The sequence below is a fragment of the Bacillus sp. DU-106 genome, from assembly GCF_004799705.1.
GTDB classification, from domain to species: domain Bacteria; phylum Bacillota; class Bacilli; order Bacillales; family Bacillaceae_G; genus Bacillus_A; species Bacillus_A cereus.
Window position 1 is genome coordinate 3,846,760 of record NZ_CP026607.1, and the last position, 115,343, is coordinate 3,962,102.

Below are 115,343 nucleotides of genomic sequence, written 5' to 3' on the forward strand. Positions count from 1 at the left end.
GGCTGGAAGTTTTTAGCGTTCGTTGCCGTAATGTAATTTGCCATGCTACCCATCGCAGTTACTGGCGGTAATACAACTGGCTCTTCACCTTGCACAAGACGCGCAGCATTAATTCCTGCTAATAATCCTGATGCTGCTGATTCAACATATCCCTCTACTCCAGTCATTTGACCAGCGAAGAATAAATCATCACGTTGTTTATATTGATATGTTGGACGAAGCAAATTAGGTGAATTAATAAACGTATTACGATGCATTACACCATAACGTACAATCTCTGCATTTTCTAATCCCGGAATTAACTGTAGCACTTCTTTTTGCGGTCCCCACTTTAAATGAGTTTGGAAACCTACGATATTGTATAAAGTTCCCGCTGCATCATCTTGACGTAACTGAACAACAGCATATGGCGTTTTCCCTGTTTTGGGATCTTCCAATCCAACAGGTTTCATAGGTCCAAATACTAACGTCTGTCTCCCTCTACTTGCCATAACTTCTACTGGCATACAACCTTCAAAGAAAATTTCTTTTTCAAACTCTTTTAAAGGCACTGTCTCAGCAGCAATTAGAGCCTCATAAAAACGATCGAACTCTTCTTCTGTCATTGGGCAATTTAAATATGCAGCTTCACCTTTGTCATAACGCGATTTTAAATACACTTTATTCATGTCAATGCTGTCTTTTTCTACGATTGGGGCTGCAGCATCATAGAAGTAGAAATAATCTTCTCCTGTTAATTCTTTCAATTTTGCAGAAAGATCAGGAGATGTTAATGGACCTGTAGCAATAATTGTCGGTCCCTCTGGAATATCTGTAATTTCTTCATTCATTACAGTTACATTTGGATGGTTCTTTACGTATTCTGTTACTTTAGCTGCGAACTCATGACGATCTACAGCTAAAGCACCTCCAGCTGGTACAGAGCACTCATCCGCCGCACGAATAATTACAGAATCCATTAAGCGCATTTCCTCTTTAATAACTCCAACTGCATTTGTTAAAGTGTTTGCACGAAGTGAGTTACTACATACTAATTCAGCGAATTTATCTGTGTGATGAGCTGGCGTTTGCCTTACCGGTCTCATTTCATATAATCTAACTTGGACACCACGTTTTGCAATTTGGTAAGCTGCTTCACTTCCTGCAAGACCTGCGCCAATGACGTTTACTACTTGTGTTGTCATTTATATCACCTTTCCTTTTCTTCCCGAAAAAAATGTGAGCAGTTACGCTCACATTTGTTGTTCTTCTTCATAATCGCACGAAATACATTGTACTTGCACGCCTTTTTTCAACTTTTTCTCTACAAGCATGCCTTCGCACTTCGGACACTTACGACCAATTGGCTTATCCCAAGATACAAAGTCGCATTCCGGATACGTACCGCACCCATAGAAAAGACGTTTCTTTTTATTACTACGGCGTTCAATAATTTGACCCTTATCACACTTTGGACAAGTAACACCGATTTCTTTCACAATCGGCTTTGTATTACGACAATCTGGGAAATTCGAGCAAGCCATAAATTTCCCGTATTTACCCATTTTAAAGACCATTGGGTGATTACATAATTCACAATCTTCCCCAGCTGGTTCATCTTTAATTTCCACTTCACGCATTTCTTTTTCCGCTTTTTCTAAACGCGGTTCAAAACCTACGTAGAAATCATCAACAATTTTTACCCAATTCGCATTTCCTTCTTCTACTTCATCAAGGCTTTGCTCCATATTGGCAGTAAATTCAATATTAATAATTTCTGGGAAAAACTCTAAAATAAGTTCAATTACTATTTCACCAAGTTCAGTCGGAACGAAGCGTTTATTATCCAAACCTACATACCCACGCTTTTGAATTGTTTCAAGTGTAGGTACATATGTTGACGGTCTTCCAATTCCAAGTTCTTCAAGTGTTCTTACTAGACGAGCCTCTGTATAGCGCGGAGGAGGTTGTGTAAAATGTTGCTTTGGTTCTAAATCCTTTGAAAATACAGTTTCCCCTACTTCTAAAGGTGGCAACATCTTATCCTTTTCTTCAGCACCATCATCTTTTGACTCTACATACACTTTCATAAATCCTGGGAACTTTACAACCGATCCACTTGCACGGAACTGAACATTGTTATTAATGAGTCTCGCTGTCACAGTATCCATTATAGCAGACGCCATTTGACTTGCAACAAATCGCTCCCAAATCAATTTATATAATCGAAGTTGATCACGACCTAAGAAACTTTTTAGTTCCTCTGGCTTTCTCATTACTGAAGTAGGACGAATTGCCTCATGCGCATCTTGTGCATTTGACTTTTTCGTTTCTTTCTTCTTTTCTGTTCCTATGTATTCCGTACCATACGCTTCAGTGATGTAAGTACGAGCCTCTGTTTGAGCTGTTTCTGAGATACGTGTTGAATCAGTTCTCATATACGTAATAAGACCTACAGTTCCTTGTTTTCCAAGATCTATCCCTTCATACAATTGCTGTGCAAGCATCATTGTTTTCTTTGCTCGCATGTTTAACTTACGTGCTGCTTCTTGTTGCAAGGAAGATGTTGTAAACGGTAATGCAGGATTACGTTTTCGCTCTTTGCGCGTTACATTTTCAACTGAAAACGCATTGTCTTTCATCTGTTCAATTATTTCATTCACTTGCGTTTCATTTGTTAATTGAACTTTTTCACCATCTACACCGTAAAAGCTTGCTTCAAATGTGTCTTTTCCTTTTACAAATTCTGTTTTAATTGTCCAGAATTCTTCAGGTTCAAAGTTTTGAATTTCCCTTTCACGCTCGATGATTAAACGAACTGCTACAGATTGTACACGTCCTGCACTTAATCCTTTTTTTACTTTCTTCCATAATAAAGGACTAATATTGTAACCAACAAGACGATCAAGTATACGTCTTGCTTGTTGTGCATCCACTAAATCCATATTAATTGCACGAGGATGTTTAAATGATTCTTTGATTGCATCTTTCGTAATCTCATTAAACACAACCCGACAATCTGATTCAACGTCCACATTTAACGTATTCGCTAAATGCCAAGCAATCGCTTCCCCTTCACGGTCTGGATCGGCCGCGAGATAGACTTTCTTTGCTTTTTTCGCCGCTGATTTTAAATCTTTTAAGACGGGACCTTTACCACGAATGGTAATATACTTCGGGGTGAAGTTGTTCTTTACTTCTATCCCCATTTGACTTTTTGGCAAATCGCGAACATGTCCCATAGACGCGACAACTTTGTATTTTTTCCCTAAATATTTCTCAATGGTCTTCGCCTTAGAAGGCGACTCCACGATTACGAGGTAATCTGACATGCTAGTGCCTCCTTAAGAGGTGGATTCAAGTCTTCATTAATCTTATTGATTTCTCTTGTTTTTGTCAATCAAGAATGAATATACCATACAGTGCCAATCTACCATTTGTCAATAATTGTTTAATAAAAACATAAAAATATAAGGTTAATTTAAAATCTCTTCCAAGATATCTTCTGCATTTCTTACTAGTTTTGCTCCTTGCTGAATAAGATGATTCGTTCCCGATGCCCCCTCTACAAATATAGGTCCAGGAAGCGCAAACACCTCTCTATTTTGCTCTAACGCAAGGTCTGCAGTAATAAGTGTTCCACTTCTCGATTTCGCTTCTACAACTAAAACACCTTTACTTATACCACTAATAATCCGGTTCCTTTTTGGAAAATACCATTTTTTCGGTGCATATTGCGGCGGATACTCTGTCAATAACAATATATATTCCTTCCACATTTCATATAAATGTCTATTTTCTTTCGGATACATAAAAGACAATCCATGCCCTAATATCGCAATAGTCGGGCAATGATGCCTTACTGTAATCTCATGAGACATTGTATCTATCCCTTTTGCAAACCCACTGACAATAAGCCACTCTCTTTCTAATAAAGGGTGTAAAATAAACTTCAAACTCTCATGACCATATAATGATGGTTCTCTCGTTCCAACAACTGCTAATTTATTTACTTTATTCAGGAAATCTTTCTCTCCTTTTCCATATAAAACGAAGGGAGGGTCTTGTATTTCACGTAATAATTGCGGGTAATCTTCATCCCATATCGTTATATAAAAAATACGATTTCTCTCTAAATAAGATATATATTGCGGAAGATTTGAATTTTGAAGAAATTTTACTAGTTCTGAAGATTTTTTCGAGGATATTCCAGTGTAGTGTTCCATTTGTTTTTCGTTAAAATTATATATGTTCTTTAATTCTGGATCGACATATAGTAGCCTCTCCATCGCTTTCCAATAATCTGCTAGCAAGTAATGAACATGTAATAATCTCTCTCTTTTCATCTTGATTCTCCTTACCCATAATTTTTATTATGTAAACAGAAAAAAGTGTAAAAAGACACCCTCAAGTAAGAAGGTGTCTTTCAACAGATTAATAGTTTTTACAAGTCTCAAATAAACCTTTTTCTTTTAAAACAGAGATTAGCGTTTCTCCCATAACTGCTGGAGTTTCAGCTACTTTAATGCCACAAGCTTCCATTGTTTTAATCTTTTCAGCAGCAGTTCCTTTACCGCCAGAAATGATTGCACCAGCATGGCCCATACGTTTGCCAGCAGGCGCTGTTTGACCACCAATGAAGCCTACGACAGGTTTTGTCATATTAGCTTTTACCCATTCAGCTGCCTCTTCTTCTGCTGTACCGCCGATTTCACCAATCATAATTACAGCATGTGTTTCTTCATCTTCATTAAATGCTTTTAACGCATCAATAAAGTCTGTACCGTTAACAGGGTCTCCGCCGATACCTACAGCAGTAGATTGGCCAATACCTTCTTGTGTTAACTGATGTACAGCTTCATAAGTTAATGTACCAGAGCGAGATACGATACCAACATGACCTTTTTTATGAATATATCCTGGCATAATACCAATCTTACATTCATCTGGTGTGATTACACCTGGGCAGTTTGGTCCAAGTAAACGTGTATGTTTACCCGCCATATATCTCTTTACGTTTACCATATCTAATACAGGAATCCCTTCAGTAATACATACTACTAAATCAATTTCTGCATCAACAGCTTCCATAATTGCATCTGCCGCAAAAGCGGGTGGAACGTATACAACTGAAGCGTTTGCGCCTGTTGCTTTCACTGCATCTTCTACTGTATCAAATACTGGTACACCTTCAATATCAGTGCCGCCCTTACCTGGTGTTACACCACCGACAATTTTCGTACCGTATTCAATCATTTGTTTTGTATGGAATAAACCTTGAGAACCTGTAATACCTTGAACAATAACTTTTGTATCTTTATTAACTAATACGCTCATTTTTCTCCCCCGCTTTCTATTAGCCCACTAGTGAAACAATTTTTTGTGCACCGTCTGCCATAGATTCTGCTGCAACAATATTTAAGCCAGACTCATTTAAAATTTTCTTACCTAGTTCTACGTTTGTGCCTTCAAGACGTACAACTAAAGGTAACTCAAGACCTACTTGTTTCGTTGCTTCAATAACACCTTCTGCAATAACATCACACTTCATAATGCCACCAAAAATGTTAACGAAGATACCTTTTACATTTTTGTCAGAAAGGATAATTTTGAATGCTTCTGTAACTTTTTCTGCAGTTGCACCGCCACCAACATCTAAGAAGTTAGCTGGGTCACCGTGGTAATGTTTAATGATATCCATTGTAGCCATCGCTAAACCTGCACCATTAACCATACAACCGATATTTCCATCTAAAGGAATGTAGTTTAAGTCGTATTTTGAAGCTTCAATTTCTTTTGAATCCTCTTCATCAAGATCACGAAGCTCTAAAATGTCTTTATGGCGATATAACGCATTAGAATCAAAGTTTAATTTTGCATCTAATGCCATAACTTTACCTTCGCCTGTTGTAACAAGTGGGTTAATCTCAGCGATAGAGCAATCTTTTTCGATAAACGCACGATATAAGCCCATCATAAACTTCACAGCTTGTCCTACAAGCTCTTTTGGAATATTGATGTTAAATGCAATTCGGCGCGCTTGGAAACCTTGCAAGCCTACTGCTGGATCAATATATTCTTTAAAGATTTTTTCAGGTGTTTTTTCTGCTACTTCTTCAATTTCTGTTCCGCCTTCTTCAGACGCCATTAAAACAACTTGAGAAGTTGCACGATCTAAAACTAGACCTACATAATATTCTTTTTTAATATCGCAACCTTCTTCGATAAGTAAGCGTTTTACTTCCTTACCTTCAGGACCTGTTTGATGTGTCACAAGTGTAGTTCCTAAAATGCTTTCTGCATATGTACGAACTTCATCTAAATTTTTCGCAACTTTTACTCCGCCAGCTTTGCCGCGTCCACCAGCGTGAATTTGTGCTTTCACTACACATACATCTGTTCCTAATTCTTTCGCTGCTTCTACAGCTTCTTCTACTGTAAACGCAACCTTCCCGTTCGGAACGCTAACCCCATAGCTTCTAAGGACTGCCTTACCTTGGTACTCATGGATATTCATGGTCCCATCCTCCCCTGTTTTCCTGTTTTACTCGAAAAGTTTTTTAATGTTTAAAAAACATTACATTGCCATTGTATAAGATGATTGGCACGCTGTCTACAATAAAGTGTCAGAAAACTGAAATCGCTTTATTCTTTTTCAAAAATAGTAATGTTTATATGCCAAAATAAAAAAATAAGCTGTATATTTACAGCTTATTTTTGAATCATATCTTTAATTGGTGCGAATGACTTGCGGTGTTCATCTAGTACTCCATGCACTTCAATTGCCTCTAAATGTTGCTTTGTGCCATATCCCATATGTTGCTCAAATCCATATTCAGGATACTTCTCTCCCAGTTCTTTCATCATACGATCTCTCGTTACTTTTGCTATAATGGATGCTGCTGAAATCGAAACACTTTTCGCATCACCTTTAATAATTGATGTTTGCGGAATTGGTGTAGGAAGCTTCATCGCATCAATTAATAAATGTTGAGGTGTACAAGATAAATTTGCAACTGCATCTAACATCGCTTGTTTCGTTGCTTGGTAAATATTAATGTCATCAATAACTTGCGGTGATACAATTCCTACTCCAATTGCAATTGCTTGTACTTTTATTTCATCATAAAAACGCTCACGTTTCGCTTCACTCAACTTTTTCGAGTCATTTAACCCTGGAATATAAAAATCCTCAGGAAGAACGACAGCTGCCGTCACAACAGGCCCAGCCAATGGCCCGCGCCCTACTTCATCAATACCCGCGATATATGTGACCCCTTTTTCACGCAAAGCATTTTCATACTTGGACATTTCAAAAAACTTCTCTTTTTCTTTCTGTTCTAACTCTTTTTGTTTATACCACTTCAAAACGAGCTTTTGAACACCTTTTCGATCATCTTTCATTAACAGCTGAAAGCGATCATCTTCTTCATTCATAATTTCTTTCAATACATTTTCCGCTTCTTTTATCGTCATAGTTTGCATTTATACAAGCTCCTTTTTAAACATATCCAAAAAGAAAAGACGCACAAACGCACGTCTTATACTTCTTCTATTTTTTCCACATCTTCCACTTGCTCTCCAAACTCTTCCGGTGTTTCAAACGTCATTTTTCCAAGTTTGCCACCACGAAGCTCACGAAGCACAAGCTCAGATGTCTTATCATAATCAATCATTCCGCCGCCCATTAAGCATCCTCTATTTTTTCCAATTGCATCGAATAATTCCACAATATCTTCTGGAATCTCATTTAAATTATAGCGTTCTTTCAAGCGTTCTGGATAATGTTTCTCCATAAAACGTAATGCGTAAACAGCTACATCTTGTAAATTTAAAATTGAATCTTTAATTGCACCCGTTGTCGCTAAACGAAGACCCACTAATTGATCTTCAAATTTAGGCCACAGAATACCTGGTGTATCTAACAATTCCATTTCCTTCCCAACTTTAATCCATTGTTGAGCTGTTGTCACACCTGGACGATCTCCTGTTTTAGCAATATTTTTCTTTGCCAATTTATTAATCAATGTAGATTTACCAACATTTGGTATGCCTACAATTAATGCACGAATCGCTCTCGGTCTAATACCTTTTGCAACCATTTTATCAAATTTTTCTTTAACAAGCACTTTACAAGCTGCTGCAATTTCCTTCATACCTTGTCCAGCTTGCGCGTTAATCGAAATTGCCATATGGCCTTTTTCTTTAAAATATGCGATCCATTGTTTTGTTAAACGATCATCCGCCATATCCGCTTTATTTAAAACAACAAGCCTTGGCTTATGTGTAATGATTTCATCAATCATTGGGTTTCGAGATGATAATGGTAATCGAGCATCTACAAGTTCAATTACAACATCAATTAATTTTAATTTCTCCGTTACTTGGCGTCTAGCCTTCGCCATATGCCCTGGAAACCATTGAATTACCATGTTGCCACCTTCTTTTTCATTTATTTCACAATACGTGCGTCTTCTAACGGCCAATATAACATATTAGCTTTACCAATTACTTGATCCATTGAAATCGTACCGATTGAACGGCTATCTTTACTAAAACGACGATTATCACCTAAAACAAATAATTGATCTTTTGGAACGGTTTTCTTGCCTGTCATTTCTTCAAGATTAAAATCATATGTAAGCGGTCCGTCAGCAATTTGCTTTTTCTGCTTGTCTAAATACGGCTCCTCATAAGCCTTTCCGTTAACATACAGTTTATCATTACGATACTCTATTTCATCGCCTGGCAGGCCTATAATGCGCTTAATGTAATCTTTATCTTCTGTTGCTCGAAATACGATAATATCAAAGCGTTTTGGATCTCCAATGTGATAACCAATTTTATTCACAATCATTCGATCACGATCATGTAAAGTAGGTGCCATCGATACCCCGTCTACGAGAATTGGCGCAAAGAAAAACTGTCTAATAACACCAGCTAATACAACAGCAATCAAAATTGCCTTAATCCATTCCCAAAGTGAACTCTTCTCTTTTTTCATGCATTTCCCCTCCACGGTTATGTAAACTGCTCGTATTATACCAAAATTTCATATAGATTGGAAAAAGGGAGCTTGTGCATTTACAAGCTCCCATACATGTCTTATCGAATTTCTTTAATACGTGCTTTTTTACCGCGAAGGTTACGTAAGTAGTATAACTTAGCACGACGTACTTTACCACGGCGAAGTACTTCGATTTTCGCGATTCTTGGCGTGTGAACTGGGAATGTACGCTCAACACCTACACCGTAAGAAATCTTACGAACTGTGAATGTTTCACTGATTCCGCCACCACGACGTTTAATTACAACACCTTCGAAAAGCTGAATTCTTTCACGAGTTCCCTCAACAACTTTTACGTGTACACGTAAAGTGTCACCAGGACGGAATGAAGGAAGGTCAGTTTTTAATTGGCCTTTTGTAATTTCTGCGATTAATTGTTGCATATTAAATTCTCTCCTTTAAACAGATGCTCTTATAAAGTCTTAATAAATTACAGCGGAACATCGTTAATACGGCTACTGATTTCAGTAGCACAAATGTTATAATAGCATATTACTAGGCCTGTTGCAATAGCAAATATATGAAGTTATTACTGCTCTCGCTTTATTTCCTCAAGCCATTTTTTCTCTTGTTTAGATAACTCTCTCTCATCTAACAAATCCGGTCTACGCGTATACGTTCGACGCAAAGATTCCTTATGTCGCCATTCATCAATGTTTTTATGATTCCCTGACATTAATACATCCGGTACCTTCATACCACGAAAATCAGCCGGACGTGTATAATGAGGATGCTCTAATAAACCTGTACTAAACGAATCCTCTACTTGTGAAGCATGATTTCCTAGCACACCTGGCAAGAGACGTACAACACTATCAGTAATAACCATAGAGGCTAATTCTCCGCCCGTTAATACATAGTCACCAATAGAAATCTCATCCGTTACGAGATGCTCACGAATTCGTTCGTCATACCCTTCATAATGCCCACATACGAAGATCAAATGTTCTTCCCCTGCAAGCTCTTCCGCTTTCTTCTGCGTAAATCTTTCGCCCTGCGGACACATTAAGACAACTCTAGGCTTACGCTCTGTCTCTTTCGTCAAATCTTCTACAGCATCAAAAATAGGCTGAGGAGTAAGCACCATACCAGCTCCTCCGCCGTAAGGATAATCGTCTACACTATTATGCTTACTTGTTGTATAATCACGAAAGTTAACAACACGAAGGTTTACCGCTTCTTTTTCTTGTGCCTTCTTTAATATAGAAGATCCAAATACACCGGTAAACATGTCTGGGAACAACGTTAAAATATCAATTTTCATTATAGCAGCCCTTCCATTACATGAATGGTTACTAATTTATTTTCAATATTAACTTGAAGTACAACGTCATCGATATAAGGAATTAAGAGATCTTGACCCTTCGGGCGTTTAATTACCCAAACATCATTTGCACCAGGAGATAGAATCTCTTTGATTGTCCCTAGCGCTTCTCCTTCTTCCGTTACAACACTGCAACCAATAATTTCATGATAGTAGTATTCACCTTCAGCAAGTTCACCTAACTGCTCTTCTGGTACTTTTATTAAAGAACCTTTAAACTTCTCTACTTCATCTACATTGTTATATCCTTCAAATGTTAATAAATCGAATGTCTTATGTTGGCGATGAGAAGTTACCTTCACCGGAAGGTAGTCTGTGCCTTTCTCATTCGATATGTATAACGTGTTTCCTACTTTATATCGCTCTTCTGGAAAATCAGTACGAGAAATAACACGGATTTCTCCTCTTACGCCATGAGTATTTACAATTTTCCCTACGTTAAACCATTTTGTCATAAATAGTATGTCACCCCTGGTTTCTATATAAATTAAGCATCTCCATTTCACAGATGGAACATGCACTCTCTATTTAAATGTTAAAAAAGGGAGAGGAATAACTCCTCGCCCTTTTTTACGTTTATTGAATTTCCAGTGTTACTTTTTCATCATTATGATGTCCCACTGAATACAAGAGCATTCGAATCGCTTTCGCAACTCTCCCTTGCTTTCCAATGACTTTTCCAACATCCTCAGGATGTACAGTTAATCGATACTTTATCTCTCCGTTGCAAAGTTCCTGTGTAACTTTTACATCTTCAGGATAATCGACAAGAGGCTTGACAATCGTCTCGACTAACTTCTTCATAGTCATTGCCTCAATTACTTACCTTGTTTAGATAAGTGGAATTTCTCCATGATACCTTGGTTAGAGAATAAGTTACGAACTGTATCAGATGGTTTAGCACCATTTCCTAACCATTTTAATGCTGCTTCTTCGTTGATCTTAACTTCAGCTGGTTGAGCAACTGGATTGTAAGTTCCGATTTCCTCAATGAAACGTCCGTCACGAGGAGAACGAGAATCTGCAACAACTACACGATAGAAAGGAGTTTTTTTAGCTCCCATACGTTTTAAACGAATTTTAACTGCCATTTATAAAGCACCTCCGAATTTATTTCACACAGATAATTATATTAGCAAAAAGACTATTGCTTTGTAAAGTATTTTTTCTTAACAGAGCCATCTTTTTTTCCTTACATGAATGGAAACTTCAATCCACCTAGTCCTTTTTTCTTACCTTTTTGCATTCCCGTCATCGTCTTCATCATTTTTTTCATGTCATCGAATTGTTTAATTAGACGATTGATTTCTTGTACAGTTGTACCGCTACCTTTGGCAATGCGCTTTTTGCGACTAGCATTGATTATTTCCGGTTGTTCTCGTTCTAATTTAGTCATAGAACGAATAATTGCCTCAATATGCCCAATTTGTTTTTCATCAACTTGTGCATTTTTCAGCCCTTTAATTTTATTTGCACCAGGAAGCATTCCTAACAATTCATCAAGCGGCCCAAGTTGACGCACTTGTCCAAGTTGTTCTAGGAAATCGTCAAGCGTAAACGAAAGCGTACGCATTTTTTGCTCAAGTTCTTTCGCTTTCTCTTCATCAACTGTAGCTTGCGCTTTTTCAATCAATGTTAAGACATCGCCCATCCCTAAAATACGGGATGCCATACGCTCTGGATGGAACGCTTCAATTGCATCTAGTTTTTCACCCATACCAGCAAATTTAATCGGCGTGTTTGTTACAGCCTTAATAGATAATGCAGCACCACCGCGCGTATCACCATCTAATTTCGTTAATACAACACCTGTTAAACCTAACTGTTCATGGAAACTTTGCGCAACATTTACCGCGTCTTGTCCCGTCATCGCATCGACAACAAGGAAAATTTCATCCGGTTTCGCAACTTCTTTAACTTTCGCTAATTCATCCATTAGTTCTTCATCAATATGCAGGCGACCCGCTGTATCGATTAAAACATAATCGTGATGATCTTCTTTTGCTTTTGCAATCGCTTGTTTCGCAATTTCAACAGGACTTACTTGATCTCCTAAAGAGAATACAGGCATGTCCAATTGCTTCCCTAATGTTTCAAGCTGTTTAATCGCTGCTGGACGGTAAATATCCGCTGCAACAAGCATCGGTTTACGGTTATGCTTTTTACGAAGCAAATTCGCAAGCTTACCTGTCGTCGTTGTTTTACCCGCACCTTGCAGACCAACCATCATAATAACAGTCGGTGGCTTATTAGCAACAGCAATTTTGCTTTGCTCTCCGCCCATAAGTTCTGTAAGTTCTTCCTGTACAACTTTAATTACTTGTTGTCCAGGTGTCAAACTTTTCATTACATCTTGTCCGACAGCACGTTCAGACACACGCTTCACAAAATCTTTTACTACTTTAAAGTTAACATCTGCTTCTAAAAGAGCTAGACGAACTTCTCTCATCATTTCTTTCACATCGGCTTCAGAAACTTTTCCTTTGCCGCGGATTTTTTGCATTGTCTGTTGAAGTCGGTCGGCTAATCCTTCAAATGCCATATTGCCGCCCTCCTAATCTAATTTTTCGATAGCTTCAACAACTTGTTTCATTTCTTCATTTACATGCTCTTCTTCGCTGATTAGCTGTTTTAGCTTTGCAACAAGTCGCTGTCGCTCTTGAAACTTTTGAAGTAATACTAATTTTTCTTCATATTCTTCAAGCATCGCTTCAGTCCGTTTAATGTTATCATACACGGCTTGGCGACTTACATCAAATTCTTCCGCAATTTCACCAAGAGATAAATCATCTAGATAATAAAGCGACATATAACTTCTTTGTTTTTGCGTTAACAACGATTGATAAAAATCAAATAAATAGTTCATTCTCGTTGTTTTTTCGAGCATGTTGGATCATCCTTTGTTAAGTGATTTCCCTTTACATGAATTAGTTTACATGTAGTCCAAAAGAGTGTCAAGTTTTTTTCTTAACATCATATATTTTTTATAGAAAAAGAAGCGGAAATACCGCTCCTTTCACTTATACTTCTTCTGTTTCTACTAAGTTCGCAAATAAACCATACACATATTGTTCTGGATCAAACTGTTGCAAGTCATCCATTCGCTCTCCTAATCCAACAAACTTCACTGGTACATCCATTTCGTTACGAATCGCTAATACAATACCACCTTTAGCAGTTCCATCTAACTTCGTTAAAACAATACCAGTTACATTCGTTGCTTCACGGAATGTTTTCGCTTGGCTTAAACCGTTTTGTCCTGTTGTTGCATCAATAACAAGTAATACTTCATGAGGAGCACCTGGTACTTCACGCTCAATTACACGCTTCACCTTCTCTAATTCTTTCATTAAATTTACTTTATTTTGCAAGCGTCCTGCTGTGTCACATAGTAATACATCTACCTTACGTGCTTTCGCAGCTTGTACAGCGTCATACATAACCGCCGCTGGATCAGATCCAGATCCTTGTTTAATCACTTCTACACCAACGCGATCGCCCCATACTTCTAATTGTTCAATCGCTCCAGCACGGAATGTGTCTCCTGCCGCTAATAGGACTGACTTACCTTCTGATTTAAACTTATGCGCCAGTTTACCAATTGTCGTCGTTTTTCCTACACCATTAACACCAACAAATAAAACAACCGTTAATTGGTCCTCTTGCATATTAATTTCGTTACTAAAATCGCTGTCGCCTTTGTAAATTCCTACTAGTTTTTCTGAAATAACAGCTTGTACTTCTTTTGGATCTTGAATGTTACGACGTTGTACTTCTTCTTTCAATTGGTCAATTAATTCCATTACCGTCGCAACGCCAACGTCTGCACCGATTAAGATCTCTTCTAACTCTTCGAAAAAATCTTCGTCCACTTTACGGTAACGATAAACTAAATCATTCACTTTATCCGCAAATGAATTTCTCGTTTTTTCTAATCCTTGTTTAAATTTCTCTGTAACTGTATCCGTTTGTTTTGAAATTTTTTCTTTTAGTTTTTTAAAAAAACTCATACTTTCCCATCCTTCCTATTCACTTGCAATAAGTTCTTCTCCGGCGTCTAAACGAACCGAAACAAGTTTAGATACCCCTGATTCTTGCATTGTTACACCGTACAACACATCAGACTCTTCCATTGTACCTTTTCTATGTGTAATTACAATAAACTGCGTCTCATTACTGAATTTCTTTAAATACTGTGCAAAACGAGCTACATTCGCCTCATCAAGGGCTGCCTCTACCTCATCTAGTACACAGAATGGTACTGGGCGTACTTTTAAAATACCAAATAAAAGCGCAATTGCTGTTAAAGCACGCTCTCCACCTGAAAGTAAACCTAAGTTCTGCAGTTTCTTCCCTGGCGGTTGTGCTACAATATCAATACCCGTATTTAGTAAATCCTCTGGATTAGTCATTACTAAATCCGCTCTACCGCCTCCAAATAATTCAGAGAATACCGATTGAAACTCCATTCTAATGCCTTCAAACGTAGTAGAAAAGCGTTTTTTCATTTCTTCATCCATTTCGGTAATAAGCTGGTGCAATGTCGCTTTCGCTTCTTCTAGGTCGTCTCTCTGCTCTAGTAAGAATGTATGACGCTCCGCTACACGTTCATATTCATCAATTGCCCCTAGGTTCACTGTACCTAACTCTTCTATAGATAATTTGATTAATTTTACTTTCTTACGCGCATCTTCTGCAGGCATTGTCATTGTATATTTTAGTTTTGCCGCTTCAAATGAAATCGTATATGTTTCACGTAAATGTTGTAATCTATTTTCCAACTCTACATCAAGTCGATTTATTCTCACTTCTTGATCTTTCAACATTTCAAGAATATATTTATGTTTACCTGTCGTTTCTTTCAAATTGCGCTCTAAATGTTCTACCCTCTCTTGCAACGATACACGTTGTTCACGACGAGAGCGAATTAATTCTGAAGTTTGATTACGATCATATGCTTTCTTCTCAATCATATTCGTAATTTGCTCTTCACCACTTGAATTAGATGTCATTTCTTGTTTTAAGAACGCTAAATCCTCTTTCGTTTTTACAAGTGTCGCATCCGTTTCTTCTTTTTCCTTCGTCAATCGTTCAACTTTTTCTTTTTGATTAAATAAGCGTTGTTGCTTTTCAGCTACCAGCACTTTTAACTCCGTCATTTCTTTTTGAACTTTTTCTTTCGAAGAATGTTGCTCACTTTTTTGTTTTGTTAAAGCTACAATTTTACTATCTAACTTAGTGATATCAGCTTGAAGATTCGTTAAAATCCCTTCTAACTCCTCTTTACGCCCTTGCATTTTTACTCGATCTTGTAAAAACCCTTCAATCTCTAAATCATAAATAGACAATCGATCATTAATACGATGTTCTTCTAATTCTAGACGATTAATCTCTTCTCTTAATTTCTGCTCATCTACACGATCTACTTCTACAGTTTGCCTTAGTTCGCGTATTTTCACTTCTTTTTCTTGAATCTCTTGTTTTACTGCTTTAACAAAGTTTTCTAACTTCATTGTTTTTTCTTCCATATCAGTTAACTTGCGAGTCCACTCTTCCAGTTCACGTTGGCGTCCTAATAAAGAAGATTTCGCTTGCTTTACCGCCCCACCAGTCATAGAACCGCCAGGATTCACTACATCACCTTCGATTGTTACAATGCGATAACGGTATTGCAGTTGTTTCGCCAACTCATTTGCTCCGCGTAAATCTTTCGCAACAATAACCGTACCTAATAAATTTGAAACTACATTTTCATATTTATTGTTGTACTGCACAAGTTCTGCCGCCACACCTACAAACGATGGGTGTTGATTTGCAATGCGTAATTGCTCAAATGATAAAGACCTGCTTTTAATAACAGCTTGCGGTAAAAACGTTGCACGTCCATGTTTATTTTGCTTTAAAAATGCTATCGCATTACGAGCATGCTCCTCTGTTTGTACAACAATATGCTGCATCGCTGCACCTAGAGCAATTTCCATTGCAACTTCGTATTCTTTCGGTACCGTTAACAGTTCCGCAACAGCACCCTCGATACCTTGCAACCTATTTTCTCTAGCTTTCAATACTTCACGTACACCTTGATAGAATCCAGAATAATCTTCTTGCATCTCTTCAAGCATTTCTTTTCGAGAACGTGCCTGTTGCACAAATTGATATGCTTGATACAGTTTTGTTTCATTTTCACTATACTGCGTCTTACATTTCCCAAGCGCCGCCTCTGTCTTCTGTATGTTTGAGAGAATGCCAGCTACTTTTTCTTTCGCTTGTTCGTAACTTTCTACAAGTTTCGTCTTTTTCGCTGTAATTTCCATACGCATTTCTACATATTTCGCATTCTCTTCATCTAGACGCTCGTTTTTAGACGTTTGCTGTTTAGATTGTTCTTCAATCATAGATAATTCATTACGATGACTAGCTTGTTGATTTAAAAGCTCAATATAGTCACCTTTTAAATTCTCAATCTGTTCCTCTAAATTGTCAGCAAAAGTAGCAAGCAGTTGCTCATTATCATGCAATTTTTGCTCCAACTCTTTTACTTCATTCACAAATTGCATTAAAGCTTCTGTACTTGACTCAATCTCACCATCGTAACTTTTAGTTTTCTCTGTTAATTCAACAATTAACTGCTCAAGTTGCGCACAATGCGTCGTAGCATTTTGCTTTCTCTCTTTTAACAACTCGCGCTGCCCTTCAAGTTTTTCTAGCTCTTTACTAGAAAGAAGAAGTACTTCTTGCAACGAGTCTACAGACTCATCTACCGCTTGTAATTGTCCTCGTAATTCCTCAAGCTCTTCTTCACTTTTTTGTAAATTCGTTGACATTTTAGCTTCTTCGTTTTTATTATGCCCAAACTGATTTCGAAGCGCTTCCCATTTCTCGTGCAATTCTTCAATTTCATGGACAATAAGCGCAGCTTCTACTTTCTCTAATTCTTCTTTATTCTCAAGATAATCTTTCGCAATAGAAGCTTGTCTTTCTAAAGGTTCTACTTGACTACTTAATTCATGAATTATATCTTGTACACGATTTAAGTTTTCTTGTGTTTCTGCTAATTTCCCTTCAGCTTTCTTTTTGCGAAGTTTGTATTTTAGTACGCCTGCCGCTTCTTCAAATACACCTCGACGCTCTTCTGACTTACTACTTAAAATCTCTTCCACTTTCCCCTGGCTAATAATTGAAAAAGCTTCTCTTCCCATACCAGAGTCCATAAATAAATCGATAATATCTTTCAATCTACATGATTGTTTATTAATATAAAAATCACTATCACCTGAACGAGATACACGACGTGTTACACACACCTCATTGTATTCAATTGGTAAACGTTGATCTTCATTATTTAAAGTTATTGTTACTTCAGCAACATTAACCGCTCTCCTCGTATCACTGCCTGCAAAAATAATATCCTCCATCTTTGCACCACGTAATGATTTTGCAGATTGTTCACCAAGTACCCAGCGAATTGCATCAGTAATATTACTTTTCCCGCTTCCATTAGGTCCTACTACAGAAGTTACACCTGGGACAAAATCAACAGATACACGCTCAGCAAAAGACTTAAACCCTGCTATTTCTAATCTTTTTAAAAACACGAAAGGCCTTCCTCCTATTCTCCGTCGTTATAAATGTTCTCTATACAAAAACAAGTATTATACGGATTTACCTTCTTTTTCATTATAAACAAAAAGAAAGTTTCATTCTATGCACAAGGAATCCCCCTCATTCAAAGGGGGATTCCTTATAGTTGTTCTTTTAATTTTTTCAATGCTTCTGCAGCAGCTTGTTGCTCTGCTTCTTTTTTCGACTTACCACTACCAAGACCTAAAGCTACGTTATTTAACGTAACACGTGACACAAATTCTCGATTGTGAGCTGGTCCTTTTTCTTGCAAAATTTGATACTCAACATTGCCACTGCCATCACGCTGAATCAATTCTTGCAACTGACTCTTATAATCCATCACATGAGAAAAAGCACCCTCATTAATTTTCGGATATACAATTTCTTTTAAGAATTCCCAAACTGTTTCTAGCCCTTGATCAAGATAAAGGGCACCAATAAACGCTTCAAAGACATCCGCTAATAAAGCTGGTCGTTCACGTCCACCTGTCATTTCTTCACCTTTTCCTAATAAAACAAGGCTACCAAATGACAATTCGTTCGCAAAACGAACAAGAGATGGCTCACATACAATAGCTGCACGTAGTTTTGTTAACTCTCCTTCGCTCATTGTCGGATATTTTTGAAACAGATACTGCGATACAGTCAGTTCCAATACTGCATCTCCAAGAAATTCAAGACGCTCATTATCTTCATGCGGTTTTTTTCGATGCTCATTCACATACGATGAATGCGTAAATGCTTGAATCAATAATTTTTCATCTGTAAACGTAATACCTATCTTTTCTTGAAACACTTTAAATGCTTCACGATATTTTGTTTCGTATTTTTTTTCTCTATATTTTCGGTACGGCATAGGTCCCTCCAGATATAAGCCAGAAAGCCCCGCTAAAAAACGGGACTTCACTTAAGCATTATAGATGACTCTCTATGTAAGTCACAGCATCGCCAACAGTAGCAATCTTTTCAGCATCTTCATCAGAAATTTCCATTTCGAATTCATCTTCTAATTGCATTACAAGTTCTACTACATCTAGGGAGTCTGCTCCTAAATCTTCCTTGAAGCTTGCAGCTGGTACTACCTCAGTCTCTTCTACTCCTAAACGATCAACGATGATTTTTGTTACGCGCTCTAAAACATCTGCCATTCCATTCACCTCCCCTCAAATATTATATTAAATATTGACCAAAAAAACTAGGTGAAATCGATTCTTTTATTACATTACCATACCGCCATCAACATTTAACGTTTGACCTGTAACATATTTGCTTTGATCAGAAGCAAAAAACGTTACAGCATTCGCGATATCTTTCGCTTCACCAAATTGAGCAGCTGGAATAACTTTTAACATTTCGGCTTTAATATTCTCATCTAGTACATCCGTCATATCAGTCGCAATAAATCCCGGCGCAATTGCATTCACTGTAATATTTCGACTTGCTAACTCTTTTGCAGATGTTTTTGTTAATCCAATAACACCCGCTTTAGCAGCAACATAGTTAGCTTGTCCTGGGTTTCCTATAACACCAACAACCGAAGCGATGTTTATAATTCTACCGTGACGTTGACGCATCATATAACGAGATACTGCTTTTGTACATAAGAATACACCTTTTAAGTTTGTATTAATAACTGTATCCCATTCTTCTTCTTTCATACGCATTAATAAATTATCTTTCGTTACACCAGCATTATTTACAAGAATATCAACTTGTCCAAATGTATCTACTGTTTGTTTCACCATATTTGTAACATCATCAGCATTTGCAACATCTGCTCTTACCGCAATTGCATCAGAACCTAATTTTTTAATTTCATCTACTACTTCATTTGCTTTTTGTTCATTACCAGCATAATTTACTACTACATTTGCCCCTTGTTTCGCTAAATCAATCGCAATCGCGCGACCAATTCCACGTGAAGCGCCAGTTACTAATGCTACCTTCCCTTTTAACATCAGTTTTCTCCTCTCAAATTTGAAATGGTATCTTTTAATGTCTCTTCATCGTATATCGCATATGCTTTTACTGATGAATCAATTGACTTCATAAGTCCAGCAAGTACTTTTCCAGGTCCAATTTCAATAAATGTATCTACTCCCTGGTTCACCATATATTCAATAGACGGGTACCATAATACAGGCGAATAAAGCTGTTCGATTAACTTTTCTTGAATGTCTGCACCACGTGTAATAACTTCCGCCGTAACATTTGCAATAACAGGAATATTCGTGTCATGAATTGTAATTTCATTTAAAACACTTTGGAACTTCTCAGCTGCCGGCTTCATAAGTGAAGAATGGAATGGCCCACTTACTTTTAGTGGAATCGCTCTCTTTGCACCATTTTCCTTCGCTCTTTGAGAAGCAACCTCTACGCCTTGCTTCGTTCCAGAAATCACAATTTGCTTCGTACTATTCATATTAGCGATTTGCACTGCATATCCTTCACTTGTTACTTCTTCTGTAACTTGTTTCAGCATATGTGGGTCAGCACCTAATATAGCTGCCATTGCGCCTTCCCCGCCCGGAACAGCTTCTTCCATATATTCGCCACGTTTCCTTACAGCATATACAGCATCTTCAAAAGTTAATGCACCAGCTGCTACAAGAGCACTATATTCACCTAAACTATGACCAGCGACAAAGTCAGGTGTAATGTCATACTCTTTCAAAGCTGTCAAAATAGCAAAACTCGTTGTTAATAATGCAGGCTGCGCATTTGTTGTTAATGTAAGCTTTTCCTGCGGTCCTTCAAAAATCACTTCTGAAAGTGAATCTTCCAACACCTCATCTGCTTTTGCAAACACTTTTGCAACCTCTTTATTATTCTCTGCTAATTGTTTACCCATTCCAACTGCCTGTGAACCTTGGCCCGGAAAAAGAAATGCTATTTTTCCCATTTCAAATCCTCCTCTTATTGGAGTGACTCTTTCTCCATTACGCTTGAAATCGTAGGAATTACTTCTTTCGCTACCATTTCTCTCGTTTGACGAATCGCACTAAATATCGACTGATCATTAGAAGAACCGTGAGCCTTAATGACAGGTGCTTTCAATCCAAATAATGCAGCTCCTCCATACTCCGAATAATCCATTTTATCTTTTAATACCATAAGTTTTGGCTTTAATACCGCCGCTGCTAATTTGCTCGTAAATGAACTCATTAACTGTTCTTTCAACATAGAGAATAGCGCAAGTGCTGTTCCCTCTAATGATTTCAACGCTACATTCCCTGTAAAACCATCACATACAACAACATCTGCTACACCTTGCAATAAATCTCTTGATTCAACGTTCCCCACGAAATTAATTGGCGCATCTTTAAGCATTGCAAATACTTGCTTTGAAAGCTCGTTTCCTTTTCCATCCTCTGTTCCAACGTTTAATAGTCCAACGCGAGGATTTTCAATTCCTCTTACCTTCTCAGCATAAACAGATCCCATTACTGCATATTGATATAAATGAATTGGTTTTGCATCAACATTTGCTCCAACATCTAACATAACAAAACCTTTTCCATCTACAGTTGGCATTGTAGGCGATAAAGCTGGTCTCTCAATTCCTTCCATACGACCGACTACAAATAATCCAGCTGCCATTAAAGCTCCTGTACTACCTGCGGATATACAAGCGTCTGCTTCTCCATCCTTTACTTGTTGTGCCGCAAGCACCATTGAAGCTTGTTTTTTTCGACGAACCGCTCTTACTGGTTCCTCCGTTGATTCTATTTTTTCGTCTGTATGAAGAATAGTAATTCGTTCATCACTCGTTAAGTATTGACGAATTTCCTCTTCTTTCCCTACTAACGTAATATGTAAATCAGAATATTCCTTAATAGCTTTCATTGCCCCTAATACTACAGCCTTTGGAGCGTGATCTCCGCCCATTGCATCTATTGCGATTTTCATAAGTTGTTACCTTCCTCACTATAATTACTAGATCGATACATTTCAAAAGTGCCTGTAAAAACAAGTTCTTCTCCAACGAAGCTACGCACTTTGACAACCGTCCGTCCTTTATCATTCTCTACATCTTCAACGCGCGCTTTTGCAACAACACGCTCTCCTAATTTTACAGGGCGAATGTATCGAATGGTAGACTTTGCAGTTAAAGCTAATTCTTCATCAATAACCGCAACAGCTAGTGAGTTTGCTTGCGCAAACAGATGATGCCCACGAGCGATTTGATTTCTTTTAAATACATGTTCTATCTTTACTTCAAAGATAGAGATTGCATGTCTATCTAATTCAATATCAATAATTTCTCCAACAACCTCTTCTAACGGTAAAGATTTCACATCTTCTTCATGTTGCTTTGTAGCTACATGTTTAATTCTCTCTCTTAATTCAGGAATAGACAATTCCATACGATCAAGTCGTACCGTTTGTATACTCACTTGAAATTTTTCCGCTAAATCTTCATCCGTAATAAAAGGATTTGATTCGATTGTTTGTTGTAATAACTCTTGTCTTTCTTTTTTACTTCTTCTTTTTTTCATACCGCACCATCCATTTTTATGACTAGGTACTAACAGTAGTATATAATCATTAAAAGTAGAATGCAACAAAAACTTTTGTTGACTCCCTTTAATCGAGCTTCTCTCCTTGGAACACACCTGTCCCATCAAGATACGTACGCAAGGCAGCATACTGATCATTGTGCCAAAACGCTTCTGAATCTACTAGTATCGCCGCATCTTGCCTTGCCGTTTCTAACGCTCGATAATCATGTACCATGTCAGCAACCTTAAATTCTGGTAAGCCACTTTGCTTACTCCCAAAGAAATCTCCAGGACCTCGTAATTCTAAATCTTTTTCTGACAATACAAATCCATCATTTGTTTCAGTCATTATGCGCATTCTTTCTTTCCCTGTTTCTGATTTAGGGTCTGCTATTAATAAACAATATGATTGTTCACTACCACGGCCGACACGCCCTCTAAGCTGATGAAGCTGCGATAAACCGAAACGTTCTGCATCATAAATAACCATTACAGTCGCATTCGGTACGTTCACACCTACTTCAACAACTGTTGTCGATACAAGAATTTGTACTTTATTTTCACTAAACTGTCCCATTATCTCTTCTTTTTCCTGAGACGATAATCTCCCATGCATCAATCCAACTTGGCATTTCCCTTGGTAATGATGCGTCAGCATACTATGTAAATCGATAGCATTTTGCACATCAAGTTTCTCAGATTCTTCAATTAGAGGACAAATAACGTATGCCTGTCTTCCTTTTTTTATCTCCTTTTCAACGAAACCGAGAACGCGATCTAACATATCATGTTTTGCCCAGTATGTTTCAATCACCTTTCTACCTGCTGGCATCTCATCGATTATCGAAACATCCATCTCTCCAAATGCAGTAATTGCAAGCGTACGCGGAATTGGTGTCGCTGTCATAAATAATACATCTGGACTTTCACCTTTCTCCCGTAAAACTCGGCGCTGCGCTACACCAAATCGATGCTGTTCATCTGTAATAACGAGACCCAACCTATGAAATATAACTTCATCTTGAATTAAGGCATGCGTTCCAACAAGAATATCTATTTCTCCTTGTTCTAACTTCGCTAAAATTTCTCGACGTCTCGCCCCTTTAACAGAACTTGTTAACAGTTCCACCTTCATACCAAAATGCGAAAACGTTTCAGCAAGCGACTGATAATGTTGCTCAGCTAAAATTTCTGTAGGAACCATTAAAGCACCTTGATAATGAGCTAATTTCGATGCATAAAGACCAATCGCAGCAACAACTGTTTTCCCAGAACCAACATCACCTTGCAATAGTCGGTTCATCCGATAAGGAGATGTCATATCTTTCAAAATTTCATCTACAACTCGGCGCTGCGCACCCGTTAATGGAAACGGCAGTGCATCGATAAATTCTTGTAATTCTGCTGACGGAATCTCTTTCTTCGTCCCTTTTGAATTTTCCCTCTCCATTTTCCGGAGCGTTTGCATTTTCAGCTGAAATAAGAAAAATTCTTCATATACAAAACGGCGACGCGCTTGCTTCAAATCTTCCTGTCCTACCGGAAAATGCAATGCCCTGAGCGCTTCATATCTTGGTAATAATTTATATCGCCCTAACAAACCATCCGGTAACACTTCGACTATAGAATCTCCATATTCCTTTAACGCTTGAGCAATAAAACGACGCATCTGTTTTACTGTAAGTTTCCCCTTTACTGAATAAACAGGTTCCACTTCTTGTTGACGTACAACCGGTCCAAAATGAAGTTCTGATACAGCAATTGTTTGACGATGTTGATCCCATTTACCAGTAATCGTTATCGTTTCATCTAACTTTAATTTTTGCTTATAGTAAGGCCTATTAAAACATACCGCCGTAATTAAATAACGACCGACGAGAACACGAACTGTTAAACGCGATTTCTTCTTACCATAATATTGCAGCAAAGGAGCACTATGAACCTTCCCTTCAACCGTTACACGTTCATCATGCTTTACTTCAGCAAGATCTTTCATCGCATAATCTTCATAACGGTACGGAAAATGTTCTAATAGATGAGAAACTGTATAAATACCCATCTCATGTAGTAACTCAGATGTTTCTCCTCCGATCCCCTTTACATCCGTAACAGGAACTTGTACAACATCATTCAAGATTCTCACACCCCGTCACATTATTTTCTTTATTGCATTTTATTTGAGTACCAATTAGCATCTGTAATCGCTCTCTTTCACCTTATATATTCTATCATAGGCATTCTAAGAGAAACTACTCAAATCCCTTATATAAAACAAGTAAAAAAGAGCCTCACTATTAGCAGCAAGGCTCTTTTCTCTCTTCAATATGCTAGCCTTTTGAATAAAAACTAGTAATAAACTTCATATTACTACTTCTTATCCATTAGCAAGTAAGTAATCCATTTATTTTCAAAACGAATCTTATCTTATTCTACAGAGAAGATGAAAGAATACACTGGTTGGTTTCCAGCATGTACTTCTACTTCTGCATCTTCAAATTTCTCTTCTACAAATTCAACTAACTCCGCTACTTCTTCATCAGTTGCATCTTCCCCTTGTAGAATCGTTACGATTTCAGAATCTTCATCAATAAGCGCTTCTAGTAATTGCTTCGCAGCTCCTACTTTTTCAGCATTTGTAGATACAATTTTCCCATCTGCAATACACATGAAATCATCTTTTTGAATTGCTACACCATCAATTTCCGTATCACGTACAGCATACGTAATTTGACCTGTTTTCACATGAGATAAAGCTTCTTGCATGTTTTCTTCATTCTCTTCTAACGTTCCAACTGGGTTAAATGCTAACATTGCTGCCATACCTTGAGGAACTGTTTTCGAACGAACAACAATAACTTCTTGATCTACAACTGATGCCGCTTGTTCTGCTGCCATTACAATATTTCCGTTATTCGGTAAAATAATGATTTTTTCAGCATTTGCTTCTTCAATTGCCTTCACGATATCCTCCGTACTTGGATTCATCGTTTGACCACCTTCGATAACTTTCGTTGCGCCGATGCTCTCAAATAAAGTTTTAATACCAGATCCCATAGCTACAGTTACGATACCATATGGTTGTTTTTCTTTCGATTGAGCTGGTTGCTCAGGAACCATAGTAGGTTCATCTAACAAAGCAGTATGCTGTTCACGCATATTTTCTACTTTAATCTTAATTAAACTACCGTATTTTTGCCCGTAGTTCATAGCGTCTCCAGGATGTTCTGCATGGATATGAACTTTTACAATTTCATCATCAGACACAACTAGTAGAGAATCACCATATACACTAATATCTTCACGGAATTTTTGTTCAGAGAAATTATGCTCTTTCACCTTTTCAGCCTCTAATTTCACCATGAACTCCGTACAATATCCATACTTAATATCTTCTGTACTCAATTGGCTTTGTACACTACGGTGATGTTCTGCGCGTACCATTTCATTCATAGATGGTTGCGTCGGTGCATCAGAAGAAATCGTTTCTCCTTTTAAGTCAGCTAAAAACCCTTCGTATACCACTACAAGACCTTTACCACCGCTATCTACAACGCCAACTTGTTTTAATACAGGTAATAAATCTGGCGTACGATTTAACGATGCGTTTGCTTCTTTCACAACGTCTTCCATAAACAAAACAAAGTCGCGCTGTTTTTTCGCAACTGTTACTGCATATTTACCCGTTTCTCTTGCAACCGTTAAAATCGTTCCTTCAATCGGTTTCATAACCGCTTTATAAGCCGCCTCTACTCCAGCTTCTAGTGCTGCAGCAAAATCAACTGTTGTTAATTCTTCTTTTTGTTCAATGGATTTAGAGAAACCACGGAACAACTGAGATAAAATAACTCCAGAGTTACCACGAGCTCCCATTAATAATCCTTTGGCTAAACTTACGCCGACTTTACCAGCATGCTGTGAAGGATTTGCTTTCACTTCACGCGCACCTGAAGTCATAGATAAGTTCATGTTTGTACCGGTATCGCCATCTGGAACTGGAAATACGTTTAATGCATCAACAAGCTGAACATTATTTGTTAAATTATTCGCTCCTTGCATGATCATTTGTGATAAACGTTTTCCATCAATTTTTTGAATTGACACAGATTTTCCTCCTTAATGCACATTACAAGTTTATTACTTTAACTCCTTGTACGTAGATGTTTACAGAATCTACTGCTAGTCCTACAGTTTGATCTAATGTATATTTCACTTTCGTCTGCACATTATGTGCCACTTCTGAAATTTTCGTACCATAGCTCACAATAATATACATATCAATATGTACTTCATCTTCATCTTTACGAACAATAACACCTCTAGTGAAGTTTTCTTTTCGTAAAATGTCTGTTAATCCATCTTTTAACTGATTTTTTGATGCCATACCTACGATACCGTAGCAATCTACCGCGGCACCTCCAGCAATTGTTGCAATTACATCTGTACTAATATCAATTTGACCGTACTTCGTTTTAATTTCAATTGACATCTCGTTTCCCCCTTCATAAATGGTGAAAGTGAGCTAGACTACTTTAGTTACTATCATATAATCTTTTTAAAGAAAATTCCATCGTTCTTTCTTTTCACTCTCATATTTTATGTTTTAAATTACACTTTTTTATGATGAGCAAAATAGTCCATTGTTATTATACAACATGTACCACTATAATATGTCAAGCAATTTTTATGGATTTCAACTTTTCTTCATTGACATATAGTGTCAAGTAAATTTTCTTGATTTCTTTTTTCTACGGTGTTGCATTCTCTTTTTAGTTGTGTTAAATTATAGTAGTGTTTTTAGCATCGCATAAAAGACTAACATTGAAAAATTACGTATGGTAAGGTATCAAGGGAGGGAAATATAAATGGCTCGTGTTTGTGCTATTACTGGAAGAAAAGCTCGTTCTGGTAACTCTCGTTCTCACGCAATGAACGCTACAAAACGTAAGTGGGGCGCTAACCTTCAAAAAGTTCGCGTACGCATCGACGGAAAAGTTCAACGTGTTTACGTTTCTGCTAGAGCATTAAAATCTGGCAAAATCGAACGTGTTTAATAATAAAAAAAAGAGCCGATAGGCTCTTTTTTTACTATAACAATGGAAAAAGCACCGGTGATAGGTGCTTTTTTTAATCTTTTTTGAAGGTATTTAACATTGCACGAACAATTCCACCAAGAAATTTAGGTAACTTAATTGTATAAAATCTCATGGTTTCCCTCCTAATCCCCATTACTCCACTTGGTCACTATATGATGTAAGGAGCAAAATTGTTTCTTCAATCAGTGCTTCTTATCAACATTAATATGCCAGAAGTAAATGAAAAAGTACCTTTTTCCTCAACGAGTTCGTTACTAATACAAAGTGTTGATCCCCACTCTATTGTTTTATTAGTAAGCGGGTACTTAAAACCAAACAATGTAATCCCTTCCACTATTTCAGTAACTGGTACAAAAGATACATAAGGAAAATTTTTATTTTCTTCAATTATATGTGTACCCACTTTTTTAACTGTTATTTCATTTTTATTGTCCACAATACACATTTCTATCTCTACTTCTAACCCTTTTAAAAGCATCTGTATATTTGCCAAACCGTGATCAAGCCTTCCACCGGTAGCACCAAAAATACGAATTAGTGCCGGCTTCTGTCCTAATGCCCAGTTAATTGCAATTTCTAAATCCGTTTGATCTTTTTCTCGTGGAACAATATGTAATTCGTTCGTTTGCTGTCCCATCCATACTAATTCTTCTTCGGTAACTGAATCGTAATCTCCAAACGCAACAGCCGGTGTAATCCCTTTCTTTAATAGACGGTATACTCCCCTATCAACCGCTGCCCACACTACTTCCTCATCCTCATATCGAGCAAAATCTGCACAATATTCCGAAGGTCCTCCTGCCAAAATATGAATAATCATTTTTTCTTCCCCTTCCATTGTAAAAAGGCAATCTGCCATTCGGTAGATTGCCTTTTTACATATTTTTACGCTATCCTATGAATACCTTACTAGGATAAAGTTCATCACTACCCACGAATTACGCGAATTGCTTCACCGCGGTCTTTTTGATTGTATACTGCTGATCCAGCTACAAGTACATTTGCTCCTGCTTCCACACAAAGTCTTGCTGTTTCAGCATTTACACCACCATCAACTTCAATTTCTACTTCTAGATTGCGCTCTTTCACCATGTCTGCAACTTGTTTAATTTTCGGTAATACAGAATGGATAAACTTCTGTCCACCAAATCCAGGGTTTACTGTCATAAGTAATACCATATCTATATCTTCTAATACATGCTCAATTACTGAAACTGGCGTATGTGGATTTAATACAACGCCCGCTTTAATACCATGAGATTTAATTAACTGAATTGTACGATGTAGATGTGGACACGCCTCTACGTGAACAGTAATAATATCCGCTCCCGCTTGTGCGAAAGTCGGGATATAGTTATCAGGATTTTCAATCATTAAATGTACATCTAATGGTAATGATGTAATTGGACGGATAGCTTCTACAATTAACGGTCCAATCGTAATATTTGGTACGAAATGTCCATCCATTACGTCAACGTGAATGTAATCCGCTCCGCCCTTTTCTACATCTTTAATCTCTTCCCCTAATTTTGAAAAATCTGCTGATAAAATCGATGGTGCAATTTTAATCATAACTAATACCTCGGCTTTCTCTCTCTAATTTCTTCTACGAATTGTTTATAGTTCTTATAGCGATATTCTGTAATCTTCCCTTCTTCAACCGCAGCTTTCACCGCACATTTCGGTTCAGAAAGATGTGTACACCCTCTAAATTTACAGTATTGGCTCGCTTCTTTCAACTCTGGAAAACAATATGTAAGATCTTCTACTTCTATATCAATGAAATCTAGTGAACTAAAACCCGGTGTATCTGCTACTAGTCCACTCCCAATTGCAATTAATTCTACATGTCTTGTCGTATGCTTCCCGCGTCCTAAATGGGAGGAAATATCATTTGTTTTCAGCTCTAATTCTGGACGTAGCACATTAAGCATTGAAGATTTCCCCACACCAGATTGACCCGCAACGACAGAAACACAATTTTCTAAGTATGGTTTTAATATATCAATACTTTCTGACGTATTAATAGAAGTAAATAAAACATCATAACCCATCTCACGATAATCATTCGCATAAGCTTCAACAGTTGCTTTCATCTTTTCATCTACTAAATCCATCTTGCTAATACAAATAATTGGCTTAATGTTATGATATTCAATCAGCACTAAAAATCGATCTAACAGTCCAGGATTAAAATCTGGTTCTACTGCAGAGAACACAAGGATCGCTTGATCGACATTAGCAATAGGAGGTCTAACAAGTTCATTTTTTCGATCAAACACTTCAAGCACATAACCTTCAGTTGGATTATCTGCCTGAAAAACAACTTGGTCTCCTACAAGTGGTGTAATTTTATTTTTTCTAAATACACCTCGTCCACGACATTGCGTAACCCCTTCTTCATGCTGCACGTAATAAAACCCACTTAAAGCTTTTATAATTTTTCCTTCTGGCATAGAATTCTCCTTTTTTGTATAAGGTGATGCTGAATTTAAAAATGAATGGATTTAAATTTTCTAAATAACGATTTCAAAACCTACCATATATACTTTCGCTAATATACATTAAATTTCCCATTAAATGCAAAAAAATATTTACAGCTGCATCACGTTACTAGCTTTTTGAATCATATATTTTTGCCTGCTATACCGTCCACTTTGTAGACAGCATAACAGGCAATAATAATAAGTAGACTTTCACTATTATTGAGTTGGATATGGTACTTCTTTATCAATAATCGTTACTCCATCTCGTACAATTTTATAGTGTCCCTTTGAACCTTCTTGAATTACAAATTCTAAAGAAATAGTCGCTGATTCAGTAATTGTTCTCGTTTCAACCGGTCTATCCATTTTTTGCTGCATGTCTTCTTTATAAATTTCTATTGTTTGCGGCTTTTTTTCACCTGTTACAGCAGGCTCATATGGGATAGAGATATTGTCCAATTTTACCGTTTTAGTCACTTTAGGCTTTTGACCATCAGAGATAATAATAGTTACTTTATCTCCCTCTTTTAATGGTGTACCTGGTTTTGGAAATTGCGAAATTACAAGTCCTTTTTCGACTGTATCTGAATACTCTCGTTTTATATCTGACGTTAGTTTTCTCTCATTCAAATAACCAGTTACACTATTTTCAGTCCACCCTGAAAAGTCACCTGGTCTAATTTGATAAGGACCTTTACTTACCCAGATTTTCAGTTCTTGCTCCGCTTCTATAACCATTTGATCAGGCGTCGGAATTTGCTCTACAATTTCACCTTTCGGCTTATCATTTTCAATATAATTTACTGTAACTTGTTTATATTTTTCTTCTAACTCAGCTTTTACACTCTCAAAGTTTTGCCCTGTGAAATTCGCCATCTTACTTTTCTTTTTCCCACCTGATTGATAGATAGTAATTTTAGCGTTTTCTTTTACGACTCTTCCTGCTACAGGGTCCGTTTTTATTACATCCCCAACTTCAACATCATCTGTATATACAATATTAGGCTCCGTCACCTCAAAGCCCTTTTCTACTAATGTATTTACAGCTGTCGTGTATTTCATACCAGCCACATCAGGAACTTTCACATCTTTCGGAATAAATAATCCTGGAATAACCGTAAGCGCTAATGTTATTCCTATTGCTAAAAATAAAAATGTTGAAATTAAAACTTTAAGCCACTTGTTACTCCGTTTTTTCTTCTTATCTAACTCAGCTGCTTCTGCTCTTATCGGTTCTTCCACCTTACTCCCTTTTAAAACAATCGTTTCATCACTTACATTTTCAAATAATTGTTCTTGTTGAATAATCGGAATCGCTTTCGTCGCTTCCATATCTTCTGGTATGTAAAACGGTTGCTCATTTATCCTCTCTGGATATAGCGCAGTTTCAATATCTCGCTTCATCGCATTGGCAGATTGATATCGATGGAACGGATCTTTTGCAGTTGCTTTTAATATAATATTTTCAACACTTTGCGGAATATTTTCATTCCATCTTTTTGGTGATGGGATTTCACTTTGTAAATGTTTTAAAGCTATAGCAACAGCAGATTCGCCAGAAAACGGTTGTCTTCCTGTTAACAATTCAAACATAACTATCCCAAGAGAATAGATATCTGATTGTTTATTTGCTATTCCGCCACGTGCCTGTTCTGGTGATAAATAATGGACTGAACCGAGCACTGAATTTGTATGTGTAATTGTTGTTGCACTTGTAGCTGTCGCAATTCCAAAATCTGTTACTTTTATTATTCCATCAGCTCGAATTAAAATATTGTGCGGCTTTATATCACGATGCACAATTTCAAAATGATGGGCGTGTGCCATAGCGGATGTTAACTGCTCCATAATATCAAGAGCTTCTCCTATAGGTAACATCCCTCGCTCAATTATGTATTGCTTCAATGTTTGTCCTGGTACATATTCCATGACAAGATAGTATATACCATCTTCTTCTCCGACATCATACATATTCACAATATTTGGATGCGACAACGTTGTAACAGACTGCGCTTCTCGATGGAAACGTTTAATAAACTCTTCGTTATTTGAGTAGTCGAGTCTTAATATTTTTACCGCTACATCTCGGCCAAGTATATCATCATGAGCTAAATATACATTGGCCATTCCGCCACCACCAATCATTTTCAGCAGCTTATAACGGTCATTTAAGCGTTTTCCAATCAGCACGTTGCACTTCACCTACTTTCGTTTGTCGAACCCGCATAATCAATAAGAACAAGTGTGATATTATCTTCTCCACCGCGATCATTTGCCAATTGAATGAGACACTGCCCTTTACCTTCAAGCTGTTCATTTAACTGTAAAATTTGTCGCATATCATCAATAGAAACTTTGTTTGATAACCCATCAGAGCAAAGAAGTAATTGATCATCTTCCTCAATCACCAACGTTTTAACATCTAACCCAACTTTTTCTTCTGTTCCTAATGCTCTTAATAACACATTCTTTTTCGGATGATACTCTGCGTCTTCCTTTGAAATTTCACCATGTTTCACAAGCTCATTTACAAGCGAATGATCTTCCGTTACTAGCGTCATTTCTCCTTCTGATACCATATAGCAACGACTATCTCCTATATGCCCTATTGTCACAAAGCTTGGTGTACAAACAGCTATTATAAGCGTTGTTCCCATACCATTACATTCTGCATTTTGCTGAGCATATTCATATATACGCTCATTAATAATCCCAACACTAGTATGTAACCATTGTTCTACTTTTTTCGGCTCATTCATATTATGTGTTTGCTTCCAATAATCATGGAATAATTGAATGGCCATCGAGCTAGCTACATCACCAGCTCGATGACCTCCCATTCCATCTGCTACTACCGCTAATACATTTCCATCTAAATTGTGAAAAACTCCTGCACTATCTTCATTATGTTGACGAACTTTTCCTTTATCCGATAGAAATACGGCTTTCATCTCGTCACCTCGTCTCTTCTTTGCGCTCCTTCGCACGCAACTGACCGCAGGCTGCATCAATATCATGACCTTGTTCACGGCGAATCGTTACATTCACTCCACGATCTTTTAACGTTTTTTCGAACAAGAAAATTTGTTCACGTGGCGTACGTACATAATCACGTTCAGGTACGTAGTTTACCGGAATCAAGTTCACATGACATTTTACACCTTTTAAGAGCGCAGCAAGCTCTTCAGCATGCTCTACTTGGTCATTTTCTCCTCCAAATAATCCATATTCAAAAGTAATACGACGCCCTGTTCTATTTACATAGTATTTAATAGCTTCCATTAAATCTGGTAATTTATAAGCACGGTTAATCGGCATTAACTTTGAACGTAATTCTGAGTTTGGAGCATGCAATGAAATCGCAAAATTAATTTGTAGATCTTCTTCAGCAAACTTATAAATTTTCGGGATAATTCCACTCGTCGAAACAGTCATATGTCTCGCACCAATATGAAGTCCTTTTTCATGGTTAATGATGCGTAAGAATCCCATTAAATTATCATAGTTATCAAATGGTTCTCCAATCCCCATAACAACAAGAGAACTTACACGTTCTTCTGTTTCATCAAGCGCACGCTGAACTTCTACTACTTGCGCTACGATTTCTCCAGCTTCTAGGTTTCGCTTTAATCCACCAAGTGTCGAAGCACAGAACGTACACCCAATACGACAACCAACTTGCGTTGTTACACAAATGGAATTTCCATATTCGTGTCGCATTAATACCGTTTCAATAGAATATCCGTCATATAATTGGAATAAGAATTTAATTGTTCCATCGGAAGACGTTTGTTTTACTAACGTTTTTAAAGTAGTAATATCAAAGGAATTCGACAATTTATCACGCAATCCTTTAGAAAGGTTTGACATATCCTCATAATTTTTTACACGTTTTTTATATAACCAATCAAAAATTTGTCCAGCACGGAACTTCGGTTCTCCTTGTTCCTTTAACCAATCTTGCATTTCATGAAGTTGTAAAGAGTAAATTGATGGTTTCTTCGTTTCTAAATTTTTCTTTTGTTTTCTTACAGTCGTTTCCATGATGCTACACCTTCTTCCTTAAACAAGCAATATAAAAGCCATCCGTCGCAAAATAATGCGGTAAAATTTGCACTTGACCTTCATCAATATACGGAGTTAATTTTTCTGGCATACGCTCTTTAAGCGTAGTATCCCATTCAAATTCAGGATGTTCTTGTAAAAATTTCTCTATTACTTGTTCATTTTCTATTTTCTCAATTGTGCACGTACTATAAACAAGACGACCGCCTTGTTTTAATAATGGTGCTATTTTTTCTAGTATTGCAATTTGAATCGTCGATAATCTTTCACTATCGCCTTTATCTTTTCCTAACTTAATATCAGGTTTACGTCTAATTACACCAAATCCAGAACACGGTGCATCTACCAATATTTTATCAAACGTTTCATTTGCAAAGTGCTCTTGCACTTTTCTAGCATCTAGCGCTTTAGTTTCGACATTTTCTAGACCAAGTCGCTCTGCTTGCTGTTTAATTAAACGTACTTTGTGTGCATGTAAATCAAGGGACATGACCTTACCAGTTCCCTTTAATCGTTCCGCGATATGCGTTGTTTTTCCGCCTGGAGCAGCACAACTATCAAGAACTGCATCTCCCGTATTCGGTTCTAAAGCGCGTGCTACAAGCATAGAACTTTCATCTTGAATAGAAAGAAATCCTTTTTTAAACGCTTCTGTATGCGCTACATTTCCTCTTTCAATCTGAATAGCATCATCTGATAAGTCACCACGTTTTGCTTCTATACCTTCACTTGCCAACAACTCAATCGCTTCTTCTACAGTTACCTTATCAACATTCACACGCGCTGTTGGTACAGGGGGTAACATGTTTACTTCGCACATTTTTTCTGCAGTTTCTAAACCGTATTCTGAAGTCCACTCTTGGACAAGCCAAACTGGATGACTTGTTGTAATTGCAAGACGTTCTACTGGATCCTTGATTTCATCTACAGAAGGTACACCTTCTCTCTGAATCGAACGTAATACACCGTTCACCATACCAGCAATTCCTTTATGCCCGCGACGCTTTGCAATCTCAACCGCTTCATGAATAGCCGCTCTTTCTGGCACTCGGTCTAAATAAATCATTTGATATAAAGATAAGCGAAGCAATACTCTTACCCACGCCTCAACCTTCTTTTTTAAAAAAGGCTGTAAATAATAATCTAATGTGTCACGACGTTGAATCGTTCCATATACAATTTCAGTTAATAAACCAATATCTTTTCTATCAATTGCACTTTTTTCAATTAGATTATTTAAAAGTAAGTTGCTATATGCACCACTTTTTTCCACTTGAATTAAACCATCAAGAGCTAATTCACGAACATTTTGTCTCATGCATTTTCTCCTAACTTCGTTCCAATTTCAGGTTTTGTTCCACGTAAAAATTGTGAACAACTCATACGCTTTTTACCAGAAGGTTGCAATTCAGTAATTTTAACACCTGTTTCATTACTCGTTGCTACAACAAAACCATCTTCTTCGATTGCAACAATCGTACCTGCTTCAGCCGGTTCAGTTATAGGCACTTTTTCCCCCCACCATACTTTAACAACTTGTCCTGCTAATGTTGTATAAGCAACTGGCCATGGATTCAATCCGCGAATGTGATTGTATACTTCTTCACCTGTTTTTGTCCAATCAATTTTCTCTTGCTCACGTTTTATATTGTACGCAAACGTTACTTCTTCTTCGTTTTGTTTAATCGGTTCTAACTTACCTTGAATTAATAAAGGCACTGTTTTAGATAGAAGGTGTGCTCCTGCTTCACTTAATTTATCAAATAATGAGCCTGTCGTTTCACGCTCTTCAATTTCAACTTCCACTTGCGTTAAGATATCACCAGCATCCAATTTTTCTACCATATACATAATTGTAATACCTGTTTTTTCTTTACCTTCCATAATTGCATAATGAATTGGTGCACCACCACGAAGTTCAGGAAGTAAAGAAGCGTGAACATTAATACACCCATACTTTGGTGCTTCTAAAATTTCATTTGGTACAATCTGCCCAAATGCAGCTGTTACAATTAAATCTGGCTCTAATGCCAATACTTTTTCATATTCATCTTTTTCACGAATTTTTAACGGCTGTAACACAGGGATACCATGTTTTTCCGCTTCAACTTTAACAGGTGTAGGTGTTAATACTTTTTTTCTACCTACTGGACGATCAGGTTGCGTCACAACACCTACTACCTCATAGCCATCTTCAATAAGACGACGAAGCACCGGCACTGAAAAGTCCGGTGTTCCCATAAACACTACTTTTATCATTTAAAAACCGCTCCTTTTAACACCTATTCTAGTTCGTTTTCTTCATAATATCTTGTCACTTTCAATGTAAATAAAACACCGTGTAAATGATCAATTTCATGTTGAATTGCACGCGCTAAAAATCCTTCCGCTTCTAATAAGAATACTTTCCCACGGCGATTTTGCGCTCTTACTTTAATATAATCGGCACGTTCTACTTCACCATAAAGTCCCGGGAAGCTTAAACAGCCTTCGGGACCTACTTGTTCACCACGTTTTTCTAATATTGATGGATTGATTAACTCGATTTTCCCAGTATCATCATCTACATCAACAACCGCTACTTGCAAGCTTACACCTACTTGAGGCGCAGCTAAACCGACTCCGTCCGCAATTAACATTGTTTCATGCATATCTTTCAACAATTTCACTAACTTTTTATCAAAGTTAATTACTCTTTCGCATGGTGTTTCTAACACTTCATTTGGATGCTTTATTATTTCTAAAACTGCCATATTTCCCTCCGCTACATTAACATTGTTGGATTAAAATCAATTGAGATTTGTAGCTCTTTTTGCATTTCTGCTTGATAATGTTCATTTACCATTTTGAGCACGTTCTTTAAGTTTGGTTCCCGTTTGTATTTTATCATGCATTGATAACGATATCTATCTTTTATCCTTGGAATCGCTGAAGCAACTGGTCCTAGCACCATTGTTTGCTGTGAGCAATGCGTTCGTAAATACGAGGCAATTTTTTCCGTCACTTGTACCGCTTTTAATAATTCTGGATGAGATACAGTTACGAGTACAACATAGTAATATGGGGGATATTGTCTTGTTCGTCTCATTTGCATTTCTTGGTCAAAAAACACATCATATTGTTGGTTCTTCGCTAACTCTATACTGTAATGTTCTGGCGTATACGTTTGAATCACAACTTCCCCTGGCAATTCATGTCTACCCGCTCGTCCACTTACTTGCGTCAATAACTGATATGTCTTTTCACTCGCCCGAAAATCAGGTAAGTGAAGCATCGTATCTGCAGTTAAAACCCCAACGAGCGTTACTTTCGGAAAATCTAATCCTTTAGCAATCATTTGTGTTCCAAGTAATATATCTGCTTTTTCTTCCCCAAACGCCTTTAATAATTTTTCATGCATTCCTTTTCGACTTGTCGTATCTACATCCATTCGAATGACTCGTGCCTCTGGAAATAGTTTTGTAATTTCTTCTTCTACCTTTTGTGTACCTGTACCAAAGAAACGAATGTATGTACTTTGACAAGCTGGACACTCAGTTGGCATATTCTCTTCGTAACTACAATAATGACATTTTAAACGATGATTCATTTTATGATATGTCAATGAAATATCACAATGCGGACATTGGACAACATACCCACAATCACGGCACATAACAAATGTAGAATGACCTCTTCTATTTAAAAAGAGTACCATTTGTTGTTTCTTTTCTAATCGATCTGCTATTTTTTCATGCAGCGCCTTAGAAAACATTGATCGATTCCCGTCACGAAGTTCTTCTCGCATGTCAACAATCTCTACCGTTGGTAAAGCTTGTTCATTCATACGTTTTTCCATTGTTAATAGTTCATAAACACCTTTTTTCGCCCTTGCAAACGATTCAAGTGTTGGTGTCGCACTACCAAGAACGATAGGACATTTATGATATTGTCCTCTCCAGACAGCTACATCTCTTGCATGATACCTCGGATTATCTTCTTGTTTGTAACTTGATTCATGCTCTTCATCAATAATAATAATCCCTAAATTCTCAAAAGGCGCAAAAACAGCTGAACGCGCACCAACTACAACTTTCACTTCTTTTCTTAAAATCTTACGCCACTCGTCATACTTTTCTCCAACAGACAACGCACTATGAAGAACTGCAACTTGCGAGCCAAACCTACCTTTAAAACGATCCACCATTTGGGGCGTTAGTGCAATTTCAGGAACAAGAACGATAGCTTCTTTTCCTTTCTTGAGCACTGCTGCTATAGATTGTAAATATACTTCTGTCTTTCCACTTCCTGTAACACCATATAGTAAAAATGGATTATAAGTTTCATTTGTAATTGATGATAAAATCGGTGTAATAACTTGTTTTTGTTCCTCCGTAAGTGGAAATGGTTTTGTTTGTTCAAAATCATCATCGTCATACGGATTTCGGTATACTTCCACATACTTTTCTGAAATGAATCCCTTTTTAACAAGTGCTTTTATTGGAGCATCTGTTATTTGTAACTCTTCTGTAATTACTTTCAACGGTGTACTTTTATAATTTTCCACAAAATAATAAAGTACATCTTGTTGTTTTTTACTTTTCAGTTCAAATGCCGCTAATTCCAATTTATCTTCTGGCAACTCCGGCTGAACCACTCTTTGCTTCTTCTTTTGTACTTTATCTTTCACCTGATAAACGACTTCAACCGTACCATTTTTAATTTCTTGTTGAATAGTTCGGTATAAATGTGGCTGTTGCTCGATTACTTCAAAATCAATTGCTTCTTTATCCTGAAATAAATATAGTATTTCAGGTGCTATTTCTTCCTGTTTACAAAGTTGTAGACGTTTTTTATACGTTGCTTTTATCGCAGTTGGAAGCATCACTTGAAAAGCTGAAATCATGTAGCATAACGTTTCACTTGTAAGCCAATATCCAAGCTTTAATAATTCATCATTTAAAACCGGTGTTACATCTAATATTTCATGGATTGTCTTTAACTTCTTACTTTCTACATCCACCGAATCTTTAATCCCAATAATAAAACCTTGCAATTTTCTTGGCCCAAACGGAACTACTACACGCATTCCTGTCTGTACAATATCTTCCCATTTTTTAGGAATAATGTAATCAAATGGTCGATCTGTCTGACGGGCAGGTACATCAACAATTACACTTGCAAATTTCATAAACGATCATCTTCTAACATCATTTCAATTTGCTTCAATATTTCACGAGCTACCTCTTTTTTCATTAAAAGTGGCAACTCAATAACTTTTCCATCTTTTCTATACATTGTTACAATATTCGTATCCGTGCCAAATCCAGCTCCTTGCGCTTTTACATCATTCGCGACAATCATATCTGCATTTTTCTCACGTAGTTTTTTCGTTGCATATTCCTCTACATTTGTCGTTTCAGCAGCAAAACCGATAAGTAACTGTTTATCCTTTTTCTGACCTAATGTTTTTAAAATATCCACCGTTCTTTCAAGTTCAATGACCGCATCACCATTTTGCTTTTTCATTTTATTCTCATGCACATATTTCGGACGATAATCTGCAACTGCTGCTGTTTTAATGACAACGTCTACGTTTTGATAATGTTGAAGAACTGCTTCTAACATATCTTGTGCAGATTCCACTTGCACTGTCGTTACATGTAACGGTGGATTTAATGCTGTCGGTCCTGAAACGAGTATAACATCAGCGCCTAAATTCGCTGCCACTTCCGCAATCGCATACCCCATTTTCCCAGAAGAAAAATTCGTCATAAAACGTACTGGATCAACCTTTTCACGTGTTGGGCCAGCAGTTATTAATATTCTTTTTCCCTGCAATGGTTTGTGTTCTGAGAAAGCTTCCTCTAACCGTGCAATAATTGCTTCAGGTTCTTCTAGTCGTCCCTTCGCTACATATCCACATGCTAAAAAGCCTTCCCCAGGCTCAATAAATGTATATCCTAGCGTTTTCAATGTCATCATATTTTTTTGAACTATTTTATTTTCATACATATGCACATTCATAGCAGGCGCAATCCATACCGGAGCTGTAGTAGCTAACAAAGTAGTTGTAATCATATCATCTGCAATACCACCAGCTAACTTTCCAATACAATTGGCAGTAGCAGGTGCGACAAGTACAACATCCGCCCAATCTGCTAAATCAATATGAGCAATAACAGCTGAGTCTTTCTCATCGAATGTATCCGTATATACATCATGGCGAGAAAGCGCTTGGAATGTAAGAGGCGTAACAAACTTCATTGCCGACTCACTCATCATTACTTTGACAATCGCGCCAGATTGTGTCAATTTACTCGTTAACGCAGCTGCTTTAAAAACCGCAATGCCTCCTGTTACACATAAAAGTATCTTTTTCCCTTTTAGCATATGACTCGTCCTCTTTCTTTTTCAAACTTATAATACTGAAATAGAATTCTCAGCTCGTCAGTACCGATATTTCATTCCTTTCGTAAAAAAATAACAACCTACTTGTAAATAGGTTGTTACCGTTACATAGAAAATTATAAAGTCTATGTTTTATTTTGTCGAAGGCAAAGGCTTATTCAGCTACTTTATCTTCACTTGGTACGTAGCTTAATGCTTCTGCATCGATTTCTTCTAATGCTTTACCTACACATTTATGAGAAACAGGTTTTTCTACAACACAGTTATTAGCAAGTTGCATTTCACGTGCGCGTTTTGCAGCCACTGTTACTAAAGTGTACTTAGAATCGATTTTTTGTAGTAATGAGTCAATTGATGGATTTAACATAATTATAGACCCTCCGTCATTTCTTTATAATATTTTGCTACCCTTTCGCGGCGGCAATGTTCGCCAACCACAATTGCTTTAATTCTATCACAAGCTAATTCAACTTGATCGTTTTCTACTACATAGTCGTAAGCGTCCATCATCTCGATTTCTTCTTTCGCTACAGTTAAACGATTTTCAATAACATCTTCAGTCTCTGTACCACGTCCGACAATACGGCTCTTTAGTTCAGATAAACTTGGAGGTGCTAAGAAAATAAATACACCTTCTGGGAAAGCTTTCTTAACTTGAATTGCTCCTTGCACTTCAATTTCTAAGAATACATCTTTTCCTTCTTGTAATGTTTTTTCAACATAGTCAATCGGTGTTCCGTAATAATTACCTACGAACTCAGCCCACTCAAGTAATTTTTCATTACGAATCATTTCCTCGAATTCTTCTCTTTCTTTAAAGAAATAATCCACACCATCTACTTCACCTTCACGCGGCTTACGTGTCGTTACTGAAATAGAGTACTGAAAACGTGTATCCTCATGGCTAAACAGCTCTTTACGAACCGTCCCTTTTCCAACCCCAGAAGGCCCTGAAAGAACGATGAGCAATCCTCTTCTACTTCTCATAAATATGTAAAACCTACCCTTCCTCACTTAAATCTTCTTTATTATTCAAACGATGTGCAATCGTCTCTGGTTGAATTGGACTTAATACAACATGCCCATCATCCATAACAATAACCGCCCTTGTTTTTCTCCCATACGTAGCATCAAGCAAAGCATTATGTTCGCGTGCTTCTTGTACTGTTCGTTTAATAGGAGCTGACTCCGGACTTACAATAGCAATAATTCGATGAGCAGATACAATATTTCCGTATCCAATATTTAAAAACCGCATGGCCATAGTTTGCGCCTCCTAGTAAGTCTATCCGATTTCTCCACCACGTATAACTTTATATATTTTTTGAAAGCTACTCAATATTTTGTACTTGTTCACGAATTTTTTCAAGGTTATTTTTCATTTCTACAACATATTTTGAAATTGTTAAGTCATTTGCCTTAGAACCAATCGTATTAATTTCTCTATGCATCTCTTGCACGATGAAATCCATTTTCCTTCCAACAGGCTCTTCAATCTGCAATGTTTCACGAAATTGCTCTAAATGACTTTGCAAACGAACTAACTCTTCATGAATATCACAACGCTCTGCAAAGATTGCAACTTCTGTTAGCAATCTTTGTTCATCTAGATCTTGATTATGTAATTCTTTTAAGCGATTTTCTAATCGTTCACGATATTTTTGTGTAACAATTGGTGCATGTGGAATAATTGCATTTACACAATTGCTAATCTCTTGTAAACGATACGCTATATCTTTATGTAATCGTTCTCCTTCGCCATCTCTCATCGTTTTCAACATATGAGCAGCTTGACGAACAGCCTCATATAAACTGTTCTCAAAATGTTCATTTACATTTTCTATTTCTTCAATTGCTGTTACTTCTGGCATTGCCATTAATTGCTGAAGTGTAATAGAATCTTGTAATTGAAATTTCCCTTTTATATCTTCCATCATCGATTGGTACTGCTCAAGAAGTGACCAATTCACACTTAATTTTCTTTCAACAAGTCCTTCACCTGCTATACTAATAGACACTTCGATGCGTCCACGTCGAACTTGCTGTGCAATTATTTTACGAATTTTGTCCTCAAATACCATCATTTGCTTAGGAAGTCGAATACTCATCTCTAAAAAACGGTGGTTCACCGATTTCATTTCTACTGTAATTTGAAAAGTATCACTTTCTACTTTCGATCTTCCAAACCCTGTCATACTAGAAATCATTTTTATCACATCCAAGCCATAAAATAACTCAATGAAAAAGGTAATAGAGACAAGGCTCTACTACCTTCTGTAAATTATATCACATTTTCATAACATTGACTATTTCAAGTTTAATCCCTTCTTATATAACATCGGCTTTTTCTTCTTAGCCTTTTTCCCTGTTAATAAAGAACCTACTAGTAAGAAAGTCGGAATTGATGACAAACCTCCAATTAATAACCAATCTCTTGCTTGTATCGGCATTGTGCTAAAGATCGGTTGTAACGGTGGATAATATATAACCACTAGCATAAGTAGTAACGAAATAATAACCGCCCCTACTAAATACACGTTCCCAAATGGATTACGGTGAAAGACAGAATGCTCACTACGACAATCAAATACATGAATAAGCTGTGCAAGTACCAACGTCGCGAACGCTACAGTTTGTGCATATTTCAGTTCATTTGGATGTTGGTTATACGCAATAATAAACGCCACTAACGTCACTGCTCCAATTAAAAACCCTCGACTTATTATTTTCCACGCAAGCCCTCTAGCGAATACCCCTTCTTTCGGGTGACGCGGTGTTCTCTTCATCACATCTCCTTCAGCCTTATCCAAACCTAATGCCATCGCTGGTAAACCATCAGTAACTAAGTTCACCCATAAAATTTGAATAGGAACCATCGGCAGTGGTAATGCAAGTAACATCGCAAATAACATAACTAAAATTTCTCCAACATTTGACGCCAATAAGTAGCGAATGAACTTACGTATGTTCTCGTATATATTTCTTCCTTCTTTAATCGCTGACTTAATTGTAGCAAAATTATCATCTAGTAAAACAAGTGAAGAGGCTTCTTTTGCAACATCTGTCCCTGTAATCCCCATCGCTATCCCAATATCCGCTGTTTTTATCGCTGGAGCATCGTTCACTCCATCACCTGTCATCGCTACTATATGTCCTTGATTTTGCAATGCTTTAACAATTTTCAATTTATGCTCAGGTGATACACGAGCGAATACATACGTATCTTCTACAACATTTTCTAATTCCTCCACATCCATATTCGCGAGTTCTACTCCTTCAACAACGCGTCCATCTGGTGGTAAAACTCCTAATTGTTCAGCAATCGCCATTGCTGTAACTTTATGATCACCTGTAATCATTACTGTTCGAATACCAGCTTCTTTACACTCTTTTACCGCCTGCGCGACTTCTGGCCTTGGCGGGTCAATCATACCTTGTATTCCAACCAACATAAAATCTTTTTCAACGTCTCTTTCATGTTCAATAGAATCCGTTACTTTTAAAGGTTTAAACGCAACTGCAATTGTTCGAAGCGCTTGACTACCTAAGCTATGAATAGCCGCCTGTACTTCTTTTCTATATAGCTCACTTAACGGCTGCTGCTTATCCCCCCATAAGATTGTTTGACTCAGTTGCAAAAGAACATCCGGTGCTCCTTTCGTAACAATAAACTTTTTCCCCTCTCGATCTCGTACAATAACACTCATCATTTTTCGAGTTGAATCAAAGGGAAATTCACGAATAATTTCAAATTTCCCTTTCAATGCCTCACGTGTTATCCCAGCTTTCATTGCCGCAGCTACAAGCGCTCCCTCTGTTGGATCCCCATCTAATACGTACGCCTTTTTCTTTTGAATAATATTTGCATTGTTACATAGTGAACCAAATGTAAGTAGCTGATAAAGTGATTTTGTCTTAGCTGGATTCACTTCTTTTTCACCTTTCATAAAAGAGCCATTAGGTTCATATCCTTGCCCTGTCACTTTCCACAATTCTCCGCCTGACCACATATGTGTTACCATCATTTTGTTTTGTGTCATTGTTCCCGTTTTATCAGAGCATATAACAGAAGCGCAGCCTAACGTTTCTACGGCCGGTAACTTCCTTACAATTGCTCTCTTTTTTATCATACGCTGTACACCAAGTGATAAAGCTACTGTAACAATTGCTGGCAATCCTTCTGGAATAGCCGCAACAGCTAGCGATACGCCAGCTAAAAACATATGATATACTTCATTCCCTTGATACACACCAGCCAATACAACTAGCGCTGTCAAAATAAGAGCTACAATAATTAATATTTTTCCGAGCTGTTCTAACCTTCTTTGCAGTGGCGTTTCCATTTGCTCTGCATTTTGCAACATATTTGCAATTTGCCCCATCGCTGTATTCATACCAGTTGCTACAACGACTCCTGTACCAGATCCTCGCGTAATCATTGTCCCCATAAAAGCCATATTTTTTTGATCCCCAATTGCAACATCTTGCCCTTGCAGTGCTTCTACCTTCTTTTGTACAGGTACGGACTCCCCTGTCAAAGCAGACTCTTCAATATATAAACTTGATGCCTCAACAAGACGCACATCAGCCCCAATACGATCACCACTGGAAAACTTAATAATATCACCTAAAACAAGTGCTTTAGATGGTGCTTTTACCCACTTTCCATTCCGCATTACAGTAACTTGCGGGGCAGCTAGTTCCTTTAAAGCTTCCAATGATTTTTCAGCTTTTCTTTCTTGAAAAAAGCCGAGAATACCATTGATAATAACAATGGCAACAATAGCAATAGAATCAATGTATTCACCTAAAAACGCAGAAACAATTGTTGCTCCAAACAAAACGAGTACCATGAAATCTTTAAACTGTGCTAAAAATACCATTAGTGCAGAAGGCCTTTTTGCTTCTTCTAATTCATTAGTACCAAATTTCTTTACTCGCCCTTCTGCTTCTTTCTCTGTAAGTCCAACCTTTACATTCGTATTCGTTCTTTCTTCCACTTCATGTGCTCGCATTCCATACCAGTTCATCCTGCTATCGACCTCCTGATTCCAGACATACTCTATTGAAAGCTTATTCAGCCTCGTCCAAAAAAATGCTATAATTAACATTTAGTTAGAAAGGAGTGTTCATTTATGGCATTCGATGGATTATTTACAAGAGCGATTACACATGAAATTGAAAATTCTCTTTACACAGGAAGAATTTCCAAAATATATCAACCTTCAAAATACGAGATTTTATTACATATTCGAGCGAATGGAAAGAACCAAAAACTAATTCTTTCATCTCATCCTACATATGCGCGTATGCACTTAACGAATCAAAACTACGATTCGCCAGCAATACCGCCGATGTTCTGTATGCTTCTTCGCAAACATTTAGAAGGTGGATTTATTGAAAAAATTGAACAAATCGACTTAGAACGCATTATTCAAATTACAGTTCGCAGTCGTAATGAAATCGGAGACGAATCATTAAAAACATTAGTAATTGAAATAATGGGACGACATAGTAACATTATCTTATTAGATACGAAAACAAACGTGATTTTAGATAGCTTAAAACACGTTTCATTAGCCGTAAACCGTCACCGAACTGTATATGCTGGTGCTGAGTACGTCGCGCCACCAGCCCAACATAAAATCAATCCTCTGCAAATTGAAACCGCAGATGATTTTATTAGACCGCTAGACTTTCTATCTGGAAATATGGATAAACAACTCGTCGGTGCTTTCATGGGAATATCCCCATTATTTGCAAAAGAAGTAGTAAAGAAAGCCGGTATGGTAAACGAGAAAGCATTATCAGAAGCATTTTTCTCTATACAAACACCATTACTATCTCATGCATATACACCTACAATGATTACTGCAAATGGAAAAGAATTCTTTTATCTTTTCCCTCTTACACACTTGCAAGGAGAAGAAAAAACATTCTCATCAGTGAGCGAATTGTTAGATCGTTTCTTCTTTGGCAAAGCAGAACGTGATCGTGTAAAACAACAAGCTCATGATTTAGAACGCTTTATGCAAAACGAAAAAAATAAAAACGAGAAAAAACTCATTAAACTCGAAAAAACACTGCAAGATGCTGGAAAAGCAGATAAATATCAACTATTTGGAGAGCTACTTACAGCCAATATGTACGCTTTAAAAAAGGGCGATAAAGATATTGAGGTCGTTAATTATTACGATGAGGATGGTGGAACTGTAAAAATCACATTAGATCCTTTAAAAACACCATCTGAAAATGCACAACGCTATTTCCAAAAGTATCAAAAAGCAAAAAATTCGGTTGCTGTTGTAGAAGAACAAATCGAAAAAACAAATGAAGAAATTCTTTATTTTGATAGCTTACTTCAACAAATGGAAGCTGCTTCTTCAAAAGACATTGAAGAAATTCGTGAGGAATTAGCTGAAGAAGGTTATGTGCGCAATCGCAAAACGAAAAACGCAAAGAAAAAGCATACTAAACCAGTATTAGATAAATATGTAGCAAGTGATGGCACAGAGATTTTCGTTGGTAAAAACAATAAACAAAATGATTATTTAACAACGAAGTTTGCCCGCCGTGATGAAATTTGGTTACATACGAAAGATATACCTGGCTCTCACGTTGTCATTCGTTCTTTAGAGCCTGCTGAAGAAACTTTACTAGAAGCCGCCAAAATTGCTGCCTATTACAGTAAAGCGAAAGAGTCTAGCTCTGTACCTGTTGATTTCACCAAAATACGCCATGTCAAAAAACCGAGTGGTGCAAAACTTGGTTTTGTTACGTACGACAATCAGCAAACCGTATATGTAACACCAGATGCTGATATTGTAATGAAATTAAAAGCATAAATAAAAAAATGCGTTGCTTGTATGCAGCGCATTTTTTATATGTTTTCAATTTCGTTGCTATATCCATTCAATATTGTCAAAAAAATTGACAGTATCATTTCACATTTGTATAAAATTTTTTACAGCATGTAAATAAAGTACAAGTGTAACTCCAATCATTTTTCCCCATCCCCCTGCTATTCATTGAAGCAATCTAGATTTTATGAACAAACCGTCTCCCACAAATTACGGGCTATTTTTTTATCTCCCCTAAAATATATGTTGTCCCTACTATCCTTTCTTCAAATATACATTTTGGCACGCTATTTGCTTTATTCAATACTATAAATAGGAGGAATTAACATGACTTTAAAAATTAATAAAATCCAAAATCAACTACAAAACTATGAAATTGAGGGGTTACTTATTACAAAAAAAGAAAACCGCCAATATGCAACAGGCTTTACAGGTAGTGCTGGCGTCGTCTTACTCTCTGCCGATCAAGCTGTTTTCATCACTGATTTCCGCTATGTAGATCAAGCGAAATCACAAATAAAAGATGCTGAAATTATTATGCATAAAGGAAATTTAGAAAAAGAAATTGCACATCAAGTATCGAAATTAAACATTCAAAAACTTGGAATTGAAGAAAACAACATGACATTGCAACAATATAAAAACTTGCAAAAATACGTACAGGCGGAAATGATTCAAGTGTGCGAAATTATCGAAAATATTCGTATCATTAAAGACACGCCTGAAATAGAAACAATGAAAATTGCAGCTAATATCGCGGACGAAGCATTTCATCACATTCTTACGTTTCTAAAACCAGGAATAAGTGAAAATGCTGTACGAGATGAATTAGAATTTTTCATGCGAAAAAAAGGTGCTACATCTTCATCATTTCAAATTATTGTAGCTTCTGGTGTTCGTTCTTCTCTTCCACATGGAGTTGCATCAAATAAAATAATTGAACGAGGCGACATCGTTACATTAGACTTTGGTGCACTTTACGACGGATATTGTTCCGATATAACACGTACCGTAGCAATAGGGGAACCATCGGAAGAATTCAAAAAAATATACAATGTTGTACGAGAAGCGTTAAAACGTGGGACTGAAGCGATTAAGCCTGGAGAAACTGCGAAAAGTATCGATGATGTAACAAGAAACTACATTACAGATTGTGGATATGGTCAATATTTTGGTCATTCTACTGGTCATGGTCTTGGCTTAGAAATACATGAACCTCTTCGCTTATCCCAAGAAAGTAAAGCTACATTAAAAGAAGGTATGGTTGTTACAGTTGAACCGGGCATTTACATACCGAACTGGGGCGGTTGTAGAATTGAAGATGATATCGTCATTACAAAAGACGGATATGAAGTTATTACAAAATCAAATAGAGAACTAATTGTAATCCCTTGTTAAAATCATGGCCTTTTTAAAAGGAGTTTTTTTCTACACATAGAATTCCTTCTCTGGAGTGTCCATTTAAAGAGGGGGAATTTAAATTGAATTTTGTAATTGATAAAATAGATGGTTTACAAGTTGAGTTTTCAAAACTTGTTTCCATGATGAATTACGCTCGTTATACAACAATGCAAGCAGTGGAAAGTTTAACAATTGAAGAACTTGATTATTTATATGATAAAGAAGCCAATTCAATTGGCATGCTGTTATATCACATGGCTGCTATTGAATTTTACTACCAAATCCATACCTTTGAGGATCGTGAACCGACGGAAGCTGAATTAGAACATTGGTTGCCAGCTATTGAGTTAGGGAATCTTGGACGAGAAAAAATAAAAGGAAACTCTTTAGAATTTTACATTAATACATTACAAGAAGTACGCTCTAAAACAATTGAAACATTTCAATCTTTATCTGATGAATGGCTATTTAAAACGACAGACTTTTGGTATGACAAACCAGCTAACAACTACTTTAAATGGTTTCACGTATTTGAAGATGAAATCAATCATCGCGGACAAATTCGCTTAATTAGGAAGATGCAAAAAGCTCATGCAGTAAAATAAGAAAGTGCCACCAGATAAGGTGGCACTTTCTTTTATTCATTTTTTAGGATTAACTGTATTGTAACATCCATTTATCGTTCTCATCATTACAGTACATGAAATTTTACTTTTTTCTTTTTCCTATACTCACATACTTTCACTGCTTTCATACAATAAACTACACGAATGCCTAAAGGATGTGAATGTTATGGGAGTTGAATTAACGCTATTACACGCTCTCTACATTATTTGTTTACTCACTATTATTACCTTTTTTATTCTCCGGAAAGATACGACTATCATTTGTATCGTTTTTATCTTTTTATTAGCATTAACTGCAACAAGTTCTATCCCTCTTGCCATTAGCGGGATTTTTCAAAGTTTCATTTACGCCATTACTGAGCTATTACCAACTATATTAATCATCTCCATTATCGTATCAATGAGCAATTTACTCGTTCATACTGGCATAAATGATACGATGATTTCACCATTTACAAAAATGATTCGTACACCTACACTCGCCTACTGGATTATCGGCCTTTTAATGATGACCATTTCTTTCTTCTTTTGGCCTTCTCCAGCTGTCGCCTTAATGGGAGCTATTTTATTACCGGTTGCTGTACGTGTCGGCCTTCCTCCAATTGGGGTTGCAATTGCTATGAACTTATTTGGACACGGCATCGCCTTATCTGGAGACTTCGTTATTCAAGGTGCACCGAAATTAACTGCAGACGCGGCTGGTCTCCCTGTTTCCAGCGTCGTATCTGCAAGTGTTCCACTCGTTATCGTTATGGGCGTTGTGACAACTTCCGTCGCTTTTTTCTTCTTACGAAAAGAGTTTCATACAGGCTTAGCTATACAAGAATCTATTCTATCAACTGAGTCTTCTAAAACGCTCACTTCATTATCTCCTCGCACAAAGAAATGGCTCGCTATTTGTATCCCTATCGTATATATCATTGATATCCTTTGCATGATTCAATTTAAACTACAAGGAAGCGACGCAACTGCACTTATCGGCGGAACAACTGTTATTATGATTATCATCATTTCTCTCATCGCCTACAAAGGTAATGGACTGAATAAAACAACCGATTATTTCATAGAAGGGCTCCAATTTGGCTTTAAAATTTTCGGACCAGTTATTCCTATCGCTGCACTCTTTTATTTAGGAGATAGTGGCTTTGTGAAAATTATCGGAGACTATTTACCGAAAGGTTCACACGGAATCATTAACGACTTAGGCATCGCTTTATCTCAAACTGTTCCTTTAAATCAATATGTATCGGCAGGGACATTAACCATCGTGGGTGTCATTACCGGCTTAGATGGATCAGGTTTTTCAGGTATATCACTTGCTGGTTCCATTGCCAATCTTTTTGGAACAGCACTTGGCCATGGAACAGCTACATTAACAGCACTCGGGCAAATTGCAGCTATATGGACCGGGGGCGGGACGTTAATTCCTTGGGCACTTATTCCTGCTGCTGCGATTTGTAAAGTCGATCCATTTGAACTTGCACGCCGAAACTTTTTACCGGTTGTTATCGGTTTAATTGTCACCACGATCGTTGCGATGTTTATCCTATAACGTAAGCAAGTGTTCTCTTGCTTACGTTTTTTGCTTGTAAAATTCATCATGAATTATCAGTTTTCAAGAGGGATACGTTATTACTCAGCGAAATTATATTAGGAGAGTAATTATTTCAAAACGTTTACGAGAAACAGATTACTGCAATTAGAAAAGGGGACATACCTATGAATGAATTGATTTTCGTCTTATTAATTTGTCCATTATTTATCTTTATCGTATCTGTTATTGGAACACGCAAAACGAAAACGTATTACGTAATGCCGATTGTAACGTTTGCTAGTTTTTTAATAATAGGTGTTATCGCCTTTACTCCAAAATTTTTCTTTTGGGTCGGCATGTATAGCATTTTCTCATTTATTGTTTCTTATGTGACTCTATTGTTTGTAAAAAGATATAAGCTTGCAGAAAGCACTAAGTAGTTAAGGAGATTGTAATATGATTTTCTTTGATATTGATGGAACTTTACTTGAATTTTTAACAATAATATAAAAAAACGACCGCGTTCCCCCGCAGTCGTTTTTTTCGTGTTACGCTGTGATCCAAGCTTCGTTTGCTGGATTTTTACGCCACTCTTGTAATTTTTTCGTTTCAGCTTGTCCAATCATACCTTTTTCTGCTGCAACTTCAGTTAATGCACTGTAATCACTTAAAGAATATGATGCTACGTTAGCTGCTTCTAGTTTTTCTTTTCCTGCTTCTAACTCATATGTGAAGATTGATACGATTCCTAATACTTCACATCCAGCTTCGCGAAGTGCTTCTACACATGTAATTGCACTACCGCCAGTTGAAATTAAGTCTTCTACTACTACGACTTTTTGACCTTTTTCAGCTTTTCCTTCGATTTGGTTCCCTTTACCGTGACCTTTTGCTTTACTACGTACGTAGCACATTGGTAAATCCATACGATCGCTTACCCATGCAGCGTGCGCAATACCAGCAGTTGCTGTTCCTGCAATAATTTCTACAGTTGGGAAGTGCTCTTTAATTAACTCTTCTAATCCAGCTGCAATCGCTTGACGTACTTTTGGATAAGATAAAGTTAAACGGTTATCACAATAAATTGGTGATTTCATACCTGAAGACCAAGTGAATGGATCATTCGGTTGTAAAAATACTGCTCCAATTTCTAATAAATGCGATGCGATTTCTTTTTTCATACTGTTACACCTTCCCACTGTTGTTTTACTGTTTTATACGCTTCAAGCGGATTTTCTGCTTTTGTAATACTACGTCCAACTACGATGTAGCTTGAGCCAAGTTCCCTCGCACGTTTCGGTGTTGCTACGCGCACTTGGTCATTTACATCATCGCTTGCAAGACGAATCCCCGGTGTTACTGTTACAAATTCATTTCCGCATACTTCACGTAATTTTGGAACTTCAAGTGTTGAACAAACAACGCCATCAAGTCCACTTTCTTTCGTTAATTTTGCATAATGAGCAACCGCTTCTTCTAACGTTTTCTCAATGCCGATCTCTTTTTTCATCATAGCTTCCGAAGTGCTTGTTAGTTGTGTAACTGCAATACAAATCGGTCTCTCTTTTCCTTCTTGCTTACCTTCCTCTAATCCCTCAATCGCAGCTTTCATCATGCTGCTTCCCCCAGCAGCATGAACATTTACCATATCAACATCTAGACTAGCTAGGCTACGCATAGCGCTTTTTACTGTATTCGGAATATCATGAAGTTTTAAATCTAAGAAGATCTTATGTCCCTTTTCTTTTAAGTACGTAATAATCGCAGGGCCTTCTTTGTAAAATAACTCCATACCTACTTTGACAAATAACTCTTCCCCTTCAAAGTGGTGTAAGAATTGTTCTACTTCTTGTTTCCCTGGAAAATCTAGTGCAACGATTAACGACTGTGACATGTTTGCTTCCAGCTCCTTCCTTGACATTCCGAAATGTGATCAAATCCTAATTCATCTAATAATGCTGGTAACTCTTCAATAATTGTCGGACATACGAACGGATCGATAAAGTTCGCTGTACCTACTGCAACTGCGCTTGCGCCAGCATAGAAGAATTCAATTACATCTTCAGCTGTTTCAATACCACCCATTCCGATAATTGGAATGTTAACCGCTTGGCTTACTTCATGTACCATGCGAATTGCTACTGGCTTAATCGCAGGACCTGATAATCCGCCTGTACGGTTTGCTAAAATTGGTTTAGCTGTTTTTAAATCTAGACGCATACCAAGCAATGTATTAATCATCGTTAAACCATCTGCACCTGCATTTTCAATCGCTTTTGCAATTTCTACTATGTTTGCCACGTTCGGTGACAATTTCACGTATACAGGTACTTCAGAAACCTCTTTTACTCGCTTCGTTAAATCAGCAGCAATTTCAGGATTTGTACCAAAGGCGATACCACCTGTTTTTACGTTCGGACAAGAAATGTTTAATTCTAGTGCATGGACATTAGGCGCTTTAGAAATTTCCTTCGCAACCGCTACGTAATCCTCAGCTTGTGAGCCTGCAACGTTTGCAATAATTGGAAGGTCAAATTGTTCTAACCATGGTAATTCCGAATTCATTACTTTGTCTAATCCCGGGTTTTGAAGTCCGATTGCATTTAGCATGCCCCCTGGTGTTTCAGCAACACGAGGCGTTGGATTTCCATAACGTGGTTGTTCTGTCGTCGCTTTAATCATGATTGATCCTAGTACACTTAAATCGTAAAACTGTGCATATTCACGACCAAACCCAAAGCATCCAGATGCCGGTATAATTGGATTTTTTAATGATAATCCTGGTAATTCAACTTGCAATCTGTTCATAGTACAACCTCCCCGATTGGAAATACTGGTCCGTCGCTACACACCTTCTTGTAAGAATGTCCACTTGGATCTTCTTGTAAGTGGCATACACATGCGAAACAAGCTCCAATACCACAGCCCATACGTTCTTCTAATGAAATATAGGCTTTTTTCTCTTTGTAACGTCCTTCTAGTGCACGAAGCATCGCTAGCGGACCACATGAATAAAGAATATCAAAGTCAATTCCGTAATTATCAATTACATCTGTGACAAATCCTTTTGTACCGTGTGTACCGTCTACTGTCGCAACGTACGTATCACCAAGTTCTGCAAATTTTTCTTCATAGAAAACTACATCTTTCGTTTGAAAGCCTAAGATGTGAATAACACGTACACCTTTTGCAACGAGGCGCTGTGATAATTCATAAAGTGGTGGTACACCAATTCCCCCACCTACTAGTAAAGCTGTTTGACCAGCTTCTGCTTCTTCTACAGGAAAACCGTGTCCTAATGGTCCTAGTACATCTACCATTTCACCTTGTTTTCTAGTTGCTAATGTTTTTGTCCCTTGTCCTTCGGCACGATATAGCATTGTAAATTCGTTCTTCTCTTGATCTACATTACAAATACTAATTGGGCGGCGCAGAAGGGGCGCAATGCCCTCTGCTACCTTAATGTGTACAAACTGCCCTGGTTCGTTCATTTGCTGTACTAACGTTCCTTGAAGCACTAATTCGTAAATATTTTTTGCGATTTCTTTTTGGTTAACGACGATCATATTTTGCTTTTGCATCATGCATGTACCACCTCGTGACGCTTTGTTTGCGTAATTTCTTTCATTGAATGAGCTGAGAATGTCATAGATTCTAATACTCGTAAGATTGCTCTTGTTGTATCAAGTGATGTTAAGCAAGCCACACCATTTTCTACTGATTCACGGCGAATGCGGAAACCATCACGCGCTGGTTGTTTACCTTTTGTTAATGTGTTAATTACAAACTGTGCTTTTCCTTGACGGATAATATCTAGTAAGTTGTAGTCTTCAGAATCAATTTTGTTTACAACTTGTACTGGGATATTTTGCTCTTCTAATGATTGTGCTGTTCCAGCTGTTGCTAATAAGTTATAGCCGATTTCGTGGAAACGTTTTGCAATTTCCATCGCCTCTTCTTTATCTTTATCCGCTACAGTAATGATTACTGAGCCGTGCGTTGGGATGTTAATTCCAGAAGCAACTAATCCTTTATATAATGCTTTTTCAAGCGTTAAGTCTTTACCCATTACTTCCCCTGTTGATTTCATTTCAGGTCCTAATGTTGTATCAACTGAGCGTAGTTTCGCGAATGAGAATACCGGAGCTTTTACATATACTTCTTTCTCTTCTGGGTGATAGCCAGTTCCGTATCCTTGCTCTACTAGGTCTTGCCCTAAAATAACTTTCGTTGCAACATTCGCCATCGGTACGCCTGTAATTTTACTTAAGAACGGTACTGTACGGCTTGCACGTGGATTTACTTCAATTACGTACACTTGATCTTTGAATACTACAAACTGGATATTTAGTAATCCAACAATGTTTAATCCTTTTCCAAGTGCAATTGTATGTTCAATGATTTGTTCTTTTAGTTTTTCAGATAAACTTTGTGGTGGATATACTCCAATTGAGTCACCAGAGTGAACTCCAGCGCGTTCAATATGTTCCATAATACCTGGAATGAATACATTCTCACCATCAGAAATTGCATCTACTTCAATTTCTTTACCAACCATGTAACGGTCGATTAATACTGGGTGATCTGCATGAACTTTAACTGCATTTTTCATGTAGTGCAGTAGTTCTTCTTGACGATATACGATTTCCATCGCACGTCCACCTAGTACGTAAGATGGTCTTACTAATACTGGGTAACCAATTTCTTCTGCGATTGCTACCGCTTGTTCTACAGTCGTTGCTGTTTTACCAACTGGTTGCGGGATGCCAAGTTTTGTTAAAGCAGCTTCGAATTTATCACGATCTTCTGCACGGTCTAAGTCTTCAAGTGATGTTCCTAAAATTTTCACACCGTGTTCTTCTAGTTTCGCTGCTAAGTTAATTGCCGTTTGTCCACCGAACTGAACGATAACACCTTCTGGTTTTTCTAAATCGATAATATGCATTACATCTTCAATCGTTAATGGTTCAAAGTATAATTTGTCAGAAATACTGAAGTCTGTTGAAACTGTTTCTGGGTTGTTGTTAATGATAATTGCTTCATATCCAGCTTCTTTAATTGCCCATACTGAGTGAACTGTTGCGTAATCAAACTCAACACCTTGACCAATACGGATCGGACCAGATCCTAGAACTACTACACTCTTACGATCTGTTACAATCGATTCATTTTCGTCCGCATATGTGCTGTAGTAATATGGCGTTGCAGATTCAAACTCTGCCGCACAAGTATCTACCATTTTGAATACTGGCATCATATTATTTTCTTTACGCATATCGTAAATTTCGCGCTCCGTTTTGTTCCAAGCTGCTGCAATGTAGTGATCGCTGAAGCCCATTTCTTTTGCAGTTTGTAGTACTTCCATATTTCCTACATTCGCTTTTACTTCACGTTCCATATTTACGATGTTTTCAACTTTTTGTAAGAAGAAGAAGTCCATTTCACACCATTCATTGATTTCTTCTTTCGTTACACCTTGGCGAATTGCTTCTGCTACAATAAACAGTCGTTCATCATCCGCTTTAATGATACGTTTTTTCATCGTTTCTTTATCAAGTTCTTTTAAGTGGTCTAATTCTAAGTGATAAATGCCAAGCTCTAAAGAACGAACTGCTTTTAGTAATGATTCTTCTAAGTTACGTCCGATTGACATAACTTCACCAGTTGCTTTCATTTGTGTTCCAAGCGTTCTGTTCGCTGATTCAAACTTATCAAACGGCCAACGTGGAATTTTTGAAACAACATAGTCTAACGCTGGCTCGAAGCAAGCGTAAGTTTTTTGTGTTACTGGGTTTACGATTTCATCTAACGTTAAGCCGACTGCAATTTTTGCTGCTAATTTCGCAATTGGATATCCAGTTGCTTTAGATGCTAGTGCAGATGAACGACTTACACGTGGATTTACTTCGATTACATAGTATTGGAAGCTATATGGATCTAGTGCAAGCTGAACGTTACATCCACCTTCAATTCCTAGTGCACGAATAATTCGTAATGACGTGTTACGTAACATTTGGTATTCACGGTCGCTTAGCGTTTGGCTCGGTGCTACAACGATTGAATCACCTGTATGAACACCAACTGGATCGATATTTTCCATGTTACACACTACAATCGCGTTATCATTTGAATCACGCATTACTTCGTATTCAATTTCTTTACAGCCAGCAATACTTTTCTCTAATAAACATTGTGTTACTGGGCTATGTTTTAAACCACTTGTTACGATTTCAATTAGCTCTTCTTCGTTATGACAAATTCCGCCGCCCGTTCCTCCTAATGTGAACGCTGGTCGAACGATTACTGGGTAACCAATTTCGTTTACAAATCCATATGCTTCATCAAGGTTATGAATAATTTCACTTGGTGGTGTTGGTTCATTTAAATCTTGCATTAATGTACGGAATAAATCACGATCTTCCGCTTGCTCGATTGCTGATAATTTTGTTCCTAAAATTTCAACTCCGCACTCGTCAAGTACGCCTGATTTTGCAAGTTCAACAGCCATGTTTAAACCTGTTTGACCACCTAATGTTGGTAGGATTGCATCAGGACGTTCTTTACGAATAATACGGCTTACGAATTCTAATGTTAATGGCTCGATGTATACTTTATCTGCTGTTGCAGTATCCGTCATAATTGTTGCTGGGTTAGAGTTAACAAGGATTACTTTGTAACCTTCCTCTTTAAGAGATTGACAAGCTTGTGTACCAGAGTAGTCAAACTCCGCTGCTTGCCCAATTACAATTGGTCCTGATCCGATTACTAAAATTGTGTTAATGTCTAGGCGTTTTGGCATAACTCTTCCCCTTCTTTCTTGAAGTTTTCAATCATTGTTAAGAAATCTTCGAATAAATCATTTGCATCTTCTGGTCCCGCTGAAGCTTCTGGATGGTATTGTACTGTAAATGCCGGGAACTTCTTATGACGAAGACCTTCTACCGTTCCATCGTTTAAAGCAACATGTGTAATTTCAAGATCTGTATTTTCAACTGATTCTTCTTCTACTGCGTATCCGTGGTTTTGAGATGTAATTGCTACTTTTCCAGTTGCAAGATTTTTTACTGGATGGTTTAAACCACGGTGACCAAATTTCAACTTACTTGTATTTGCACCTGATGCTAGAGCGAACAATTGATGTCCTAGGCAAATTCCGAATAAAGGAACTTTACCGATAATGTCTTTTAACATTTCAATTGCTTCTGGTACATCTTTCGGATCTCCAGGTCCATTACTTAACATAATTCCATCTGGGCTAAGGCGTAAAATTTCTTCCGCTGTTGTGTTGTAAGGAACTACAATTACATCACAGTCACGCTTATTTAATTCTCGTAAAATACCATGTTTCATACCGAAGTCTACTAGTACAACTCGGTGACCACGACCTGGGCTTGGGTATGGATCTTTCGTTGATACGCGTTTTACATGATCTGTAAATACTGTCGCTTTTAATTGGCTTACAATGTACTCTACATCTGCATCCATGTTACAAAGGCGTCCACGTAATGTACCGTATTGACGAATTTTTCTCGTTAATTTTCTCGTATCAATCCCTGCTAATCCTGGGATATTTCTTTCTTTCAAGTAATCATTTAACGAAATTTCATTACGGAAGTTTGATGGGTGATCACAAATTTCGTTTACGATTAAACCATTTACAGATGGGTGAATGGATTCAAAATCGTCACGGTTAATGCCGTAGTTTCCGATTAATGGGTACGTGAATGTTACGATTTGACCGCAATATGATGGATCAGATAATGTTTCTTGATATCCAGTCATTCCTGTTGTAAATACAACCTCACCTGACTTTTCGATTTCGCCTCCGAAACCTGTTCCAATTAATACTGTTCCATCTTCTAAGATAAGTTGTCTTTTCATACTAATGCACTCTCCTTTTGCCATGCGATCTTACCACCAACGATTGTCATTACCGGCCATCCTTGGCATTTCCAACCTGCGAATGGTGTATTTTTTCCTTTTGATAAGAATGTTGTTGGGTCAATCTCTTCTTCTTGTTCTAAATCAATGATTGTAATATCAGCTTCTCTACCTTCTTTTAGGCGACCTGCTTCTAAGCCGAATGTATCAGCTGGCTTTTCTGTTAAGAATTGAATTAACTGTTCTAGCGTAATAACTCCCTTTTTCACAAGGTTTGTGTATAGAAGCGGGAATGCTGTTTCAAAACCAGTAATTCCAAACGGTGCTCTTTCAATTCCTTGTGCTTTCTCTTCCGCTGTATGCGGTGCATGGTCAGTTGCGATCATATCGATCGTTCCATCTAATAAACCTTCAATTAATGCTGCATGGTCTTCTTTTCCACGAAGCGGTGGGTTCATTTTAAAGTTAGGATCAGCTGATGGGATATCATCTTCACATAACACTAGGTGATGCGGTGTTACTTCTGCTGTTACTTTAATTCCAGCGCGTTTCGCATCACGGATTACACGTACAGAACCTTTCGTACTTACATGACATACGTGATAGTGGCAATCTGCTGCTTCAGCAAGCAGTATATCCCTTGCAATATGTACAGATTCACATACTGATGGGATACCGTTTAATCCGTGTTTCTCAGAAAACTTCCCTTCATGTACACAACCTTTATTAATAAGCGTATTCTCTTCACAGTGCGCAACTACTGCCATATCTAATTTTGCTGCACGTTTCATAGCCGCTAACATCATGCTCGCATCTTGTACGCCTACGCCGTCATCTGTGAAAGCAAATGCTCCAAGTTCTTTTAATGTTTCGAAATCTGTCATTTCAGAACCAGCTTGACGTACTGTAATTGCTCCGTATGGTAGTACGTTAACATGAGCTTTTTCTTCAATACGTTTTTGCAAGTCTTCCATATGTTCTCTGCAATCTGGTACCGGGCGTGTATTTGGCATTGCGCAAATTGTAGTGAATCCACCTTTTGCCGCTGCTAGTGTACCTGTTTCAATTGTTTCTTTATGTTCACCACCTGGTTCACGAAGATGTACGTGTACATCTACTAATCCAGGTGCGATTAACTTTCCGTTCACATCGATTACTTCAGCATTATCTGCCGTAATATTTTCTGCTACCTTAGCGATTTTACCGTCTTGTACGAGAAGATCCGTTGCTACGATTTTTCCTTCTTCATTCATATAACGACCATTTTTAAACAAATAATTCATGTTTCATTCCTCCTAATACATTTGGTAAGGCGCGTTTTAGTACAGCCATTCTTACGTAAACTCCATTTTCCATTTGTTTAAATATACGTGAACGCTCACACTCAACAAGTTCACTTGCAATTTCAACATCACGGTTTACAGGAGCTGGATGCATAATAATGCTTCCTTCTTTCATACGCTTTTCTCTTTCTACTGTTAATCCGTGTTTCTCATGATATTCTTTCATAATGTCTGTTTCATAATGATCATGACGCTCATGTTGTACACGGAGTAACATCATTACATCAACTTCTGGAACAAGTTCATCTAATGGTTTGTATGTTCCAAATGTGTTGTCTTCATCTTTCCACTCTTCTGGACTTGCAAAATAAATTGTTGCACCAAGCTTCGTTAATGCTTCTGCATTAGAACGTGCTACTCGGCTATGACGAACATCTCCTACTATTGCAATCTTCAAACCTTCAAATCTTCCAAACTCTTGTTTAATTGTAAGAAGGTCCAGTAGGCACTGTGTTGGGTGGTTTCCGCATCCATCTCCAGCATTTAAGATTGGAATATTCACCTGATCTTTTAGTTCATCGAAGTAGCGATCTTGCTCGTGGCGGATGACCACTGCTTTTGTTCCGATTGATTCTAGTGTTCTTATCGTATCGTATAGAGTTTCTCCTTTTTGTACGCTAGATGCATCAGCTGAAAAGTTTAAAACATCAAGTCCTAATCTCTTCTCAGCAACTTCAAAGCTAAATCTCGTTCTCGTACTATTCTCAAAGAACAAGTTCGCAACAAAAGTTTGCTCTGTCGTTTTGCTCTCTTTTCCATTCGCAAAATCTTCTGCATCTTTTAGGATTTCTGAAATTTCTACTTCCGATAATTCACTCATCGTTAACAAATGGCTCATCGTCATCCCTCATCTTTCTGATTTTTATGTTACCACTTTTGAATTTTTATAACAACCTTTGCATAAAAATACCCTAATCATGTGAGACTAGGGTGCAAGAAAGAAGCCACCCTTTCCGGTCTCACAGGACTGAATTAAAAGGTTATTATTATGAAGCAATCTGCTTAGATTGTTTTATTTGTTTCGTTTCCGGTAGTAGTAGATTTAACAGTACACCTACAATTGCTGCTAGTGCCATTCCTTCTACTTGGAATGATTCTCCTACGTGAAGTACCGCTCCACCAATACCGATTACTAATATTACTGATGCAATCATTAAGTTTCGTTTGTCACTTAAATCTGTTTTATCATCTACCATCATGCGTAATCCGCTTGATGCGATTACACCGAATAGTAAGATTGATACACCACCCATAACTGGTGTTGGGATCGAATGAATCAGTGCAGAAATCTTACCGATAAATCCGAACATGATTGCGAATACTGCTGAACCGATGAATAAGTATACACTGTATGCTCTCGTAATTGCTAGCACACCGATGTTTTCACCATACGTTGTATTCGGTGGCCCACCGATTAGTGACGCGATTAATGTTGCTACTCCGTCACCGAAGATTGAACGGTGTAAACCTGGTTTTTCAATTAAATCTCTTTTAATAACATTTCCAAGAACAATTTGATGTCCGATATGTTCTGATATTGTTACTAGTGCAACTGGTACCATCAAGAGTACAATCTTCCATGAAAACTCTGGTGTGTATGTTACAAATGGTACTGTGAAATCTGGTACAACAAACCATTTTGCCTCAGCTACCGGCTTTAAGTCTACTAGCCCTTGGAAGTAAGCGAAGATATATCCGCCGATAATGCCAAGTAACACTGGTATGATACTGAAAAATCCTCTTCCAAATATCGAGCATATAATTGTAATTGCTAATGTTACTAACGCTACTGAAAAGTGTGTAAAGCTATATTTGCCATCCGCACCGTTCATCGCCATGTTAACTGCTGTATGTGCTAAAGCTAGACCGATTACCATTACTACTGGACCAACTACGATTGGTGGTAGTAATTTCATAATCCACTCTGATCCTGATTTCTTAATTCCGAGTGAGATTAAGATGTACACAAGTCCTGCTAGCAAACCACCAAGCATTGCCGCTCCCGGTCCACCTGCCGTTTTCGCTGTTATAATCGGTGCGATAAAGGCGAATGATGATCCTAGATAAGCAGGTACTTGACCTTTCGTTATAAGAAGGAATGCTAACGTTCCTAATCCACTTGATATTAATGCTACTGATGGATTCAATCCTGTTAAAAACGGAACAAGCACTGTTGATCCAAACATCGCGAACAAATGTTGTATACTTAAAAATAACCATTTTCCCGGTTTCGGTACTTCATTAACGTCTAACACTGGCTTTTGTTCCATTGTTACATCCTCCTTCAGTTTAAATCTTTGCAATAAAAAAACTCTTTGTGCCTGTGCACAAAGAGTCCTACACTTTCGTATGCCAAATTTGACATATGAAAGCCAAGACCCTTTGGCAGCCTCACAGGACTACATTTAAAAGGGCTTTACTTATCGTATATGCTTACTCGATCTTGTTGATCTGTCTCTTGCAAATCAACTTCGATACGCTCTTCACTTGATGTTGGAATATTCTTCCCTACATAATCAGCGCGAATTGGTAATTCGCGATGACCTCTATCAACAAGAACCGCCAATTGGATTTGAGATGGTCTACCTAAATCCATAAGAGCATCCATTGCTGCTCGAACTGTTCTTCCTGTATATAATACGTCATCCACAAGGATAACTTTTTTCTTCGTAATATCTACAGGGATATCAGAACCTTTTACAAGTGGTTCTTTATTTTTCGATTGTAGTGTTAAATCATCACGATATAACGTAATGTCTAACTCTCCAACTTCCATTTCTTTTCCTTCAATTTGACCAATTCGTTCTGCCAAACGTTGTGCAATAAAAATTCCACGAGTTTTAATTCCGACAAGAACACAATTATCGACACCTTTATTTCGTTCCACGATTTCATGACTAATTCGTGTTAAAGCGCGGCGAATCATTTGGTCATCTAAAACGACAGCTTTCTCTTGCATGCTCTACACCTCCAAGCTTTTTTCTTGCGTGAGAGTAATGGTATAAAAAAAGTCCTCTCAGCGTGTGCGAGAGGACTTTTGAAAAAAGGGTACAACATACCCTAAGTATTTCAAACCGTTACCTTCTCAACCTCACGGGGCTGTGTTAAAGGATCATTATTTAACTGTTGTCAGTATCTCAGTTTTCTTATGATTTGTCAATACTATTTTCGTAAAATATTTAATGCGTCTTCAAACACTTCTGGAATCGGTGCCTCAAACTGAATATATTCACCCGTACGAGGATGATCAAAGCCTAAAATACCCGCATGAAGTGCTTGTCCATTCATATCTAACGTTTTCTTCGGACCATACTTCGGATCTCCTGCAAGTGGATAGCCAATATATTTCATATGAACACGAATTTGGTGCGTACGTCCCGTTTCTAAGCGACATTCTACAAGTGTAAAGTCTTTAAAGCGTTCTAACACTTGGAAGTGCGTAACAGCGTTCTTACCATTTTCATCAACTGTCATACTTTGACGCTCTTTCTTATCACGAGCAATCGGAGCATCAATCGTTCCCTTATCATGCGGAATCACACCGTGTACAATCGCTTTGTAACGTCTCGTTACTGTTTTTGCTACAAGCTGATTCACAAGCGATTCATGTGCCATATCATTTTTAGCAACCATTAATAGTCCAGATGTATCTTTATCAATACGATGCACGATACCTGGACGCATTACACCGTTAATGCCTGATAAGTCTGTACAATGATGCATAAGGCCATTTACAAGTGTACCACTTGTATGCCCTGGTGCTGGATGTACAACCATACCACGTGGCTTATTTACAACAAGCACATCTGCATCTTCATAATAAATTTCTAAATTTAAATCCTCTGGTTGAATATCTAACTCTTCTGGTTCAGGAATTGTTACTGTAATTTCATCTTCTTCTTTTACTTTATAATTCCCTTTTACCGCTTTCCCGTTTACTGTCACAACGTCATCTTTAATCCATTGCTGCACTTGCGTACGTGACCATTCGTTATTTATCCCTGCAACGAATTTATCAATTCGCTCGTTTTTTTGCTCTGCTGCAACTGTTACTTGTACTACTTCACTCATTCAATTACTCCTTCGCTTTCTTGCCTTCTAATAATGTTTGAATAATAATTAATACAACACCAATACATAATGCTGAATCAGCTATATTGAATACTGGATAGTTGTACGAGAAAATATACACGTGAATGAAATCCACTACTTCTTGTCTAAATACACGATCAATAAAGTTACCAATTGCCCCGCCCAAAATTAGGCCTAACGAAATACCTAGAAGCCTGTCTGTTTTCGCATACTTTTTCATATAAAATACAATAAACACTACAAAAACAACTGTAATAATGTAGAAGAACCACATTTTATTTTCTAAAATACCCCAAGCAGCGCCTCTATTTCGATGTGATGTTATGTATAATACATTGTCGATAATCGGAATACTCGTACCCAATTCCATGTTCTTTACAATTAACCACTTCGATATTTGATCGATAGCAATGACGAATAACGCTATTACATAATATATCATTTTCATTTCCCCCACAAAGACAGTGTACCTCAAAATTTTAGCATAGCTGCTACCTTTTCACAATGAACCTTTATAGAAGAATAAAATAAATTAAAAAAAGGTAATATAATATCGTTGTGCGTATTCATACATTTACCTTTTCATAAAAGAATTCATGAATCGTACGGGCAGTCGGCATTGTCTTCATTTGCTTTGTCGAAATTAATCTCCCCGTCTCTTCACAAATACCATACATGTCTATTTCCATTTTAAATAATGCGCGTTCTACATCCTTTAAATCCTCTTTTATATCATGTAATAGCAATTTTTTCTTTATCTCTTCCTTAATTTCATATCCAAGCTCTTGGCTGAACTCGACATCATATTTGTGCATTACTTCTTTAGCTAGTCTCTCTTGCAACTCTTTTCTCATCAATTGCAATTCTTCTTTTATTTCCATGTAAATTTCATTCACGTGTACATTCCTCCTAGCTGTAATGTACAGTTAGTGTGTCCGAAATTTATTTGCTTACCTCACACACATTTTTCCTTCACAGGAAAGAGTCTGAAAGTGATTTTGATATGCCATAAACAAAAAAACTGACTGCATCAATAGCAGTCAGCTTTTTTTATTATTTTACATAGTTTTCTTTAACAACTGTTGCACAACGCTCACATAATGTTTCATGTTCAGCATCTTTACCAATTGTTTCTGAAACTACCCAACAACGTTCACATGTTTCACCAGTTGCTTGAGCAACAACAACCGCTGTATGTTCATACTTCGGTGCATCTGCTGGCGCTTCATCCATCATACCACCAAGTTTATACTCAGAAACGATGAATAATTGCTTTAAGTCTTCGCTAATAGACTCTAACATAGCTTTCATTTCTGCAGTTGGATATAGCGTAATGCTTGCATTTAATGACTTACCGATTACTTTTTCATTACGAGCTACTTCTAGTGCTTTTAACACGTCATCACGTAATGTCATAAATGCATCCCATTTTGTTTTTAACGCTTCCGCGTCATCTAATTGTACAGCTTCTGGCATATCAGTTAATTGTACACTTTCTTCTGTTACGCCTGGAATGTATGGCCATACTTCATCAGCTGTATGCGGTAAGATTGGTGTTACAAGTTTCGTTAACGCAACAAGAACATCATATAATACAGTTTGAATCGCACGACGATCTTCGTGGTTTGCACCTTCAATATATAAAATGTCTTTTGCAAAGTCTAAATAGAATGAACTTAAATCAATTGTACAGAAGTTATGAATTGCATGATACACAGCAGCGAAGTCGTATGTCTCATATGCTTCTTTAACTTTTGTAATTAAGTCATTTAATTTCACTAACATGTAACGATCTACTTCACGAAGTTCAGCTACAGCTACTGCATTTTCACTTGGCTTAAAGTCGTCTAAGTTTCCTAATAAGAAACGGAATGTGTTACGGATTTTACGATACACTTCTGCTACTTGTTTTAAAATATCATCTGAAATACGTACGTCAGATTGATAGTCAACAGAAGATACCCATAAGCGTAAAATGTCTCCGCCTAATTGATCCATAATTTTCTTCGGTACGACAATGTTTCCAATCGACTTACTCATCTTACGTCCTTCACCATCTAGTACGAAACCGTGACTTAGTACGCCTTTATATGGAGCTTTACCTGTTACAGCAACTGCTGTTGATAATGAAGAGTTAAACCAACCACGATACTGGTCAGATCCTTCTAAATATAAATCAGCTGGACGCTGTAAATCTTCGCGCTCTTCTAATACCGCTTGGTGAGAAGAACCTGAATCGAACCATACATCCATGATGTCTGTTTCTTTACGGAATTCGCCATTTGGGCTACCTGGATGTGTAAATCCTTCTGGTAATAGATCTTTCGCTTCACGCTCGAACCATACGTTAGAACCGTGTTCACGGAATAAATCTGCTACATGGTTAATTGTTTCATCCGTAATAATTGGATCACCATTCTCAGCATAGAATACCGGAATTGGCACACCCCATGCACGCTGACGAGAAATACACCAGTCACCACGGTCACGAACCATATTATGAAGACGAGTTTCTCCCCATGCTGGTACCCATTTTGTTTCTGCTACAGCTTCTATTAATTCTTTACGGAATGCTTCAATAGATGCAAACCACTGTGCTGTCGCACGGAAAATAATTGGTTTTTTCGTTCTCCAATCATGTGGGTATGAATGTGTAATGAATGTTAGTTTCAGTAACGCGCCTACTTCTTCTAATTTTTCTGTAATTGGTTTATTAGCTTTATCATAGAATAAGCCTTCAAATCCAGGTGCCTCATTTGTTAATACACCTTTATCATCGACTGGGCAAAGTACTTCTAATCCATACTTTTTACCAACAACGAAGTCATCTTCCCCGTGTCCTGGTGCTGTATGAACACAACCTGTACCTGCATCTGTTGTTACGTGGTCTCCTAGCATAACTAATGAATCACGATCGTAGAATGGATGTTTTGCAACTGTGTACTCAAGTTCGCTACCTTTTACTGTTTTCACAACTTCAGCATTTTCCCACTCTAACGTTTTTGCAACTGTCTCAAACAGCTCAGAAGCAATGATATATTTCTCATCGTTTACTTTTACAATGCTATATTCAAGCTCTGGGTGAACAGAAATACCTAAGTTTGCAGGTAATGTCCAAGGTGTCGTTGTCCAAATGATGTACTTTTCATCACCTTCTAATACGTTCTTTCCATCTTTTACAGGGAATGCTACGTAAATAGATGCTGATTTTTTATCTTGATATTCAATTTCAGCTTCCGCTAAAGCAGATTCACTCGTTGGAGACCAGTAAACTGGTTTTTGACCTTTATAGATATAACCTTTTTTCGCCATGTCACCAAACACTTTGATTTGTTGTGCTTCATAAGCTGGCTCTAAAGTAATATATGGATTATCCCAATCTGCACGTACACCTAGACGCTTAAATTGTTCACGTTGACGTTCTACTTGTTCATATGCATACTCTGCACATAACTTACGGAACTCAGCAACTGTCATTTCTTTACGTTTTACACCTTTATTTGTTAAAGCTTGTTCAATTGGTAAACCGTGCGTATCCCATCCTGGAACATATGGCGCACTAAAACCAGTCATTGATTTATAACGAACAATAAAGTCTTTTAATACTTTATTTAATGCATGTCCCATATGAATGTCACCATTCGCATATGGAGGTCCATCATGCAATACAAATAAAGGACGTCCTTTTGTATGTTCTTGTACTTTTTCGTAAATATTCATTTCAGCCCATTTTTCTTGCATTGCAGGCTCACGTTTTGGTAAATTCCCACGCATTGGGAACTCTGTTTTTGGCATCAGTAATGTATTTTTGTACTCCATGCTCAATTCCTCCTTACATGTATAAAAGAAACACTTAAAAAACGGAATAAAAAAGAGACCTTCTCATCCCAAAAAGGGACGAGAAAGTCTCCCGCGGTACCACCCTAGTAGATCATATACATATGTATAGAATCCTCTTTATATTCTTAACGCGAATACACGCCTACGCTTACTCTATTTGTTCAGCGCGGAACTCCAGGGTGATATTCCCACTATCTCCTTATCCTGAGCTTACACCATCCTCAGTTCGCTATATAAGGTTTGAAAAGGTACTTATCCCTATCTTCGTTTTTCTTAATAAATATGTTGTTTAAAATTATATGTAATAATGAGAAAAACGTCAAGCTTACACTGTTTCTTCTTTTTTCAACAGTTCATCTACTTCGTCTTCTAATTCAATTAGTTTATCCCAATCATCGTTGTTTAACATCTCAAGCTGTGTTTCTAATAACATACGGAAACGAGTTCGGAATACTTTCGCTTGTTTCTTTAGCTCTTCAATATCAAAAGCAACTTTTCTTGATTTTACTAATGCTTCGTTAATAATACGATCAGCATTCTTTTCAGCTTCACGCACAATTAATTTCGCTTCTTTTTGCGCATTACGTTTTACTTCTTCCGCTGCTTCTTGTGCAACGACGATAGATTTGTTTAACGTATCTTCAATATTAGAGAAATGATCTAACTTCCCTTCTAACTGCGCAACTTTTTCTTCTAAAGCTTTTTTCTCACGAATGACCAATTCATAATCTTTGATAATTTGATCAAGAAACTCATTTACTTGATCTTCATCATAGCCACGGAATCCGCGACCAAATTCTTTGTTATGAATATCTAATGGTGTTAACGGCACAACGCCACCTCCAAGTAGTTATCTAAATTTCCTCTTTCAATTATATCTTTTCTTCGACAAAATAGGAGGATTTCCTTCTAAAAAACCAATCATTTTAGTATACCATACAAAATTCTCCATTTGTCGCGTTTTGTTCTACCTTCTACAGAAAATAATTTACTTCGGCCATATCCTCTAACAGAAAAAACATCTCCTGGATAGCATTCATAAGAAGTTTGCTCCACTGTTTTCCAATTGACTTTTACTAAACCATTTTTTATGAAAGGTTGTACTTTCTGTCTAGATAAATGTAACATTTCAGCTAACATAACATCTAAACGAAGTGAAGAAACCGTTCCAGATTTCTCTCCCCACGTTTCATCTATCTGTAGAATTTGTTCTCCTTGCACTGACGCTAAAGAGACTTTTACTTTCCCTATTGATTGTAAGTTCATCTCAATATACGATACAATTTCTTTCGCAACTACAATTTGGGCACGATTTTCTTGCAGCAAAATATCACCACATTTTTCTCTTGTTAAACCAAGAGACATAAATGTACCTAATATTTGCCTATGTTCTAGCGTATAAAACTTGGAAGGATAGTCAATTTCTAATACTTCTACTTGAAATTCTTCTTCATTTAATTCTAGATAGTCTGGATAAATAAGTGCTCTTTTACGCTCTGCATTAGGCGTTGCACCACCAAATTGTACAGCAACATCACCTTGTCCTATTACCATAGAAACAATTTGTTGTTGCCTAGGATCAAGAAAATCCGTTAACTTCACTTGATGGTACTCCGCCGCTCGCTTCCACTCTAGCACTTTATCCACAAAGACCTCCTCATCAGGCCTAAAATGTTCGTAGATGCTCATGTATTTACCTTCTTACTATAAGAAATAGCTTAATAAACTGAACAAACCAGTTTTAGCAAGTTTCAACGCAAAGATCGCAACGATTGGAGAAATATCAATCATTCCAAGCGGCGGAATAAAGCGGCGGAATGGTTCTAAATACGGTTCACAAATACGTGCCAGGAACTCTCCAAAAGATGATTCCTTTGCACCAGGAAACCATGATAGGAGAATGTAAATAATAAGTGCCCACGAGTAAATCTCGATAGCATAACTTAACACTATAAAAACTGTTGTCATGGCGTATTACCACCTCTTTATATTTGTTTCTTCTTCTTCACCGAATAACTCTGAAATCGCACCAACAATATCTACATTTTCAGGTGTACACATAAATGTTTTCGGCCCTATTTTTTGAATGTCCCCGCCTATAGCGTATACAGTACCACTTAAAAAGTCAACGATACGTACCGCTTGATCAGTAGACATTCTCTGCAAATTAATTACAACAGCTCGTCTACCTTTTAAGTGGTCCGCAATCCCTTGTGCTTCCGAATATGTGCGTGGTTCTAATAAAACAACTTTTGAAGATTGTTTTGCTGTTTCAATACTCACAACATTTTGCTTCGGTTGCGCTTTCGGAAACGTAACGTCTTGTTGTTCTGGTGGATCTTGCTGCTTTTTCATGTCTGTTTGCTCCTTTTCATAACCATATTGAGCTGCTTCTTTTTCTTCCGGTGTATCAAAAAAGAAGTATTTTACTTTTGACCAACTCATAATAAGATTCTCCTTCCTTTTACGCTTTTCCTACTAAAATCGTTCCCAAACGAATATATGTAGCCCCTTCTTCAATTGCAATTGTGTAATCGTTGGACATTCCCATTGATAATTCTTTACATGGCGCATGTAATAACTCTAGCTCCTGCACCTCTGTTTGCAGCATACGTAATTCCTTAAAACAGCGTCTGATTTCTTCCTCTTCTTCTGTAAATGGAGCCATCGTCATTAGTCCAACCACTTCAATTTTATCGAATTCTTGCAAACTTTGAATAAAAGAAACAACCTCTTCTATTGCCAATCCTTGCTTCGATTCTTCAGATGAGGTTTTCACTTGAATAAAGCATTTCACTTTCTTATCAGCACGTTTCTGAATTTCTTTCGCCAGCGAAAGACGATCTAACGAATGTAAATAATCAATTTCATTAATGATTTCTTTTACTTTTCTCGTTTGTAATGAGCCAATAAAGTGCCAATTAACTTTTGAACCGAAATGCTCGTATTTCTGTAAGAAACCTTCATTTCTATTTTCACCTAAATCGATAATTCCAGCTTCAATTACTTCGTTTGTTTTTTCAATCCCTACAGTTTTTGTAACTGCAACAAGTTTAATATCTTGCAACGAACGTCCAGCTCGAGCGCAAGATTCTTTAATAGCTTCATTTACAATTACTAAATTTTCTTGTACTGTCACTTGCTTCCTTCCTCCTTAAAACCTATGAAACTCAACATTCTTCCTGTCTTACCTTGATCACGACGATGAGAGAAAAATAGTTGCTCTTCACAGCTTGTACAAAGAGATGACATTACAATATGCTCTTCTTTTATGCCTGCTTGTACACATAATATACGATTAATTTCTTTTAAATTAATTGCGTACTGCCCGTCAGAAATTTTTTGATGAGGAACAGCACCGCTAACTACTTCCTGTGCTGCTGTTAATACACGATCATCCACAACATAACAACAAGATCCGATCGACGGCCCAATTGCAACATGAATTTCATCACTTGAAATACCTTCTGCATTCCACTTTTGAATCATTTCCTTTGCAATCTCTTGTACAGTGCCTTTCCATCCAGCATGCGCAAGTCCTATCATACCATGTGATGGTGCATAAAAATAGAGCGGAACACAATCCGCGTAACAAGACGTTAACAGAACATCTTCATTACTCGTATAAATGCCATCTGTTTTTGAAATGCCGTCCTCATATGAATAGACACCACTTCCCTTTTCCTGTTGCCCTACTTTTTCAACATGATGAGCATGAACTTGTTCAGAGCAAATCCAGTTTTCTAATGGTTTTTGTAACTTATTTGCTAAAATGCGTCTGTTTTCATGAACGTTCTCCACGATATCATTCACATGTAATCCTAAATTCATCGCATGAAAGGAGCCCGTACTTATCCCACCATCTTTTGTCGTAAATCCAGCAGTAATGTTTCCAAGTTCTTTCCACGCTTGTAAATACAGTATACCGTCCACATATTTAAATGGTTCTCTCATAATAAAGCGGCTCCTTTTAATTAAAATAACAGAAAAAAGCATGGTACTTCCTGTCTATTTTACCATACTTTTATTTTTTCATAATCCTAACAGAAAAAAAAGAGGAATTTGTAATATTCTTTATGAAATTGTCGGTGTTTGTATTGATTCTGTTACAGAATTAACAGGATTTACTCTTACAAGTATGACATCTTCCCCAATTTTCACAATTTCCTTCCAAGGAATTACAATCTCAACATCTTTTCCAAAAATACCTAGCATACGTGTCTGTTTGGAAATAATAACAGAACAAATTTTCCCTGTGTTCATATCAATTTCAATATCTCCAATATTCCCAATCCTTTTTCCATCTGAAATATTTATAACATCCTTCATCTGTAACTCTGAAATTCGTATCACCATTTTTATCCTCTCCCTTATATGACAAATTGGAAACTGTTTCTCATATTTACAGGAAGCCACCTATACGAAACACCATGCTAGTTTCATTATATGAACACTAATCCCCTACTATGAGCACAAACCATATTACATATAAAAAGGTCTCACCATAATTGGTGAGACCTTATCCTTGAATCGTTTTATTCATTTGTTTAATGGCTGACTTCTCTAAACGTGATACTTGCGCTTGGGAAATCCCAATTTCTTCTGCAACTTCCATCTGTGTCTTTCCTTGGAAGAAACGTTTTCTAATAATCATTTTCTCTCTATCATTTAAACGCTTCATTCCTTCTTTCAATGCTAATTCTTCAACCCACTGCTCGTCCTTTTGTTTTTCATCACTTAACTGATCCATAACAAAGATAGGATCTCCCCCATCATTATAAATCGGTTCAAATAATGAAACTGGATCTTGAATCGCATCTAAAGCAAATACTATCTCTTCATGAGTTACTTCTAGCACTTTTGCAATATCCATTGCTGTTGGTTCTTTTGAATTTTCTGCAATCAATTTTTCTCTTACTTGCAAAGCTTTATACGCAATATCTCGCAATGAGCGCGATACGCGAATCGGATTATTATCACGCAAATATCTGCGTATTTCCCCAATAATCATCGGCACAGCATACGTTGAAAATTTTACATTTTGGCCTAAATCAAAATTATCAATTGATTTCATAAGTCCGATGCAACCAACTTGAAATAAATCGTCAACATATTCTCCTCTGTTATTAAATCTTTGGATGACGCTCAGTACAAGACGTAAGTTTCCATTCACTAATTTTTCTCTTGCGCTTATCTCTCCACTTTGCATTTCACGAAATAATTTACGCATCTCTTCATTTTTTAATACTGGAAGTTTAGCTGTATCAACACCGCAAATTTCTACTTTGTTTCTCGTCAAAGTGTTCCCTCCTATCGGGAGTTGCTGTACAGTGTAAAGTATTTCCTTTGAAGGGGATTTTATGCATGTGGTTTTTTCACGATTTATTATTTAAATTATCTTTCCTAATACAACTAAATAGAATAAGACCAGCCTACATAACGGCTGGTCTTATTCTTTACACCATTTTATTAAATTCTTTTCGTAATCTTTTTATAATTCTTTTTTCTAAACGCGAAATGTATGACTGTGAAATCCCAAGCATATCAGCCACATCTTTTTGCGTCTTTTCCTCTCCTCCAGCAAGCCCAAACCGAAGTTCCATAATTTGTTTTTCACGATCATTTAATTGGTGTAATGCTTTCATTAAAAGGTGACGATCTACAGTAGCTTCTAAATCTTTTGTAATAATATCATCATCTGTACCTAACACGTCAGACAATAACAGTTCATTCCCATCCCAATCAATGTTTAGTGGTTCATCAAAAGAAACTTCCGAACGATTTTTGTTATTTCGACGTAAATGCATTAAAATTTCATTTTCTATACAACGCGATGCATATGTTGCTAATTTTATTTTCTTTTCTGGATTAAATGTATTTACCGCTTTAATAAGGCCGATTGTTCCTATACTAATCAAATCTTCAATATTTATCCCTGTATTTTCAAACTTTCTTGCTATATATACAACGAGCCTTAAGTTACGTTCAATAAGTAATGCCCTTGCTGCCTGATCTCCTTTTGGCAATTTATTCAAAAGAACTTCCTCTTCTTCTTTTGTTAACGGTGGTGGCAACGCTTCACTTCCACCAATATAATAAATTTCATCGGTCTTAATTCCTAATTTCAGCAATACTTTATACCAAAGGTATACTAAATAAAATTTTAATTTCATCATATTATCCCGCCTCTCATTTATTAAGCGATCACCATTTTTTGCGAAATCAACATTTTTGGATGCACAATACATTGATACTCCCCATTAGTAGACAGCTGTTGTGTATTTAATCCAATTAACACTTTGTTTACAACAATAGAACTACCTTCATGGTCAACTTGCACACTGTCAGGCTTAATTGCCCACAAAAATTGACTCTCTACTCCTACTGCACGGAAAGGAATTAAGCGTAATTTGGTCGCCCAACCAGAATCATTTTCTGGTATTTGAGGAATTTCTGTTTTGGAATAAATTTGTTCTGTTAACCAAGATGGTAAGCAATGTTCTAATGATGAAACATGCATAATCATAACAGGTGTTTTTGTTAATGGGTCATAAAGTTGGTTCCCACTGTCAATAAGACCTGCGAGTTCTAGTTCTTCTTCGGCTAATTGAATTTTTACTTTCACAATTTGATCATAGTGTATTTTCGTGACCTCTACGCTTTCAATACGCTTTTTAGAAAAATAATAAATTACTGGAAAACCAAAAATAACAAATAACCAACTAATTGGATCACCGTAAGAAATTGACTGAGATTGAACCAATCCATTTACCATTTCATTCGTTTGCAAAAAGAAATGAGTTCCAATTAATCCTCCGCCAACCATAAAGGTTACAAAGTAAAAAGTAAAAACAGTTTGTGCATAATTTCTAAATGTCGTAAACCCAAATGCTGTATACACAATAAGTAACGAGTACAGTAGTTTCATAATTGGATGTGTCATCATAGAAGCAAAAGGAGTAAAGGCAAAAATAACAATAGTTGAACCTATAAATGCCCCTAACACAAGCCTCCATCTTTTGATTTTCTTTTTTAACACGGTAGCTGTTAATAAAAGCAAAAGAAAATCAATGCAGGCGTTTAACAACCAAACAACGTCGGCGTAAACAACCAAACAATTCACCTCTTTTTTCAAGTTGAGACTAGTATAATGCATATCCAATAGGAAAGTGTGTCAATTTGCGGAGGTGTTTTTTTGTTATTTTGTGATTTCTAGACATAATCTGTCGGTAAAAAATAAAAGTACAAATTCATAGAATGATATACTCTTATTTTCACAAACAAAATATATTGAAATATACGAAATAAAAAAAGACCTGCTTAGCAGGTCTTTTCCATAAAAAATAAAAAGGAGCATGAAAGCTCCTTTTTTTATCGTCTACGACGGTTACGTAAAAATGCTGGAATATCGATATCATCTGAATCTGAATGACGCTCATGTACAACTGGCTCTTCACGCTTCATTTCACGTTTTACTTCACGCTGTTTTGAAGGTTGAGCTACTGGTTGTTGCTGTTGTTGCGTGTGGTTCGCATTCGGACGAATAATTGGTTTTGGTGGTTGAGTTGCAATGCTATCATCAAAACCAGTTGCAATTACAGTTACAACGATATCATCTTTTAATCCTTCGTTAATAACAGAACCGAAGATCATATTTACTTCTGGATCTGAAGCTGAAGCTACGATGTCTGCCGCTTCTTGTACTTCATATAAGCTTAAGTTAGCGCCACCCGTAATGTTCATGATAACACCTTGAGCTCCATCAATAGATGTTTCTAGTAATGGGCTAGAAATCGCTTTTTTCGCAGCTTCTGCAGCACGATTTTCCCCATTACCAGAACCAATACCCATTAAAGCAGAACCTCTATTAGACATAATTGTCTTTACGTCTGCAAAGTCTAAGTTAATTAAACCTGGCGTTGCAATTAAATCCGAAATACCTTGAACACCTTGACGTAATACGTTATCAGCTTCACGGAATGCTTCTAACATTGGCGTATTTTTATCAACAATCTCTAATAAGCGATCGTTTGGAATTACAATAAGAGTATCTACATTTTCTTTAAATGCTGCAATACCAGATGCTGCTTGCGTCGCACGCTTACGTCCTTCAAAAGTAAATGGACGTGTTACAACACCTACTGTTAAAGCACCTAATTCTTTTGCAACTTGAGCAACAACTGGAGCTGCACCAGTTCCAGTTCCACCGCCCATACCGGCAGTTACGAAGACCATATCCGCACCACGAAGTGCTTCTTGGATCTGTTCTTTACTTTCTTCTGCAGCTTTTTTCCCTACTTCAGGGTTTGCGCCTGCACCAAGTCCACGCGTTAATTTTCCACCAATTTGCATTTTTGTTTCAGCTTTTGATAGATTTAATGCTTGTGCATCAGTGTTCACAGCGATAAAGTCTACACCTTGTACACCGTGTTCAATCATACGGTTTACAGCATTGTTTCCGCCACCGCCGACACCGATAACTTTTATATTCGCTAATTGATCTTGAGTAGTATCAAACTCTAACATGTCGAAATCCCCCTAGAACCTCATTTTTCGTGTCCAATTTTAATCCCATAAATAACGGAATACACGTTTTACTTTTGACATCATGCGGTCATCATTTTGATTATTATTGTTTTGATTACGAGTTTTTTGTTTCGTGGGTTGCTGTTGTACCGGCGTTGGTGCTGGTGCTGGTACTGGTTCAAAATGCTCTTGCTTTTCCTGCACATTTTTCCCACGTAATTTAGCTTTTTGATAAGAATGTTTAATTAATCCAACTCCACTTGTATATTGGGGCTCACGCACACCAATATAATCAGGAGTTGCTACACGAACATTTTCATGTAAAATATCATATGCAAGATCAAGAACACCTGGCATAGAAGCAATTCCGCCAGTTAGTACATAACCAGAAGCCACTTGCTTTACTCCTAACTTACGCACTTCATCTTGAACAAACATTAAAATTTCCTCTACACGAGCCTCTATTATATCCGATAATTCCAACTGAGAATATTGTTCTGTTTGATCACTTCCCATAATAGGAACCGTAAACATCTCTTCTTCAGATGCTGTATCATAAAAAGCATGTCCATATTTCAACTTAATTTGATCTGCATTTTCTGTTGAAGTTTTCAACCCAATCGCAATATCTTTCGTTATATGGTCTCCACCTAATGGTAATACGCTTGTCGCTTGTAACTCTCCATCTTTAAAAATAGATAAAGTTGTAGATCCTCCCCCCATATCAACAAGGGCTACTCCTCTATTTTTTTCATCTGAAGATATTGCAACTGTTGCAGCCGCTAAAGGTTGAAGACAAATATCAACAATTTCAAGACCTGCTTTTTCTACACAACGAAGTAGGTTATGTAGTAAAGTTCTCGAGCCTGTAATAAGTGTACCTTCCATTTCTAATCTTACACCGATCATCCCGCGTGGATCGTTAATCTCGTCAAGACCGTCTACGATGAACTGTCGAGGTACCACATCAATAAACTCACGTTCTGGAGCAATTGACACAACTTGTGCTGCATCTAGAACGCGTAAGACATCTTCATTCCCGATTTCACGATCTTCATTTGAAACAGCGACTACTCCGTGACAAGGAAGTAGCTGTACCTGGTTTGCATTGACACCTACTACAACTTGCTCAATGTGGATCCCCACCATGCGCTCAGCTTGTTCAATTGCTTTTTTAATTGATCGAACAGTCTCGTCTATATCAACTATCGATCCCTTCTTTAAACCATTTGATTTTACATTTCCAACACCAATAATGTTTAAGCTGTCATTAACCATTTCACCAATGATGACTTTAACATTGGATGTACCGATGTCAAGACTAACATATATTTCATTGCTGTTCATTCTTTGGCACCTCCTTCTTTATTTATACCATACAACTCAATATATGGAACAACAATCGCAACTTTACTATTTATAAGAAAAATATTCAACGTCTTTATACGTTTCCCTTTTTTAACCCTATATTTTTCTTATTTTTATTTAGCATTCAATTAAGAATATCGCAGTAAACTATGAATAACTGCTTATCTTGAAATAATTCTATTTCGAGTGTAAAGTTTACCGCCAAGTATAAGTCTACACTAAGATGTACTCATAGAAAAGTGAAACTTGTACCAATACTAGTATGAATCTAAGAATTTTTACATATTTTTCATCAAATGAACCATTCTTCTAAATTCGTATACACATAATAGAACATTCGTTTCGTTTTTTCTGCTATAAGTAACGAAAACTACCATTCTATTCTTTTTTTTCTTCCGCACCTAATTCTTTCGTATATGCACCTACTTCTAAGTCAATTAATACCTTCTTACCTGGCTCAATTGTTTTTAAAATAAGCGGATAGGCTTCCATACGTTTTGCGAAATTTTGAATTGTAGTGCTCACTTCATAACCTTCATTCATATATAAAGTAAGATGATCTTCATTCGCATTCGTTGGTGAATAGCGAATCTCCGAAATAGATTTTAAAATAGCTGGTGTTAATTTTTCTAGTTCAGCGATTAACTCCTTCATTTTCTCTTCTTTAAAAGGTTCGAAAATCGGTGCTGCAACAGGAAGTTTTCCGTTAGGTAGTACATCAAGCGTTTTTCCATTCTCTAATAACGGTTGTAATTTTCCCTCTTTATTTATATAACCAATCGTTAAATATTCTTCGATATGAATATCAATATTGTTTGGAAAACGTTTTTTTACATTTACTGCTTTAATTTCTTTTCGCTTCGTTAAGTTTTCTTCAGCTTTATGTGCTGTCACTCGGAAATAACTTGTATCATATGTCACGCCTGAATCCTTCATTACTTGTTCATCCGTCATATAGTGATTTCCAAACACACTAATCTTTTTTATATTACTAAGCGGAGACCGAAAATAAATTAAAAAGAGCACTAATAAAAATAAAATTGATATGTATAAAATCAATCGATGATTAACATTTTTTTTGTTTTTTTTCTTTTGATTTTTCAATTTTGGTACACGATCTTGTAGTTTAATCACTTTACTATTATTCATGTACGATCCCCCTATGTAACATAAAGAACGGCATGTTCCTCATGCCGTTCTTATCTTCTTATTATAACATAAATGATAATGAGCGGAACGAATAACCGTTATCTTCCAATGATTTCTACTTCTGTGTGCATATCTACATCAAATTTATCCTTAATTGTATGTTTTATTAATTCAATTAAAGACAATACATCTTGCGCTGAAGCTCCCCCAGTATTAACAATAAAATTGCCATGCATTTCAGAAATTTGAGCTCCACCAATCCTATAGCCACGAAGCCCTGCTTTTTCTACTAAATCTCCTGCAAAATGCGGGATTGGATTCCGAAATACACTTCCTGCACACGGGTGATTCCATGGTTGCGTTTCACGGCGGTAATCTTTATTATTTTGCATGCTACGTACAATTTCTTCACGTTTCCCCGCCTGTAATTGAAACACCGCCTCTAAAACAATACCAGGACGTTTCGTTTGCAATACAGATGCCCGATAAGAAAACTCCAGTTCTTTATTCGTTAACCAGTCAATTGCACCGTCTTCAAACAGAATGAGAGCCTTCGATAATACACTCGATATATCCGATTTATGTGCACCTGCATTCATATATACTGCACCACCGACACTTCCTGGAATACCGCTTGCAAACTCCAATCCAGCTAACCCTTGACGACTAAGTAAAGTTGACAATTTAATAAGAGGATACCCACTACCAACTCTTACCTTATGTTTTTCGACCTCTAAGTGATCTAATCCTTCTCCTAAACGAATAACAACACCTTCTATGCCTTGATCAGATACAAGAAGGTTTGAACCGCGACCAATTACAGTCCACTTCGTTTTGTATTGCTTTACTAACTGTAATGTTTTTTCAATACCGGCTACATGCTTTGGCACAATTAAAATATCCGCTGGGCCACCTATTTTCATAGTTGTATAACGTGCTAACGGCTCGTTAACCAAAACACGACCAACGTCTGCTTCTATAAGCTCATTTACTAATTGTTCCATAGACAATCTCCCCCATATTAAGTCTCCTTATGACAATAATATGCAGGGCGTTCACCTAACGTTATCCCTCTATTTACGGGCAGTACAGCTCCTAAATCAAAATTAGGTGATAACAAAGAAATTAGGCGGAATGAGGATACCAGTAAACATCCGATTAGTGAAAGGTAATAATCAAAGAGAGAGAATCACTCCCCACTGATTAAAGCCTCACTTTATTTTTTTACAAGTTTATTCATTACTTCATACAGCTTATTTGCTGCATCTGGAATACCTAGTTGCTTAGCAGCTAGCTTCATATTTTGTAATGTTTGTGCATCTAATAAAATCTCATCAATATCACGAATAAGCGTTTCAGCTGTTAAATCTTTTTCAAGTAACATTTTTGCCGCTCCTTTATCAACAACTGAACGTGCATTCTTTTCCTGATGATTATTTGTTACATACGGACTCGGTATTAACACACTTGGTTTTCCTAACGCTGTTAATTCTGCAAGTGTTGTTGCCCCAGCCCTTGAAACAACAAGGTCTACACCAGTTAGTACCTCTGGCATATTATGAATGAACGGCTTAATAATAACATTGCTTGGGTTCCCTTTTTGCTTCACGGCTTCCATCACTTTGTCATAATGTACTTCACCTGTTACATATAGTATTTCGTAGCTTTTGTTCCCAAACTGTTCAATTGCTTCAACGAAGGCATCGTTAATCGGTCTAGCCCCACGACTTCCACCAAATATAAGTACAGACTTTTTAGGAAGAGAAAGCCCAACTGAACGTTTCCCCTTCATTCCATTTTGTTCCATTACCTCTGATGCTCGTGGATTACCTGTCATTACCACTTTTGACTCCGGAAAATGCTCTATAGCTGCTTCAAAACAAACAGCAACTTTATCAACATAACGGCTTAAAAACTTGTTCGTTACACCTGGTACACTATTTTGTTCATGTACAATAGTTGGAATACCTAATTTGGCTGCAGCGTATACAACTGGTCCACATACATATCCACCCGTTCCAATTACGATATCCGGATTAAAACGACGAATATATCGTTTACTATCCTGTACACCTTTTAGAAAACGCATTACTGTTTTCACATTATCTAATGATATTTTTCGTTTAAATCCACTTATAACAATAGATTGAAATGGTATACCTGCTTTTGGAACGATTGTACTCTCTAGTCCATTTTCCGTACCAATATATAAAAATCTTGCTTCTGGATTTAACTTTTTTATTTCTCTAATTAAAGCAAGAGCTGGATAAATATGACCACCAGTACCCCCACCACTCACTAATACACGCACTACTAACTCCTCCGCTTCTCTTTTCTTATTTCCATTATATTTATTTCTATATACATATTGCATTTTTACACACATACGAAAAACCCTGTCTTATAAACAGGGTTTAGTAGCGAGAATGGCGACTTATATTTAATAATACACCTACTGCCATTAACATTAATGTCAAACTTGATCCACCATAACTTAAAAACGGCAAGGTAATACCCGTAACAGGCATTAGTCCTGTTACAACACCAACATTAATCATTACTTGAATCGCAATCATCGCCACAATACCTACTGCTAAAAACGTACCATATAAATCTGGCGCTCCTAATGCGATACGAATCCCGCGCCATAATAATAGACTAAATAATAATAACACAAATGAACCACCAATAAAACCTAATTCCTCGGATAAGATCGCAAATATAAAGTCAGTTTGTGGTTCAGGTAAATAAAGAAATTTTTGTCTACTTTGTCCAAGTCCAAGCCCAAATAATCCACCAGGTCCAATTGCAAGTAATGATTGGATAATTTGAAATCCACTCCCGAGCGGATCTGACCACGGATCTAAATATGATGTAATGCGTTTCATTCGATACGGTGCTGATGCAATTAACCCTACAAATCCTGCTACACCAATCAAACCAAACATTGCAAAGTGAAAAACTCTCGCTCCCGAAATGAATATCATAATGATACATGTCCCAACCATTACCGTTCCTGTCCCAAGGTCTGGCTGTAACATAATCATCCCAAAAGCAAGAAACACAAAACTAAGAGCCGGTAATAAACCACGTTTAAAAGATGTAATCAATTTTTGCCGTTCTGCTAAAAACTTTGCCAAGAAAATAATCATCGCAAACTTCATAAATTCTGACGGCTGAATCGAAAATGCCCCGATTCCAATCCAACTTCGTGCTCCTCCTCGAACAAGACCTACTCCAGGAATAAGAACGAGAATAAGAAGAATGAAGCAAACTAGCAAAATCACTTTTGAATACGTACGCCACACCCAATAATCAATTTTCATAATAAAAAACATAGCTACTACACCAAGACCCGCAAACAGTAATTGTCTTTTTGCAAAAAAGAATGAGTCCCCCATTTTATAAGAGGCCCAAACTGCACTCGCACTATAAACCATAATCATTCCGATTGTCAACAATGAAAGTGTTACGATGATGAGAATAAAATCAGGCGTTTTCTTCATTACCCACAAACACCACCTCTTTAGGCAGAACCTTTTGCCCTATGTAACAAAACATCAGTAGGTGTTAGCCTACTGATGTTTTGATTTACTTTATATAAGTTTATGCACAGCTTGTATAAAAATGTCTCCTCTTTCTTCAAATGTTTTAAATTGATCCCAGCTTGCACACGCTGGAGAAAGAAGAACGACATCACCATCTTTAGAATGAGCATAAGCTTTCACCACTGCTTCATCTAAAGTATCGACACTTTCAATTATATCTAATCCCGCTTTTTCTGCCGCTCTTACTAGTTTAGGAGCTGTTTGTCCAAATGTTACAATCGCTTTTACATTTTTGAAATACGGAATTAAATCATCGAATTCATTTCCGCGATCAAGCCCACCTGCTAGTAACACAATCGGTTGTGTAAACGCAGATAGTGCTTTCTCAGTCGCTAACATATTCGTTGCTTTTGAATCATTATAAAACTTACGGTTGTTAATCGTTGTTACATATTCTAAACGATGTTTTACACCCGTAAAACGTTTTAACACGACCGTAATTGCTTCATTAGAAGTACCTAATAATTTCGCAATACTCATCGCAGCTAAAATATTTTCTAGATTATGTTGACCAGGTAAAACGATATCGCTTACTTCAATAACTTTTTCACCTTTGAAATAAAGAGCGTTATCTTTTATACACGCACCATCTTCAATTTCTTTCGTTGTCGAAAACAGGATTTTTTGACCTTTAGAATACGCAGACAAAGCCATCACATCTGCATCATCCGCATTTATTACACTATAATCATTTTCTGTTTGGTTTTTAAAAATATTTGCTTTTGCTAAACCATATTCTTTCTTCGTCCCATGATAATCTAAGTGGGCCTCAAATAAATTTAAAAACGCAGCAATTTTAGGTTGGAACAATTCTACTCCCATCAATTGAAACGATGAAAGTTCTGTAACTACAACTTCATTTTCTTTTGCATCCTGTGCTACTTCACACGCTACAGTTCCAATGTTCCCTGCAATTACAGGATGCTTTTGTCCTTCTTTTAGCATTTCAAATGTCAGCATTGTCGTCGTCGTTTTACCGTTAGACCCCGTAATCCCAACAAATGGTGCTTCTGAAATACGATATGCTAATTCAACTTCCGTAACAATCGGAATTTGCTTTTCTTTCGCAGCAACTAATATTGGATTAGAATACGGGATTCCTGGATTTTTTACTACAAGAGAAATATTTCTCTCTAATAATTCTAAAGGATGACCACCGCATACAACGTCCATTCCTTTTGCTTGTAATTCTGCAGCAAGTACATTCTCTGCTAAAGGCTTTCCGTCATTTACAATAACATTTGCCCCTAACTTTTGTAACAATGTAGCTGCTGCATAACCACTTTTTGCAATGCCCAATACAAGAATATTCTTATTTTGAAATTCAGTTACAGTTTTCAATTACATCCACACCCCGATATAAATTCCTAACACAGCTAATAAAAATCCTGCAGACCAAAACGTCACAACAACACGCCACTCTGACCAACCACATAATTCATAGTGATGGTGTAATGGACTCATTTTAAAGACACGTTTTCCTGTTGTTTTAAATGAAATGACCTGAATGATAACCGATAAAGTTTCCATTACGAATACTCCGCCAATAATTACAAGTAGCAATTCTTGTTTTAATAAAATCGCTACAGCTGCAATGGCTCCACCTAAAGCTAATGAACCTGTATCTCCCATAAACACTTTTGCTGGATTCGCATTGAATACTAAAAATCCAAGTACAGCTCCTACAACTGCCATACAGAATATCGCTACTCCAAATTGCTCTTGTGCCACAGCAATAATACTAAATGCTCCAAATGCAATAGCAGCTGTTCCTGATAATAAACCATCTAAACCATCAGTTAAGTTAACTGCATTTGATCCACCAATAAGCATAAATAGTACAAGTACGAAATACGCCCAACCTAATTCAAACTTAACATCCGTTCCCGGAATCATGATGTATGTGTGGAACGCTTGCCCTTTTCCAATTAAAAAGAATGCAATAGCAATAACAAGCTGACCTACTAATTTTTGCTTTGATGTTAAACCAAGATTTCTCTTCTTAACTACCTTTATGTAGTCATCTAAAAATCCAATCAATCCGTAACCAAACGTCACTAATAGTAATAACGAAACCTCTGCACCTAAATAATTAAACTTAATCGCCATAATAAGTGAAGTTACCATCATAGATACGTATATGACGATACCACCCATTGTCGGTGTCCCTGATTTTTTTTGATGTGACTTTGGTCCCTCATCACGAATACTCTGTCCGAACTTTAATTTTCTTAAAAATGGAATAAACAATGGCGAAAGGGCAACAGAAATTAAGAATGCTACCCCAGCCGTTACTAATAAACCTTGCTCAAGCACATGTAGTCCTCCTCTCACGTTGTTACTCTTCGTTGTTTAAACGCCCTGTAATTGCTTCTTTAGCAACTTCACGATCATCGAAATGATGAACTTCTTTACCAATAATTTGATACGTTTCATGCCCCTTACCAGCAATAATAATGATATCATCTGCTTTCGCTTTAGCGATTGCATGATGTATTGCTTCTTTTCTATCAATGATCATTTCATAATTTTTCCCGCTTGCACCATGTACCATATCATCTAAAATAGCCGCTGGATCTTCACTTCTTGGATTATCTGATGTATAAATTGCATGAGTTGCATATTTTGTTGCAACACTTGCCATTATCGGTCTCTTCGTTCGGTCCCTATCGCCACCACAACCAACGATACAATACACATCACCTTTTGCAAATTGTTTTGCAGTTTTTAATACATTTTCTAAACTATCTGGCGTATGTGCGTAATCAACAATAACTGTATAATTTTGCCCTCCATCAACAACTTCAAAACGTCCTGGAACCCCAGCTAAATCCTTTATAACAGCAATGATTGTTTCTAATTTCACACCCGAAACAAGTCCTGCTGCTGTTGCTGCAAGTACGTTATATACATTAAATTTACCTATTAATTTCATCGTAACATTTACACTTTCATATGGTGTGACAAGCGTAAATGTAGTCCCGCCACTCGTCATAACGATATTTTTTGCCATAATATCACTTGTTGTATCAATACCATATGTTACAACTGTTGCTGCAGTACTTCTCATATACTCTTCTGTTACATTATCATCGCTATTGAGCACAGCGTACTTTTCACGATTATGATTATAACTATTGCCAAGCTGTGCAAATAGTAACCCTTTTGCATGTTTATATTCTTCCATCGTTTTATGATAGTCTAAATGATCTTGTGTTAAATTCGTAAACACCGCTACATCGTAATCACATCCGTGTACACGACCAAGATCTAACGCATGTGACGAAACTTCCATTACCGTGCTGTCCACACCTTGTTCAACCATTTTTGAAAACGTCTGTTGAAGTGTTAGTGCATCTGGTGTTGTATTTTTCACCTCAAATGTTTCATCACCGATTTTCATATTAATCGTTCCAATTAGCCCTGTTTTATGACCATGTGCTCGCATAATCTCATCCATAATATGCGATGTTGTTGTCTTTCCATTTGTACCTGTAATTCCGATTAAATGTAACTTGTGTGTCGGTTGACCATAAAAATAATCAGCTAAAACCGCTAACGAACGAAAAGTATTTTTCACAAGTACAACTGGAACGTCAACATCAATTGGTCTTTCCGCAACAATAGCAGCCGCTCCTTGTGCCGCTGCTTGCTTAGCAAAATCATGGCTATCAACCGTATATCCTTTCATACATACAAATAAGCTTCCCTCTTTCACTTTACGTGAATCAGCTTCTATAGATGTGATTTCTGGATTTTCTTTTGGAACAACTGGAAAATCATGCAAACATGATACAAGTGTATGCAACTTCATTTCACTAAACCCTCTCTACATTGTTTATTTATCTTTTTTCAGTAAGCAACACATTACCTCCTATATAAGGAGGTAAGTGCTACTGACCTATTTATGAATGAGACACTTACTGTCTCAAATTAAGTAACTGTTCTATAAAGAACTCACTTCCACCAATTGTACCATAAAACGTACTATGTTACCTTTAATTCCCGAAGTAAATTCTAATTTTTGAGCCTTCTTTTACTTTAGCTCCCGCTTCTGGTGATTGTTTAATTACTTTCTCTCCATCTCCACTTATATCAAGCTTCAAATCGACGAGTTGTGTTTGTAAGTCTTTCTTTTTCATTCCAATTAAATTCGGAACTTCCACAGTTGGTGTATCGCCCCATTTATATTCTTTCTCAACTTGTTCTTTTCTCGGTTTCACTCCCATAACAGGAAGCGCATCTCGAAGGATATTCCCAACAATCGGAGCTGCTACCACTCCACCAAACTGTGTAACCCCTTTTGGATTATCAACAGCAACATACACAACAATCTCTGGATCATCCGCTGGAGCAAATCCGATAAAAGATACTATATAATTATTCTCTAAATATTTACCATCTTTCACCTTTTGAGCAGTACCCGTTTTTCCACCTACACGATATCCATCAATATAAGCACCTTTACCAGAACCTTTCGCTACAACATTCTCTAATGCATAACGAACTTTTTCTGAAGTTTCCTTGGAAATAACTTTTCTTTTCTCAACAGGTGTCTTTTTACTAACAACTTGATTATTTTTCGGATCAATAAACTCCTTAGCTATATACGGCTGATACAATGTTCCACCATTTACAGCCGCCGCTACAGCTGCTACTTGTTGAATCGGTGTAACAGAAACCCCTTGGCCGAATGAAGTTGTTGCTTGCTCTACTGGACCAACTTTATCTAAATTAAATAAAATCCCACTGCCTTCACCTTGCAAGTCAATTCCAGTCTTCTGCCCAAAACCAAAATTACGAATGTATTTAAATAATCGGTCTTTACCAAGGCGATCACCAAGTTCAATAAATCCCGGGTTACATGAGTTTTGAACGACTTCTAAAAACGTTTGACTGCCATGACCTCCTGCTTTCCAGCATTTCAATCTAGCTCCACCTACTTCAGCTGCTCCATCATCATAAAACGTATCCTTCTCTAAGTCTACTAAATTTTCATTCAATGCTGCAGCTAATGTAATGATCTTAAATGTTGAACCAGGCTCATACGTACTCCATACAGGTAGATTTCTGTTATACACTTCTGGAGAGACACTTTGAAAATCCGCTGGGTCAAAACTCGGTCGACTAGACATACCTAAAATTTCACCATTTTTAGGATTCATTGCAATCGCAATCATACCGTCAGGATTATAAGTTGACTCAGCAATATTCATTTCTCTTTCCATAATCCTTGTAATACGCGCATCGATTGTTAATCCTAAATTTAAACCAGCTTCTGGCTTTTTGAAATCATCACCAACATTAGGCATCCTTTGTCCTTTCGCATCTGCAAAAAAACGCACATGACCTTTGTCCCCATTTAGCTCTTTATCATAATATTTTTCTAGTCCCATAAGACCTTGGTTATCGCTACCTGCAAAACCTAATACATGTGATAAAAAGTTTCCAAATGGATAGTACCGGATAGAATCCTCTGCGATATACACGCCCTTCAAACTTAATCCTCGTACTTCTTTCGCTTTGTCATGTGATATTTTCCTTCCGCCTTTATCTAACCTTACAATCGATTCTTTTTTTGTAATCCTTTTATAAATCTCATCTTTTTCCACACCTAATACTGCAGCTAACTTCTCTGCAGTCTCTGCTGGTTTTTCAATTTGCCTCGGTACAACAAAGACAGTTGGAGCACTTTTATTCGTGGCAAGTTCCACACCATTTCGGTCTAAAATTTTCCCACGTTCGGGTTCAAAAGTAATATTACGACTCCATGAATCTTTCGCACGATCCGTTAACATATTCCCAAGAAAAAATTGCACATATCCAAGACGAATATCGATAATAGTGAAAATAAGTATACCTGATATAAGTATAAAAATAAGTCGTTTTCTAACTGTTACATTTGATACACGCATATCGGAACAAGCCTCCCTTACGCCTAGCTTGTTCCAATATATGCTTGTACTTATTTAATTAGAACTTATTCTCTTTTACCATTACGGCTTTTCTGCTTCTTGCTGTGGTTCGAGTGGCGGTACGAGTGTGACACCTAATTCTGTACCAGGTTGTAATAATGTTCCTTCCGCCACACTTTGTTCTGTTACGTATCCTGTACCAGAAGGTTTCAAGTTAAGCTGTAATGTCTTCGCTAAATTCATAACATCACGCAGTGCCCATCCTTGTATATTTGGCATTGTAGGCTTATCTCCTACCAAGAAGACTCGGTCGCCTTTTAATGTTTGTTCAGTCGCTTTTGGTACTTGTTGCTGTACTTTCCCTTCACCTAGTACGATTGGACGAAGTTTTGCTTTATCAATCGCTTTCCCCGCTTCAGCCATCGTTTTACCAGTTACATCTGGAACAGTAGTTTGTTGTTCTTTCAGATGCTTTTTCGGATCTTTCACTTCATTTGGCTTAATCTTTAAATACTCTAAACTATTTTTTGTTACATATTTAAAAATATCAGCTAAAGGTTGTGCGCCGTTCTCATCATCTTTTAATTTCGGCTGTTTAACAGCTACATACACGACAAGTTGTGGATCGTCCATTGGTGCCATACCTAAGAATGAGAATATATAATTCTGTCTTCCTGTCATATAGCCGCCTTTTCCATCCGGAATTTGCGCTGTACCTGTTTTACCACCAACTGAATATCCATCAATTTTATAAGCTGTCCCTGTACCTTTCGGAGATGTAACAACACGTTCTAATAACTGTCTTACTTGCGCTGCTGTTTCCTTTGTAACAGGTTTTCCTACTTCTTCTGGCTTATGTTCTAATTTTACTTTGTCTGTTATCGGATCTACAATTTTATCAATTGCATAAGGTTTCATCATTTTCCCATCATTTGCAATGGCCGTTGCAGCTTGTACAAGCTGAATTGGTGTTACAGTGGAACCCTGTCCAAAAGCTGTTGTCACTTGTTGTATTTGCTGATCAAATAAAATTGTATTCGATCCTTCACCTGATAAATCAATGTTCGTTTTTTCATCTAATCCAAAACTATGAATATATTTTCGGAAACGTTCTGGACCAAGTTTTTGATCTCCTAAAATTGCAAACGCTACGTTTGAAGAACGCTCTACCCCTTCATCAAACGTGATAGAGCCCCAACCAGCACCGCCATTATGATCTTTTATTTTCCTATTTCCGACTTGATATGTCCCGGATTGATAATAATCTTGTCCTTTGTACACACCTTCATTAATAGCTGCCGCTAACGTAAAAATTTTCATTGTTGATCCAGGTTCAAATGCATTGGCAATCGCGTCATTGAAGAAATATTTAATTTGGCGATCATTAGGGTCATAACTAGGTTTAGTAGACATCGCTAATATTTTCCCAGTTTTCGGATCTGCAACAATCCCTATTAAACTTTCTGGCTCATATTGCTTACTTGCTGCTTTCATCGCGTCTTCTAAATAACTTTGGACACGTTGATCAATTGTTAAATAAGCATTATCTCCATTTTTAGGTGCCTTTACATTAACTTTCCCCCCATCAAGGGACACACCTTTACGATCACCTGTATATGCTACTTCTCCATTCGAAGCACTTAAGTATTTATCCAAGCTTTTCTCTATGCCAAATTGACCTACCGAGGTTCCATTCTCATTTGGTTTTGCATGACCTATAACGTAAGATGCAAAATCACCGTTTGGATACACCCTTGCATTTTCTGTAATAAAAGATATTCCCGGCAACTTCAACGCTTCTATTTGTTCCTTCTTTTCTTTCGTCAAATCCTTGCCTAACGTTCCAAATTCGACTTGACTTCTACCTTCCTTGTTTAAAGAAGCTAAAATATCCTCTTCGCCTTTTCCAAGTACTCCTGCAATTTTCTTTGCAGTATCTTCTTTATTCTCAACTGAGTTAGCACCTTTTAGTGCAGCTACCATTTTGTAAGAGTTTGCGTCTTGCGCTAACACATGACCGTTTTGATCATAAATGGTTCCTCGGTTCGCTTCAAGAACTCCTTTTTTACTATGCTTTTGTTTAGCAAGTGCATCTAAATCCTGATTATGAACGGTTCCTGTTGATTGTATGTAAAAAAATCGGGCTAATAACAGCAAAAAGAGCAGGAGGAAAAATATCATAAAATAACCTGCTCCCTTATTGGTATGAAATTTAGTCATATTCTTCTTCATCGTTCCTTCACACCTATTGCCTTATTTGAGGCCTTTCACATTATTCGCATTAATTTCTAGCCCATGTTTTTTTGCAACTTCAGCGATTCGTTCATAGCGACTTAACTTCTCTACTTCAGCTTGTAATTCTTGATTTTCTTTTTGCTGCTGTACAATTTTTTCTTCTATCGTCGCTGCTTCTACATTAACTTGATAAAGGCCTGCTTTATTTCCAATAAACGCGACACAGGCATACAATAAAAAGCCAATAAACGCTACATACAACAGTTTTTCGATTCTTGTAATTTTCGCTTTAACCTTCGGCTTAGCCATCTGCTGTGGGGGCGTTTGAATTTGCACCTCTTCTTGCGCTTGTTGTTTGTACTTTACAGCTAAATTAGTCATACCTCTCTCTCCCTTTTATCGTTTTTCAGCGATTCTCAACTTCGCAGAACGCGCACGATTATTTTCTTCTAGCTCTATATCAGAAGGTAAAATCGGTTTTCTTGTAATAAGCTTTAATTTCGGCTTAAATTCATCAGGAATAATCGGTAATCCTGGCGGCAATTGTGGCGTTGTACTATTTCGCTTAAACGTTGTTTTACAAATACGATCTTCTAATGAATGGAATGTTATAACACTAACCCTTCCACCTGGCTTAACCATCTCAATAGCAGATTCCAATGCTTCTTCAAATACTTTTAATTCATCGTTTACAGCTATACGAATTGCCTGAAACACTCGCTTAGCAGGATGCCCACCCGTTCTACGAGCAGGAGCCGGAATACCTTCTTTAATTAGCTCTACTAATTCTCCTGTCGTTTCAATAGCTTTATTCTCACGATAAGCTTCAATTTTTCTTGCAATTTGTTTTGAAAATTTCTCTTCACCGTATTGGAAGAAAATCCTTACAAGTTGTTCATATGACCAGCTATTTACAACATCGTACGCTGTTAATGGGGCATCTTGATCCATCCGCATATCTAGCGGTGCATCATGATGATAACTAAAGCCTCGTTCTGGTGTATCTAATTGTGGGGATGAAACACCTAAATCAAATAAAATACCGTCTACTTCTGTTATACCTATTTCCTGCAGTTTTTCAGCTAAATAACGGAAGTTACTCTTTACTGTTATAAACTGTTCACCGTATGAAGAGAACTTTTCTTTTGCGTTTTGAATCGCTATCTCATCTTGATCAAACGCTATTAATTTTCCACCTTCAGTTAATTGGGATAATAAATAAGAACTATGTCCTCCTCCCCCCAGTGTACAATCTACATATGTACCATCTGGCTTTATATCTAAGCCGTCTACTGTTTCCTTTAAAAGCACTGTTACGTGTTTAAACATTGTTGCACCTACTCTTTTTCCAATTAATTATGTTGAATGTATCCCTTCCTCTAAACACATATTTCACGCTTAGAGAATGAAATAATACGAAAGAACGACTCATTTAACTTACCAACAAAGGCAACATACTATACAAATCGCTATTTTCTTTTATTATATACTAAATTTTATCATCTTTTGCGGGAATTTAAATAAAAAACTGTCGAAAAAGCGAATAATACGTTTACATTTTGTGCTATTTTGTCATATATTTAAGTATCCAACACAATTGCCATATTTAACACTTTTTTGATTGATAATTCAGAAAAAAATCACTTCACAGTAAATTCAACGGAATAAAAATAAAATCCTGCTCCAAAGAGCAAGATTTTATAGTTTTATAACATGATGTTTTCCGTCCCAAGAAAAAGGGTTTTCCATTACACGATCAACGAAATCCAAACCAAACTGATTTAAATAATAACATACATTCCACACACGTTCTTGCGGTGCACCTAATGGACGAAGTGCGAATTGTATACGGCGGAATTTATTTAGCTGAACCTCATACTTTTTCTCAACATTTCTTTTCAACATTCTTTCCAGCAGTTCAATTTGTTCATTAATTTTCAATTCGTTTTTCCCTGCAAACGCACCTAACCCCGGCTCTATTTTCTTTACAAATTGCTGTAAAGATGTATGAATATCGGCAATTTCTTTTTTCGCCTTTTCAAAATGATCATCAATCGGTTCCTCTATTTGATTAGACAACCAGTTTTCACGCAATTTATCGACATCATTTAAAAACGGATCACTTTCTCTCAATTGCAAATCAAATAAATCCGTCGCTATATCTCTCTCCACATAAGTAATTGTAAGACGAGGAACGACAGGTGGCATTTGAAAACCGACAGTATGGAATACTTGTTGTAATTCACTCCAATAAGCTAATTCTCCTGGACCTCCAATAAATGCGAGCGTAGGAAATACATACTCTTGCATAAGAGGACGTGTTACAACATTATTACTAAAACGTGCCGGATTTCTCTCCATCTCTTCAATCAACTCTTCGTATGAAAAGGAATGCGCCCCATCCTTTCCAACAAACTTACCTTGTTGATCTTCAAGCAATACTCGTTCATCATCTATTTCCATGAATATATGCACTGCATGAGACTTCGTTTCAATAATCGGTTTGTATCCTAGTTCTTTAATTACTTCTTGCTGATTACGAAGCCCCTCTTGTACCTCTTTATACTTACTTATAATTCGCTTAAAAAATGGAATTTCTAACTTTCTTAATTCAGGATGATGTGAATCAACAAGGATTAAACCAGAATTAGCAAAGATTTTCGTAATAAGATGAGCAAAGAAATCTACATACGTATTCGATTTTTTCAAAGCATCATCAACAAATTTTAATACATCCTTTGTAAAATTTGTTTCTGGGTATGTTTTAAAAATCTCTTCAATCCAATTTCTACAATCTTCAACAGAAAGTTCAGACTCAGAAGCACTCGCCTTTTTCGGATTACGGTCATAAAAAATAGTTTTTTTCATCTTTTTATTTTTCGCTACAAAAATATGGTTAATCTCATCCATATCATGGTCTTCACCCGCAATCCAGAAGACAGGGACAACTTTAACTCCTAAACTTTCTTCCTTTTCCTTTGCAAGCTGTAAAATTGAAATAACTTTATGAATTGTATAAAGCGGTCCAGTTAATAACCCTGCTTGTTGTCCAGCTATAACAACATATGTATTTTCATCTCCAAGCGCTTTTACATTTTGAAGTGTAGATTCTCCCGCTTGTAATTTTGTATTATATTCTAATAAATGCGCTACTAAATCTTGGCGGAAAAACTCCCTTTCACGCAAATCATGTAAACGTTGTTTAAAAGCATCTTCTGTTAACATATAATCAAAACATGACTGTATCTCTTTTTTACCGTTCATATAGTCCGCTACAACACCTTGTTGCGGAACAGAGATTTCTTTTATCTCCATATAATTCTTCCTTTCGTATCCAGTTCTCTCACCAATCCACATTGTAGTCAATGTTTCACGTAAAAGCAAAGAATAACACTTATACTCTTGTTTCTAACCCTTTTATTGCATCGAACAAAAATTGAAGTGTCGGAACTGGTAGTTGCTGTTTCTTAGCTTCTTCTAATACATATCCAACAATCGCATTAATTTCCGTCTGTCTATTCGCTCTTACATCCGCTAACATAGAGGATGTATTACGAGACGTTCCTTCACACACATTTCGTACCATTTGCCATACCATTTCTTTTTCTCCTCTAATAAGAAATGCGACCTCCTGAAACACTTGCTCCATCATTTGATAAAAAAAACGATTCGTGATTAATTCACCATTCTTAACTCCCAATAGTGCTGTCAATGGATTGATACATACATTTACTACTAATTTTTTGTGCATAATCTCTTCCCAATCCGTTTCTATTTGAACTGGAAAATAAGTAACAGGAAAATAACGGAATATTTTCTTGAAATGTATAGATTGACCACAAACCACTCCAAATTTTGTTACCCCTATCCCAGTATGATGAACGATATGCCCTCCCTCTTTTTTCGCACCATGTTCTACAATACCAACAGCTATATTTTCACTCCCTATTTTCAGCATCTTTTGAAGATGCGACATTCCGTTTTGCAAAAAGATTAATGATGATGCCCCTTCCACAAACGGTAGTACGTCATCTATATGATATTGCTTCACAGAAATAAATATATAATCTAAATTTTGTGCTACCATACTTTCTATCGGTAAAACAGATGGATATACTGTTTCACATCTTCCATCTCTAATACAAGTTACACCTGTTTCATTCAACTCTTCAGCCTGCTTAGCCGTTCTTGTAAACAACGTAACATCTTGGTTACTTTTTTGTAAATAAAATGTATACAATAGACCAATAGCACCTGGTCCGACAATTCCAATTTTCATTTTCACACAAGGGATTCACATTAAGCGCCCTTGCCTCCCCTCCTTTTTATATCTTTTTAAAGTACATGAGCACGCCCTATAATTTCGTTGTCCTCTGTCAAACAAATACACTCTCTTTTTTCGCTATGTATAATACTGCCTATTAATACACTTATACTCTTAGTTTAGCAAATCCTCAAAAAAATAATAAAAGAAATATACTATCTTCTTCATAAAAATAAAAAAATGAGTTATAATATTATTGTAAATATTTTTACTTTTCTGCATTCAACAAGATAACAAAAGGATGTGATGTAATGGGATTCCCAAAAGTTGAGCGCTTGCTCATCAATTATAAAACGTTAGATGAATTCAAAAAATTTAAAGGGTGCGGAGCCCAAGAACTATCTATGCTGGAAGAATTGCAAGCAAACATTATTGAAAACGACAGTGAATCTCCATTTTATGGCATTTATTATGGTGGATCACTAATCGCACGTATGAGTCTATATATGAAAAGAAACGGCGGAGAACCATTCGAAATTACAGGTCCTTACCTAGAACTTTATAAACTTGAAGTATTACCAACTTTTCAAAAACAAGGATTCGGGCAAATGCTTGTAAATCATGCGAAACAAATGCAATTTCCTATTAAAACAATAGCACGTATTCATTCAGCTGGTTTTTGGGATAAATTAAATTTCAACCCCGTATCAGTAACTGATGGTGATTTTTATATTTGGCATCCAGAAACAAATTTGAATGCGGTTACAAACGAAGAATCGGCTTAAAAAATAAAAAAACAGCTGTATAACAGCTGTTTTTTATTTCTTAAGCTTCTCTAACTTCTCATTCGAGCGAGCATTGTTTCTTTCCGCTACCATTACACTTCTTTTTTGATCGATATAATCAAGTAATGTTCTATACTCTTCTTCATATACTGATAATCGCTCCAGAAGGCGCTCTCTTTCTGTTTGTAATGATTCAACTTGTTGTTGCAACACCGTTAAAGAGTTTTCATCTTTATAATTTTGCAAGAAATCAATAACATCATTCAACGTAATTGACGTAGGTTCTAACACCTTTGTCTCTTTCACTTCATAATGTTCTACTTTACGAAGTTGCTTTGCTTCCTCAATACGTTCTTTATATTGCTTTCTTACGTAAGAATTCCATCTAAACCCACATGCTGCTGGTGTACGAGATAAATTTTTTCCCACTTCCTTAAAGGCAGAAAGTTGTGTTCCACCTTCTCGAATATGCCGGAGTACTACTTCTGCCAGAAGCAAATCTTCATCATCAGTCCAAGCATCTTGTCTTGTTGTCGCCATCTCTCTAGTCCTCCCTATGCATTTTTTATTAAGCATATGCAGTTACTAGAAAAGATAGAATACAACAACTAAAGATTAAGACAAAAAAAATAAACGCAGAAGATATCTTCTGCGTTTATTTTCCCGCAATTACTTGCTGATTACTTCTTTACCTTTGTAAGTACCGCATGCTTTACATACACGGTGAGCTAATTTCGCTTCACCACAGCTTGGGCACTCTACCATACCAGGTACTGATAATTTGAAATGCGTACGACGCTTTCTTTTTACTGTTTTAGAAGTTCTTCTAAAAGGTACAGCCATTCTTCCCACCTCCTTAAAAGAAATAGTTATTTTCATATGAAGGCCTGAACCAGTCTTCCGATTATTTGTCAAAAAACTTTGCAAGTCCTGCCAATCTTGGATCAACAGTCTTTTCTTTGTCTTCTTCCGAAATCACTTGCCAGTCTTGACCTTGCGTCGGTGCTCCACCAGAAACATCATCACTGAAAATTTGCATTGGAATCTCCAAAAGTATATTTTCCTTGATTACGGGCAGTAAGTCAAGTACTTCTCCTTCTAAAGAATGAATTTCAGCTTCAGTTTCAAATTCTTCTTGTGAAGTTTGGAACACCTCAGTTGTTTTAATGTCAAATGGTAATGTCACATCTACTAAAGAGCGAGAACATGGTAAAACCATGCTTCCAGTTATATGTAGATGAAACGTAAACTTACCGGAGCCAAAATCAACTCTTCCCGTTACATGAACAGGATTAATTTCACGAATATCTTTCTCGACCTCTTTTAGCTCACTTACATCTACCATCTCATCCAATGTCAATCCTTTATTTCTCAATTTATTCAATTGATGGATGGACCATTTCATATCATATCACCTCAAGGCAACAAACAAAATTATAGCTAGCCATTTTATATTTGTCAATGTTTTTTCTTTACACTATAATGAAGTCATCATAGTAAATAATATATAGAGTATCACGTTTTTCAAAAAGATGCTACATCGAAAGGAGAGATTACCATAAAAGCTGGTGGTATTGTTGTTGAATATAACCCTTTTCATAACGGTCATCTTTATCATGTGCAACAGACAAAAAAGTTAACACAATCCGATATAATAATTGCCGTTATGAGTGGTCCTTTTTTACAGCGTGGTGAGCCCGCACTCATTTCCAAATGGTATCGCACTAAAATGGCCTTAGCAAACGGCGTAGACCTTGTTGTAGAGCTTCCATACGTCTTTGCAACACAAAAGGCTGAAACCTTCGCAAATGGTGCTATTTCCATTTTAAATGCCCTACGTGTTTCCGAAATTTGTTTCGGTAGTGAGGATGGACAAATCGAAAATTTTTATAATACCATCTCCATACAAAAAAACGAAGAAGAGACTTTTAACTGCCTTGTAAAACAATTCATGGACGCTGGTAATAGTTATGCAAAAGCAACATCGGATGCTTTCTCACACATTTTAACATCTGAAAAAAACATAGATATGTCACAACCAAATAATATTTTAGGCTTCCAATATATGAAAGCAATTCTGTCACAAAATAGCTCTATACAAGCTCAAACTATAAAAAGATTTGCCTCTCATTATCATGATGAAACATTTAATGACCAACATATTGCAAGCGCGACAAGCATCCGAAAACAACTCTTTAGCGAAGAAGGATCATTTACAACAATTGAACCTTTTCTCCCACAGGCAACCACTTCGCTTTTAGCAAATTACAAACAAAACTACGGGATATTACATAATTGGGAACAATACTTTTCATTTTTTAAATATAGACTCATGACGATGTCTCCAGGGGACTTACGACATATATATGAAATAGAAGAAGGTTTAGAGCATCGTATTTTATCAAAAATACAAAACAGTTCCTCCTTCTATTCATTCATGGAAGCATTAAAAACAAAACGTTATACATGGACTAGATTACAAAGAGCTTGTACACACATTTTAACAAACACAACAAAAGAGGATATACGTAGCGCAAATATAGAACAACACGCACCATATATTCGCCTGCTAGGCATGTCACAAAAAGGACAAACTTACCTTTCAAAAAATAAGAAAAAAATCGAACTTCCAATCCTTACTCATACAAAAACATTCGACCATGCCGCTTTAGATATAGAGAAAAAAGCAAACTCTGTATATTTCTCCATCATGCACGAACCGTTACGCACACAACTATTAAAACAGGATATAACACACCATCCTATTCGCTATGATGAAACAACTACAAAATTCCTATAAAAAACCTCTCTATTTCAGAGAGGTTTTTTCCTTATCCATCTTTTCTAAATATGTTAACGCATCATCCAGCGTATCCACTGGTACAATTTTCATTTTTGTTTTAATATCCTTTGCAGTCTCAAGTGCATCTTTATAGTTCGATTTCTCCGCACCTTTTTCATTTGGCGCAAAGAACACTTCAGCCCCAGCATCGCTAGCAGCCACCACTTTTTGATTTATACCACCAATCGGGCCCACTTCTCCTTTTTCATTAATTGTACCTGTTCCAGCTATTTCATGTCCTTTCGTTAAGTCTTCTTCCACAAGTTGATTATATATTTCTAATGTGAACATTAAACCTGCGGATGGTCCACCAATTTCATTAGAATTAATTTTCACTTTCGGATCGACCACTAGTTCTCTTTCCGTAACGATAGAAACACCTATACCGACACGTCCATTCCCATTAGGAATCGTCTTTACATTTAAATTCTCTTTCAATTGTTTTCCATTTCTCATGTACTCAATACTTACAGCATCATTTTCTTTTTTCCCTGTCATATATTCAATAAATTGCTCCGTCTTTTCAAATGTTTTTCCGTCAACAGCTATAATAACATCACCAAGCTTAAGCTTTCCTTCTGACGGCATTCCTTTTGCCACACCAGCAACTAATACACCTTTATTTTCAAAAGATACTGAGCGATTTGCACGTTTATATGCATTATAAATCGCTGCATTTTGTGAATCTTTCATCGCATAATTTTGGCGAAATTGATATTCTTCATCACTCTCACCTTTTTGCAATATTTCTTCCGCTTTCGAAATATGTGTATATTTATTAAACTGTGCCGCTATTAAATTCACCACATTTGCTGGTCCCATTGAAACCGTAACAAGCATAAAATCACCAGATTCTTTCGTTCCACCCTCAACTTGAACATAAGGCTCTAATTTGGCAGCCATTCCTGGTTTTGTTATATAATACGGTAAACGTACGTAAACAAGTAACATCGCCAATATAACCCCTATTAAGATTGCATATATAAACCGAAAACGCTTAAACATTATGTTTCTCCTTCCACTGCTCAATTAATAAATAAATATTTGAAATATGTTTTTCTGCTTCTACTTCTCCAACTCGAATAATGTCTTCAATGTTTGTAAAAGCACGTGAACTAAATTGCTCTACAGCTGGTCGCATCATTAAATCCGATGCAATTTGCCGATTCATTACAAGCTCATGCTGCATAATTTCAATACTTTGCATGATTACGTCATAAATGGACGTAACATCGCCATTTACCTTAATTGGAGATACATCAACAGCGATAACAATATCGGCCCCTAACTCTTTCACAACCGATACTGGGATGCGATCAATGACTCCACCATCCACTAATAATCTTCCATCTATTTTTTCTGGTACAAACACTCCAGGAACAGATATGCTAGCCCTCACCGCATCTGCAACTGGCCCACTTGTAAAAACCACTTTTTCCCCCTTCAATATGTCAGTAGCCACAACAGCCGTCGGGATATCTAACTCTTCTAAATTTTTATTATATGTAAACATTTTAATCATATCTTTGACACGTTTTCCAGCAATAAATCCCATTTTCGGTACCGTGAAATCTAAATAATACTTCCGCTTAAAAACAGATGCTAATTTATACAATCTTTCAACGTTACTACTTGCCGCATAAAACGTACCTATTAGCGCCCCCATACTACTTCCTGCAATCATGTGAATAGGGATACCCGCTTCCCTTAAAACCTTTATTACACCAATATGAGCAAACCCTTTCGCTCCTCCAGACCCAAGTGCTAAACCAATCTTTGGTTCTTTCATTTTTCTCACCCTTTAATTTTTTTCATTCCTTTTTCATACTTATGGTCTAAATTCACTACGTATCCACGTATACTGAAATGAACGTTTTTTGGGACAAAGGGGGATTTACTTACATGTATGAAAAATGGAAAACCGCTTTCCTTACCATATCAACGCTATTTTTAACCTTTTCTCTTGTACTCCACCCCCAAGCCGCTTTGCAAGCTTCTATTCGCGGGTTAAATATATGGTGGGAAGTTGTATTCCCTTCACTACTACCGTTTTTCATCATTGCGGAACTTCTAATTAGTATCGGTGTTGTAAAATTTATTGGCGTTATATTAGAACCACTCATGCGCCCACTTTTTCGCGTTCCAGGGATAGGCGGATTTGTTTGGGCGATGGGAATGGCTTCTGGTTTCCCTGCAGGCGCCAAATTAAGCGCTAGACTACGAAAAAGCAATCTTTTAACTCAGATTGAAGCAGAGCGCCTCGTTTCTTTCACAAATTCTTCTAATCCACTTTTTATTTTCGGTGCTGTGTCTATCGGTTTTTTTAATAATCCGAAATTAGGAATTATATTAGCCGCTGCCCATTATTTCAGTAACTTTGCTGTCGGATTAATTATGCGTTTTTACGGCGATAATACCGCTTACAAAATTAATACACACACTACAAAAAAACGTCGCTTTCAAAACCCTTTTTTAATCCTTCACGAGACACGCTTACAAGAAAAAAGACCAATTGGTAAATTACTTGGGGATGCCATTGTTTCTTCTATTCAAACATTACTTATGATTGGCGGATTTATTATTTTATTCTCTGTGTTAAATAAAATGATTACTGTATTTCACATTACAGCAGCTCTTTCTTTTATTATGCAACATATTTTATCATTCTTCCAACTAAGTACAGATTTTAGTATACCTATATTATCAGGTATTTTCGAAATGACACTCGGAAGCCAAATGATTAGTCAAATAAATGAAACACCGCTCTTACAACAAGCTATGGTAACAAGCTTCATTTTAGCATTTAGTGGTCTTTCTATTCAGGCACAAGTTGCTAGCATATTAGCTGAAACAGATATCCGATTTAAACCCTATTTTTTCGCACGAATTATTCAAAGTATTCTTGCCCCTATTTTTACATTTGTATTTTGGACACCATTTTATGAGAAAGTGAGTTCTTTCTCGCCTATGCCAAAAGATATTCCTGTATTTTTATCCGAACATCCTTCTATACTACATGAAATTTGGACATCTTTTATACATTATGGACCAATTTTCACATTATTTTGTCTATACTTATATGTTATTTTATTATTTTTGCGCACATATAAAGAAAAACCCCGTTCACTTTAACGGGGTTTGAAACTTTTCTTTTAAAGCACGTTCTACAATAGGAGGTACAAGATCTACTACACTTCCTCCATACCTCGCAACTTCTTTTACAATACTCGAGCTTAAAAATGAATATTGATTGTTTGTCATAATAAAAAATGTTTCAATATTTTCATCTAATTTTCGATTCATAGAAGTAATTTGCATCTCATATTCAAAATCAGAAACTGCTCGTAAACCACGTAATATTGCATTTGCATTACGCATTTTTGCATACTCTACTAATAGCCCACTATGCGAATCTACTTTTACATTCGGGATATCCTTTGTCGCTTCTCGAATTAATTCTAATCGCTCTTCAACTGAAAAGAATGGTTTTTTTGATGAATTGTTTAAAACGACTACGTACACCTCATCAAATACTTTTGCTCCCCTTTTAATAATATCCAGATGCCCAAGGGTAATTGGATCAAAACTTCCTGAAGAAATAGCTATACTTGTCATTCTGTCCCCTCACCTTCATACTTATAAATCGATATTGCAGTAATCCCATAATTCTCAGCTCGTACTTTTACAAGCCTTCCTATTGAATTAGGTAAAACTACATCATTACCATGCTCTGCCATAATTAATCCATCACTATGTAGCAATCCATGTTGATCCATTATACTAATTAAAGATACAATTTTTTGCTCTTTATATGGAGGATCTATCAATATAAGATCGAATGACATTTCACGTTTTATTAGCGCCTTTACTGCACGTTCCGCATCATTTCGATATACTTCAGCTTGTTCCTGTACTCTACAACTTTCTAAATTTTGATGAATTACTTTTATCGCTTTACTATCCCGATCAACAAAAATTGCTTTATCAATCCCTCTGCTCAAAGCCTCAATTCCAAGACCACCACTACCACCAAATAAATCAAGGGCGATACCACCATCAAAATAAGGACCTATCATATTAAAAATAGATTCTTTTACTTTATCTGTCGTTGGACGTGTTGTATTACCAGGAACCGCTTTAAGTGGGTGTCCTTTACATTTTCCTGAAACTACTCTCATCTGTTGTCACTACCTTTATTTCAATCTATCGAGCGATTATAGAAAGCCATTCCCACTTCGGTAACCGTTAACAAACCACATTCACCTAACTATAGGAAAACTCGGCCTCAAATAACCTCTCGTTATTTTTATGTATTCATCTCATCATTCACTAATATGAACCCAATATGTATATTAGTTCCACTTTATCTTTTTTATCCTATCACAAAATAAAAAAAAGAAAAATAAAAAGCCCAACATAAAATTTAATTTCATTATGTATATCTTCATTTAGATTGGACATAAATAATTATAACAACATCACCTTCGATGTTGTTGCCAACCGCGGAGAAGACTTACGTTTCCCCATAAGTTCTTCCTCCGGTTTCTCCTCTCCCTTTGCCTTCTTACTAGTACATGCTAGTATAAGAAGGGCCCTGCTATGCAGGGTTTTTTTTCTTTGTGTGCTTTTCATTTAAAAAGTGAAATGGTACAGTAAAAGAAAGAGGAGGAAAAGATATGATTCAACGCTTTATAGAACTCGGAGAAGGCTACTCTGATTTATATGAATTACTTGAAATTGCCAAAACAAATCAAGAACGTATAGCACATATGTTACAATTTGAAACGATAAAAAACGATAAAAAAGTATGTTCGCTTGTTGTAATATTAAAACCAACTACTACTGGTGATTTCCAACCATTATACATATGTCGTGAAGGCATTCCTGTATTTGAAAATAAAAAAAGTAAACGTGTCATTTTATTTGAAGAAACGGCAGAACAACTCGGAAAAAAAGTGGCTACCTTTACTGTAAAACCATCTACAACTTTCCCAGAAAAAGAACTATTTTTTAATCATTTAATTGGTATTTTACGAATGAACAATTTCATTCCTCCGATGAAATAACACGTTATTCCAAGTGAAAAATCCCCGGCTAAATTTAGCCGGGGATTTTTTCTATTAGCTATAATCGTATTCTTTTGCTCGATCAGGACGGGAATTTTCAAATTCCGTTTTTAAATACGGGCGATACGACTGTTCTATCTTTTTCACAAAAGGAAGTTTGTTCAACTTATGCATCATATGCTCAATTTGTTCCATATCACAATATACTACAGCATATTTTAATCGTTTTGATATGTAATGTATGTTACCATATTTCCTTAAAATCTTGGCATGTTTCAATGAATGTAAATAAACAATCATACTTTGTCGTTGCCCGAACATAATCTTCTCCATCTTCTCCTTTTAAAAACATATATTTTATATTCTATGAAAACCAATCAGAAATTTATAACATTACAGGACAAACTCTGTATACGTTTTCTTCCAACTTCTAAAAAACGGGGTACATCACCCCGTTTTTTTACAACCACAACCTCCGCCAGTACCACAACCTCCACCACAGCCACCAGCATCAAAGAATGGGTTTCCTGTTGGCACTTTAATGGAAGAAGACACTTCCGAACCGATTGCTACACTAACTTCGTCTAATAACTTCTGCAAAGCAGTTTCTGCTCTTTTAAAAGCTGCAACCTTATCATGTAAGTCCACAGAACGCTTTAATTCTCTCATTTTCATTGACACGGTAGTATAGTCAGGATGGTATTTTCCAAAACGCTGTACTTCCTCATACCGTTCTTTCATCGCTGTAAATTGCTGAATGAGCGTCTGAAGTTCCATATCTTCATGTAATTCTCTATAATACTTACGATAATCTTCTGCTATATCTGAACAGATAATCGCTTTTGCAAGCTGCTCTGCCTTATCTAATATTAATACGCTTTCTAGCGTCGCTACAATCATGAGAGACACCTCCGAGTATCCATCATACCACATTTAGATTAGAACTACTAATTGAAGTGACTTACTCAAAAGAAAGATATAATGAAACTATTTTCACACTATATCCGTACACACTTATACATTAATATGTTCCGCTATATTATATTTAAGAACATCCCACTTTCCACTATTTTGTTTCACATAACTAATACACGCATTTTTTAATGGTGTCTTAAATGTAATTTCATCTGGTTCAATGGCATGTAAAATCGCTTTTATCGCGTGTGAGTGAGCAACAATAATAATACGTTTGCCAAAATGAGTTGTCGCAACATCTTCTAAAGCAGCAAAGCAACGAGCTACAATCTCTTCATCTCGCTCCATACCTTCTACTTTACCTTCAGCAATCAACTCTCTAACAGCCGCAACCGGCTTCCCTGAAGCTTCTCCAAAATTCCGTTCAACAAATCGCTCATCTAATAAAATCGATTGTAATCCAACTGTCTTTGCAATTTCATTAGCCGTTTCTTGCGCTCTAATTAACGGGCTACTTATAATGATATCCCACGTTTCTTCTTGTAAAGCAGCTGCACTCTGACTCGCTTGCTTCTTACCAACTTCATTAAGCGGAATATCTTCTCGCCCCTGAATAATTTCTTGAAAATTCCAATCAGTTTGTCCATGTCGTACTAAACAAATTTCCGTCATGCTGCAACTCCTTTTTAAATAATCAACCTCTATTGTAACAAAAGTTCTGCATGACGGACATATTTTTCACTTCCAATTAGGTTGCATTTTGTTGCTTCATATACTGAAACATATCAATCATGATCGAAGCAACGGCCAATTGATTTTGAAACTTTTCCACTTTATCTGGTATTGTTTTTTTGAAATGTTGCATCGCCGCTAACTCAAAAGCCTCTTTTTCTTCAGGATTTCGTGTTAATTTTCTATACCAGTACGGTTGCTCTCTAATATAGCGAGATAAATCCTCATCAGCCTTTATAAACTCCATAATTTCTGCTCTCATCATCTTTCCCCCTAATCCTTTTGAAAGAAAAATGGGTTATTTTCTGAAGTACTTTGCTCTTGCTGCGTACGGTTACCTTGAAATTGCTGAATAACTTGTTGCACGCTCCCGATTGCACTCGTCACATTGGCTAAATGGTTCTGCATTTGTTCCACGTCCAACTTTTTAAAAAAAGAAAGCATTTGCCCCATCACATCAGCAGTTTTTTCCTCTTCAGTTCGATTATCTTTTTCTTTTTTATTTTCTTTTACCGAAGAAAACGCAGGCGCTCCATCCGGTCTATAAGTTGCCCATATTGGATCTTCTTCACCAAGTAAGTACCATTCTTCATAAAATTGTTGCCATGTTTTATGACCACTTCTAACCTCATGAACCATTTTAGGGTGATGGTTTACAAATTCTTTAAACTGTTGAACCGATGGATGTAACGGTCCTTTTGTTGTTGGCATAATCCTCACCTCTCCATGTATATCTACTATATAGTAAGAAAAAAAAGGCGCATGGTTCGCCTATTTTTAGACGATTCATGCACCTTTTTTTCTGCTATTTGCATACGGTCAGATTCCCACCTACAATTCAGTGAATACGAAGTAACTAATTTGGTGATGTTAACACCCCACCGCTTACAATTTCACTTTATTTTCGAATAAAGTTTTGTGTATAAAATTTATCGTATACACCCACACCTAATCCTGTAAATTGTTCATTTAATAAATTCTTTCTATGCCCCTCACTATTTAACCAACCTTGCACTGCCGCAATTCCATCACTATGTTGCGCCGCTATGTTCTCACCAGCAAGTTGAAATCCTACTTTCCCGCGCTGCAAACGATCTCCTAGTGTACCTAATGTAGGTGAGTCATGAGAAAAATAATTATTGTCTTTCATATCTTTACTGTGACCAACAGCAACATCTGCTGTTTCCTGATCCCATGTTAATAATGGTAATTTATGACGACTTCGAATGATATTTGTTAAATCAAAAATTTGTTGCATATTCCCATTTTCTACTTGGTTTATTTTTTCTGGAGTCAATGGTTGTTCTGCTATTAATTCACCTGAATAAACGAGCTGATACGGTCTTTGGCGTAATAAAGTTTCATCATCCATATAACGAACACCAACAAGCTCATGTGTAAATTGATCAAAATACAATTGCGCCCATCCATCTTCTACAGGTATTAACGGTTGTTCCATGACTTCGGTATCAGATAGCTCAAATTGATAACTATTTTTCCCTCTTTTTAATGAAATTTCATGCGAAAGCGGACTTTTTTTATATACTTCTTCATATTTTTCATTTATATAATAAGGTGGAACCTTAACTTGTTCACCAGCTGCGTATGCCGTTACAACTTTACGTTCAGAAACTCCAAATTGAACATACTGAGTTAAATCCTGGTTGTATACCCACCATTCATATCCGTATGCAGATGGCTCTATTCGAGAGGGTTCTCCCCACTTCGCTAATAAGTTTTCAGAGTCTTCACCAATCATATTTAAAACAGTGTCTGAGGAGTCTTCCTTAATTTGCTTTTTCTTTTTCACAATTTTATTTTCTTGCTTTGATTGAGATGGGGTTAATATATATTGTGAAACGAGTAATTTCCCGTATAAATCAACAGCTAAAATTAAAAATGTAATCATTACGATACGCAATAATTTCTTCAAACGATATACCTCCTGAACAAAACATAAAATTGAGATATACACAAATCCTTTTCTTTCTTTTTGTGTGTACCGTACTCTTTTCACTATATCATATTTTTGTGAAAAAAGTCTGGATTATCCCTTTTCTCTCAATATGAATTGCACTTTCTCATTATTCATACTATTATAAAAATAATGGTGTAACATTAAAAAAGGAGGTATTATATGCAATTTACAAATACGAAATTTAATGGAGCCGTCGTTGAATTAACTCTTTTAACTGAAATCATGGAAAACAACCACTTCGTACTTGCCGGACAGTGGGATTATGAGCGAGTTACATACGATTATAAATTTGAAATATTAAAGGATGTTTATTATTTACGAGTGCAAGGAGTTGCTGTTGAAGGTGACATTGGCAGTAGACACGCTGAAGTAAAACTACTTCCCCCCTTATTAGGAAAACATTATTATCCTCACGGCGTTGAATATGGTGATGATGAGACTTTCCCAACGAATGTACTTCAAAAAAGCGAACAACTCCTACAAAATGTCGAAAAAGAGTTAAAAGAATTTCAAATTATTGATTAACAAAAACAAGCGCATCAATATGATGCGCTTGTTTTATTTCCCTTCCCTAAGAATGAATCGTTTTTTTTACTGGATATCCATAAATAGATCCATCTTTTACTTTAATCTCATCTTCCCAAGGAACCTTATATTTACCTTCAGCTAAATCTTTTACAAACGTATATGGATTTTCTTTCACCCCACCAGGAGTTGCTACATATCCTCTTGAACCTAGATTATATATATTATTTTCCAATCCCCATCCTAATCTAGCCTGATCTGCTAGTTCTGGATATACTTCAGCAGTAACAATCTCCCAAGGATTTCGATGTCCCTGTACTAAAGTAGTCCCATCAAAATTACATACTTGTCCTTCACCAAAGTAATAAAATACGCCATCATAACCCGCTAAGTTTACCGACAATGTATACATTAAATTCTGCCATGCATTTGAACGATTGGTTAGCATCCATTGTTCACTAACTTGTGTACTATATCCAGAAATACGAATTAAGACATTTGCACCTTTATAGGCCGCTTCACGAGCTACTTCAGGGAACATGCCATCATGACAAATACAAACAGCTAATTTACTTCCTCCAGGTCCATCACAAACAGGTAAGCCTAAATCTCCAGCTTTCCAAGGCTCGACTGGCACCCAAGGATTTAGCTTACGATACTTCAAAATCATTTCACCTTGTGGATCAATAATAACTGCTGTATTATATGGCTCTCCACCATCAGGATTTTTCTCCATTATTGAAAAAACACCATATACTTTAGATTCTTTACATGCCTCAGCAAATAAGTCTGTTTCTGGCCCAGGCACTGTGCATAAAAATTCTTCTGTAGTCCATTTTTTTGTATTGAGCCCTTGTGTACTATATTCAGGAAATACTATCAATTCTAAACCAGGGTAACCTGATTTGGTCGAATGAATTGTTTTTATGATTTGTTGAATTTGTTTATCAATGTCTGCACGCGATTCTACTACTGGTACTGGATATTGAATTAGTGCTGTCAAAAAACCACTAATCGGCTTTACCATACTTCCACTACTACCCATTTAAACTCCCCCTTAAAATAGTTCGTGTTTATTAAAGATAACAATATATATTTGTAACTCTCTAAAAAACTTGCACTACATATGGAATTATTACGCATGAAAGCTAGTAGTAAATTTTATCTCCACTTTTAGTACACGCCTACACTAACTTAACATAAAAAATTAGAAAATTCAATCTTTTTAAGGTAGCTAAAACTAAAAAGAAAAAGCGCATGGAATCCCATACACTTTTTTTACTTAGTCTGTAAATACGGCGGCAATTGTTGCAACTGCTCCTTATCCTTTTCACGTTCTCTACGTGCCCATCTAAAGAATACATAGCCTATAATTGTACCGTACACTATTTCCTGGACAATTTTCATTATGATACCACCAGTTTGCTGGTCTTGTACGACTGGCATCCAGTGCAAAAATTCTGGTCCCGTTATATTTAAATCTGATAAAGTGCCCGCTGGTACACATAGTTCCATCGCTTTCATCCAAGCAGCCGGATCCGTATACGTTGCAAATAACGGGGCTGTCGCAAAAATTATTAACGCACAAGCAGGCGTTAATAATATGCCATTAGCAAACATATAACCAAGTTTCTTTATATCACTTAATGTTTGATATTCTGGTAATGGATTTAACATCGGCCACCACATCATGATTGCTGTAAAAAACAATATAGCGAGACAAATAGGATGAGCTATTTGACTTTGTTTTACCGTATCAAAAACAACTGGTAAATGATAAAAAGAAAACAGGCCGTTAAATACAAATAACGCAATAAGCGGTTTAGCAAATGCCTTTAATATAATTTGAACAAACTTAAAAGAAGTAATATAACGATATAACCAAATTGGTATACCAAGCAACAGTAACGGTGGAACTGCAATATACATGACTGCCATTTCAAACATATGAGCACTAAATATAATATGGCCAATTAAATCAATAGGCCCTCCCTTTACAAAATACAAAAGAACAATACCAGTCGTAAAATAAAAAATTTGCTTCTTACTTACCTTCGTCGCATTTTCAAATCGCATTCTATATGGCCCAATAATTAAGAAGTACCCAATAAGAATCGAAAGCATAAATAATAAAAAGATTGGACTCCATAAAGCCTGAAAACCAAATATCCACAAGTTACTCATTTTCACACCTACCTTCGTAAGGTTATCTCATAATATGAAGAGGGAGCTGTGACAACACAAGCTCCCTTATTTTTCACTTTTCAAATCCACACGATTGTCATAAAAGCTAAAATTGTAATTAACCCTATTAGCAGACCAGAGTAAAGAAAGAAACTTGCTGCTTCATGTCCTTTATGACTCATATGCATAAAATAATACAATTGAAAAATTACTTGTACCACTGCTAATAGTAAAATAAACGGTACAGAGAAAATCGGACTAAAAGTTTTTGGATACGCCACCGCTACAAATGCAACTAATGTTAAAAAAATCATTAATGCAAACGTAATAACTTGATGCCTCATTTCCTCCGCACTTTTTCTCTTCCGATAAACAAGATCAACTTTAGGATTATTCGTTTGCTTTATCGCCATTGTTTATCCCACCATTCCCATTAAATATACTACAGTGAAAATAAACACCCAAACTACGTCAATAAAGTGCCAATAAATCGATGCAACATAAAACTTCGGTGCATTGTATAAATTTAGACCTCTCTTCGCATTTCTAAAGATTAATGTTAGAATCCAACATAACCCAAACAATACGTGGAGTCCATGTGTACCAACAAGAGCATAAAACGCAGAGCCAAACGCACTACTTCTCATAGTATGCTTAAATTCATGTGTATAATGATAAAACTCATATATCTCAAACCCTAAAAACCCTAAACCTAGCAATACTGTTACTAGTAACCAAAGCTGCATTTTCTTAAAGTTAAAGTTTTTCATGTGATACATCGCATATACACTCGTTAAGCTACTCGTTAATAAAAGCATCGTCATAATGAAAACGAGTGGCATTTGGAACATCTCTTGAGATGTTGGTCCACCATTTGTAGAATTCTTTAACGCTAAATATGTTCCGAATAAGGAAGCGAACAACACTGTTTCGCCTCCAAGAAATAACCAAAAACCGACAAACTTATTTTTCCCTTCAAGGGTTGCTTTTTCAGGCTCTGCTGGAAATGTTTCATTCGTTAATTTTTCATCTACATGCATTATGCCTTGCCCCCCTTATCCTCTAAATCTTCTTTATGAATATGATACCCATGATCATCAATTACTGAACGTAGGAACATTGCGCCAAATGTAATGATTAAACCAATAATTGCTACTAATAACCAGAACTTATCTTTTCCGCCCTGCATATACATCGCACCAAATGCCGCTATAAACAATCCGAAAGAAATGACAAATGGTGAAAACGAAGGATTTGGCATATGAATATCACCAACTGGTTCCGCTGCTGTCATCTCTTTATTACCTTCACGTTTTTCAATCCAAAACGGATCTAATCCGCGAACAAATGGTAATTGTTTAAAGTTATATTCTGGTGTCGGTGCTGGCATTGTCCATTCTAATGTACGTGCATCCCACGGATCACGACCAGCTTTTTCTTTTGATACTGTCGTTTTAATTACATTGAATAGAAGAACAATCGTTCCAAGAGCCATAAACACCGCTCCGATGGAACTAATCATATTCCCCATTTCCAACCCTTGCCCTTCAAGATATGTGTAGTAACGGCGTGGCATACCAATCAAGCCAAGGAAATGCTGAATAAAGAACGTTAAATGGAAGCCGATAAAGAATAGCCAGAACGTTATCTTTCCTAATGTTTCATTTAATACTTTATTAAACATCAGTGGCCAATAATAATGAGCTCCTGCAAGTAAACCAAATACAACACCGCCAACGATTACATAATGAAAATGCGCTACTACGAAATAGTTATCATGAAATTGATAATCAGCTGGTGCAGATGCTAGCATAACCCCTGTAACTCCACCCATTACGAATGATGGAATGAAAGCTACTGCCCACATCATTGGTGTCGTAAAACGAATACTTCCGCCCCACATTGTAAAGAGCCAGTTGAATATTTTGATACCAGTTGGAACCGCAATCGCCATTGTTGCGACCGAGAAAATAGCATTAGCAACTGGACCAAGTCCAACAGTAAACATATGGTGCGCCCATACCATAAATCCTAAAAATCCAATTAATACAGTCGCAAACACCATCGATGAATAACCAAACAATCGTTTTTTCGAAAATGTCGCGAATATTTCTGAGAATATTCCGAAAGCTGGGAGTATAAGAATGTATACTTCTGGATGACCGAAAATCCAGAATAAATGCTCCCATATAATTGTATTCCCGCCCAATGCCGGATTAAAGAAACTTGTTCCAAATAAACGATCTAACATTAAAAGTCCTAATCCTACAGTTAACGGCGGAAAAGCGAATAATATAAGCGAAGATGTTACAAATGTCGTCCATGTAAACATCGGCATACGCATGTACGTCATTCCTGGCGCCCGCATATTAATAATGGTTACAAGGAAGTTAATACCTCCAATTAATGTACCAATACCTGAGATTTGCAAGCCGAGTACATAGAAATCAACACCATGACCTTTAGAGGCTAAAGCTAAAGATGCATAAGATGTCCATCCTGCATCAGGTGCTCCACCTAAAAACCAACTTAAATTTAAAAATACTCCACCAAAGAAAAATAACCAAAATCCGAGTGAATTCAAAAACGGGAACGCTACATCACGTGCACCAATTTGAAGTGGTACAGCGGCGTTCATAAATGCAAACACGAGTGGCATAGCTGCGAGGAAAATCATTGTTGTACCGTGCATCGTTAATACTTGATTATAAGCATCCCCAACAAGAAAAGCATTGTTAGGAATCGCTAATTGAAGGCGAATAAATAGAGCTTCTATTCCGCCTATTACAAAAAACAATCCACCTGCAATTAAATAGAGAATGGCAATCTTTTTATGGTCTACTGTCGTTAAATAATCCCATATGACAGCACCCATCCCCTGTTTTTTTGCTACAGAACTCACGTTTTCAACCTCCCCTTCGCGAATAATCCCTCTTTACTTTTCAACTTTTAACGTTTGTAAGTATGCATTTAATGCATCAATTTGATCATCCGTTAAGTTGCCATATTTGCCAGTCATTTTGTTTCCTGGCTTCATATTTTCAGGATCTTTCAGCCATTTTTTTAAGTTTTCTTCATTGTTTTCGGCAATACCGGCAACCATATCGCGATCCGCAAAGTTTGCTAAGTTTGGTGCGATACGAGCGGAAGGTGGTCTACTATCATTAGATCCAACTGCATGACAACCAATACAGCTTTTATTAAATATTTCTTGGCCCTCTTGCGCCTTTGTTGAAGCTACTTCTTTCTTCCCATCAATCTTCTTCATATCAGCAAGCCATTTTTTGTACTCGCTTTCATCTAAAGCTTTCACTTTAAATTGCATTAAAGAATGTGATGGGCCGCAAAATTCTGTACAAAAACCATTATAAGTGCCCGATTTATCTGCCTTTAACCACATTTTGTTCACATTGTCTGTATTTGTATCCATTTTCCCTGCTAAAGATGGAACCCAAAATGAGTGTTTAATATCGGCACCCTTCAAATTTAAATACACTTTCTTACCTGTGGGGATGACCAAATCTTGCGAAGTTACTATCTTTTCTGATTTATAAGAAAATTCCCACCAATAAAGATTCGCTGTTACATCAACAACGATAGTATCTTTATCAATATTCTTTTTCTCCATCGCACTTACATCAGCAAGTTTGAATGTATATGTAACTGTTGGAACAGCTAAGATTAGTAAAAGAATAATCGGAATAACTGTCCATATAATTTCTAGCTTGTGATTCCCTTCAACTTGCTCTGGAATATAATCTTCCTGACCTTTCTTTTGTCGGAAACGCACAATTACATATAAGAAAATAATAGTAACTACTAGTACTACTCCTACCATGATTGCACTCGCCAGTAGAAGTAAATCATATTGCATTTTTGCTACTTCTCCTTGCGGAATTAAAGTAGATTGAAAGGCTTTACCGCATCCCCCTAACAGTAAAGCCAGCAGTGAAACGAACGAAAGCAGTCGCCACTGTTTCTTCATACAAACAACCCCCACTTTCCTTGTGAATTAGATTGTACTTTATAGTTAAGTAAAGTAAATCTCAACGTAAAGAAATCCAATTATGTCGTTGTCTTAGAAGAATGTAACTACAATCATTGATACAAATAAGATTGTTAAATAATTTAGGGAATAAACAAACATTTGCACGGACCATTTGATGTCATCTTTCTTACGGAAGCCATAAAATCCTAAAACGATCCATCCGATGTTAAGCAGTGTTGCAATTACCATAAATGTTATCCCTAGTCCACTCATATAAAATGGTAGTGGTAATAAACATACTGTCCAAATCATAATTTGGCGTTTCGTAATTTCAAATCCATGAACTACAGGAAGCATTGGAATTCCTGCATTTCGATATTCATCAACACGTTTCATTGCTAATGCAAGGAAATGTGGGATTTGCCAAATAAACATAATTAAAAATAACATCCAAGCAATTGGATGGCCTAAAGATGGATCGATTGCTGCCCATCCAATTAAAGGAGGAACTGCACCAGATATACTACCTACAACAGTATTTAGTGTATACTTTCTCTTTGTCCATAAACTATATAGAACAACATATGTGAAAGCACCAATAAATCCCATTAAGACTGCCATTGGTGTTGTTAATAATAAAAATACAAAACCAAGAAGTAATATGACTAGTCCAAATGTAAGTGCAAATCCTGGTTTATACTTTCCAGTAACCGTTGGACGGGTCTTTGTTCTTTCCATTAATGGATCGATGTCTCGATCAATGTAGTTGTTTAAACAACATACCCCTGCCATAACTAATCCAGAACCAACGATTGTAAAGAATAACTTATCCAGATTGTCCATTACACTTAATCCATTAAAGTGTAATGCCAACCAAAATCCTGTAAATACAGTAAGTGTATTTGAGTTTACAATCCCCATTTTAACGAGTGCTTTTAAATCTTGTAACCGAGTTGTTTCCGGTACACTTGTAACAGCGGACTCATCATGCAGCTCACTTGTTGCATGGTTCATCACTCTAACCCCCTCTTAAAACTTTCATCTTTCTTTTTGCGCATATTTCAAATGAAATAATTCGCTTCTATATAGCAATATTATTACAGTAGAAACATTGTTAACCCATTCTACTACTAATCTACGCCCATACTCCAATATAT

The 115,343-nt window shown here is 36.8% G+C and carries 113 protein-coding genes and 1 other annotated feature (1 of these 114 running past the window's edge); of the genes, 11 read left to right on the forward strand and 102 right to left on the reverse strand.

From position 1 onward, the window contains the following. The 26 genes from trmFO to C3Y97_RS19485 all read right to left on the reverse strand — a co-directional run. Positions 1 to 1,184, reverse strand: partial view of an FADH(2)-oxidizing methylenetetrahydrofolate--tRNA-(uracil(54)-C(5))-methyltransferase TrmFO gene (trmFO, locus tag C3Y97_RS19360; RefSeq protein ID WP_000213003.1) — the 5' portion only. 121 nt of this gene lie to the left of the window's left edge; the window shows 1,184 of its 1,305 coding nt (coding positions 1-1,184); its start codon is at positions 1,182 to 1,184; its stop codon lies beyond the left edge, outside the window. Positions 1,185 to 1,232: 48 nt separating this feature from the next. Further along, on the reverse strand, positions 1,233 to 3,311 hold the full coding sequence (gene topA / locus C3Y97_RS19365; RefSeq protein ID WP_001286963.1) for a type I DNA topoisomerase: 2,079 nt from the start codon (positions 3,309 to 3,311) through the stop codon (positions 1,233 to 1,235). 144 nt (positions 3,312 to 3,455) lie between these two features. Continuing rightward, a complete protein-coding gene (gene dprA, locus C3Y97_RS19370; RefSeq protein WP_071741405.1) occupies positions 3,456 to 4,325 on the reverse strand; it encodes a DNA-processing protein DprA in 870 nt (289 codons plus the stop codon). An 88-nt stretch (positions 4,326 to 4,413) separates the two neighbouring features. Beyond that, positions 4,414 to 5,316, reverse strand: a complete 903-nt coding sequence (gene sucD, locus C3Y97_RS19375; protein ID WP_000115178.1) for a succinate--CoA ligase subunit alpha — start codon at positions 5,314 to 5,316, stop codon at positions 4,414 to 4,416. 19 nt (positions 5,317 to 5,335) lie between these two features. Further along, a complete protein-coding gene (gene sucC / locus C3Y97_RS19380; RefSeq protein ID WP_001020791.1) occupies positions 5,336 to 6,496 on the reverse strand; it encodes an ADP-forming succinate--CoA ligase subunit beta in 1,161 nt (386 codons plus the stop codon). Positions 6,497 to 6,690: 194 nt separating this feature from the next. Then, positions 6,691 to 7,464, reverse strand: a complete 774-nt coding sequence (locus C3Y97_RS19385) for a ribonuclease HII (protein ID WP_001194265.1) — start codon at positions 7,462 to 7,464, stop codon at positions 6,691 to 6,693. 56 nt (positions 7,465 to 7,520) lie between these two features. Next, the gene (gene ylqF, locus C3Y97_RS19390) at positions 7,521 to 8,411 is read right to left on the reverse strand and encodes a ribosome biogenesis GTPase YlqF (RefSeq protein WP_000236704.1); all 891 of its coding nucleotides are present in this window, start codon (positions 8,409 to 8,411) and stop codon (positions 7,521 to 7,523) included. Between the two features lie 20 nt (positions 8,412 to 8,431). Then, positions 8,432 to 8,983, reverse strand: a complete 552-nt coding sequence (gene lepB, locus C3Y97_RS19395) for a signal peptidase I (protein ID WP_000711853.1) — start codon at positions 8,981 to 8,983, stop codon at positions 8,432 to 8,434. 101 nt (positions 8,984 to 9,084) lie between these two features. Beyond that, positions 9,085 to 9,429, reverse strand: a complete 345-nt coding sequence (rplS, locus tag C3Y97_RS19400) for a 50S ribosomal protein L19 (RefSeq protein WP_001186516.1) — start codon at positions 9,427 to 9,429, stop codon at positions 9,085 to 9,087. Positions 9,430 to 9,575: 146 nt separating this feature from the next. Continuing rightward, positions 9,576 to 10,310 (reverse strand): tRNA (guanosine(37)-N1)-methyltransferase TrmD, encoded by a 735-nt coding sequence (gene trmD, locus C3Y97_RS19405; protein WP_000686903.1) that lies wholly within the window; start codon positions 10,308 to 10,310, stop codon positions 9,576 to 9,578. After that, on the reverse strand, positions 10,310 to 10,825 hold the full coding sequence (rimM, locus tag C3Y97_RS19410; protein WP_000170278.1) for a ribosome maturation factor RimM: 516 nt from the start codon (positions 10,823 to 10,825) through the stop codon (positions 10,310 to 10,312). The genes trmD and rimM overlap by 1 nt, the downstream gene beginning before the upstream one ends. A 121-nt stretch (positions 10,826 to 10,946) precedes the next feature. Then, entirely contained in the window at positions 10,947 to 11,174 is a 228-nt protein-coding gene (locus C3Y97_RS19415) for a KH domain-containing protein (protein WP_000737401.1), read from the reverse strand. 14 nt (positions 11,175 to 11,188) lie between these two features. After that, positions 11,189 to 11,461 carry a 30S ribosomal protein S16 gene (gene rpsP / locus C3Y97_RS19420; protein WP_000268750.1) on the reverse strand — a complete coding sequence of 91 codons (273 nt, stop codon included), beginning with the start codon at positions 11,459 to 11,461 and terminating at the stop codon, positions 11,189 to 11,191. A 101-nt stretch (positions 11,462 to 11,562) separates the two neighbouring features. Continuing rightward, positions 11,563 to 12,912 carry a signal recognition particle protein gene (gene ffh, locus C3Y97_RS19425; protein ID WP_000863460.1) on the reverse strand — a complete coding sequence of 450 codons (1,350 nt, stop codon included), beginning with the start codon at positions 12,910 to 12,912 and terminating at the stop codon, positions 11,563 to 11,565. A gap of 12 nt (positions 12,913 to 12,924) precedes the next feature. Next, on the reverse strand, positions 12,925 to 13,257 hold the full coding sequence (locus tag C3Y97_RS19430) for a putative DNA-binding protein (protein ID WP_000891062.1): 333 nt from the start codon (positions 13,255 to 13,257) through the stop codon (positions 12,925 to 12,927). Between the two features lie 133 nt (positions 13,258 to 13,390). Beyond that, on the reverse strand, positions 13,391 to 14,380 hold the full coding sequence (ftsY, locus tag C3Y97_RS19435; protein WP_071741403.1) for a signal recognition particle-docking protein FtsY: 990 nt from the start codon (positions 14,378 to 14,380) through the stop codon (positions 13,391 to 13,393). A 15-nt stretch (positions 14,381 to 14,395) separates the two neighbouring features. Beyond that, the gene (smc, locus tag C3Y97_RS19440; RefSeq protein ID WP_000478978.1) at positions 14,396 to 17,965 is read right to left on the reverse strand and encodes a chromosome segregation protein SMC; all 3,570 of its coding nucleotides are present in this window, start codon (positions 17,963 to 17,965) and stop codon (positions 14,396 to 14,398) included. Between the two features lie 146 nt (positions 17,966 to 18,111). After that, a complete protein-coding gene (gene rncS, locus C3Y97_RS19445; RefSeq protein ID WP_001146875.1) occupies positions 18,112 to 18,849 on the reverse strand; it encodes a ribonuclease III in 738 nt (245 codons plus the stop codon). Positions 18,850 to 18,907: 58 nt separating this feature from the next. After that, on the reverse strand, positions 18,908 to 19,141 hold the full coding sequence (gene acpP / locus C3Y97_RS19450; protein WP_000786062.1) for an acyl carrier protein: 234 nt from the start codon (positions 19,139 to 19,141) through the stop codon (positions 18,908 to 18,910). A 69-nt stretch (positions 19,142 to 19,210) separates the two neighbouring features. After that, positions 19,211 to 19,951, reverse strand: coding sequence for a 3-oxoacyl-[acyl-carrier-protein] reductase (gene fabG, locus C3Y97_RS19455; protein ID WP_000911773.1), 741 nt, complete (start codon positions 19,949 to 19,951; stop codon positions 19,211 to 19,213). Beyond that, a complete protein-coding gene (gene fabD / locus C3Y97_RS19460) occupies positions 19,951 to 20,895 on the reverse strand; it encodes an ACP S-malonyltransferase (protein ID WP_000515899.1) in 945 nt (314 codons plus the stop codon). Before fabD ends, fabG begins: the two co-directional genes overlap by 1 nt. Before the next feature lie 14 nt (positions 20,896 to 20,909). Further along, a complete protein-coding gene (plsX, locus tag C3Y97_RS19465) occupies positions 20,910 to 21,902 on the reverse strand; it encodes a phosphate acyltransferase PlsX (protein ID WP_000684100.1) in 993 nt (330 codons plus the stop codon). Beyond that, complete coding sequence (gene fapR / locus C3Y97_RS19470; RefSeq protein ID WP_000747348.1) at positions 21,899 to 22,492, reverse strand: transcription factor FapR; 594 nt, start codon at positions 22,490 to 22,492, stop codon at positions 21,899 to 21,901. Before fapR ends, plsX begins: the two co-directional genes overlap by 4 nt. Positions 22,493 to 22,580: 88 nt before the next feature. Next, a complete protein-coding gene (recG, locus tag C3Y97_RS19475; RefSeq protein WP_001000816.1) occupies positions 22,581 to 24,629 on the reverse strand; it encodes an ATP-dependent DNA helicase RecG in 2,049 nt (682 codons plus the stop codon). 290 nt (positions 24,630 to 24,919) lie between these two features. After that, positions 24,920 to 26,596 carry a DAK2 domain-containing protein gene (locus tag C3Y97_RS19480; protein WP_000027129.1) on the reverse strand — a complete coding sequence of 559 codons (1,677 nt, stop codon included), beginning with the start codon at positions 26,594 to 26,596 and terminating at the stop codon, positions 24,920 to 24,922. A gap of 22 nt (positions 26,597 to 26,618) precedes the next feature. After that, positions 26,619 to 26,981 carry an Asp23/Gls24 family envelope stress response protein gene (locus tag C3Y97_RS19485; RefSeq protein WP_000021109.1) on the reverse strand — a complete coding sequence of 121 codons (363 nt, stop codon included), beginning with the start codon at positions 26,979 to 26,981 and terminating at the stop codon, positions 26,619 to 26,621. A 376-nt stretch (positions 26,982 to 27,357) separates the two neighbouring features. Here C3Y97_RS19485 and rpmB point away from each other — a divergent pair, with 376 nt between their 5' ends. Further along, on the forward strand, positions 27,358 to 27,546 hold the full coding sequence (rpmB, locus tag C3Y97_RS19490) for a 50S ribosomal protein L28 (protein ID WP_000124776.1): 189 nt from the start codon (positions 27,358 to 27,360) through the stop codon (positions 27,544 to 27,546). A gap of 73 nt (positions 27,547 to 27,619) precedes the next feature. Here rpmB and spoVM read toward each other — a convergent pair whose 3' ends face one another. From spoVM to C3Y97_RS19575, 17 genes are all read right to left on the reverse strand, one after another. Continuing rightward, positions 27,620 to 27,700 (reverse strand): stage V sporulation protein SpoVM, encoded by an 81-nt coding sequence (gene spoVM, locus C3Y97_RS19495; protein WP_001213599.1) that lies wholly within the window; start codon positions 27,698 to 27,700, stop codon positions 27,620 to 27,622. Positions 27,701 to 27,766: 66 nt separating this feature from the next. Further along, the gene (locus C3Y97_RS19500) at positions 27,767 to 28,447 is read right to left on the reverse strand and encodes a thiamine diphosphokinase (RefSeq protein WP_002026234.1); all 681 of its coding nucleotides are present in this window, start codon (positions 28,445 to 28,447) and stop codon (positions 27,767 to 27,769) included. 68 nt (positions 28,448 to 28,515) lie between these two features. After that, positions 28,516 to 29,160, reverse strand: coding sequence for a ribulose-phosphate 3-epimerase (gene rpe, locus C3Y97_RS19505; RefSeq protein ID WP_000589974.1), 645 nt, complete (start codon positions 29,158 to 29,160; stop codon positions 28,516 to 28,518). A gap of 2 nt (positions 29,161 to 29,162) precedes the next feature. Further along, positions 29,163 to 30,044 carry a ribosome small subunit-dependent GTPase A gene (gene rsgA / locus C3Y97_RS19510; protein WP_001113932.1) on the reverse strand — a complete coding sequence of 294 codons (882 nt, stop codon included), beginning with the start codon at positions 30,042 to 30,044 and terminating at the stop codon, positions 29,163 to 29,165. Positions 30,045 to 30,290: 246 nt separating this feature from the next. Further along, positions 30,291 to 32,264 carry a Stk1 family PASTA domain-containing Ser/Thr kinase gene (gene pknB, locus C3Y97_RS19515; RefSeq protein ID WP_000904747.1) on the reverse strand — a complete coding sequence of 658 codons (1,974 nt, stop codon included), beginning with the start codon at positions 32,262 to 32,264 and terminating at the stop codon, positions 30,291 to 30,293. Between the two features lie 8 nt (positions 32,265 to 32,272). After that, complete coding sequence (locus C3Y97_RS19520) at positions 32,273 to 33,025, reverse strand: Stp1/IreP family PP2C-type Ser/Thr phosphatase (RefSeq protein ID WP_000648703.1); 753 nt, start codon at positions 33,023 to 33,025, stop codon at positions 32,273 to 32,275. Between the two features lie 4 nt (positions 33,026 to 33,029). Beyond that, positions 33,030 to 34,118 carry a dual-specificity RNA methyltransferase RlmN gene (rlmN, locus tag C3Y97_RS19525; protein WP_000450540.1) on the reverse strand — a complete coding sequence of 363 codons (1,089 nt, stop codon included), beginning with the start codon at positions 34,116 to 34,118 and terminating at the stop codon, positions 33,030 to 33,032. 4 nt (positions 34,119 to 34,122) lie between these two features. Continuing rightward, a complete protein-coding gene (rsmB, locus tag C3Y97_RS19530; RefSeq protein WP_001249666.1) occupies positions 34,123 to 35,457 on the reverse strand; it encodes a 16S rRNA (cytosine(967)-C(5))-methyltransferase RsmB in 1,335 nt (444 codons plus the stop codon). Then, entirely contained in the window at positions 35,454 to 36,398 is a 945-nt protein-coding gene (fmt, locus tag C3Y97_RS19535) for a methionyl-tRNA formyltransferase (protein ID WP_000598804.1), read from the reverse strand. The genes rsmB and fmt overlap by 4 nt, the downstream gene beginning before the upstream one ends. A gap of 23 nt (positions 36,399 to 36,421) precedes the next feature. Then, positions 36,422 to 36,892, reverse strand: coding sequence for a peptide deformylase (def, locus tag C3Y97_RS19540; protein WP_136363615.1), 471 nt, complete (start codon positions 36,890 to 36,892; stop codon positions 36,422 to 36,424). Positions 36,893 to 36,903: 11 nt separating this feature from the next. Next, entirely contained in the window at positions 36,904 to 39,309 is a 2,406-nt protein-coding gene (gene priA / locus C3Y97_RS19545) for a primosomal protein N' (RefSeq protein WP_136363616.1), read from the reverse strand. Further along, a complete protein-coding gene (gene coaBC, locus C3Y97_RS19550; protein WP_000911750.1) occupies positions 39,306 to 40,511 on the reverse strand; it encodes a bifunctional phosphopantothenoylcysteine decarboxylase/phosphopantothenate--cysteine ligase CoaBC in 1,206 nt (401 codons plus the stop codon). Before coaBC ends, priA begins: the two co-directional genes overlap by 4 nt. 172 nt (positions 40,512 to 40,683) lie before the next feature. After that, positions 40,684 to 40,896, reverse strand: a complete 213-nt coding sequence (rpoZ, locus tag C3Y97_RS19555; protein ID WP_000933960.1) for a DNA-directed RNA polymerase subunit omega — start codon at positions 40,894 to 40,896, stop codon at positions 40,684 to 40,686. A 2-nt stretch (positions 40,897 to 40,898) separates the two neighbouring features. Beyond that, positions 40,899 to 41,516, reverse strand: coding sequence for a guanylate kinase (gmk, locus tag C3Y97_RS19560; protein ID WP_001257741.1), 618 nt, complete (start codon positions 41,514 to 41,516; stop codon positions 40,899 to 40,901). A 13-nt stretch (positions 41,517 to 41,529) separates the two neighbouring features. After that, positions 41,530 to 41,793 (reverse strand): extracellular matrix/biofilm regulator RemA, encoded by a 264-nt coding sequence (gene remA, locus C3Y97_RS19565; protein WP_001251456.1) that lies wholly within the window; start codon positions 41,791 to 41,793, stop codon positions 41,530 to 41,532. 67 nt (positions 41,794 to 41,860) lie between these two features. Next, complete coding sequence (locus C3Y97_RS19570) at positions 41,861 to 42,736, reverse strand: YicC/YloC family endoribonuclease (RefSeq protein WP_000625869.1); 876 nt, start codon at positions 42,734 to 42,736, stop codon at positions 41,861 to 41,863. A 99-nt stretch (positions 42,737 to 42,835) separates the two neighbouring features. Continuing rightward, positions 42,836 to 45,559 (reverse strand): calcium-translocating P-type ATPase, SERCA-type, encoded by a 2,724-nt coding sequence (locus C3Y97_RS19575; protein WP_001104776.1) that lies wholly within the window; start codon positions 45,557 to 45,559, stop codon positions 42,836 to 42,838. A gap of 105 nt (positions 45,560 to 45,664) precedes the next feature. Here C3Y97_RS19575 and C3Y97_RS19580 point away from each other — a divergent pair, with 105 nt between their 5' ends. The 5 genes from C3Y97_RS19580 (at position 45,665) to C3Y97_RS19605 (ending at position 51,390) form a co-directional block, all read left to right on the forward strand. Then, complete coding sequence (locus tag C3Y97_RS19580; RefSeq protein WP_071741400.1) at positions 45,665 to 47,374, forward strand: Rqc2 family fibronectin-binding protein; 1,710 nt, start codon at positions 45,665 to 45,667, stop codon at positions 47,372 to 47,374. A 342-nt stretch (positions 47,375 to 47,716) separates the two neighbouring features. Beyond that, the gene (locus C3Y97_RS19585) at positions 47,717 to 48,787 is read left to right on the forward strand and encodes a M24 family metallopeptidase (RefSeq protein ID WP_000172817.1); all 1,071 of its coding nucleotides are present in this window, start codon (positions 47,717 to 47,719) and stop codon (positions 48,785 to 48,787) included. A gap of 83 nt (positions 48,788 to 48,870) precedes the next feature. Further along, the gene (locus tag C3Y97_RS19590; protein ID WP_121868060.1) at positions 48,871 to 49,395 is read left to right on the forward strand and encodes a DinB family protein; all 525 of its coding nucleotides are present in this window, start codon (positions 48,871 to 48,873) and stop codon (positions 49,393 to 49,395) included. 187 nt (positions 49,396 to 49,582) lie between these two features. Next, positions 49,583 to 50,968, forward strand: a complete 1,386-nt coding sequence (locus C3Y97_RS19600; RefSeq protein ID WP_000537875.1) for a membrane protein — start codon at positions 49,583 to 49,585, stop codon at positions 50,966 to 50,968. A 167-nt stretch (positions 50,969 to 51,135) separates the two neighbouring features. Continuing rightward, positions 51,136 to 51,390, forward strand: coding sequence for a YbeF family protein (locus tag C3Y97_RS19605; protein ID WP_001003919.1), 255 nt, complete (start codon positions 51,136 to 51,138; stop codon positions 51,388 to 51,390). 108 nt (positions 51,391 to 51,498) lie between these two features. On the opposite strand, the gene pyrE is transcribed toward C3Y97_RS19605, so the two are convergent. From pyrE to panE, 39 genes are all read right to left on the reverse strand, one after another. Further along, the gene (gene pyrE / locus C3Y97_RS19610) at positions 51,499 to 52,131 is read right to left on the reverse strand and encodes an orotate phosphoribosyltransferase (protein WP_000711440.1); all 633 of its coding nucleotides are present in this window, start codon (positions 52,129 to 52,131) and stop codon (positions 51,499 to 51,501) included. Beyond that, on the reverse strand, positions 52,128 to 52,844 hold the full coding sequence (gene pyrF / locus C3Y97_RS19615) for an orotidine-5'-phosphate decarboxylase (protein WP_000083510.1): 717 nt from the start codon (positions 52,842 to 52,844) through the stop codon (positions 52,128 to 52,130). Before pyrF ends, pyrE begins: the two co-directional genes overlap by 4 nt. Next, on the reverse strand, positions 52,829 to 53,758 hold the full coding sequence (gene pyrD / locus C3Y97_RS19620; RefSeq protein WP_001081049.1) for a dihydroorotate oxidase B catalytic subunit: 930 nt from the start codon (positions 53,756 to 53,758) through the stop codon (positions 52,829 to 52,831). The genes pyrF and pyrD overlap by 16 nt, the downstream gene beginning before the upstream one ends. After that, positions 53,755 to 54,534, reverse strand: coding sequence for a dihydroorotate oxidase B electron transfer subunit (gene pyrK, locus C3Y97_RS19625; protein ID WP_000983359.1), 780 nt, complete (start codon positions 54,532 to 54,534; stop codon positions 53,755 to 53,757). Before pyrK ends, pyrD begins: the two co-directional genes overlap by 4 nt. Continuing rightward, positions 54,531 to 57,749: a carbamoyl-phosphate synthase large subunit gene (gene carB / locus C3Y97_RS19630; RefSeq protein ID WP_001126101.1), complete on the reverse strand. Its 3,219-nt coding sequence runs from the start codon at positions 57,747 to 57,749 to the stop codon at positions 54,531 to 54,533. The genes pyrK and carB overlap by 4 nt, the downstream gene beginning before the upstream one ends. Then, entirely contained in the window at positions 57,734 to 58,831 is a 1,098-nt protein-coding gene (locus C3Y97_RS19635; RefSeq protein WP_000828680.1) for a carbamoyl phosphate synthase small subunit, read from the reverse strand. The genes carB and C3Y97_RS19635 overlap by 16 nt, the downstream gene beginning before the upstream one ends. After that, on the reverse strand, positions 58,828 to 60,114 hold the full coding sequence (pyrC, locus tag C3Y97_RS19640; RefSeq protein ID WP_001108368.1) for a dihydroorotase: 1,287 nt from the start codon (positions 60,112 to 60,114) through the stop codon (positions 58,828 to 58,830). The genes C3Y97_RS19635 and pyrC overlap by 4 nt, the downstream gene beginning before the upstream one ends. Beyond that, positions 60,098 to 61,012, reverse strand: coding sequence for an aspartate carbamoyltransferase (pyrB, locus tag C3Y97_RS19645; RefSeq protein ID WP_000018849.1), 915 nt, complete (start codon positions 61,010 to 61,012; stop codon positions 60,098 to 60,100). The genes pyrC and pyrB overlap by 17 nt, the downstream gene beginning before the upstream one ends. Before the next feature lie 148 nt (positions 61,013 to 61,160). Then, positions 61,161 to 62,444, reverse strand: coding sequence for a uracil permease (uraA, locus tag C3Y97_RS19650; protein ID WP_000435928.1), 1,284 nt, complete (start codon positions 62,442 to 62,444; stop codon positions 61,161 to 61,163). Between the two features lie 146 nt (positions 62,445 to 62,590). Further along, positions 62,591 to 63,133 carry a bifunctional pyrimidine operon transcriptional regulator/uracil phosphoribosyltransferase gene (gene pyrR, locus C3Y97_RS19655; RefSeq protein WP_001156491.1) on the reverse strand — a complete coding sequence of 181 codons (543 nt, stop codon included), beginning with the start codon at positions 63,131 to 63,133 and terminating at the stop codon, positions 62,591 to 62,593. A 203-nt stretch (positions 63,134 to 63,336) separates the two neighbouring features. After that, positions 63,337 to 64,245: an RluA family pseudouridine synthase gene (locus tag C3Y97_RS19660; protein WP_000005829.1), complete on the reverse strand. Its 909-nt coding sequence runs from the start codon at positions 64,243 to 64,245 to the stop codon at positions 63,337 to 63,339. Between the two features lie 4 nt (positions 64,246 to 64,249). Then, complete coding sequence (gene lspA, locus C3Y97_RS19665) at positions 64,250 to 64,708, reverse strand: lipoprotein signal peptidase LspA (protein ID WP_000642185.1); 459 nt, start codon at positions 64,706 to 64,708, stop codon at positions 64,250 to 64,252. Positions 64,709 to 64,832: 124 nt separating this feature from the next. Continuing rightward, entirely contained in the window at positions 64,833 to 65,162 is a 330-nt protein-coding gene (locus C3Y97_RS19670) for a TraR/DksA C4-type zinc finger protein (RefSeq protein WP_001002956.1), read from the reverse strand. A gap of 157 nt (positions 65,163 to 65,319) precedes the next feature. Further along, on the reverse strand, positions 65,320 to 68,085 hold the full coding sequence (ileS2, locus tag C3Y97_RS19675) for an isoleucine--tRNA ligase (protein ID WP_000455951.1): 2,766 nt from the start codon (positions 68,083 to 68,085) through the stop codon (positions 65,320 to 65,322). Positions 68,086 to 68,156: 71 nt separating this feature from the next. Then, positions 68,157 to 68,380: a binding site (T-box leader), on the reverse strand. A gap of 51 nt (positions 68,381 to 68,431) precedes the next feature. Beyond that, a complete protein-coding gene (divIVA, locus tag C3Y97_RS19680; protein ID WP_001131611.1) occupies positions 68,432 to 68,938 on the reverse strand; it encodes a septum site-determining protein DivIVA in 507 nt (168 codons plus the stop codon). Between the two features lie 89 nt (positions 68,939 to 69,027). Then, positions 69,028 to 69,795, reverse strand: a complete 768-nt coding sequence (locus C3Y97_RS19685) for a YlmH family RNA-binding protein (protein ID WP_002164454.1) — start codon at positions 69,793 to 69,795, stop codon at positions 69,028 to 69,030. Positions 69,796 to 69,810: 15 nt separating this feature from the next. Next, complete coding sequence (locus C3Y97_RS19690; protein ID WP_000214233.1) at positions 69,811 to 70,074, reverse strand: YggT family protein; 264 nt, start codon at positions 70,072 to 70,074, stop codon at positions 69,811 to 69,813. Between the two features lie 6 nt (positions 70,075 to 70,080). After that, positions 70,081 to 70,551 (reverse strand): cell division protein SepF, encoded by a 471-nt coding sequence (locus C3Y97_RS19695; protein WP_000119129.1) that lies wholly within the window; start codon positions 70,549 to 70,551, stop codon positions 70,081 to 70,083. Between the two features lie 19 nt (positions 70,552 to 70,570). Then, positions 70,571 to 71,245 (reverse strand): YggS family pyridoxal phosphate-dependent enzyme, encoded by a 675-nt coding sequence (locus C3Y97_RS19700; RefSeq protein WP_000218005.1) that lies wholly within the window; start codon positions 71,243 to 71,245, stop codon positions 70,571 to 70,573. Beyond that, positions 71,242 to 72,060, reverse strand: coding sequence for a peptidoglycan editing factor PgeF (gene pgeF / locus C3Y97_RS19705; protein WP_001209008.1), 819 nt, complete (start codon positions 72,058 to 72,060; stop codon positions 71,242 to 71,244). The genes C3Y97_RS19700 and pgeF overlap by 4 nt, the downstream gene beginning before the upstream one ends. A gap of 120 nt (positions 72,061 to 72,180) precedes the next feature. Continuing rightward, on the reverse strand, positions 72,181 to 72,462 hold the full coding sequence (locus C3Y97_RS19710; protein WP_000236745.1) for a YlmC/YmxH family sporulation protein: 282 nt from the start codon (positions 72,460 to 72,462) through the stop codon (positions 72,181 to 72,183). A 163-nt stretch (positions 72,463 to 72,625) separates the two neighbouring features. After that, positions 72,626 to 73,405 carry an RNA polymerase sporulation sigma factor SigG gene (gene sigG, locus C3Y97_RS19715; RefSeq protein WP_000197755.1) on the reverse strand — a complete coding sequence of 260 codons (780 nt, stop codon included), beginning with the start codon at positions 73,403 to 73,405 and terminating at the stop codon, positions 72,626 to 72,628. Between the two features lie 157 nt (positions 73,406 to 73,562). Then, entirely contained in the window at positions 73,563 to 74,282 is a 720-nt protein-coding gene (gene sigE, locus C3Y97_RS19720) for an RNA polymerase sporulation sigma factor SigE (protein WP_121868111.1), read from the reverse strand. A gap of 20 nt (positions 74,283 to 74,302) precedes the next feature. Next, positions 74,303 to 75,220 carry a sigma-E processing peptidase SpoIIGA gene (gene spoIIGA, locus C3Y97_RS19725; protein WP_000261975.1) on the reverse strand — a complete coding sequence of 306 codons (918 nt, stop codon included), beginning with the start codon at positions 75,218 to 75,220 and terminating at the stop codon, positions 74,303 to 74,305. A gap of 257 nt (positions 75,221 to 75,477) precedes the next feature. After that, positions 75,478 to 76,632, reverse strand: coding sequence for a cell division protein FtsZ (ftsZ, locus tag C3Y97_RS19730; RefSeq protein WP_000888984.1), 1,155 nt, complete (start codon positions 76,630 to 76,632; stop codon positions 75,478 to 75,480). Positions 76,633 to 76,671: 39 nt separating this feature from the next. Beyond that, positions 76,672 to 77,979 (reverse strand): cell division protein FtsA, encoded by a 1,308-nt coding sequence (gene ftsA / locus C3Y97_RS19735; RefSeq protein ID WP_001087558.1) that lies wholly within the window; start codon positions 77,977 to 77,979, stop codon positions 76,672 to 76,674. A 399-nt stretch (positions 77,980 to 78,378) separates the two neighbouring features. Next, the gene (divIB, locus tag C3Y97_RS19740) at positions 78,379 to 79,149 is read right to left on the reverse strand and encodes a cell division protein DivIB (RefSeq protein ID WP_001065793.1); all 771 of its coding nucleotides are present in this window, start codon (positions 79,147 to 79,149) and stop codon (positions 78,379 to 78,381) included. Positions 79,150 to 79,247: 98 nt separating this feature from the next. Further along, entirely contained in the window at positions 79,248 to 80,153 is a 906-nt protein-coding gene (gene murB, locus C3Y97_RS19745) for a UDP-N-acetylmuramate dehydrogenase (RefSeq protein WP_000437020.1), read from the reverse strand. A gap of 212 nt (positions 80,154 to 80,365) precedes the next feature. Next, on the reverse strand, positions 80,366 to 81,460 hold the full coding sequence (murG, locus tag C3Y97_RS19750) for an undecaprenyldiphospho-muramoylpentapeptide beta-N-acetylglucosaminyltransferase (RefSeq protein ID WP_025689214.1): 1,095 nt from the start codon (positions 81,458 to 81,460) through the stop codon (positions 80,366 to 80,368). A gap of 103 nt (positions 81,461 to 81,563) precedes the next feature. After that, the gene (gene spoVE, locus C3Y97_RS19755) at positions 81,564 to 82,655 is read right to left on the reverse strand and encodes a stage V sporulation protein E (protein WP_000753520.1); all 1,092 of its coding nucleotides are present in this window, start codon (positions 82,653 to 82,655) and stop codon (positions 81,564 to 81,566) included. 90 nt (positions 82,656 to 82,745) lie between these two features. After that, the gene (murD, locus tag C3Y97_RS19760; RefSeq protein WP_000860115.1) at positions 82,746 to 84,098 is read right to left on the reverse strand and encodes a UDP-N-acetylmuramoyl-L-alanine--D-glutamate ligase; all 1,353 of its coding nucleotides are present in this window, start codon (positions 84,096 to 84,098) and stop codon (positions 82,746 to 82,748) included. Continuing rightward, complete coding sequence (gene mraY / locus C3Y97_RS19765; RefSeq protein ID WP_000893060.1) at positions 84,099 to 85,073, reverse strand: phospho-N-acetylmuramoyl-pentapeptide-transferase; 975 nt, start codon at positions 85,071 to 85,073, stop codon at positions 84,099 to 84,101. A gap of 22 nt (positions 85,074 to 85,095) precedes the next feature. Then, complete coding sequence (gene murE / locus C3Y97_RS19770; RefSeq protein ID WP_000766313.1) at positions 85,096 to 86,571, reverse strand: UDP-N-acetylmuramoyl-L-alanyl-D-glutamate--2,6-diaminopimelate ligase; 1,476 nt, start codon at positions 86,569 to 86,571, stop codon at positions 85,096 to 85,098. A 184-nt stretch (positions 86,572 to 86,755) separates the two neighbouring features. Next, entirely contained in the window at positions 86,756 to 88,672 is a 1,917-nt protein-coding gene (locus tag C3Y97_RS19775; protein WP_001266234.1) for a stage V sporulation protein D, read from the reverse strand. Positions 88,673 to 88,753: 81 nt separating this feature from the next. Further along, on the reverse strand, positions 88,754 to 90,904 hold the full coding sequence (locus tag C3Y97_RS19780; RefSeq protein ID WP_000739960.1) for a penicillin-binding protein: 2,151 nt from the start codon (positions 90,902 to 90,904) through the stop codon (positions 88,754 to 88,756). Between the two features lie 21 nt (positions 90,905 to 90,925). After that, on the reverse strand, positions 90,926 to 91,288 hold the full coding sequence (ftsL, locus tag C3Y97_RS19785; RefSeq protein ID WP_000182804.1) for a cell division protein FtsL: 363 nt from the start codon (positions 91,286 to 91,288) through the stop codon (positions 90,926 to 90,928). A 15-nt stretch (positions 91,289 to 91,303) separates the two neighbouring features. Continuing rightward, positions 91,304 to 92,236, reverse strand: a complete 933-nt coding sequence (gene rsmH / locus C3Y97_RS19790; RefSeq protein ID WP_000472508.1) for a 16S rRNA (cytosine(1402)-N(4))-methyltransferase RsmH — start codon at positions 92,234 to 92,236, stop codon at positions 91,304 to 91,306. A gap of 369 nt (positions 92,237 to 92,605) precedes the next feature. Continuing rightward, positions 92,606 to 94,222 carry a bacillithiol biosynthesis cysteine-adding enzyme BshC gene (bshC, locus tag C3Y97_RS19795; protein WP_000403036.1) on the reverse strand — a complete coding sequence of 539 codons (1,617 nt, stop codon included), beginning with the start codon at positions 94,220 to 94,222 and terminating at the stop codon, positions 92,606 to 92,608. Positions 94,223 to 94,301: 79 nt separating this feature from the next. Next, positions 94,302 to 95,186, reverse strand: a complete 885-nt coding sequence (gene panE / locus C3Y97_RS19800) for a 2-dehydropantoate 2-reductase (RefSeq protein WP_002182931.1) — start codon at positions 95,184 to 95,186, stop codon at positions 94,302 to 94,304. Positions 95,187 to 95,482: 296 nt separating this feature from the next. Between panE and C3Y97_RS19805 the strand changes: the two genes are divergently transcribed. After that, positions 95,483 to 95,956 carry an N-acetyltransferase gene (locus C3Y97_RS19805; RefSeq protein ID WP_000506694.1) on the forward strand — a complete coding sequence of 158 codons (474 nt, stop codon included), beginning with the start codon at positions 95,483 to 95,485 and terminating at the stop codon, positions 95,954 to 95,956. Positions 95,957 to 95,989: 33 nt separating this feature from the next. Here the strand turns inward: C3Y97_RS19805 and C3Y97_RS19810 are convergent, their stop codons facing one another. From C3Y97_RS19810 to C3Y97_RS19820, 3 genes are all read right to left on the reverse strand, one after another. Then, positions 95,990 to 96,496: an RsfA family transcriptional regulator gene (locus tag C3Y97_RS19810; protein WP_000246467.1), complete on the reverse strand. Its 507-nt coding sequence runs from the start codon at positions 96,494 to 96,496 to the stop codon at positions 95,990 to 95,992. 129 nt (positions 96,497 to 96,625) lie between these two features. Further along, positions 96,626 to 96,799, reverse strand: a complete 174-nt coding sequence (gene rpmF / locus C3Y97_RS19815) for a 50S ribosomal protein L32 (protein ID WP_001984764.1) — start codon at positions 96,797 to 96,799, stop codon at positions 96,626 to 96,628. A 61-nt stretch (positions 96,800 to 96,860) separates the two neighbouring features. Next, positions 96,861 to 97,361: a YceD family protein gene (locus tag C3Y97_RS19820; protein ID WP_000872149.1), complete on the reverse strand. Its 501-nt coding sequence runs from the start codon at positions 97,359 to 97,361 to the stop codon at positions 96,861 to 96,863. A 213-nt stretch (positions 97,362 to 97,574) separates the two neighbouring features. On the opposite strand from C3Y97_RS19820, the gene C3Y97_RS19825 reads away from it, so the two are divergent. After that, positions 97,575 to 98,756, forward strand: a complete 1,182-nt coding sequence (locus C3Y97_RS19825; protein WP_002182932.1) for a nucleotidyltransferase — start codon at positions 97,575 to 97,577, stop codon at positions 98,754 to 98,756. Positions 98,757 to 98,765: 9 nt separating this feature from the next. Here the strand turns inward: C3Y97_RS19825 and C3Y97_RS19830 are convergent, their stop codons facing one another. Both C3Y97_RS19830 and C3Y97_RS19835 read right to left on the reverse strand, forming a co-directional pair. Beyond that, on the reverse strand, positions 98,766 to 99,803 hold the full coding sequence (locus C3Y97_RS19830) for a SepM family pheromone-processing serine protease (RefSeq protein WP_000476281.1): 1,038 nt from the start codon (positions 99,801 to 99,803) through the stop codon (positions 98,766 to 98,768). Further along, positions 99,796 to 100,587, reverse strand: a complete 792-nt coding sequence (locus C3Y97_RS19835; RefSeq protein ID WP_000662588.1) for a patatin-like phospholipase family protein — start codon at positions 100,585 to 100,587, stop codon at positions 99,796 to 99,798. The genes C3Y97_RS19830 and C3Y97_RS19835 overlap by 8 nt, the downstream gene beginning before the upstream one ends. A 113-nt stretch (positions 100,588 to 100,700) precedes the next feature. Here C3Y97_RS19835 and ylbJ point away from each other — a divergent pair, with 113 nt between their 5' ends. Further along, positions 100,701 to 101,930, forward strand: a complete 1,230-nt coding sequence (ylbJ, locus tag C3Y97_RS19840; RefSeq protein ID WP_000273082.1) for a sporulation integral membrane protein YlbJ — start codon at positions 100,701 to 100,703, stop codon at positions 101,928 to 101,930. Here the strand turns inward: ylbJ and coaD are convergent. Both coaD and rsmD read right to left on the reverse strand, forming a co-directional pair. Then, on the reverse strand, positions 101,922 to 102,413 hold the full coding sequence (gene coaD / locus C3Y97_RS19845; protein WP_000200601.1) for a pantetheine-phosphate adenylyltransferase: 492 nt from the start codon (positions 102,411 to 102,413) through the stop codon (positions 101,922 to 101,924). The genes ylbJ and coaD overlap by 9 nt on opposite strands. Beyond that, positions 102,410 to 102,976: a 16S rRNA (guanine(966)-N(2))-methyltransferase RsmD gene (gene rsmD / locus C3Y97_RS19850; RefSeq protein WP_001266978.1), complete on the reverse strand. Its 567-nt coding sequence runs from the start codon at positions 102,974 to 102,976 to the stop codon at positions 102,410 to 102,412. Before rsmD ends, coaD begins: the two co-directional genes overlap by 4 nt. A gap of 498 nt (positions 102,977 to 103,474) precedes the next feature. On the opposite strand from rsmD, the gene C3Y97_RS19855 reads away from it, so the two are divergent. Then, a complete protein-coding gene (locus C3Y97_RS19855; protein WP_000616017.1) occupies positions 103,475 to 103,864 on the forward strand; it encodes a DUF7147 family protein in 390 nt (129 codons plus the stop codon). A gap of 54 nt (positions 103,865 to 103,918) precedes the next feature. Here the strand turns inward: C3Y97_RS19855 and C3Y97_RS19860 are convergent, their stop codons facing one another. The 6 genes from C3Y97_RS19860 to C3Y97_RS19885 all read right to left on the reverse strand — a co-directional run bounded on the left by C3Y97_RS19860 (position 103,919) and on the right by C3Y97_RS19885 (position 107,444). Continuing rightward, the gene (locus tag C3Y97_RS19860) at positions 103,919 to 104,185 is read right to left on the reverse strand and encodes a YlbG family protein (RefSeq protein WP_002082261.1); all 267 of its coding nucleotides are present in this window, start codon (positions 104,183 to 104,185) and stop codon (positions 103,919 to 103,921) included. Between the two features lie 126 nt (positions 104,186 to 104,311). Continuing rightward, positions 104,312 to 104,764 (reverse strand): YlbF/YmcA family competence regulator, encoded by a 453-nt coding sequence (locus C3Y97_RS19865; protein WP_000634366.1) that lies wholly within the window; start codon positions 104,762 to 104,764, stop codon positions 104,312 to 104,314. Between the two features lie 114 nt (positions 104,765 to 104,878). Continuing rightward, entirely contained in the window at positions 104,879 to 105,451 is a 573-nt protein-coding gene (locus C3Y97_RS19870; protein ID WP_000134946.1) for a histidine phosphatase family protein, read from the reverse strand. A gap of 76 nt (positions 105,452 to 105,527) precedes the next feature. Continuing rightward, positions 105,528 to 105,773: a YlbE-like family protein gene (locus tag C3Y97_RS19875; protein ID WP_001200990.1), complete on the reverse strand. Its 246-nt coding sequence runs from the start codon at positions 105,771 to 105,773 to the stop codon at positions 105,528 to 105,530. Positions 105,774 to 105,784: 11 nt separating this feature from the next. Further along, positions 105,785 to 106,222: a YlbD family protein gene (locus C3Y97_RS19880; protein WP_001143346.1), complete on the reverse strand. Its 438-nt coding sequence runs from the start codon at positions 106,220 to 106,222 to the stop codon at positions 105,785 to 105,787. 187 nt (positions 106,223 to 106,409) lie between these two features. Beyond that, the gene (locus C3Y97_RS19885; RefSeq protein ID WP_086407765.1) at positions 106,410 to 107,444 is read right to left on the reverse strand and encodes a CAP domain-containing protein; all 1,035 of its coding nucleotides are present in this window, start codon (positions 107,442 to 107,444) and stop codon (positions 106,410 to 106,412) included. A gap of 204 nt (positions 107,445 to 107,648) precedes the next feature. Between C3Y97_RS19885 and C3Y97_RS19890 the strand changes: the two genes are divergently transcribed. Next, positions 107,649 to 108,014, forward strand: coding sequence for a YugN family protein (locus C3Y97_RS19890; protein WP_001160947.1), 366 nt, complete (start codon positions 107,649 to 107,651; stop codon positions 108,012 to 108,014). A gap of 46 nt (positions 108,015 to 108,060) precedes the next feature. Here C3Y97_RS19890 and C3Y97_RS19895 read toward each other — a convergent pair whose 3' ends face one another. The 7 genes from C3Y97_RS19895 to ctaB form a co-directional block, all read right to left on the reverse strand. After that, positions 108,061 to 109,059 (reverse strand): formamidase, encoded by a 999-nt coding sequence (locus C3Y97_RS19895; protein WP_000535802.1) that lies wholly within the window; start codon positions 109,057 to 109,059, stop codon positions 108,061 to 108,063. A gap of 233 nt (positions 109,060 to 109,292) precedes the next feature. Continuing rightward, positions 109,293 to 110,198, reverse strand: coding sequence for a cytochrome c oxidase assembly factor CtaG (gene ctaG / locus C3Y97_RS19900; RefSeq protein ID WP_000069023.1), 906 nt, complete (start codon positions 110,196 to 110,198; stop codon positions 109,293 to 109,295). Between the two features lie 80 nt (positions 110,199 to 110,278). Then, positions 110,279 to 110,611, reverse strand: a complete 333-nt coding sequence (ctaF, locus tag C3Y97_RS19905; protein ID WP_000985706.1) for a cytochrome c oxidase subunit IVB — start codon at positions 110,609 to 110,611, stop codon at positions 110,279 to 110,281. Positions 110,612 to 110,614: 3 nt separating this feature from the next. Continuing rightward, positions 110,615 to 111,238 (reverse strand): cytochrome c oxidase subunit III, encoded by a 624-nt coding sequence (gene ctaE, locus C3Y97_RS19910; RefSeq protein ID WP_000557861.1) that lies wholly within the window; start codon positions 111,236 to 111,238, stop codon positions 110,615 to 110,617. After that, positions 111,238 to 113,073 carry a cytochrome c oxidase subunit I gene (ctaD, locus tag C3Y97_RS19915; protein ID WP_153579316.1) on the reverse strand — a complete coding sequence of 612 codons (1,836 nt, stop codon included), beginning with the start codon at positions 113,071 to 113,073 and terminating at the stop codon, positions 111,238 to 111,240. Before ctaD ends, ctaE begins: the two co-directional genes overlap by 1 nt. A gap of 60 nt (positions 113,074 to 113,133) precedes the next feature. Then, positions 113,134 to 114,183 (reverse strand): cytochrome c oxidase subunit II, encoded by a 1,050-nt coding sequence (coxB, locus tag C3Y97_RS19920; protein ID WP_000745268.1) that lies wholly within the window; start codon positions 114,181 to 114,183, stop codon positions 113,134 to 113,136. Positions 114,184 to 114,276: 93 nt separating this feature from the next. Then, complete coding sequence (ctaB, locus tag C3Y97_RS19925) at positions 114,277 to 115,200, reverse strand: protoheme IX farnesyltransferase (RefSeq protein ID WP_001015058.1); 924 nt, start codon at positions 115,198 to 115,200, stop codon at positions 114,277 to 114,279. Positions 115,201 to 115,343 lie beyond the last annotated feature (143 nt).

Coding starts and splice junctions, on each gene's coding strand:
- pyrD (WP_001081049.1), bottom strand. CDS start 53,758: ATGAACAGATTGCAAGTTGAATTACCAGGATTATCATTAAAAAATCCA.
- C3Y97_RS19635 (WP_000828680.1), bottom strand. CDS start 58,831: ATGAAAAGACAACTTATCTTAGAAGATGGAACAGTATTAATTGGAACA.
- C3Y97_RS19415 (WP_000737401.1), bottom strand. CDS start 11,174: ATGAAGAAGTTAGTCGAGACGATTGTCAAGCCTCTTGTCGATTATCCT.
- rsmD (WP_001266978.1), bottom strand. CDS start 102,976: ATGAGAGTAGTTTCAGGAAAATGTAAAGGACACCCACTTAAAGCGGTT.
- rlmN (WP_000450540.1), bottom strand. CDS start 34,118: ATGGAAACGACTGTAAGAAAACAAAAGAAAAATTTAGAAACGAAGAAA.
- C3Y97_RS19780 (WP_000739960.1), bottom strand. CDS start 90,904: ATGAAGAAGAATATGACTAAATTTCATACCAATAAGGGAGCAGGTTAT.
- sucD (WP_000115178.1), bottom strand. CDS start 5,316: ATGAGCGTATTAGTTAATAAAGATACAAAAGTTATTGTTCAAGGTATT.
- C3Y97_RS19660 (WP_000005829.1), bottom strand. CDS start 64,245: ATGAGTGAAGTAGTACAAGTAACAGTTGCAGCAGAGCAAAAAAACGAG.
- pyrE (WP_000711440.1), bottom strand. CDS start 52,131: ATGAAAAAAGAAATCGCATCGCATTTATTAGAAATTGGAGCAGTATTT.
- ctaG (WP_000069023.1), bottom strand. CDS start 110,198: ATGAGTAACTTGTGGATATTTGGTTTTCAGGCTTTATGGAGTCCAATC.
- priA (WP_136363616.1), bottom strand. CDS start 39,309: ATGAAATTTGCAAGTGTAATTGTTGATGTACCTGCCCGTCAGACAGAT.
- C3Y97_RS19855 (WP_000616017.1), top strand. CDS start 103,475: ATGATTCAACGCTTTATAGAACTCGGAGAAGGCTACTCTGATTTATAT.
- bshC (WP_000403036.1), bottom strand. CDS start 94,222: ATGGAGATAAAAGAAATCTCTGTTCCGCAACAAGGTGTTGTAGCGGAC.
- C3Y97_RS19865 (WP_000634366.1), bottom strand. CDS start 104,764: ATGATTGTAGCGACGCTAGAAAGCGTATTAATATTAGATAAGGCAGAG.
- dprA (WP_071741405.1), bottom strand. CDS start 4,325: ATGAAAAGAGAGAGATTATTACATGTTCATTACTTGCTAGCAGATTAT.
- C3Y97_RS19775 (WP_001266234.1), bottom strand. CDS start 88,672: ATGCGTGTATCAAATGTAACAGTTAGAAAACGACTTATTTTTATACTT.
- topA (WP_001286963.1), bottom strand. CDS start 3,311: ATGTCAGATTACCTCGTAATCGTGGAGTCGCCTTCTAAGGCGAAGACC.
- rpoZ (WP_000933960.1), bottom strand. CDS start 40,896: ATGTTAAATCCATCAATTGACTCATTACTACAAAAAATCGATTCTAAG.
- lepB (WP_000711853.1), bottom strand. CDS start 8,983: ATGAAAAAAGAGAAGAGTTCACTTTGGGAATGGATTAAGGCAATTTTG.
- C3Y97_RS19585 (WP_000172817.1), top strand. CDS start 47,717: ATGACTTTAAAAATTAATAAAATCCAAAATCAACTACAAAACTATGAA.
- ylqF (WP_000236704.1), bottom strand. CDS start 8,411: ATGGTAATTCAATGGTTTCCAGGGCATATGGCGAAGGCTAGACGCCAA.
- carB (WP_001126101.1), bottom strand. CDS start 57,749: ATGCCAAAACGCCTAGACATTAACACAATTTTAGTAATCGGATCAGGA.
- sigE (WP_121868111.1), bottom strand. CDS start 74,282: ATGATGAAATTAAAATTTTATTTAGTATACCTTTGGTATAAAGTATTG.
- ctaB (WP_001015058.1), bottom strand. CDS start 115,200: ATGAACCATGCAACAAGTGAGCTGCATGATGAGTCCGCTGTTACAAGT.
- C3Y97_RS19600 (WP_000537875.1), top strand. CDS start 49,583: ATGGGAGTTGAATTAACGCTATTACACGCTCTCTACATTATTTGTTTA.
- pgeF (WP_001209008.1), bottom strand. CDS start 72,060: ATGAGAGAACCATTTAAATATGTGGACGGTATACTGTATTTACAAGCG.
- C3Y97_RS19820 (WP_000872149.1), bottom strand. CDS start 97,361: ATGAAATGGTCCATCCATCAATTGAATAAATTGAGAAATAAAGGATTG.
- rimM (WP_000170278.1), bottom strand. CDS start 10,825: ATGACAAAATGGTTTAACGTAGGGAAAATTGTAAATACTCATGGCGTA.
- rpmB (WP_000124776.1), top strand. CDS start 27,358: ATGGCTCGTGTTTGTGCTATTACTGGAAGAAAAGCTCGTTCTGGTAAC.
- ylbJ (WP_000273082.1), top strand. CDS start 100,701: ATGTATGAAAAATGGAAAACCGCTTTCCTTACCATATCAACGCTATTT.
- C3Y97_RS19880 (WP_001143346.1), bottom strand. CDS start 106,222: ATGCCAACAACAAAAGGACCGTTACATCCATCGGTTCAACAGTTTAAA.
- coaBC (WP_000911750.1), bottom strand. CDS start 40,511: ATGCTAAAAGGGAAAAAGATACTTTTATGTGTAACAGGAGGCATTGCG.
- ileS2 (WP_000455951.1), bottom strand. CDS start 68,085: ATGGAGTACAAAAATACATTACTGATGCCAAAAACAGAGTTCCCAATG.
- fapR (WP_000747348.1), bottom strand. CDS start 22,492: ATGAAAAAAAGAAGAAGTAAAAAAGAAAGACAAGAGTTATTACAACAA.
- coaD (WP_000200601.1), bottom strand. CDS start 102,413: ATGACAAGTATAGCTATTTCTTCAGGAAGTTTTGATCCAATTACCCTT.
- ftsA (WP_001087558.1), bottom strand. CDS start 77,979: ATGAACAGCAATGAAATATATGTTAGTCTTGACATCGGTACATCCAAT.
- rncS (WP_001146875.1), bottom strand. CDS start 18,849: ATGCCGTACCGAAAATATAGAGAAAAAAAATACGAAACAAAATATCGT.
- C3Y97_RS19385 (WP_001194265.1), bottom strand. CDS start 7,464: ATGCAAACTATGACGATAAAAGAAGCGGAAAATGTATTGAAAGAAATT.
- rsmH (WP_000472508.1), bottom strand. CDS start 92,236: ATGTTTAAACACGTAACAGTGCTTTTAAAGGAAACAGTAGACGGCTTA.
- murB (WP_000437020.1), bottom strand. CDS start 80,153: ATGGAACAATTAGTAAATGAGCTTATAGAAGCAGACGTTGGTCGTGTT.
- C3Y97_RS19830 (WP_000476281.1), bottom strand. CDS start 99,803: ATGTTTAAGCGTTTTCGGTTTATATATGCAATCTTAATAGGGGTTATA.
- C3Y97_RS19835 (WP_000662588.1), bottom strand. CDS start 100,587: ATGAAAGAACCAAAGATTGGTTTAGCACTTGGGTCTGGAGGAGCGAAA.
- C3Y97_RS19485 (WP_000021109.1), bottom strand. CDS start 26,981: ATGTCAATTGAAATTAAAACGAAGTACGGTCAAATTGATATTAGTACA.
- coxB (WP_000745268.1), bottom strand. CDS start 114,183: ATGAAGAAACAGTGGCGACTGCTTTCGTTCGTTTCACTGCTGGCTTTA.
- rpmF (WP_001984764.1), bottom strand. CDS start 96,799: ATGGCTGTACCTTTTAGAAGAACTTCTAAAACAGTAAAAAGAAAGCGT.
- ctaD (WP_153579316.1), bottom strand. CDS start 113,073: ATGGGTGCTGTCATATGGGATTATTTAACGACAGTAGACCATAAAAAG.
- C3Y97_RS19710 (WP_000236745.1), bottom strand. CDS start 72,462: ATGGTGATACGAATTTCAGAGTTACAGATGAAGGATGTTATAAATATT.
- def (WP_136363615.1), bottom strand. CDS start 36,892: ATGGCAGTTTTAGAAATAATAAAGCATCCAAATGAAGTGTTAGAAACA.
- acpP (WP_000786062.1), bottom strand. CDS start 19,141: ATGGCAGATGTTTTAGAGCGCGTAACAAAAATCATCGTTGATCGTTTA.
- sucC (WP_001020791.1), bottom strand. CDS start 6,496: ATGAATATCCATGAGTACCAAGGTAAGGCAGTCCTTAGAAGCTATGGG.
- C3Y97_RS19895 (WP_000535802.1), bottom strand. CDS start 109,059: ATGGGTAGTAGTGGAAGTATGGTAAAGCCGATTAGTGGTTTTTTGACA.
- rpsP (WP_000268750.1), bottom strand. CDS start 11,461: ATGGCAGTTAAAATTCGTTTAAAACGTATGGGAGCTAAAAAAACTCCT.
- fmt (WP_000598804.1), bottom strand. CDS start 36,398: ATGATAAAAGTAGTGTTTATGGGAACACCGGACTTTTCAGTGCCGGTG.
- fabG (WP_000911773.1), bottom strand. CDS start 19,951: ATGTTAAAAGGGAAGGTAGCATTAGTAACTGGCGCTTCACGTGGAATT.
- spoVE (WP_000753520.1), bottom strand. CDS start 82,655: ATGAAGAAAACGCCTGATTTTATTCTCATCATCGTAACACTTTCATTG.
- trmD (WP_000686903.1), bottom strand. CDS start 10,310: ATGAAAATTGATATTTTAACGTTGTTCCCAGACATGTTTACCGGTGTA.
- C3Y97_RS19500 (WP_002026234.1), bottom strand. CDS start 28,447: ATGGCAGATTGCCTTTTTACAATGGAAGGGGAAGAAAAAATGATTATT.
- C3Y97_RS19890 (WP_001160947.1), top strand. CDS start 107,649: ATGCAATTTACAAATACGAAATTTAATGGAGCCGTCGTTGAATTAACT.
- pyrC (WP_001108368.1), bottom strand. CDS start 60,114: ATGAATTATTTGTTTAAAAATGGTCGTTATATGAATGAAGAAGGAAAA.
- C3Y97_RS19605 (WP_001003919.1), top strand. CDS start 51,136: ATGAATGAATTGATTTTCGTCTTATTAATTTGTCCATTATTTATCTTT.
- ctaE (WP_000557861.1), bottom strand. CDS start 111,238: ATGCATGTAGATGAAAAATTAACGAATGAAACATTTCCAGCAGAGCCT.
- divIB (WP_001065793.1), bottom strand. CDS start 79,149: ATGAATAATAGTAAAGTGATTAAACTACAAGATCGTGTACCAAAATTG.
- fabD (WP_000515899.1), bottom strand. CDS start 20,895: ATGGGAAAAATAGCATTTCTTTTTCCGGGCCAAGGTTCACAGGCAGTT.
- gmk (WP_001257741.1), bottom strand. CDS start 41,516: ATGAGAAGTAGAAGAGGATTGCTCATCGTTCTTTCAGGGCCTTCTGGG.
- ffh (WP_000863460.1), bottom strand. CDS start 12,912: ATGGCATTTGAAGGATTAGCCGACCGACTTCAACAGACAATGCAAAAA.
- panE (WP_002182931.1), bottom strand. CDS start 95,186: ATGAAAATTGGAATTGTCGGACCAGGTGCTATTGGTCTATTGTATACA.
- murE (WP_000766313.1), bottom strand. CDS start 86,571: ATGAAGTTGCATACACTTGTATCATGTTTGCATGATTTTCCAGTTGTT.
- pyrB (WP_000018849.1), bottom strand. CDS start 61,012: ATGAGCCATTTGTTAACGATGAGTGAATTATCGGAAGTAGAAATTTCA.
- C3Y97_RS19870 (WP_000134946.1), bottom strand. CDS start 105,451: ATGACGGAAATTTGTTTAGTACGACATGGACAAACTGATTGGAATTTT.
- C3Y97_RS19690 (WP_000214233.1), bottom strand. CDS start 70,074: ATGACAACAGTTTTTATAGTGTTAAGTTATGCTATCGAGATTTACTCG.
- ftsY (WP_071741403.1), bottom strand. CDS start 14,380: ATGAGTTTTTTTAAAAAACTAAAAGAAAAAATTTCAAAACAAACGGAT.
- rplS (WP_001186516.1), bottom strand. CDS start 9,429: ATGCAACAATTAATCGCAGAAATTACAAAAGGCCAATTAAAAACTGAC.
- C3Y97_RS19805 (WP_000506694.1), top strand. CDS start 95,483: ATGGGATTCCCAAAAGTTGAGCGCTTGCTCATCAATTATAAAACGTTA.
- C3Y97_RS19860 (WP_002082261.1), bottom strand. CDS start 104,185: ATGTTCGGGCAACGACAAAGTATGATTGTTTATTTACATTCATTGAAA.
- ftsZ (WP_000888984.1), bottom strand. CDS start 76,632: ATGTTAGAGTTTGATACTACTCAAGATCAATTAGCGAATATAAAAGTT.
- C3Y97_RS19520 (WP_000648703.1), bottom strand. CDS start 33,025: ATGAAAGCCGTATTTCTATCGGATAAAGGAAAAGTTCGTCAACATAAT.
- remA (WP_001251456.1), bottom strand. CDS start 41,793: ATGGCCATGCGGTTTTTAAATATTGGATACGGAAATATTGTATCTGCT.
- rsmB (WP_001249666.1), bottom strand. CDS start 35,457: ATGAGACAAAATGTTCGTGAATTAGCTCTTGATGGTTTAATTCAAGTG.
- C3Y97_RS19570 (WP_000625869.1), bottom strand. CDS start 42,736: ATGATTTCTAGTATGACAGGGTTTGGAAGATCGAAAGTAGAAAGTGAT.
- C3Y97_RS19810 (WP_000246467.1), bottom strand. CDS start 96,496: ATGGCGACAACAAGACAAGATGCTTGGACTGATGATGAAGATTTGCTT.
- pyrR (WP_001156491.1), bottom strand. CDS start 63,133: ATGCAAGAGAAAGCTGTCGTTTTAGATGACCAAATGATTCGCCGCGCT.
- ftsL (WP_000182804.1), bottom strand. CDS start 91,288: ATGACTAATTTAGCTGTAAAGTACAAACAACAAGCGCAAGAAGAGGTG.
- rsgA (WP_001113932.1), bottom strand. CDS start 30,044: ATGCCAGAAGGAAAAATTATAAAAGCTTTAAGTGGGTTTTATTACGTG.
- ctaF (WP_000985706.1), bottom strand. CDS start 110,611: ATGGCGATAAAGCAAACGAATAATCCTAAAGTTGATCTTGTTTATCGG.
- C3Y97_RS19695 (WP_000119129.1), bottom strand. CDS start 70,551: ATGAGTTGGTCAAAAGTAAAATACTTCTTTTTTGATACACCGGAAGAA.
- rpe (WP_000589974.1), bottom strand. CDS start 29,160: ATGATTAAAATTGCACCATCGATTTTATCAGCAGATTTTTCAAAATTA.
- C3Y97_RS19685 (WP_002164454.1), bottom strand. CDS start 69,795: ATGAGCATCTACGAACATTTTAGGCCTGATGAGGAGGTCTTTGTGGAT.
- pyrK (WP_000983359.1), bottom strand. CDS start 54,534: ATGATGCAAAAGCAAAATATGATCGTCGTTAACCAAAAAGAAATCGCA.
- C3Y97_RS19875 (WP_001200990.1), bottom strand. CDS start 105,773: ATGAGAGCAGAAATTATGGAGTTTATAAAGGCTGATGAGGATTTATCT.
- lspA (WP_000642185.1), bottom strand. CDS start 64,708: ATGATATATTATGTAATAGCGTTATTCGTCATTGCTATCGATCAAATA.
- C3Y97_RS19575 (WP_001104776.1), bottom strand. CDS start 45,559: ATGAACTGGTATGGAATGCGAGCACATGAAGTGGAAGAAAGAACGAAT.
- spoVM (WP_001213599.1), bottom strand. CDS start 27,700: ATGAGATTTTATACAATTAAGTTACCTAAATTTCTTGGTGGAATTGTT.
- pyrF (WP_000083510.1), bottom strand. CDS start 52,844: ATGTCACAGTCGTTAATCGTTGCACTAGATTTTCCAGGGAAACAAGAA.
- plsX (WP_000684100.1), bottom strand. CDS start 21,902: ATGAAAATCGCAATAGATGCAATGGGCGGAGATCACGCTCCAAAGGCT.
- C3Y97_RS19430 (WP_000891062.1), bottom strand. CDS start 13,257: ATGCTCGAAAAAACAACGAGAATGAACTATTTATTTGATTTTTATCAA.
- C3Y97_RS19580 (WP_071741400.1), top strand. CDS start 45,665: ATGGCATTCGATGGATTATTTACAAGAGCGATTACACATGAAATTGAA.
- uraA (WP_000435928.1), bottom strand. CDS start 62,444: ATGGAACAAAAGCCAGTGTTAGACGTTAATGAAGTACCGAAACCGGGA.